The organism is Seongchinamella sediminis (assembly GCF_003457605.1).
Lineage (GTDB): Bacteria > Pseudomonadota > Gammaproteobacteria > Pseudomonadales > Halieaceae > Halioglobus > Halioglobus sediminis.
Genome location: NZ_QRAN01000008.1, coordinates 1 through 115343, shown reverse-complemented (window position 1 = coordinate 115343; position 115343 = coordinate 1). Strand labels below are relative to the sequence as shown.

The window sequence follows — 115343 nt, the reverse complement described above, 5'->3', positions numbered from 1 at the left end:
GTGATGTACCGCGGCAGCGACAGCCTCGGGCGGCTGCAGGGCGGCCCCCAGTACGTGATTCGCGAGGCCATGCCCCGGGTTTTCTACCCGCTGGCCATCCTGTTTTCCCTGATGGGCCTGATCGGCACCCTGCCCATGTTCCAGGCCAACCAGCTCAGCGCCTTGATACGCCAGAGCGGCATGATTGGCGAGCCCGGCCCACTGGGCAACCTGCTGCTGGGCCTGGTGATGGCCACCGTGGTTGGCCTGGTGATTTTCGGCGGCCTGCAACGGGTGGCGCGGGTGGCCGTCACCGTGCTGCCGCTGATGATCCTGATTTACCTCGGTATGACGCTGTTCCTGATCGCCAGCAATATCACCGCGGTGCCCGCCATCCTGTCGCTAATCGTCAGTGAGGCATTCAACCCCCAGGCGGTGGGCGGCGGCTTTCTCGGGGTGGTGCTGATCGGGGTCAGCCGCGGGGTGTTCTCCAACGAGGCCGGCCTCGGCACCGAGGTCATGGCCCACGGAGCGGCCCGCACCAGCGAACCGGTCCGCGAGGGCCTGGTCGCCATGCTGGGCCCGGTGGCGGATACCCTGATCGTCTGCACCTGCACCGCTATCGTCATCCTGCTCGCCGGCACCTGGCAGGAGCCGGGGGAGTTGTCCGGGGTAACGCTCACCGCCAACGCCTTTCACGCCGAGCTCGGCAACCTGGGAACCGGCCTGCTCACCCTGGTCACCCTGCTGCTGAGCAGCACCACCATGTTCGCCTGCTGGTACTACGGGGCCAAGTGCTTCGGCTTCCTGGTGGGGGCCCAGATACAGCACCACTACCGCTGGTTCTTCCTGGCAACCATCGTTTTCGGAGCCACCGTCAGCCTGAAGGTGGTGTTCAACCTGATCTCGGGGGCCTACGCCATCATGGCCATACCCACCATGGTCTCCACACTTTACCTGTCAGGAAAAGTGAAGGCGGCGGCGCAGGACTATTTCCGGCGCCATCCCTACTAGGGCCTGAGACTTCAGGCGGCGACAGTCTCGGCGCCCACGGTGCTGTTGATGGCGCTGAGGATGCCGTTCATGGAGGCCTGCACGATGTCGTGGCTGCGGCCGGCGCCGCAACAGCGCTGGCCATCGATATTGAGCTGGATATAGCAGATCGCCTCGGCATCCGCGCTCTGGCTCAGGGCGTGTTCCGAGTACTCCACCAGCACGATAGGCTTGCCGATCACCGACGACATGGCGTCGACAAACGCGGCGACCACCCCGTTACCGGTGCCGGTGATGGTATGGCTGCCGCCGTTGACCAGATCGATTTCCAGCTTGTCGATCTTGTCCTCGCGGCTCAGCTTGTAGTCACCCAGGCGCCAGCCACTGTCCTGGGAAAGGTAGGTCTGGTGGAACAGGTCGTGGATTTCCTCCGGGCCGACCTCAGTCTCCCGCTGTTCGGCGTAGGCCTGCACCGCGGCGCTGAAATCGATCTGCAGCCAGCGCGGCAGGTCATAACCGTAATCCCGCTCCAGCACATAGGCAATGCCGCCCTTGCCGGACTGGCTGTTGATGCGGATGACCTCCTGGTAGGAACGGCCGATATCCGCGGGGTCGATGGGCAGGTAGGCCACTTCCCAGGCCCGGCTGTCGTCGCGGCGCGCCAGGCATTTCTTGATCGCGTCCTGGTGGCTGCCGGAAAAGGCGGTAAACACCAGCTCACCGGCCCAGGGGTGCCGCGGATGCACCGGTAACTGGGTGCACTCCTTCACCGTCTGGATGATCTCGTCCATATTGGCCAGGTCCAGCCTGGGGTCCACCCCCTGGCTGTAGAGGTTCATGGCCATGGTCACCACATCCATGTTGCCGGTGCGCTCACCATTGCCCATCAAGGTGCCTTCCACCCGGTCGGCGCCGGCCATCACCCCCAGTTCCGCCGCCGCCACGGCACAACCGCGGTCGTTATGGGTGTGCAGCGAAATCAGCAGGCTGTCGCGCCTGTCCACGTGATCGCAGAACCACTCGATCTGGTCGGCATAAACGTTGGGCGTGCTCATTTCCACGGTCGCCGGCAGGTTGATGATCACCGGCCTGTCCGGCGTCGGCTGCCAGACGGCGGTGACCGCGTTGCACACCTCGACCGCGAAATCGACCTCGGTACCGGTAAAGCTCTCCGGCGAGTACTCGAAGACCCACTCCGTTTCCGGGTAGCGGTCCGCGCATTCCTGCACCAGCCGGGCGCCATTGACGGCGATATCGAGAATGCCCTGGCGGTCCAGGCCGAACACCTGCTCACGCTGCACCGTGGAGGTGGAGTTATACACGTGCACCACCGCCCGGCGCACACCTTTGAGCGCCTCGAAGGTTTTTTCAATCAGCTCCTGGCGGGCCTGCACCAGCACCTGGATGGTCACATCCGCGGGAATCCGGTCATTGTCGATCAGCTCGCGCACGAAATCGTAGTCGTGGCTGGAGGCGGAGGGGAATCCCACCTCGATTTCCTTGAAGCCCACCTTGACCAGCAGGTCCCAGAGCCGGGATTTCTGCGCCGCGGTCATCGGCTCGATCAGCGCCTGGTTGCCGTCGCGCAGGTCCACCGAACACCACAGGGGGGCCTGGTCGATGATCTGGTCGGGCCAGCGCCGGTCAGTCTTGCGCAGGGGCTGGAAAGGTTGGTACTTGCTGTGGTCGAAGCTGCTCATGGATTCATCCGTTATGGTTAGCGATGGCTGCCCACCCGCGGGCGCAAGCCCTTTTGAGGCACGGTGCGCATTCCGCCACAGCGGGTAACTGTGGCGAACCGGTTCGCGCGGGCGGTATCCCAGCCTGCACACAGTATAGCTACTGGCAGGGAGGGAATGTCTGCAAATATCGCGGTTTGATACGCTTTTTGCGCAATTATTCACTATAAAGCGTACAATATTCGCGTTATTTTGCCCGGAATGGACCAGTAACTGTAATATGGTCATGACAGGCCATCTCATTCCGGGAACAACGACGCCAATCCATGAAACTCGATCGCACCGACCGCAAGATACTCCAGGCCATGCAGCGCAATGGCCGCATCAGCAACCTGGAACTGGCCGAACTGGTCGGCCTCTCACCCACCCCCTGTTCGCGCCGGGTCAAGCGGCTGGAGGAATCGGGGCTGATCCGCGCCCACGTCACCCTGCTCAAGCAGTCGATGCTGGGGCTCCAGCTCACCGCCTACATCGGCATCAGCATGGACCGGCACACCCCCGACCGCTTTGAGGCCTTCGAGGCCGAGGTCATGAGCTACCCGGAGGTCATGGAATGCTCGGTGGTCACCGGGCAGTCCGCCGACTACCTGCTGAAGGCGGTGGTCGCTGACATGGAGTACTACGAACAGTTTCTGCTCGGGCGACTGACCCGGATTCCCGGGGTCGCCGGTGTCCACTCCAGTTTTGAGCTGCGCCGGGTGGTACAGCGTACCGAGCTGCCGCTGGACCATATCGATGACAACACCCTGCTCAGGGACTAAGGCCTGCTAAAAGTTACAACTTACGGTGGCCGGTTCCGGGCTTGCTGTCGCAGCGCCGCCGTCCCACCATAGGACCCTCACAGAAAGCTCGGGGACAGCGGACAATGGGGACAGCAGAACAGGTCGCCCTGGTGACCGGCGGGGCCAGCGGCATGGGCCGGATTTACGCGCGACGGCTGGCGGCCAGGGGCACCCGGGTGGCCATTTTCGACGTCAACCAGCAGGGCCTGGAGGCCACCGCCGCGGGGTCGGACAATATCACCGCCTTCCACTGCGATATTGCCAGCCTGGAAGACGTCAACCACAAGGTGGCCCAGGTGGAACAGCAGCTGGGGGCGGTGGACCTGCTGGTACACGCGGCGGCCCTGATGCCGGCCTACCCCCTGGCGGAGCACAGCCACGAAGGCATGGAGCAGCTGTTCCGCATCAATTACTTCGGTACCACCTACATGGTCCGCGCGGTACTGCCGTCGATGCAGGCGCGCAAAACAGGCCGGATTATCGCCTTCGGCTCCATCGCCGGCACCGCCCTGGTACCGAAAATGGGCGCCTACTGCGCCACCAAGGCGGCCGTCAACGCCTACATCGAGGTGCTGCAGAACGAAATCCGGGCCAGTGGCGTGCGCGCCCACCTGGTGTGCCCGCCTGCGGTCAACACCCCGCTGATAGATCAGACCCTGGAAACCGACTCCCCGGGCAGCATCAGGGAATCCCGGGAGAAGGGCCGGCTCGCGGACCCGGAAAAGATGATCGACGCCATCGAGAGAGGGGTGGCCCGGGACAAGGACATTATCTATCCCAGTGAAGCCAGGCTCCTGTTTTTATGGCGTACCCTGGCGCCGCGGCTGTGGTGGAAAACCGTGATGAAATTCGAGCAGTAACGGTTCCCTCAGGCCCCGCCATGGGCTACCCTCCCCCGCCCATGGCCAGCCGACATCTCCAACCCGACTCCCCCTGGCTGCTGGCGCTGCTGGCGGCCCTGGTCGCCCTCGGTCCCCTCAGCGTCGACATGTACCTGCCGGCCATGCCGACCATGATGCGGGCACTGGACACCGATATCGGCCACATGCACCTCACCCTGAGCAGCTACCTGGCGGGGTTTGCGGTGTTCCACCTGGCCTGCGGCCCGCTGGCCGATCGCTTTGGCCGCAAGCCGGTGCTGACCCTGGGGACCGGGGTGTTTGTCGCCGCCTGTATCGGCTGCGCCCAGTCGACCAGCATCGAGGAATTGCTGGTGTTCCGCTTCCTGCAGGGCATCGGCGCCTGCGTCGGCCCCACCCTGGCGCGCACCATCACCCGCGATGTTTTCGGCCCGCGGGGCGCCGCCCGGGCGCTGTCGCTCATCGCCATGCTGATGGCGCTGGGCCCGGCGGTAGCGCCAACCCTCGGGGGGCTTGTACTCCTGGTATTGCCCTGGCCGGTGATATTCCTGTTCCTCGCCGTTTACGCCCTGTTGATGATTGTCCTGTTACAGCTGTACCTGGCTGAATCACTGCCCCAGCGCCAGAGCCTCCACCCGGTCAACATCGCCCGCAACTACGCCCTGCTGGTCAGCGACAGCGCCTACCTGGCCATCGCCATCGCCGGCGCCCTGATCTACTCCGGACTGATGGCTTACCTGTCCTCCGCCAGCTTTGTCTACATCGACATGCTGGGTGTGCCGGTGCAGTACTTCGGCTTTGTCTTCCTCACCACGGTTGCCGGTTATATCGCCGGCAGCGCGGTCAGTGCGCGCATGGCCTCCCGCTATGACTCGCGACAGACCATGCTCAGCGGCGCGCTGCTCTGCCTGTTCACCACCGCCGTCATGTGGCTGGGCGCCAGCGCCTGGCCCCACAATATCTGGGTGCTGATGCTGCCCATGGCGCTGTATGCCATCGGCATGGGCCTGGTCCTGCCCCACGCCATGGCCATGGCCCTGGCGCCCTTTCCGCAGATTGCCGGCACCGCCTCGGCCCTGCTGGGCTTTATCCAGATGGGCCTGTCTGCCGTCGCCGCCGCGCTGGTGGGCGCGGTGCTCAGTGACAGTCCGCAGCCCATGCTCATCGCCATGTTTGCCATCACCCTGGGGGCCTTCCTGCTGAGCCTCGCGGCATTTCGCCTGACCCGGTCGACGACGGCCTGACCCGGCCACCGGGCTGTGGCATACTCTGCGGGCATTTTCCCGGAGAACCACCGTGCAGACCGCCCAGGACGTCACCCAGCTCATCGGCAACACCCCCCTGCTCCACCTCAAGCAGGTATCGAAGCTCACCGGATGCACTATTCTCGGCAAGGCAGAATTTCTCAACCCCGGTGGCTCGGTCAAGGACCGCACCGCACTGGGCATTATCCGGGCCGCTGAAGCAGCCGGCGAGCTGGCGCCCGGAGGGCGCATCGTCGAGGGCACGGCGGGCAATACCGGTATTGGCCTCACCCTGCTGGCCAACGCCCTGGGCTACCACAGCACGGTGGTCATGCCCATCACCCAGAGCAAGGAGAAAATCGACTCGCTGGAACTGCTGGGAGCCGACCTGCACCTGGTGGGCGCGACCTCCTACTCCGATCCCAAGCACTATATCCACACCGCCGAGCGCCTGGCCCGCAAGCTGGCCGCCAGGGAAGAGCACGGGGCGATCTGGGCGCGGCAATTCGACAACACTGCCAACATGGACATCCACGCCAGGACCACTGGCAGGGAGATCTGGGAGCAAACCGACGGCAAGGTGGACGGTTTTATCTGCGCGGTGGGCACCGGGGGTACCCTGGCGGGTGTGTCCACCGCCCTCAAGGACAAAAACCCCAACGTGCGCATTGGTATCGCCGATCCGGCAGGCGCTTCCCTGTGCAGCTATTTCAAACGCGGTGAGCTGACTCCCAGCGAGGGCGGTTCGATTGTCGAGGGGGTGGGTATCAACCACATTACCGGCAACGTGGCCGAGGCCCGGGTGGATACGGCATTCACCATCAGCGATGAAGAAGCCCTGCCCTATATTTTTGATCTGCTAAGCCACGAGGGCCTGTGCCTGGGTGGCTCCTCGGGCATTAATATCGCCGGGGCGGTAAACCTGGCCCGGGAGCTGGGCCCGGGGCACACCATTGTCACTATTCTCTGTGACTACGGCAACCGCTACCAGAGCAAGCTGTTCAACCCGGTATTCCTGGAAAACAAGGGCCTGCCGATTCCCCCGTGGCTGAAAATTTAAGGGCCATAACGCAAAAGCCCGGCAGATGCCGGGCTCGGGAATGACAATCAGGCTGGCTTAGCTGCCGCTGGCGGCGCGCTCTTTCTCAATCAGGAAATCGGCAACCTTGAGCATATTGGCAGTACCGCCTGCCTTGCGGGTAGTGATCAGGTACTTGCCATTGACCATCATCGAGGGAGTGCCGGTAATCTTCGCCGCCCGGGCAGTGGCATTGGCCTGGCGCACCTGGCTGCTGACACCGAAGGAGTTGAAGGCCCTGGAGAAATCCTCCTCGGCCACACCGTGGGCCGCAAACAGCTCGGCTATTTCCTTTTCGCTACGCAGGGGCTTGCGGTCCACATTGAGCGTCTGGAACATGGCGGTGTCCATCTTGTCCTCGACCTTCAGCGCCCGCGCAACGTAATAGGCCCGGGCATGCAGTTCCATGGCGCCACCCCACATGGCGGGAACACCGCGGAAACTGACATCATCAGCCAGGGTTTTTTTCCACTGGGCCAGCATGGGTTCAAAGGTGTAGCAATGCCCGCAGCCGTACCAGAAAAATTCTGCCGCTTCTATTTTACCGGGGTTGGCGGTGCGTATCGCCGGACTGATCACATCGTAGTGTTCGCCGGCAACGTAGGTCTCCTCGGCAGTGGCTGTAACGGCTACCAGGCTCAGGGACAGTATCGTCAGGAATCGTTTCAACATTAACTGGGCATCTCCTTATAGTGCTCACCCCAGTGAGACCATCAATCGTGGACCGGGTTCGTCGGGTGATAAAAAAAGGTGGCATATTGCCACCTTTAATCCGCCAGTCAGGCTTACTTCAGGCCGGAGGCGTAGCTGGCAACCGCTTCGATTTCCTTGTCGGACAGACCGAAGGCGTTGGTGCGCATAATCATGGTGTCGCCATCATTGGTGCGCCCAGTCTCGTCCTCGTAGCCCTTGCGATAGGCTTTCAGCTGCGCGGCGATATACTCCGCGTGCTGTCCAGCCAGCGCCGGGAAGCCGGCGGGGGCATTGCCCTTGCCGTTGGGTGAGTGGCAGGCGGTGCAGGCGGCCACCTTGCGTTCGGCGACACCGGCACGATAGACCTTTTCCCCAAGGGCTACCAGTTCGGGATCGGCCTGACCGCCGGAACGGGCCTGGGAGGCGTAAAACGCCGCCAGGTCGGCCAGCTGCTGGTCGCTCATGTTATCCACCTGTCCCACCATGGTGGGCACCGGACGGGCGCCATCGCGAATGTCCTGCAACTGCTTGAGCAGGTACTTTTCGCCCAGGCCCGCCAGCTTGGGAAAGGTCGGGGCGGCGCTGTTACCGTCGGCACCGTGACAGGCGCTGCAGGTCACGGACAGTTCCTTGCCCTTGGCAGCATCACCCGTCTGCGCGGCGACGGCTTGGCTCAGGCCCAGCAACACGCTGGCCAGGATTACAACTTTCTTCATGTTCGTTCCAGATTGTTCGTCGTCAGGCCGCGAGTTTACTCGGCGGGCTTGGCCATGTACTCGATCAGGGCCTTGTAGTCTTCGTCGGAGCAGTCAAAGCACATGCCCTTGGGGGGCATCGCATTCAGGCCCGTGTTTACAGAAGCAACCAGCGCGTCCATGCCCTTGGCCATGCGTGTTTCCCAGGCGGCGGCGTCACCGGTCTTGGGCGCGTTGGCGGCGCCGGTAGCGTGGCAAACAGCACAACTCTTGTTGTACTTGTCCATATCCGGTTCGGCCATGGCGGAAGTAGCACACAGCAGCAGGGTTGCAGCAACAATCTTTTTCATAACACACCTCACGGTCAATACGGCGCAGCCTCATGCTGCGCAAGCTTTTGATAACATGTGAAAAAAGCTGTGGCATTATATACGAGATACACACACCTAAAAAGGCAATAACGCACAATGTCTGAGCAGGATCAAGTGCCGGCTCCCGAAGCCCCCGATTATCGCAGGGCCCAGTTCCTGACCAGCGCCGCCAAACTTCACCAGTGCCCCCCGGACGAGGGCTGGGAAGTTGCCTTTGCCGGCCGCTCCAACGCGGGAAAATCCAGTGCAATCAATAGCTTGACCAATAACAAGAAGCTCGCCAAAACCTCCAAGACTCCCGGACGCACCCAGCTGATCAACTTCTTCGAGCTGTCTTCCAGCCAGCGCCTGGTGGACCTGCCGGGGTACGGTTTTGCCAGGGTTCCAGTGGCGGTCAAGCAGGAATGGACCAAACAACTGGAAAATTATCTGGCTAAACGCCAGTGTCTGCGGGGAATGATTCTGCTGATGGATGTGCGCCATCCGCTGCAGCCCTTCGACGAGCAAATGCTCAACTGGGCGCTGGCGGCCCACATGCCGGTGCACATCCTGCTGACCAAGGCCGACAAACTCAAGAAGGGGCCCGCCAACAACGCCCTGCTGGCAGTGCGCAAGGCAATGCAGCCCCACCAGGAGCTGGTCAGCGTGCAGCTGTTTTCCGCCCTCAGGCACAGCGGTCACCAACAGCTGATCGAGGTCCTCGACAGCTGGCTGACCGATGCCAGCGTGTACGGGGATGATGAGCATATCGAGAGCTGCTAGGGTCCGTTCACAGCGATCGCGCTGACTCCCGGCAAAAAAAACCCGGTTGCCTCTAGGGGGAAGGCAACCGGGACACCTAGGGTCTCTGGGGAAAGAGACTTGCTCTCGAAGACTATGGAGAAAGCCTTCATAGGGGTGTAGCACTTGCTACATAGTTTAGGACCGGGTTGCGGGCAATGAGTTCCCACTGACCAGAAAAATTTTTACCGGCCCGCTGCAGCCGGACCCCAGGGCCTGTTGACACTCACCGGCTCGACAAGGTTCTAGTGGGCCTCGTCCCAGTTGTCCCCTACCCCCGCCTCGACCAGCAGCGGCACCGACAACTCGGCGGCAGCGGACATCAGGCTGCAGAGCTGGTCGCAAACCGGCTCGACCTGGTCCACCGCCACTTCCAGTACCAGCTCATCGTGCACCTGCATCACCATGTAGGCATCGGCTTCACCCTCGCCCAGCCAGGCGTCTACCGCCAGCATGGCCCGCTTGATGATGTCGGCGGCGGTGCCCTGCATCGGGGCGTTGATAGCGGTACGTTCCGCAGCCTGGACCCGCATCTTGTTACGGGAGTTAATCTCCGGCAGGTACAGACGCCGGCCGAACAGGGTTTCCACGTAGCCCTGCTCCCTGGCCAGGGCCCGGGTCCGGTCCATGTAGCTGGCAACGCCCGGGTAGCGCTCGAAATAGCGGTCTATGTACGCCTGAGCCTCGTTGCGGCCCAGGTGCAGCTGCTTTGCCAGGCCGAAGGCCGACATGCCGTAGATCAGGCCGAAATTAATCGCCTTGGCCTTGCGCCGTTGCTCCGCCGAGACCGCTTCGAGGTCGACCTCAAACACCTCGGCGGCGGTTGCCCGGTGCACATCCAGCCCGTCCTGGAAGGCCGCCAGCAGGCCCGGATCCGCGGACAGGTGGGCCATGATACGCAATTCGATCTGGGAGTAGTCCGCAGCCACAATGCGGTAGCCCCGGGGCGCAATAAAGGCCTGGCGGATGCGCCTGCCTTCCTCGGTGCGGATGGGAATGTTTTGCAGGTTGGGGTCGGAGGACGACAGGCGCCCGGTTGCGGCCACCGCCTGGTGATAGGAGGTGTGAATCCGGCCGGTCTGCGGATTCACCATCCCCGGCAGCTTGTCGGTGTAGGTGGATTTCAGCTTGGAGAGACTGCGGTATTCCAGCAACAGCTTGGGCAGCGGGTAGTCCAGGGCCAGTTCGACCAGCACGTCCTCGGCGGTGCTGGGGGCGCCCTTGGGGGTTTTCTTGATCACCGGCAGTTCCAGCTTCTCGAACAGGATCTCGCCCAGCTGTTTCGGCGAGCCGAGATTGAATTCCTGTCCCGCCAGGTCGTAGGCATCAGCTTTGAGCTCTTCCAGCCGCTGGCCCAGCTGCTTGCTCTGCCGGTGCAGCAGCTCGGTCGACAACAGGGCTCCCCGGCGCTCGATGCGCGACAGTACCGGCACCAGCGGCAGCTCGATGTCGCGGAACACCGACGCCAGGCTGCCCTGCTCTTCCAGTTTCGGCCACAGCGCCCGGTGCAGGCGCAGGGTGATATCGGCGTCCTCCGCCGCGTAGGGCCCCGCCTCCTCCACCTTGACCTGGTTGAAGGTGAGCTGTTTCGCGCCCTTGCCGGCGATGTCTTCAAAGTGAATGGTACCCTGACCCAGGTACTTCAGGGCCAGGCTGTCCATATCGTGACGGGTGGCAGTGGAATTCAGCACATAGGATTCCAGCATGGTGTCGTAGGCAATGCCGCGGAGCTCGATACCGTGATTGGCCAGCACGCTGGCATCATACTTGAGGTTCTGCCCGACCTTGGCCTGCTCCGGGTCCTCCAGCAGCGGCTTGAGCCGGGCCAGCACCGCGTCCCGGTCCAGCTGTTCGGGCGCGCCGAGATAGTCATGGGCCAGGGGCACGTAGGCTGCCCTGCCCGGCTCCACGGCAAAGGACACCCCCACAATGCGTGCCTCCATATAGTTCAGGCTGGTGGTCTCGGTGTCAAAGGCAAACAGGTCTGCCGCCGCCAGTTCCTGCAGCCACTGGTCCAGGTCCTTCTGTGCGGTCACGATCTGGTACTGGGTCTCGATCTGCTCGGCAACGGGCGCCTCGCCCTCCCCCAGCAACTCCTCCAGCCAGGCGCGAAACTCCATGCGGGTGAACCAGTCCACCAGGGCTTCCCTGTCCGGCTCGCCATTGGCCAGCTGCTCGGGGCTCTGCGCCAGTTCCACATCGGTCTTGATGGTAGCGAGTTCGTAGGACAGGTAGGCCTTGTCCTTTTCCGCTTCCAGTTTGGCGCCCATGGATTTGGCCCCGCGAAAGGACAGCCCGGCGACCTTGTCGAGGGAAGCGTAGATCTCATCCAGGCCACCCAGGCCCTGCAGCAGGCCCAGGGCGGTTTTCTCCCCTACTCCGGGAACGCCCGGTATGTTGTCGACTTTGTCGCCCATCAGGGCGAGAAAATCGATGATCAGCTCCGGCGGTATACCGAATTTTTCCTTCACCCCGGCTTCATCCAGCACCGTCCCGGTCATGGTATTGACCAGCGTGGTATGGCGGTCCACCAGCTGGGCCATGTCCTTGTCACCGGTGGAAATCACCACATCCCTGCCCTGGGCACTGGCCTGCCGGGCCAGGGTGCCGATAACGTCATCGGCCTCAACGCCCTCGATGCAGAGAAAGGGCAGCCCCATGGCCCTGACGATGCCGTGAATGGGCTCGATCTGCTCGCGCAACTCATCCGGCATCGGCGGCCGCTGGGCCTTGTACTCGGCAAAGATATCGTCGCGGAAGGTCTTGCCCTTGGCGTCGAAGACCACCGCCACCGGTGATTCCGGGTACTCCGCCACCAGTTTGCGGAGCATGCTGATGACCCCGCGCACGGCACCGCTGTTGCGGCCCTCGGAGGTGGTCAGCATGGGCAGGGCATGGAAGGCCCGGTAGACGTAGGAGGAGCCATCGACGAGGACAATCGGGGGCATTGAATCCATTTTAGAACTCTCTATTCGGGTTTGTCGGGCCCGCCAGTAATTGTGTCTTCACTTCCATGAAAAGCCCTTTAATAACGGCTTCTGGCTTCCGGCAGTGGCCGGAATGGCGACAGGTCAGCGATCCCAGAGTACGCGCGCTGAACGGTAGGTCACTTTCATCTTCGCCTGGTCCAGCGGGGCCTTGAAAAAACCGTGATAGTCGCCGCGGGGATTTATCAATACCACATTGGCACTATGGTCCACCTGGTAGTTTTCATCCTGCCCCGGGACCTTGCGAAATGGCGTGTTCAGGGCAGTGGCAAAACGGTGCACATCGAGAAACTCACCGGTGACCCCGAGGAAGTCCTCGTTGAAGTAGGGCACATAGTTCGCCAGCTGCTCGACCGTATCCCGGGCCGGGTCTACCGTCACCAGCACCACCCGGGTGTCCGCAACTTCTGTGCCCTCGAGCTGGCCCATGAACTGGTCGAGAAAGGCCATGGTGGTCGGGCAGATGTCAGGGCAGTGGGTGAAGCCGAAAAACAGCAGGGTCCAGCGACCTTCCAGCCGGTCCCGGGTAAAGGCCTCACCGTGATGGTCGACCAGGTTTATTTCACCGAAATTACGCGGGGTTTCCAGCAGATAAAGGCCGTTCACCTTCATTTCGGTGGATGTCATCACCCGTGGCTGCTGGATTCGATAGACGAATCCGGCCACCACCACGGTGATAAAAACGAGCACGGCGGCAACCGTGACTTTCACGTTGCGGGACTGGGCGCGCTGGCGCTCATCGACATTGGTCATAGAGTACTTACCGGAAACAGGTAGTGATCAAACAGCATGATCACGAACAGGGCCATGAGGTAGATGATGGAATACTTGAAGGTCTCCATGGGGGCCTTGGGGTTCTTGCCCCGCATCAGTTCCACCGCCCAGTAGAGAAAACCCAGGCCCAGGACCACGGCACCGAGCAGGTACAGCGGGCCGCTCATGCGGGTGGCGTAGGGCAGCAGGGTGATCAGGAACATGATAATGGTGTACAGCAGGATTTGCAGCTTGGTGAACGCCACACCGTGAGTCACCGGCAGCATGGGGATGCCGACGGCGGCATACTCTTCCCGGCGATGGATGGCCAGCGCCCAGAAGTGGGGCGGGGTCCAGGCGAAAATTATCAGCACCAGCAGCAGGCCATGGCCGCCGATTTCGCCGGTAACCGCGGTCCAGCCCAGCAGCGGCGGCATGGCACCGGCCAGGCCGCCGATCACAATATTCTGCGGCGTCGCCCGCTTGAGGAACATGGTGTAAATGAAGGCGTAACCCACCAGCGACGCCAGGGTCAGCCAGGCGGTCAGCGGGTTGATAAACACCATCAGGATTGTCATGCCGAGGCCGCCCATTAGCAGGGCAAAAATCGCCCCCTGGGTATTGCTCACCCGACCGCTGGCTACGGGTCGATTGTGGGTACGGGACATTTGCAGGTCTATGCGCTGGTCCACCAGGTGATTGACCGCCGCCGCGGCGCCGGCGCAGAGGGCGATACCGAGATTGCCCAGCACCAGCACATCCAGCGGCACCATGCCCGGTACCGCCATGAACATACCGATAGCCGAGGTGAGAATCATCAACAGGACCACGTTGGGCTTGGTCAGCTCCTTGTAGTCGCGCCAGGTGGCGGCTTCTGTACTCTGTTCTAGGGCCATGACGCTGTTACTCACTGGAATTTTTCAGCAGGAACTTGAGGTCGGAGATCACATCCTTGTAGTGAATACCGCTATTGTACGACATCATCACCCAGCCTGCCGGGTCAACCAGGTACCAGGTGCTGGCATCGCGCTGTTGCTCGGGGAACAGTTCCTGATAGGCACCTGCGGCCAGGGTCAGCGCTTTCATCCCGCGGTGCTCGGTTGCCAGCAGTTCAGCCATGGCGGCCGGGGCAGGGTGCTGGTCACTCAATTCGCTGACCTCCAGGCGGGTGGCTGCCGGCGTCTGCTCACTCAGGTAGAGTCGGTCTATGCGGTTGAATTCCTTGCCCATGGCGATATGGATCTGCCGGGTGACATAGAGCGAGCGTTCACACACGGGGCCACAGGCGGGGCCCTGGTTGGCCACCACCAGGCTCCATTTGCGGGGCAGGTCGCTGTATTTGACCGGCGCTTCCTGGTCATCGCGCATAAGGTAATCATCCAGCTGCCGCGGTGGTTGCACCAGCTGGCCACGGTTGGCGGTACCAAAGGTACCTACCAGGTCCAGGTCACCCTCAACCACGAAATACCACAGCCAGCTCGCCGCCAGGATCATGGTCAGTGGAATGCCGGCAATCGTCAACAGCACGAGGCGGTTGTTACGGATCTGTTGTTGTTCGTTCATAAGCTACTCGCTATCAGCTCCCGGTCCGGCTCTACCCCTGGCCAGCTGCCACAGGTTAGTGCTGCGCAACAGGTAGACCAGTGCCAGTACCGCGGCCATGGTAAACCACTGTACGGAGTATGCCCGGTGCTTGGCGGGACTGATATTTATCACCTGCCAGTCCACCGCCAGTGCGCCGGGCTGGCCCTCGTCTATACGCACTTCATAGGGGAACAACGTCGCCCCCAGGGACTCGGCGATCTTGTCCATTTCCACCGCCTGCAGGCGCCGCGGCCAGGGTCCGGCAATCGCCTCATCCGCCAGCAGGTAGGGCTCGCCCGGTGGCACGTACAGCTGTCCGGTGAGGCGCACTTCGCCGCGGACCTCCGGCACCTGCGGCAATACCCGGCGACTGGCGTCCGCCGGCACCCAGCCGCGGTTCACCAGCGCCAGGCCGCCGGAGGCGAGCTCAAACACAGTGAGCACCTCGTTGCCGAAGCGACCCTCCAGCATGCGGTTATCCAGCAGGAAGTGCTCACCGGCCCGATAGCGCCCCTGCAGTACAACCGGCCGGTAGGCGAGGGCGACTCCCTCCTCGTCCCGGAGACCGGCCAGCGGGCCAGGGGGCAGTGTCTGCTGGCGCTCAAAGGCCGCGGCCAATACTGCCTTCTCCTGTGCCCGCTGCAACTGCCAGAACCCCAGTGATATCAGCAGCGGCAGCAACACCAGGGTGAACAGGGTGATACGCCACTCAAAATCGAATTCAAGCCGGGTCGCCATTCAGCGCGACTCCATCACGGGCCAGCCGGGCTGGCCTGGTTTATACTGCAGCTTCATCAGGGGCAACTCACAGGGCCGGCAACTGTGTTTCGCCCGGCCACGTTATCAGCCGCTCATGTAAATTCAATACACTACACTCCTTCTGTCTTGCCGGGCCAACTACCAGCACAGCAGGCATTATTCGATAAGTGGTAGCATGACCCCGGAGGTACAACCTTGTTAAAAGCCCTGATAATCGTCCTCATGCTGGCGCTGGTCTCCAGCCTTGGCAGCGGATTCTACTACCTGATGATTGACCAGGGAGATAAGCGCAAACGTCGCACCTTCCACTCACTCGGCGTGCGCCTGTCCCTCGCGGCAGCACTGCTCGGGGTCATCATCTATGGTGTCGCCACCGGCCAGCTGGGGCATAGCAACCCCTGGGATGCGGGCCCGAGGCCCGCTGCGGCTGAAAAATCCGAATAAGGCCAGCGGCAGGGTCCCGGCTTTTCACTGGCCCCGAAACTGCTTTTTACCAGCCCCGAAATAGTCGCCCCCGCGGAAGCGGGGGCCCAGTGTCATTCTTGGTCTGGATCCCGGCATGCGCCGGGATGACGGTCCTGGCTACAAAATATACACAAACAGGAACAGGAACACCCACACCACGTCCACAAAGTGCCAGTACCAGCTGGAGGCCTCAAAGCCGAAGTGATCATCGGCGGTGAAGTGGCCCTTCAGGCTGCGCATCAGCTGGATCGCCAGCATGGTCATCCCCATGAACACGTGGAAGCCGTGGAAGCCGGTCAACATGAAGAAGGTGGAGCCGTAAATACCTGAATTCAGGGTCAGACCGAAGTGGGCATAGGCTTCATAGTACTCATAGAACTGTACGCACAGGAAGATCACCCCCAGCGCGACGGTAATGCCCAGCCACAAATTGAACTTCTTCTTGTTGCCATCGAGGATGCCCATGTGGGCAATGTGGCAGGTGAAGCTCGAGCTGAGCAGGATAATGGTGTTCCACAGAGGCAACCACTTGTACCAGGCCGCGGCCTCGGAAAATGCCATGGTCGTCTCGGCACTGGTGAAGGAGCCGTTATTGGCGATGGGCTGGCTGGCTGCGCCGCCGACAGCCTCCTGGGGCGTCAAAGCCATTGGCCAGCTGTATTCAAACCCTTCCCAGAGCAGGCCGTTCATACGTCCACCATCGCCTTCGCCGGCCAGCCAGGGGCCCACCAGGGTACGGACGTAGAACAGGGCGCCGAAGAAGGCAAAGAAGAACATGACTTCCGAGAAGATAAACCAGAACATGCCCAGCACGTAGGATTTCTTCAGCTGGGCACTGTTCATGCCCGCAATATTCTCCTTGATCGCCTGACGGAACCAGGCGAAGAGGGTGGCCAGGAAGAAAAACAGGCCAAACAGAAAAATCGACCAGGAACTGGTAGTCTCATTGGGATCGCCAAAGGTCATGTCGTTCATGATGCTGGCGGCACCGTAGATTGACAGGATAAGGCCGATGGTGGCCATCACTGCCATCTTGCTCTTCTCGGGTACGTAATACTTTTCGTACTCAGTAGAAGTCGGATTACTCATTTTATTTCTCCGTTGTTTCGCAGGTTCCCCAACCTGCGCCTCAGCGAGCGGCTACCGGGCCGCCCGCCATATCTGTTACATCAAAAATCGTGTAGGACAGGGTGATCGTCCGGATATCCCGGGGCAGGTCCTGGTCGACAATGAACTGCAGGGGCATTTCCGTGGCGCTGTCACCGTCCAGCGGCTGGTGGTTGAAACAGAAGCACTCGGTCTTGTGGAAATACTCGGCAGCCCGGGCCGGGGAGACACTGGGTACCGCCTGGGCAACCATTGCCTGGGGCAGGGGGTTGCGGGCATGGAACACCGTGTCGTTAACCGCACCGGGGTGCACCTTCATGGCAGTCACGCTGGGACCAAACTCCCAGGGCATGGCCTCATTGTTGGTCGCCATGAACTGGACCGTAATCGTGCGGCTCTCGTCCACGCGCGCCTCGACCGCAGTATAGGCCTCACCGGAGGTCTTGCCGTTGATACCGAGAGCATCGCAGAGGACGTTGTAGAGCGGGACCATTACCACGAACACAAAGGCGAACATGCACACCGCTACCGCCACCAGCTTGATGACGGTATCGATGGCAGGGTTGGCGCTTAGTCGAAACATGCTTCAGCGCTGCCTCAGGAGTGGGCGTGAGCCGGATCGATCTTCGGCGGCGTCTCGAAGGTGTGGTAGGGCGCCGGCGTCGGTACCGTCCACTCGAGACCCTCGGCGCCGTCCCAGACTTTTTCCTCGGAAGTCGGCTTGCCGGCAACAATGGTCGCGATCACGTTGTACAGGAACAGGATCTGCGAGGCACCGTAAATGAACGCGCCTATGGACGACATCATGTTGAAGTCGGCAAACTGCAACGCGTAATCAGGGATACGCCGGGGCATTCCCGCCAGGCCCACAAAGTGCTGCGGGAAGAAGGTCACGTTGAAACCGATGAAGGAGATCCAGAAGTGGGTCTTGCCCATGGTCTCGTTGTACATCCTGCCGCACCACTTGGGCAGCCAGTAGTACACCGCGGCGGTCATGGAGAATACCGCGCCAGCCACCATCACGTAGTGGAAGTGGGCGACCACGAAGTAGGAATCGTGGTACTGGAAGTCAGCAGGCGCGATGGACAGCATCAGACCGGTGAAACCGCCGATAGTGAACAGCACCAGAAAGCCCAGGCAGAACAGCATGGGGGTTTCAAAGCTCAGGGCACCGCGCCACATGGTGGAAATCCAGTTAAACACCTTCACCCCGGTGGGTACCGCAATCAGCATGGTGGCATACATGAAAAACAGCTCACCGGCCACCGGCATACCGACGGTATACATGTGGTGGGCCCACACGATGAATGACAGGAAGGCGATGGACGCGGTGGCGTAAACCATGGAATCGTAGCCGAACAGCGGCTTGCGGGAGAACGCCGGGATGATCTGGGATACCACACCGAAGGCGGGCAGGATGATGATGTAGACCTCGGGGTGGCCGAAGAACCAGAACACGTGCTGGAACAGCACCGGATCGCCACCGCCCGCGGCGGAGAAGAAGCTGGTGCCGAAGTGAATGTCCATCAGCATCATGGTCACCGCGCCGGCCAGTACCGGCATCACCGCGACCAGCAGGAAGGCGGTAATCAGCCAGGTCCAGACAAACAGCGGCATCTTCATGTAGGTCATGCCCGGGGCGCGCATGTTCATTACCGTGGCGATAATGTTGATGGAACCCATAATGGACGACAGACCCAGTACGTGTATCGAGAAGATGAAGAAAGTGACCGATGGCGGTGCGTAGGTCGTGGACAGGGGCGCGTAGAACGTCCAGCCAAAGGCCGGCGCGCCGCCTTCCATGAACAGGGTGGATGCCAGCAGCAGGAACGTCGGCGGCAGGATCCAGAAGCTCCAGTTATTCATCCTCGGCAGGGCCATGTCCGGCGCCCCGATCATCATCGGGATCATCCAGTTAGCCAGGCCAACGAAAGAGGGCATAATCGCCCCGAACACCATGACCAGTCCGTGCAGGGTGGTCATCTGGTTGAAAAAGGCGGGCTCTACCAGCTGCATTCCGGGCTGGAACAGCTCGGCGCGAATAACCATGGCAAAGAAGCCACCCAGGATGAACATTGCAAACGCGAACCACAGGTACATGGTTCCGATATCTTTGTGATTGGTGGTGAAAAGCCACCGGCTGATGCCCTTCGCAGGGCCGTGATGATGATCTCCCATCGTTAACTCCTCCGATTAGCCTTTCTTGTGGTTGAAGACGTCAATGGGCTGAACCATGTCGCCCATGTTGTTGCCGAATGCGTTGCGCTGGTAGGTGATGACCGCCGCCATGTCGACATCGTTCAGCTGGCCGCCAAAGGCCTGCATGGCAGTGCCGGGCACGCCGTTAATGCCGATATCGAGGTGGCCGCCGAGCTCACCGGTGGCGATGGCACTGCCGGCGATGGCAGTACCCACGCCGCCTTCACCCGCGGCGCCGTGGCAGGCCAGGCAATTGCGCTCATAGACCGCCTTGCCGCGCTCCATCAGTTCGTCCATGGTGAAGGTCTGGGCCATCAGCTGCTTGATTTCCGCCGCCTCGGCCTGCTTGTCGCCCAGCCACTGCTGGTACTCCTCCTGGCTCACCACATTGACCACGATAGGCATGAAGCCGTGATCCTTGCCGCACAGCTCGGCGCACTGGCCACGGTAAACCCCTTCCACATCGGTACGGGTCCAGGCCTCGTTGATGAAACCGGGAATCGCGTCTTTCTTGACCGCCAGCTGCGGCACCCACCAGGAGTGGATCACGTCGTTGGCGGTTACCAGGAAGCGGACCTTGGTGTCAGCGGGCAGGACCAGCGGCTCGTCCACTTCCAGCAGGTAGTGTTCGCCCTTGCTCTGGCTGTTGTAAATCTCACTCTGGGGCGTACGCAGGTTGGAAAAGAAGCTGACGTTCTCGCCATCTTCATTCAGGTACTCATATTTCCACTTCCACTGGTAGCCGGTCACCACAACGTCCATATCGGCATCGTCGTTGTCGTAGACCTCCAACAGGGTTGAAGTGGCGGGGACCGCCATGCCGATCAGGATGAAGAACGGAACAACTGTCCAGGCAATTTCCACCTTGGTGCTCTCGTGGAAAGTGGCAGGTTCATGGCCCCGGGATTTGCGGTGGGCATAAATCGAATAGAACATTACCCCGAATACCCCCACACCTATGATGGTGCAGATCCAGAGGATGATCATATGCAGGCTGTAAATCTGCCTGCCTACTTCGGTCACCCCCGGCGACATGTTGATCTGGCTGACCTCGCCTGCCGCAGCCACGGCAGTAGCGCTTAACAGCATCAGCACAGGACCGAGCGCGAGCTTGAACAGCCGCTTCGCTTCAGAAAACATTTCCCGTGACTCCATTATTACGTCTCATTTTAGTTCCCCCCAGCAGGTCTTGGTTATTCCCTTGCCGTCCCGATTCACCCGACAGTGCGAGCGACCAGCTTCTGACCCGCCCGTGGGGCCGGGGCAGAGACGAAAAGACAGGGCTTGAGTGACCAGCTGACTTACTTTCACCGATAGTGCGACAATTGGACGCACCGGCAAAACGCCCGGAGTATAACCGCAGTAAGCGGCAAAGCCAAAGCGATAACTACCCCCCGGATTGCCACAACGCCAGCGCCAGCAGGCGTTCAGGGCCCCGGGTAAGCACAGCTGGATCAAGATATGGAAAGCAACAGGCAGCTGGACCACAAAATATGGGGAATTGCCTGGCCCGCCATCCTGTCCAACATTTCCATCCCGCTGCTCGGGCTGGTGGACTCGGCCATTCTCGGGCACCTGGGAACCAGCAGCTACCTCGGCGCGGTAGCAGTAGGCGCTGCACTGCTGTCCTTCCTGTACTGGGGTTTCAGTTTCCTGCGCATGGGCACCACCGGGCTGGTGGCGCGCGCCGAGGGCAGGGGAGACCAGGCCGGTTCTATATTAGTATTGGCCAGGTCGGCGGTTCTCGCCCTGGGGCTGTCAGCAGTGGTTATCCTGCTGCACCAACCGCTGATTGCCCTCGGCCTGGCGCTGATGTCCCCGGCCCCCGAGCTATTGGCCCTGGCCCAGTCCTACGCCGGCATACGCATTGCCAGCGCCCCCGCGGTGCTGGTGACCTACACCGCGGTCGGCTGGTTTATCGGCCGCCAGAACACCCGCTGGCCAATGCTGATTGTGGTGGTCACCAACCTCACCAACATCGGCCTGGACTTCCTCCTGGTCATTGGCCTGGGGCTCAACAGTGACGGCGCTGCCCTGGCCACCGTCTGTGCCGAGTACCTCGGTTGCGGGGTCGCCCTGTTCGCCGTGTACAGACAGCTGCCTGACTTTGATATATCAGAATTTAAAGGCAGTTTGCTGGACGTTAGTGCTTACCAACAACTGCTCAGGCACAATCGCCACCTGTTTGTGCGCACCGTCTGCCTGCTGTTCAGCATGGCCTTTTTCACCGCCCAGGGTGACAACCTTGGCACTGAGGTGCTGGCCGCCAATACCCTGCTCATGCAGCTGGTGATGCTCGCCAGCTACGGCATGGATGGCTTCGCCTTCGCCGCCGAAGGCATGGCCGGGCAACGCCTGGGCGGCCGCGACCTGGCCGGCTTCCGCCGCGCGGTAGCCCGCTGCACCCGGTGGACCCTGGCCACGGGCCTGGTGCTGAGCCTCGCCTTCGCACTGTTGCAGCCCTTGCTGATCAGCATCCTCACCGACCTGGATTCCATCCGGGAACTCATGAGCACGTTCTACCCCTGGTTAATCCTGCTGCCGCTACTGGCCGCACCGAGCTACCTGCTCGACGGGGTGTTTATCGGTGCCGCCGAGACCCGCTACATGATGCTCAGCATGCTGCTGAGCGTGGCGCTGGTTTACCTGCCCCTGTGGTACCTGTTCAGCGGGCTCGGTAACCACGGCCTGTGGCTGGCCTTCGCGGGCTTCAATTTTGCCCGCGGAGCCAGCCTGTTCTTCTGCTATCGCCGCCTGAGCCGGGAGGGCGGCTGGCTGGCGGCGAACCCCGGCTAGGACCCATTCACACTATCCGCTAGCGAAACCGGGGGATTGTACTAGCCTGTAGGGTACTTCTGGCGCACCGCACTCCGGGTGGCCCCATGACCACAGCGGAAATCAAGCACAACATCGATGCCGCCCTCGAACGGGAGGCACAGACAGGGGCATTTCGCCAGCTGCTGGAACAGCGGCTGCCGGAACTGCAGCAGAAACTGCTGTTGCCCGCGCAATCGCCACTGGACGCGCTGGTGGCTTTTGTCGTGAGCTACGCCCGCAGTGTGCCCGGCAGCATCAACCTGGTCACCGCGGTGAGCAAGCGCCTGCAGTTCTTCGATTACGCCGCCCCCTTCCTGCACCTGGCGGAAGACTACTTTCTCCAGCCTCCGGAGATACTGCCCGGAGACGGGGGGCTGGAGGCCCTGCTGGACGAGGCGTTCCTGGCCCACCGCTTGCTGGAAGAGGTCAACGATCACCATATTCGCCACCTGCAGCGGCCCCTGCTTCCGGTGGACATGACCGAGGCCAACCTGATCGTTCACTACCTGCTGGGCGATGAACTGGCGACCCGGCTGGAGCAACTGGTGCAATTCACCGCCTCGCACCTGCTGGAGCGGGAACACGTCTGGGAAAAAGTGAAAGCCCTGCCCGGCATTGATCCGGCGCCGGGGGAACTGATTTGCTCCAGCGCGCTGGTCGGCACCGACCAGCAGATCAGGCTGAGACTGGGCAGCCAGGAGCGCTGACTTACTCGCCGTCTGGCTTGTCAGCAGCCCGCGGGTCGACCAGGGTGACCGCTTCCGCCGGGGTTTCCACCCTGCGCGCGGCAGCGCGACTGACCCGGGTGGGTAACTCCCCGGGCCCGCCGCTATCTGTCGGTCGCTGCTCGGAGAAACCGCAGGCCACGCACTCCCGGCACTCGGTATCCATATCGACGACTATTTTGTCCATGGCACCGCAGCGGGGGCAGACCGCTCCCGCGATAAAGCGACGCCTGTGGGTTGTGTTGCTCATGGGGGCTGGCCAGTGACTTCAGAGCTGGCTATTGTAACAGCCCGCAAGCCTTCAGGAGACACAGATCATGGGACACCACAACGGCACCAGCCTGCGCAGCTTCCACGGCAAAACGCCCCAATTGGGAGCACGGGTGCTGATTGACCCCAGCGCCGTGGTCGTCGGCGATGTGAGCCTGGGGGACGACGTCTCGATATGGCCCCAGGTGTCGATACGTGGCGACATGCACCGCATCAGCGTCGGCGCGCGCAGCAGCATCCAGGACAACTCGGTCCTGCATATCACCCACGCCGGCCCCTACAACCCCGACGGTTATCCACTTGCCATCGGCTGCGATGTCACTGTCGGCCACGCCGCGGTGCTGCACGGCTGCAGCATCGGCGACCGGGTGCTGGTTGGCATGGGCGCGATCGTCATGGACGGCGCGGTGGTGGAGAACGAGGTGGTGATCGCCGCCGGCGCCCTGGTGACACCGGGCAAAACCCTGCGCAGCGGTTACCTGTACGGGGGCAGTCCGGCGCGGGAGATGCGCCAACTGAGCCAGGGGGAACTGGACTATTTCGTCTACAGCGCAAACAACTATGTGCAGCTGAAGGACCAGCACATAGCGGCTCTGCAAGGCGGGTAGGGGCCGTCAGGCGGCTGCCATGACCTGCCTGACCTGGTGGATGACCGGCCGGGTTTCCGGGCGCTGGCCACGCCAGATATAAAACGACTGGGCAGCCTGTTCCACCAGCATCCCCAGCCCGTCGGCCACTGCCCAGGCGGCGTGGTGCGCCGCCCAGCGCATAAACGGCGTGGGCTCGGCGCCATATATCATGTCGTAACAGCAGCTGCGTTCGGTGAGCAGGGTGCTGGGCAGTGCCGGCATTTCGCCACTGAGACCCGCGCTGCTGGCGTTGATCACCAGGTCGAACTGGCGCTCGCCAATCAATTCGATACCACCGCCCTCAATACTGCCCAGGTCGGCGAATTCCGCCGCCAGCTGCGCCGCCTTTTCGGCGGTGCGGTTGACCACCAGCAACTCCCGCGGCCGCTCCCGCAGCAGGGGCTCAAGCACCCCGCGGACGGCACCGCCGGCACCCACGATCAACACCCGCTGGCCCTGGACGACCCAGCCCAGGTTGGCGACCATATCCCGCACCAGGCCGATGCCATCGGTATTGTCACCCTCAACGACCCCATCCTCAGCCAGCTTGAGGGTATTGACCGCGCCGGCCCGACGGGCTCGTTCACTGAGGCGACCGGCGTACCGGAAAGCGTCCTGCTTGAAGGGCACCGTGACGTTGAGGCCGCGACCGCCACCTGCGAAAAAGCGGTCAGCCGCCCGTGCGAATTTGTCCGTATCGACCCGCACCGCGCGATACTGCATCGCCTCGCCGCACTGGCGGGCAAAGGCAGCGTGAATGACCGGCGACCTGCTCTGCTTGATCGGGTTGCCGAAAACGGCGTACTTGTCCTGTTCCGCCATTGCTCAGGCCCCGGCCTCGGCCAGCCAGTCGCGGTCCCGCAGGTAATAGTCGGTCAGTTCCGCTTCCGGGCTGCCCGCTTGCGGCTGGTAGTTGTACTCCCAGCGGACCAGCGGCGGCAGGGACATGAGTATGGCCTCGGTGCGCCCGTCCGACTGCAGGCCGAACAGCGTGCCGCGGTCAAACACCAGGTTGAATTCCACATAGCGACCCCGGCGGTAGAGCTGGAACTGGCGTTCGCGCTCGCCGTAGGGCTGCTGCTTGCGCCGGGCAACAATTGGCCGGTAGGCGGGAAGGAAGGAATCACCCACGGCGCGCATGAAGGCAAAGGACCGGTCAAAGTCCCACTCGTTGAGATCGTCGAAAAACAGCCCGCCAACGCCGCGGGGTTCCCCCCGGTGGCGCAGGTGGAAATACTCGTCACACCAGGCCTTGTAGCGGGGATAAACGTCCTCGCCGAAGGGTTCACAGGCATCGCGGGCCACCCGGTGCCAGGCAACACAGTCTTCCCGGTTGCCGTAATAGGGGGTCAGGTCGTAGCCGCCGCCGAACCACCACACCGGCTCCGCATCGGGCTTTTCCGCCACAAACAGGCGTACGTTGGCGTGGGAAGTCGGCACGTAAGGGTTGCGCGGGTGAATTACCAGGGACACGCCCATGGCCTGGTAACTGCGCCCGGCCAGCTCCGGTCGCGAGGCGCTGGCGGAGGGGGGCAGGTTTTCGCCCATGACATGGGAGAAATTGACCCCGGCCTTTTCAAACACCGCGCCCTCGGCCAGCACCCGGCTGCGGCCACCACCGCCCTCGGGGCGCTGCCACTCGTCGGTGACAAAGTCCGCCTCGCCATCTTCTTCAGCGAGGGCGGCACAAATACTGTCCTGCAGGCTCAGGAGGTAGGATTTGACCTGTTCAATTTGCATTTCTCTACTTTCCTTGGGCCGGGGCGGGAGCATTATACGCACCCGTTGCCGGGAACAAAAACGACCCGGGCACTAGGCCCTGATTACAGCGCCGCTGGCGAGATCCCGGATCTGGCTGGGACCGCTGGCGCCGCCGACCTCGCCGGGCAGCATGCCGTCGAGTTCAGCGCCGAAGTATCGTCTCACCTGGAAGCCCGCTCGCGGCGGCTGGGCGCCGGCCGGATTGGCCGAGGTCGACACCAGCGGGCCACCGAAGGCCTGACACAGGGCGCGCACCACGGGGTGAGCACTTACTCGCACCGCAACACTGGGAAAGCGGCCATGTATCCAGGGCTGCACCCGCCCGCGGTGAGGCACCAGCCAGGTGTTGGGTCCGGGCCAGCTGGCCCTGAGCGTGGCCAGTTGTGCAGCAGGCAAATCGGCGAGCAGGAAGGCGAGCTGGCTTTCACTGGCGGCCACCAGAATCAGGCCCTTGGCAACAGGACGGTCCTTCAGGGCCAGCAACCGGGACACCGCCCGCTCGGAATCAGGGTCGCAGGAAAGGCCCCAGACCGCTTCTGTCGGGCAGGCCACCACCCCCTCGTTTTCGAGAGCGGCAAGGGCCGCCGCCAGGCGCAGTTGTGAAGGCCGCGCGGGCACAGTCAGCGACCCCCGGTTATCGATGCGGGGGCGACCATGCAGCAAGTGTCGCTGTCGTTGTTGCTCACCAGAATCTCCTGCTGCCGGGGCAGTAACGACAGCTGCCCTGAAAACCGCGAAATTTAACCAAGCCCGCGACAGTTAGCAAGGGATAAGCGGGTCAGCCACTGCGCATGTAGCCCCCGGGGCAACGGCTTACCTTACCGGCCAGTTCCAGAGCGGACAGGCCGCTCATGACCTCCGCCGCAGAAAGGCCGCTGGCAGCCACCAGTTCGTCTACGGTAACCGATTCGCAGCCCAGCAGGGCCAGCAATTCAGACTGGTCGGCTTCATCATCCTCTCTCGCGTCGCCCGCAGCTCGCGGTTGCAGATCCATCTGCAACTGGTACAGGGAGTCAAGCTCTTCCAGCACGTCGTCCATGCACAGCACCATCTTGGCGCCGTCGCGCAGCAGACGCAGGCAGCCGGCACCGCCGGTGTGGGCGATGGACCAGGGCAGGGCAAAGACTTCCCGCCCCTGGGCCGTGGCCGTGCTGGCGGTGATCAGCGAACCGCTGGGCAGCGCTGCCTCGACCACCAGCACACCCAGGGCAAGACCGCTGATGATGCGATTGCGACGGGGAAAGTTGTGGGGCAGGGGCAGGGTGCCCGGCGGAAACTCAGACACCAGGCAGCCCGCGGCGGCGATCTGCTCGCCCAGCTGCTGGTGCCTGGCCGGGTAGATGCTATCGATACCTGTTCCCAGCACGGCCACCGTAGCGCCTTGTGCCGCAAGCGCGCCGCGGTGTGCCGCCGCGTCGATGCCCAGGGCCAGGCCACTGGTCACCCCGAGGCCCGCCCGGACCGCCGCCGCAGCCAGGGTTTGCGCCGCCTTGAGGCCGGCGGCCGTGGCCCGGCGGGCGCCCACCATGGCCAGCTGCGGTTTCGCCAGCAGGCCCGGGTCACCGCGCACGTAAAGCAGTGGCGGCGGATCGGCAATCGTCTTCAGAAGGGGCGGGTAGCGGGAATCCGCAATCGATATGACGTCTGCGCCGGCCGCCTTGAGGGCGGCCCGCAGATCTCGGTCGGCAACAGTCATACATCATCCTTGACGTTATGTCAGCTGGTGGTAGCGGGGCCGGAGCCCCGGGCGACGCGTCCCTGCGCCGCCCTTGAATCAATGCCTCAGGGGTTTTTAACCTTGTCCAGCACCTTCAGCGGGCGGTTGGACTTGAGCACCAGGGCGTAACTGGCCTTGTCAAAAACCTCAAACACCATGGCCAGTCCGGCACGGACGTCCGGGAGGCGCACGTTCTCTTCCGCGACCTTGTCGAACACCAGTTCACCGGTCTGGTAAATGGCCAGGACATGGCCCACTTCCAGGCCATCGCGCAGGCCCTTGTTCAATACCACGATGTCGGTGGTGCCGATCTGGGTGACGCCACCGTCAACGGCAATCATGTAACCGTCCTCGATTTGCGCCTCTGGCGCCCGGGGCTGGAAGGTGGCGTCCAGGACCCGCTCTTCCTGGGGCAGCAGGCGGTCGGCGATGCGCACTTCTTCAGTGACCCGGTTTATTTCCAGTTCGGTGACCTCGTCGCGGCTGGAGGACAGCAGCTTGGCGTTGCCGATATCCTGGGCCTGGTAACCCAGCAGTTCCTCGGTCAGCGGGTCCCGGTAGGTCTCACCGGGACGATAAATGCCGAAAGCGCGCTCACCGTCCGGGAAGGGACCGCGGCCGAAAATCAGGTCGCCGGGGGCGCTGATCAACGCGCCCTGATCGGCGGCGACGATATAGGCTGAGCTGTTGAGCTCCTCGGCATCGAGAATGCGGTGACGCAACAGGAAGGCGCCGATTTCATCCAGGGGGATGGTGGGTATGGCCAGGTCCAGCGGCTGGACCCGCATATTGGGCGTCAGCTTCACATCGCGGCCGCGGCGCAGGCGCAGGCGCGGTTGCCCGTCGACCCAGACCAGGTAAAGCTCATCCCCGGGGTAAATCAGGTGGGGGTTGTCTATCTGCGGGTTGACGTCCCACAGTTCCGGCCACAGCCAGGGTTCGCGCAGGTACATACCGGATATGCCCCAGAGCGTGTCCCCTTTCTTGACAATATAGGTTTCCGGCACATCGTCGTTCAACTCCACCGCCGCGTGCAGCAATCCGCTGAACATCAGCGAAACGAGCAGCAGCCAGATCGAGAGTGACCTTGTTTTCATTTTTTCGTCCCTGCGTGGCCCTGTTATCCCCTGCCCAGGCGCGCCAACTATGGGCACCCCTGATCCCCAGGCAGTATAATAGTTTACAGTGTGCTGCCGCGTTATGCCGCTGGCAAGCCCAAATGTTACTTTTCCCGCACCTCATGGCGGGCTGTATAAATCCGCAAAAAGAGCACTTTCCCCATGGCTGTACTGGACATACTGGAATTTCCCGATCCCCGCCTGCGCACGGTGGCCACACCCGTGAGCGAGGTGACTGACAGGCACCGGGAACTGATTGCCGACATGTTTGAGACCATGTACGCCGCCCCGGGTATCGGCCTGGCCGCTACCCAGGTGAACGTGCACGAGCGCATCCTGGTGATGGATTTGTCCGAGGAACAGAACCAGCCCCTGGTATTCATCAATCCCGAAGTGACCATCCTGGACGAGGAACTGGGCGAGTACGACGAGGGCTGCCTGTCAGTACCGGGCTACTACGAGACCGTCAATCGCCCCCGGCGCATCGCCGTCACCGCCCTGGACCGCGAGGGCAAGATCTTTTCCGACGAGCTCGACGGCCTGCTGGCTATTTGCCTGCAACACGAGATCGATCACCTCGACGGCAAGCTGTTCGTGGACTACCTGTCACCGCTGAAGCGCAACCGCATCCGCAAGAAGCTGGAGAAAGACCAGCGCCGCAGAGCCTGACCGGTGGCCGCGCTGAAACTCATATTCGCCGGTACGCCGGCGTTTGCCGCCATACATATGAGGGCGCTCATCGATAGTGAGCACCAACTTATAGCTGTATATACCCAGCCCGATCGGCCCGCCGGGAGGGGCAAGAAACTGCAGGCCAGCCCGGTCAAGCAGACAGCCGAGGCCGCCGGAGTGCCGGTGTACCAGCCCGCCAGCCTGCGCGACCGCGATGAACAGGCCAGGCTCGCGGCGCTGGGCGCCGACGCCATGGTGGTGGTGGCCTACGGCCTGATCCTGCCGCCGGAAGTACTGGCCGCGCCACGGCTGGGCTGCCTCAATGTGCACGCCTCACTGCTGCCGCGCTGGCGCGGCGCCGCGCCGATCCAGCGGGCCATAGAGGCGGGCGACCGGGAAACCGGCAGCACCATCATGCAAATGGATGCGGGCCTGGATACCGGCGCCATGCTGGCCACCGCGCGCTGTGCGATCGGCGCCCATACCACCGCCGCCAGCCTGCATGACGAGCTGGCCCGGATCGGAGCCCCCTTACTGGTCGAGGTGCTCTCCGACCTGCCCGGCTACCAGGCCGGCGCCACGACCCAGGACGATAGCCAGGCCAGCTACGCCAGCAAGATCAGCAAGGCAGAGGCGGAACTCGACTGGCAGCGGCCGGCTATCGAACTCGATCGCTGCATCCGCGCCTTCAATCCCTTTCCCATCTGCTTTACCCACCTGCAGGGCCAGCGCATCAAGATCTGGCAGGCCCGTCCCGCCGGCAGCGCGCCGCTGCCGGAAACCGCGGGCACTATCCTGCGCGCCGATCGCGATGGCATCCTGGTCAATTGCGGCAGCGGCCAGCTCGCCATAGAACGTCTGCAGCTCCCCGGCGGCAAAGCACTCAGCGCCGCCGAGGTAGTGAACGGCAGCGCCGAGCTGTTCGCCGCCGGGGCCTGTTTCTCCCCCAGCGACGTGGCCAGCTGATGGCCCGCGATACCCGCGCCACGGCGGCTGGCGTGCTGGCTGGCGTACTGGCGGGAAAATCCCTCAACCAGCTGCTGCCTGCTGCGCTGGACCAGGTCAGTGCCCGGGACCGGGGACTGCTGCAACAGCTTTGCTACGGCACCCTGCGGCAGGCGCCTCGCCTGCAGTCCCTGCTCGAGCAACTGCTGGCCAAACCCCTGCGCGACAAGGACCGCGATGTGCTCGGGCTGTTACTGTGCGGCCTGTACCAGCTGGAGGACACCCGGATTCCCGATCACGCGGCGGTGTCGGCCACGGTGGCCGCCACCCGAGCGCTGAAAAAGCCCTGGGCAAAAGGCCTGGCCAATGCCGTGCTGCGGCGCTTCCTGCGCGAGCGCGAGTCGCTGCTGGCAACGCTGGACAGCGCTGCCGCGGCCGCGCACCCGCGCTGGCTGTACGAGGCCATTCACCGGCAGTGGCCGGAGCAGGCGTCGACCATCATCGCGGCCAACAACAGCCAGCCGCCCATGACCCTGCGGGTAAACAGCGCCCGGGGTAGCCGCGAGCACTACCTGCAGGCGCTCGACGGCGCGGGCATTGGGGCCAGGGCGGGCACAATCTCCGCCGACGCCATCTACCTGGATGCAGCGCTGGACGTGGCCGAGCTGCCGGGCTTCGGGGACGGCCTGGTCAGCGTGCAGGACGAAGCGGCACAACTGGCCGCGCTGCTGCTGGCGGCAGAGGCCGGTGACCGGGTCCTGGATGCCTGCGCCGCGCCGGGGGGCAAGAGCTGCCACATTCTCGAGCGCCAGCCGGGGCTGGGCGAACTGGTGGCCATGGATGTCGACCCGGAGCGCCTGGTCCGGGTCGAGGACAACCTCCAGCGCCTGCAGCTACAGGCCGCGGTGCTGGTCGGCGACGCCGCCCGACCACCGGCGGAACTGGCCGCGGCGAGCTTCGACCGGATCCTGGTGGATGCGCCCTGCAGCGCCAGCGGAGTCATACGCCGCCACCCGGATGTAAAGCTGCTGCGCCGGGAGGAAGATATCGCAGCCTTCGCCGGCCAGCAGCTGGCCATCCTGGCGGGGCTGTGGCCGCTGCTCAAACCCGGCGGTCGCCTGCTGTACGCCACCTGCTCACTACTGGATGGCGAAAATACCGCCGTTGTGCAGCAGTTCCTGGCGGCGACAGCCGATGCCAGCCTGGCGCCGCTGCCGCAGTCGCCGGGGGTGCGCACCGCCGCTGGCTGCCAGTTATTACCCGACCCGACGGGTGCGGACGGCCTGTTTTACAGCCTGCTGACAAAAGCCTGAGACCCGGGCCGCCAATTGTGCACAATTCCCCAGCGCTTGCCCTTACAATGTCGAGGCTATTTCTTTATTGTTTCCGCATATTTAGCCGAACCCGCATGCCATGAAAATCATCATCCTCGGCGCCGGCCAGGTCGGCGGTACGCTCGCTGAGCACCTGGCCAACGAGCAGAACGACATTACCGTTGTGGATACCCACGCCGGCAAGCTGCGGGCCCTGCAGGACAGGCTGGATATCGGCATCGTCACTGGCGGCGCTTCCCATCCCAACAGCCTCTACAAGGCGGGCGCCGAAGACGCCGACATGCTGATCGCGGTTACCAATTCCGACGAGATCAACATGATGGCCTGCCAGGTCGCCCATACCCTGTTCAACACCCCGACCAAAATCTCCCGGGTGCGCTCCCCCAACTACCTGGCCCACCAGGACCAGCTGTTCAATCGCGACCACATACCGGTGGACGTGATCATCGGCCCCGAGCAGCTGGTGACCAACAATATTCGCCAGTTGATCGCCAACCCGGGCGCGTTGCAGGTACTGGACTTCGCCGACGGCCGCGTCCAGCTGGTGGCTGTCCGCGCCTACCATGGCGGGCCCATCGTCGGCCAGGAGCTGCAGCAAATCCGCACCCACATGCCCAAGGTCGACACCCGGGTCGCGGCCATCTTCCGCCACGACCGGGCCATACTGCCCCAGGGCGACACGGTGGTGGAAGCGGACGACGAGGTGTTCTTCATCGCCGCCCGGGAGAATATCCGCGCGGTGATGTCCGAGTTGCGCAAGGTGGACAAACCCTACAAGCGGGTGATGATTGCCGGCGGCGGCAACATCGGCGCTACCCTCGCGCTGTCGATCGAGAACAAGTACCAGGTCAAGGTAATCGAACGCTCCTACGAACGCTGCCGGGTGCTGTCGGAGCGCCTAAAGCACACCATCGTACTCAACGGCAGCGCCTCGGAGCCGCAACTGCTGGCCCAGGAAAACATCGAGGCCTGCGATGTGTTCTGCGCGCTCACCAACAACGACGAGTCCAACATCATGATGTCCATGCTCGCCAAGCGCATGGGCGCCAAGAAGGTGATTACCCTGATTACCAACCCGGCCTACGCAGAGCTGGTCGGCGACGAAATCGATATCGCTATTTCCCCCCAGCAGATCACCATCGGCAGCCTGCTGACCCACGTGCGCAAGGGCGACATCAGCAACGTCCACTCCCTGCGCCGGGGCGCGGCGGAGGCCATTGAAGTCACCGCCCACGGTGACGCCTACTCCTCGAAAGTAGTCGGCCGCCGGCTGGATGAAATCCAGCTCCCCGAAGGCGTGACCATCGGCGCCGTGGTACGCGGCGACGAGGTGTTGATCGCCCACAAGCATATCGTGGTCGAGACTGACGACCACGTTATCCTGTTCCTGGTGGACCGGCGCAAAATCAGCGCGGTGGAAAAATTGTTCGCCGTCGGCTTCGGCTTCTTCTAGGGCCGCCGGTTCATGCATATCTCGGTATCACTGCGCATTCTGGGCATACTGTTGATGCTGTTCTCCAGCACCATGCTGGTCCCCCTGCTGACCGCACTGGTCACCGACGACGATACCGCCAACGGCTTTCTCTATGCCCTGGGCATTACTTTTTTCTCCGGCCTGGCAATCTGGGTGCCGGTAATGAACGCCAGGCACGACCTGCGTATCCGCGATGGTTTCCTGATCACCTCCCTGTTCTGGACGGTACTGGGGCTGTTCGGGGCGCTGCCCTTCGCCCTCACCGAAAGCCTCAACCTGAGTGCGACGGAAGCGGTGTTCGAGTCCATCTCCGGATTAACCACCACCGGCGCCACGGTCATCGTCGGCCTGGATTCACTGCCGGCGTCGATCCTGATTTACCGGCAGCTGCTGCAGTGGCTGGGCGGCATCGGCATCATCGTGGTGGCGGTCGCGGTACTGCCGATGCTCGGCATCGGCGGCATGCAGCTGTACAAGGCGGAAACGCCCGGACCCTCCAAGGACAGCAAGCTGACCCCGCGCATCACCGAGACCGCCAAGGCGCTGGCCATGGTCTATGTGACCCTGACTGTTGTTTGCGCCCTGGCCTACTGGCTGGCGGGCATGACCGCCTTCGATGCCATCGCCCACGCCCTGTCGACGGTAGCCATCGGCGGTTTCTCTACCCATGATGCCAGTATGGGCTACTTCGACAGCAACGTGATCCTGCTGATCTGCAGCCTGTTCATGTTCATCTCGGCCATCAATTTCGGCCTCCACTTCATCTTCTGGCGCCGGGGCAGTATCGTCCCCTACCGCAAGGATTCCGAAACCCGCTTTTTCTCCAGTGTCCTGCTGATTTGCATTACCATCACCTGTACTTACCTGATCATCAGCGAGACCCTGACGCCAGACGACGGCCTGGTGCACGGGATTTTCCAGGCGGTTTCCATCACCACCACCACCGGCTTCGCCACCCAGGATTTCGCCCAGTGGCCGTCCTTCCTGCCGGTGATGCTGCTGATGTTCTCCTTTATGGGCGGCTGCGTGGGCTCCACCGGCGGCGGCATGAAGGCCATGCGCCTGATGCTGATCTACAAGCAGGGGGTGCGCGAGCTGAAGCAGCTGGTGCACCCCCAGGCGATTATTCCGCTCAAGGTCGGGCGCCGGCGGGTAGAGGCCTCGGTGGTCAGCGCCGTGTGGAGCTTCTTCGCGGTTTACACCACGTCTTTTATCATCATCATGCTGTTGCTGATGGCCACCGGCCTGGATTTCACCACCGCATTTTCCGCCGTGGCCGCCTGCATCAACAACCTGGGTCCCGGGCTGGGGGAGGTCGCCGCCAACTTCGCCGGCATCAGCGATGTGGCCAAAGGCATTCTCTGCTTCACCATGCTCCTCGGGCGGCTGGAGATCTTTACCCTGCTGGTGCTGTTCACGCCGATGTTCTGGCGGATTTGACACTGACGCTACAGTTGGTACTCCGTGGAGCGGCCACACCTCTTGATGCACAAGAGGGCGACTTACCGGATGGGACACTCTGAACTTTAGCGAGACACTGAGCGAGGACCGGCCAGCAGCGGCCAACCTAAAAACGTGACTTCTTGATCATCTCATAAGCCGCCTGGATCTCCTGCGAGCGCTCGGTCGCCAGCTTGATCATGTCCTCGGGAACCCCCTGGGCGATCAGCTTGTCCGGGTGGTTCTCGCTCATCAGCTTGCGATAGGCCCGCTTCAGAGTCTTGTCGTCGACGTCTGAGCTCACCCCCAACGCGGCATAGGCATCCTCCAGGCTGGTGCCCGGCTGCGCCTCGAAGCCGGAAGCCCCGTGGAAATGCCCCTGCGCCTGGGCCATGCGCAACATCTGCTGCAGCTGCGCCGGAGTGAAACGCAGCAGGGTAGCCAGGCGTTGCAGCGCGTGTTGTTCCGCCGGCTCTATCCTGTGGTCCGCCAGGGCCAGGGAAATCAGGAAGAACAGCAGGGTCTGGCACAGCTGGCGCTGCCCGCGACAGGCTTCCATAAACGCCGAGATCGCCGGCTCCGGCTGGAAATCCGCCGCCGAACCGCGCTTGAACAAGCCGATGGCGCGCTGGCGCTGCTCGCCATCGAGGCCCATCTGGGCAATAACCGCCTCGGTGTGATCAATCTCCTGTTGTGAGATATGGCCATCCGCCTTGGCGAGATAACCGGAGAGCAGGAAGGTGGTCTCGAAAAAGCTCTGCTTGATCCGTGCGATGTTCTGGGGTGAGGCGAATTTCAGCGTCTGCAGCAAACCGTTGTCAAACAGGTGGCCGATGAACAGGCCGAGGATGAGACCTATCGGCCCCAGGACCAGCAGGCCGAGCACGCCACCGATAATTTTTCCGTAATACATAAGATTCCGTCTGTTGCCGCCGGGGCAGGGCTGGTGGATTGAAAGATTGCTGACTACAGGTCGTCGTATACGCCGGGGCCCAGCTTCGGGCGCACCCGGAAGCGCTTGTATTCCCACTGGTACTGTTCAACACAGTTGCGCACGCAGGCCTCAACGCCGCGGTTCATGGCCGCCAGCGATACCTGGGTGTCCTCGTCGTAGATGCCATCCTCGGCGAGGAAGTAGCGCAGCGCGAAGCCGCCCTCGATCCGCTCGGCCAGGCCGAATACCGCCAGCGCCCCGGTGCGGCGAATCATGTTGCTGGCCAGCGTCGGGGTAAAACAGGGATGACCCATAAATGGGGCGTTTTCGCCGGAGTTCAAGTCAGCGGGCGCCTGGTCTGGCAGAATCCCGGAGATGCCGCCACCCTTGACGCTCTTCAGCAGTTTTACCAGGCCGCGGCTGTCGGTGGGCACCAGGGTAGCGCCGCTGCGCTGGCGGCCCCGCTGTATCATCGGTCCCAGGGCCGCCAGTTTGGGTGGTTCATAAAGGGAAACGGTGCTGCCCAGGGTGCCCAGGTGGAGACCGACGATTTCCCAGTTGCCAATATGCGGGGCGAGTACAATCACCCCCCGGCCCTCGGCCTGGGCGCTGCTGATCAACCCGGCGCCATCCACCGACTTGATCAGGCCCTGCACCTCCTCCCAGGGGTGCAGCCAGACATGGCCGGTCTCCGCCACCAGCTCGCCGGTGGCACAGAGGCTGCGCCGGGCCAGGCTGGCCTGCTCCGGCGCGGACAACTCCGGGAACGCGAGCTGGATATTGCGCTCGGTCACTTTGCGGCTGCGCCCGCCAAAGGGCCAGTACAGCTGCACCGCAGCGCGCCCCAATGCCCTGGCCCAGGACAGGGGCAGCAGCGCGCAACTGTGTAGAAACAGCTTGATGATTGCTGCCTTGAGGCCATTCATTGGGGGAAATTCACAATCGGGTAAAGCGCATATTATGCCGACAAAAGAGCCTGTATAATACCCGCCCTTTGCAGCGACCTCACGGGCACCACGGTGGTAGATAACCAAGACAAACTCCTTACGTTTCAGGAGCTTATCCTGAGATTACAGCAGTTCTGGGCAGATCAGGGCTGTGTTGTACTGCAGCCTCTGGACATGGAAGTGGGGGCCGGTACCTTCCATCCCGCCACCTTCCTGCGGGCCGTTGGCCCCGAGAGCTGGAACGCCGCCTACGTGCAGCCCAGCCGCCGTCCCACTGATGGCCGCTACGGCGAAAACCCCAATCGCCTGCAGCACTACTACCAGTTCCAGGTGGTGATGAAACCGTCGCCCGCCGAATTTCAGGAACTGTACCTGCAGTCCCTGCAGGCGCTGGGGGTCGATACCGCCATCCACGACGTGCGTTTTGTCGAGGACAACTGGGAATCGCCGACGCTAGGCGCCTGGGGGCTGGGCTGGGAGGTCTGGCTGAACGGGATGGAGGTAACCCAGTTTACCTACTTCCAGCAGGCGGGTGGCCTGGAGTGCTACCCGGTCACCGGTGAAATCACCTACGGTATCGAGCGCATCGCCATGTACCTGCAGGGCGTGGACAGCATCTACGACCTGGTCTGGGCCGACGGCCCCGCCGGCCGGGTGACTTACGGAGACGTGTTCCACCAGAACGAGGTGGAAATGTCGCGCTATAACTTCGAGGAGGCGGACGTGGAGCAGCTGTTCGGGTTCTTCGACCACTGCGAGAAAGAGGCGCTGCGCCTGGTGGAAAAGGGCCTGCCGCTGCCCGCCTATGAGATGGTAATGAAAGCCTCGCACACCTTTAACCTGCTGGACGCTCGCCACGCCATCTCGGTGACCGAGCGGCAGCGTTTCATTCTCCGGGTACGCACCCTGGCCAGGGCTGTTGCCCAGGCCTACTTCGACGTTCGCGCCGCGCTGGGTTTCCCGCTGGCGGAAGAGGGCATTCGCAAGGAAGTGCTGGATCGCATCCAGGCGGAGGAAAACCGAGCATGAACACCGATACCCTGCTGGTTGAACTGGGCACCGAAGAGCTGCCCCCCAGGGCACTGAAGTCCCTTGGCCTGTCGTTCCGCGACGGTATTGTCGCGGGTCTGGCGCAGCGCGAGCTGGGCCATGGCGAGGTCCAGTGGTTCGCCACACCGCGCCGGCTGGCCGTGCTGATCGCCGACGTACAGCTGAAAGCGGCGGATCAGGACGTTGAGCTGTTGGGTCCACCGGCAGATCGCGCCAGGGATGCCGAGGGCAACTGGACCCCCGCCGCCGCCGGCTTTGCCCGCAAGCAAGGCGTAACTGCCGACGAGCTGGTCGAGATCGACACGCCAAAGGGCGCTCGCCTGGGCCTGCGCAAGACCGAGGCCGGGGTCGCGACCGCCGATTGCCTCAATGACATTATTAACGAATCCATCGCCGGTCTGCCCATTCCCAAGCGCATGCGTTGGGGCGCCAGCCGGGTGGAGTTCGTGCGGCCCGTGCACTGGGTGGTGGCCATGCTCGGCGAGCAATCCGACCACGGCGAGATCCTCGGCCTGGCGACCGGCAATACCACCCGCGGCCATCGCTTCCACTCGGCCGGCGACATCGTCCTGCAGCGCCCCGAGGACTACGAGGAGGCGCTGAAAGCGGCCAGGGTCGTCGCCAGCTTCGATGAGCGGCAGCAGATGATCCGCGACCAGGTCGAGGTGGAGGCCAGCGCACTGCAGGCCACGGCGGTCATCGATCCGGACCTGCTGGACGAGGTTACCGGCCTGGTGGAATGGCCGGTCGCACTGACCGGCTCCTTCGAGGAGCGTTTTCTCGAGGTGCCCGCCGAGGCGCTGGTGTCGTCGATGAAGGAACACCAGAAGTACTTTCACCTGGTGGATGACGACAACAGGCTCAAGCCCAACTTCATCACCCTCGCCAATATCGAGAGCAGTGACCCAATACAGGTCATCGCCGGCAACGAGCGGGTGATTCGCCCGCGACTGGCGGATGCGGCCTTCTTCTACGACACAGATCGCAAGACCAGCCTGGAGAGCCGGGTACAGAAACTGGAAAGCATTGTGTTCCAGAACAAGCTGGGCACGGTGGCGGATAAATCCCGCCGGGTGCAGGCACTGGCCGGCGAACTGGCCGCAAAAATCGGCTCACCCGTCGACCAGGCCCAACGCGCCGCCCTGCTCAGCAAGACTGACCTGGTCACCGAGATGGTGCTGGAGTTTGCCGATATGCAGGGCATTGCCGGCGCCTACTATGCCCGTCACGATGGTGAGGATGGGGCAGTGGCCGACGCCATTGCCCAGCAGTACTGGCCCCGATTCGCCGGCGACCGCCTGCCGGAATCCGGCACCGCCTGTGCCCTGGGCCTGGCGGACCGGCTCGATACCCTGGTCGGCATTTTCGGCATCGGCCAGCCGCCCACCGGCTCCAAGGACCCCTTCGCGCTGCGCCGGGCCTCGCTGGCGGTGCTGCGCATTATTGTCGAGAACGAACTGGACCTGGACCTGGCCGAGTGCCTGGCACTGGCGGCGGGGCAGTATCCCCAGGGGGTGCTCGCCGAGGGCACCACCGGGCAGGTACTGGAGTACATGATCGAGCGCTTCCGCGCCTGGTACGAGGAAGACAACATCCCGGTAGAGGTTTTCCGCGCGGTGGCCGCTCGGGGACTCAGCCGCCCCCTGGACATCCAGCAGCGGGTGCTGGCGGTACACGCCTTCAGCCAGTTGCCCGAAGCCGCCGCCCTGGCGGCGGCCAACAAGCGAGTATCCAATATCCTGGGCAAGCTGGACGCCGGCCACGAATTTGGTGGAGTGAGTGCCGACTTACTGGCAGAGCCCGCAGAGAAGGCCCTGCAGGATAAACTCGGCAGCTTATCGGAGCTTGCCGACCAGCACCTCGCCAGGGGCGAGTACCGCCAGGCCCTGGCTTGCCTGGCGGGCCTGCGCGAACCCGTGGACCAGTTCTTCGACGACGTCATGGTCAACGCCGAGGACGAGTCACTGCGCAATAACCGACTCAACCTGTTGAAGGCACTTCGCGACCAGTTTCTGGAAGTTGCCGATATTTCCCAGCTGGTTGTCGCCAGGTAATCATGGCTTTACTGATCCTGGACCGGGACGGTGTGATCAACCAGGACTCGGATGACTATATCCGCTCGCTGGCGGACTGGGTGCCGGTACCGGGCAGCATTGAAGCCATCGCTGCGCTGTCCAGGGCCGGCTACCATGTGGTCATCGCCACCAACCAGTCGGGCCTCAGTCGCGGCTATTTCACCCTCGACACCCTGGAGTCCATTCACCACCACCTGCGCGAGCTGGTGGCCGCCAGCGGCGGCGCTATCGCCGGCATCTTTTACTGCCCCCATTTACCGGACGAGGGCTGCGACTGCCGCAAACCGGGCACCGGCCTGCTGCGGGCCATTGAGGCGGAGCTGCAGCAATCGGTGGCCGGCTGCTACTTCGTCGGCGACAGCCTCAAGGATTTGCAGGCGGCCCGGGCCATGGGCTGCCAGCCGGTGCTGGTACTCACCGGCAAGGGCCAGCAGACCCGGGCCCAGCTGGCCCGCCCCGACGTCGACCTGGCGCAGCCCGGTGACGTGCCGGTATACGCCAGCCTGGCCGAGGCCAGCGAGGCCATCCTGGCCAGCCAACCCGGCTGAAAACGCGACAGGTAGGGCCCGACACAGGGCAATTAATCCGCTACTGCCAGGCCCTTTGTTTTACACTGGCAGCCTGACAGGGGGCACTTCATGACTGAGGCGGAAATCCAGCAACTCATCGTCGCCGGCGCCATTGCCGTTGGCGGACTGGCCGTAGGCCTGCTGATCGGCATAGTCCGCGGCCAGAAACTGCTGGAGCGGCTGCGCGCCGAACTTACCGCCAGCAACGAGGACTTGCAGCTCGCCCTGGCGACCAGCAATCGCGATATCACCGCCCTGGAGGTGGAGCGCCACCAGCTGCAGGCCCGCCTGCAGGAGCAGCGCCAGTCCCTGACTGGCCTGGAGCAACAAATACAGCAGCACAACCTGCGTTATCAAAGCCTGCAACAGGAGCACACCCGCCTGCAGACCCGGCAGGAAGAACGCGAGGAACAGCACAAGGACCAGATGGCCCTGCTGAAAGAGGCCAGGGACAACCTCAAGCAAGAATTCGAGCTGCTGGCCAACCGCATATTCGAGGACAAGGGCAAACACTTCACCAGCACCAACCGCGAATCCCTGGAGTCTCTGCTCAAGCCCTTTCGCGAGCAGATCAGTGGCTTCCAGTCGCGCATCAACGAGGTCCACACCGAATCGGTCAAGGGCCAGTCCGCCCTGGAAGCTGAAATCAGGAAAGTGCTGGAAGTCGGGCTGGAAATGAACTCCCAGGCCACCAACCTGGCCAGCGCACTCAAGGGTGACAAGAAAACCACCGGCAACTGGGGCGAGGCACAGCTGGAGCGCACCCTGGAACTGGCCGGCCTGATTCCCGGCGACCACTACGCCACCCAGGAAAGCCACACCGATGCCGGGGGCAAGCGGCGACTGCCGGATTTCATCATCAAGCTGCCGGACAACAAGTGCCTGGTCATCGACAGCAAGGTGTCACTGGTTGACTACGAACGGGCGATCTCGGCGGAGACCGAGGAGGCGCGGGGCGAGGCGCTCAAGGCCCATGCCCGGGCGGTGCGCAATCACATCGACGATCTGTCCGGTAAGGACTACACCGGTCTCTCCAGCCTCGACAGCCCGGATTTCGTACTCATGTTCATGCCGGTGGAACCCGCCTATATCGAGGCCATGAAGTACAACCGCGACCTGTTCAACTACGGCTACCAGCGCCAGGTGGTGATGGTCTCGCACACCACCCTGATGCCCATCCTGCGCACGGTCGCCAACCTGTGGATGATCGACCAGAGCAATCGCGAGGCCCGGGAAATCAGTGCCCGGGCAGGGGAGATCTACAACCAGGTCTGCCTGGTGGCGGAGCGCCTGCACAAGCTCGGCAATACCCTCAAGTCGGCCAACAACCACTACAACCAGACGGTGAAGGGCCTGGCCGGCCAGCAGGGCCTGGTGGGCAAGGTGGACCGCTTCCGCCAGCTGTCGAGCAAGGCCAGTAAAAACCTGACCGAACTGGAGCCGGTGCATGCCGATATAGAACTGGAGCGGCTGGAGGCCATTGAGCTCGTTGACCCGGCTGCCGGCGAGCCGGAGGCCAGGCCGGGGGTGGAAGAGCTGGACCGCGAAAAGGAGGAGGCGCCGGCGGAGCAGTAGCCGCGATAGCCGGCGTGGAACGGGCCGGTGCGCGAGCTTCTAGTTCTTGCCTGAAGAAGATTCCTGCGGCGTTTTGGCGCTGCCCTGGTGCAGCCCGTGCAGATTGCCCGTGGTTTCCAGCGTCCGGTCCAGGGTGCCCACGTCCAGCACCGGCGAGGCGTCGATGTGTTCGGCGTCCATCATGTAGGCCACCCGTTGCAGGGCGGCGATAATCGATGTCTGCTCCCACTCCTGCAGGTCGTTGAACTGGCGGGCAAACTGGTCCTGCAGTGGCATCGGCGCATCCTGCAACGAGGCCATTCCCTGCTCGGTCAGGCAGGCGTGCACCTTGCGTTTGTCCACCGAGGAGCGCTCACGCTGCACCAGGCCGCGTTTTTCCATCCGGTCGAGGATGCTGGTCACGGTGGCCTGGCTCAGGCTCACTTCCTTGGCGAGGTCGCCAATCGTCGCTCCCTCCAGTTTACGTATTGCCTGCAATAGCAGGATCTGGGGCGCGGTCAGTCCGGAAATCTTGGCCAGCTGCCGGGAGTGCAAATCCGTGGCCCGGATCACCCTGCGCAGCGAGGTCAGCACTTCATCTATTCGGTCCAATTCCATGTCCTGTGCGGTCATCGGGCGCCAATTATACGCCCTTGCAGTCCGGGGGATACGCTCAGCAGACACAATACGCCTCCAATCTTGTCCTCAAAGTGACGTAGTAAACCGGTAAACGCGGCTTCATACAAGTCTAATATTTAGCCCTATATAGTTCCCTTTTACTGAAAATTACCGGAAATCGTTGAATTTGTTGATTTATTCTGAGCAATCCATATAATTCGCAAGCAATATTCTTTCGGGTACTAAACATTAGTTATGAATATAGTTGAGCACAAGGAACACATCCAGCTGCGGCAACCCAATGCCTTTGACGGGCATCAGTTACATCGGCTTATCCAGTCCTGCCCGCCCCTGGACGAAAACTCGGTGTACTGCAATCTCCTGCAATGCTCCCACTTTGCCGCGACCTCGGTGGTCGGCGAAGCCGACGGCGAGCTGGTCTGCGCCATCAGCGGCTACCAGGTGCCGGAACGACCCGACACCCTGTTTATCTGGCAGGTGGCAGTCGCCGAGAGCGCCCGGGGCCAGGGCGTAGCCGGCAAAATGCTGGCTCATATCCTGGCCCGGCCGGTCTGCGCGGAGGTGCGCTACCTGGAGACCACCGTCACCAATTCCAACAAGGCGTCCTGGGCGCTGTTCGAGGGCTTTGCCCGCCGCTTCGATGCCCGACTCAGCCGCAGCGAGATGTTTGAGCACCAGCTGCACTTCGCCGGCGCCCACGAAACAGAGGTCCTGGCACGGATAGGTCCGCTGCCCGCAAACAAAGCAAGTACCAGCAACACCGCCGCAACGAACACCGTAATGGAGAAAACAGCATGAAAATTTTTGACGAAATCGAATCCGAAGTACAGAGCTACGCCCGCTCGTTCCCGCGGGTGTTCCACCGCGCCAAGGGCGAGTTCCTTTACGATGAGGACGGCACCGGCTATCTCGACTTCCTCGCCGGCGCCGGCACCCTGAACTATGGCCACAACAATCCCCTGTTCAAAGAAGCCCTGGTGGACTACATCGCCGAGGACGGCATCACCCACGGCCTTGACTTGCACACCCAGGCCAAGGGACGCTTCCTGGAGACCTTTAACGAGAAAATCCTCAAGCCCAGGAGCATGGACTATGTGGTCCAGTTCACCGGGCCCACCGGCACCAATGCGGTGGAGGCGGCGCTGAAACTGGCCCGCAACGTCACCGGCCGCGAGAATGTCATCGCCTTCACCAACGGCTTCCACGGCGTCAGCCTCGGTGCGCTGGCCGCCACCGGTAACTCCCACCATCGCGGCGCCTCCGGCGCCTCGCTCAATGGCGTCACCCGCATGCCCTACGATGGCTACATGGGAGAGAACATCGATACCACCGCCTATCTCGACAAGCTGCTGTCTGATTCCAGCAGCGGCGTGGATGCCCCGGCAGCGGTCATCGTGGAGACCGTGCAGGGCGAGGGCGGCATTAACGCCGCTTCCTTCGAGTGGCTGCGCAACCTCGAGGCCGTGTGCCGCAAGCACGACATGCTGCTGATTGTCGATGACATCCAGGCCGGCTGTGGCCGCACCGGGACCTACTTCAGCTTTGAGCAGGCGGGCATCAAGCCGGATATCATCACCCTGTCCAAGTCCCTGAGCGGTTACGGCCTGCCCTTCGCTGTCGTGCTGTTCAGCCCGGAACTGGACCAGTGGCAGCCCGGTGAGCACAACGGCACTTTCCGCGGCAACAACCTGGCCTTCGTTACCGCCACCGCCGCTATCGATCACTACTGGTCGGACAACAAATTCGCGGATGAAATCGCGCAAAAGGGTGAGTACGTTGCCCAGCGACTGCAGGCGATTGTCGACCAGTATGGAGAAGGCAATTTCTCCACCCTGGGCCGGGGCATGTTCCAGGGCATTAACTGCGTCAGTGGCGAGCTGGCCGGGGAAATCACCCGCACCGCGTTCAAGAAGGGCCTCATTATCGAGACCAGCGGCGCCGACGACCAGGTCATCAAGTTCCTGTGCCCCTTGATCATCAGCCAGGAGAACCTGCAGCGCGGCATCGACATTGTCGAGGATGCCATCCGCGAGGTCTGCGCGGGCGAGTCTTCCTTCTCCCAGGAAGAGGATTACTTCGAGGACGTGGTCAAGGCGGCCTGAGCCGCGGCCACGGCCATTCCCAACCAACAGGGATTGCGAGATTTACTACCATGATAGTTAGAAACCTGCAGGACGCAGAGCAGAGCAACCGCCGCATCGTCTCTCCCGACGGTAACTGGGAGAGCACGCGCTTGTTGCTGAAAAGCGACAATATGGGCTTTTCCTTCCATATCACCACCATCTACGCCGGTGCAGACTTCCGCATGCACTACCAGAACCACCTGGAGTCAGTGTACTGCATGTCCGGTTCCGGGGAAGTGGAAACCCTGGCCGACAACCGGGTTTACCCCATCGAGCCCGGCACCCTTTACATTCTCGACAAGCACGATGAACACATCCTGCGCGCCACCAGCGAAATGAAAATGGCCTGCGTGTTCAACCCGCCACTGAGCGGCAAGGAAGTGCACAATGCCGAAGGCGCTTACGAGCTGGACGCAGAGGAAATTTCGGCATAGGAAAGTCGCGCGCAAAGACCGACAGCAAGCCGATTAACAGACCCAAGGAGTTAAAGCAGTGACTACCCATACGGTAGAAAAGATAGGCGGCACCTCGATGCTTGATTACGAGGCCGTGCGCGACAACATCATTTTCCGCGGCGATGCCGCGGGCAACCCATACAACAGGATTATCGTCGTGTCTGCCTACGGCGGCATGACCAACCTGCTCCTGGAGCACAAGAAATCCGGCCAGCCGGGGGTATTCTCCCTGTTCGCCGGCAGTGAAATGGAAGACAGCTGGCGCAACGCCATTGCCGCCCTGCGTGCGGAAATGCGAGAACTCAACGCGCGCATGTTCAACGACCTGATATCGGCGGAGCGGGCCAACCGCTTCATCGAGGAGCGTCTGGACTCGGCGGAATCCTGTCTGCTGGATCTGCAGAGCCTGTGCAAGCACGGCCACTTCTCGCTGCAGTCCCACCTGGCCAGCGTGCGCGAGATGCTCGCCAGTATCGGTGAGGCGCAAAGCGCCTGGAATACCGCCCAGCTGTTGCAGCGCGACGGGATCAACGCCTGCTTTATCGACCTGACCGGCTGGCGGGACGACGAGCACCTGCCCCTCGATGACCGCATCAGCAAGGCCCTCGAGGGCTGTGACCTGGCCAGCACCCTGCCCATCGTCACTGGTTACGCTCATACCGAGGCCGGGCTGATGTCCACCTTTGATCGCGGCTATACCGAAATGACCTTCAGCCGCATCGCGGTGGTAACTGGCGCCAGCGAAGCCATCATCCACAAGGAATTTCACCTCAGCAGCGCCGATCCGGCGCTGGTGGGAGAGGGCAACGCCGTACCCATTGGCCGCACCAATTACGATGTGGCCGACCAGCTGGCCAACCTCGGCATGGAGGCAATCCATCCCAAGGCCGCCAAGGGGTTGCGCCAGAACGAAATTTCCCTGCGGGTCAAGAACACCTTCGAACCCGAGCACAGCGGCACCCTGATTACGCCCGACTACGTCAGCGCCACCCCCTGCGTGGAGATTATTGCCGGCACCCGGGGAGTCTTCTCACTGGAACTGTTCGACCAGGACATGGCCGGTGAGATCGGCGAGTTCGACCAGAAGATACTGTCCGTGTTGAAGCGGTTCCGCGCCCAGGTGGTGGCCAAGGATATCAATGCCAATACCATCACCCATTACCTGGCCTGCAACCTGAAAACCGTCAAGCGCATTCGCCAGGAACTGGAGACTATTTTCCCCGAGGCCAACATCGACCAGACCAAGGTATCGCTGGTGTCAGCGATTGGCAGTGATCTGCAGGTGAACGGCCTGCTGGCCCAGGCGGTAGCTGCGCTGGCGGAGTCAGACATCGGGGTGCAGGCCATGCACCAGTCAATGCGCCAGGTTGACATGCAGTTTGTGGTCAACGATGACGACTACCAGGACGCCGTGCGCAACCTGCACCGCTGCCTGGTAGAAGTGCACGACCACGGCAGGGCCATATGCCTCGCCTAGGGGCGCTGGAGTTGATCGAGGAAAACCGGGACCAGGTCCCGGAACGTTTACCGCGGTAGCAAACCCTTGATTAGCTCTTTTCTGCTGTTCCTGGCCATGTTCACCCTGATCGGCCTGTCATCGGCATTCAAGAGCCGCGGCTCCCGTCACGACTACTACCTCGCCGACAGCAGCGTGTCGCCCTGGCTGGTGGGCCTGTCGGCAGTAGCTACCAATAACAGCGGCTACATGTTTATCGGCGTCATCGGCTACACCTATGTCACCGGCTTTGCTGCCTTCTGGCTGATGATTGGCTGGATCGCCGGGGACTTCCTCGGTTCGCTGCTGGTGCACAGCAGGCTGCGCGCGGCCACCGAACGCACCGGCGAGGTCAGCTACGCCGGCGTGCTGGCCAACTGGTACGGTGGCGCTAACAACCAGCTGCAAAAGGTGATTGGCGCGGTATCGCTGCTGTTCCTGCTGGCTTATGCCGGGGCCCAGCTGGTGGCCGGCTCCAAGGCCCTGCATGTCCTGTTCGGCTGGCCGGAATCGACCGGGGCGATTCTCGGGGCTGTACTGGTAACGCTGTATTGCTTTGCCGGCGGTATTCGCGCCTCGATCTGGACCGACGCCGCCCAGTCCTTCGTCATGATTGTGGCCATGGCGGTGCTGTTTTACGTTGCCACCAGCGCCATGGGCGGGCCGGCGGCATCGCTCGCGGCCATGGATGCCATTCCCGGCTTTACTGACTGGTTTCCCGCGGACCTGCTGCTACCGGGCTTCGGTGGCATGGCCCTGTTTGTGCTCGGCTGGATGTTTGCCGGACTGTCGGTCATCGCCCAGCCCCACGTCATGGTGCGCTTCATGTCCCTGGACAGCTCCGGCCACATGCGCCGGGCGCGGATCTGGTACTACCTGTGGTTTACCGCATTTTACAGCCTCGCCACCTGTGTCGGACTGCTATCGCGGATCTACCTGGGCGATACCGCCTCCTTCGACGCCGAACTGGCGCTGCCGACCATGTCGCTGGAGCTTCTGCCCCCCGCGCTGGTGGGACTTATCCTGGCCGGGATTTTTGCCGCTACCATGTCCACCGCGGACTCGCTCATCCTCAGTTGCTCGGCGACGATAACCCACGACCTGCTGCCCCACCGCATCGAACAAACCCTGCTGATAAAGGCCGCCACCGTTGTCATCACCGCCTCGGCCCTGGCCCTGGCCCTGATTAACAGCCAGAGCGTATTCAGCCTGGTGATCATGTCCTGGTCGGCGCTGGCCAGCGCCTTTGCGCCCCTGCTGCTTGCCCTCTGCCTTGACTGGCGGCCATCTCAGGTGCTCAGCCTGTCGGCGCTGGCCACTGGCCTTGCCACTGCCCTGCTGTGGCGCTGGCTGGGGCTGGAACAGTATATTTACGAGGGGCTTCCCGGCATCATCGCCGGTCTGGCGGTCCTCGGTCCTGCCGGTCTGCACAGGTCACCAGAACAGCGAAGGGGCACTGCCTCCGCAAGCAGTGCCCCGAAGTGACTCCCGCCAGGGGTTGCAGGAGCCGGGAGCTGTTGGTCAGTCGATAGCGGCGACCCGGTCTGCCCCTACCTGGCTCATGGCGGATGCCGTCGCCTGGGCGATGCAGGCTTTGTTTTTGCTGGCGATCGCCAGGCTGCCGGCCTCGCGGAAGCCGGTAGAGCCGCACACTGCCGCGGCTGCGTTCTCGATCCGGCGCTCAACCCGGGCACGGCCATCGGCGGTAGCGAGCTCGGCACGGTCGTAAGTGACTGTTTTGGTGGCAACCGCCGCGCCGTGTACCAATGTCTCATCGATTGCGCCGGCCACGGCCTGGGACGACAGGCCCGCGGCCAGGGTCAGTGCAGCAACGGACAGAATGCTTTTGTTCGCTATATTGTTCATGGTGTATCTCCCTACAGTAATCCGGCCACTTGCCGTCTTGGTACCAGTTCAGGCCCGTCCTGCGCTGGTGTTGGGAATAACAGTAGGTGAATGATCCCCCGGGTAAAACCGCGATTCGGTGAGCGACTGCTGCGCTTCGGTGAACGGCAGGCTGCCTGCGACGAATGGTTATGGGGTCGGCTGGATTGAGCCCGGCGACTGCCAAAAAATGTATGAGCCGGCCGCAAGCCATCGTATTATTGCCATCGAACAGAAACCTCCCGGGTAGTAATCGCCAACCATGAAAGTGCTGCTTACAGTAAGCTCCCTGTTGCTATCGACCGCCCTGCTGCTGGTGGGGCACGGCATGCAGCTGACCCTGTTGCCCTTGCGGGCCAGTGCCCTCGGTATGCCGGAGTGGCTGATCGGCCTCAGCGCCTCCAGCTATTTCCTCGGTTTTATCGTCGGCTGCCTGGGCATACCGCCGATTATTGGCCGGGTGGGGCATATTCGCTGTTTTGCGGTGCTGGCGGCAGCAATGATCAGCGGCTTGCTGCTGCTGGAGATGATCGACAACTGGCAGGCCTGGCTGGTGTTGCGGTTTATTACCGGCCTGGCGGTTTGCGGACTTTATGCGGTAATCGAGAGCTGGCTGACCAGCCAGTCCACTGCGGAGACCCGCGGCCGGATTCTTGCTATTTACACCTTCATTACCCTGGCGGCAATGACCGCCGGCCAGTTCCTGATCAATGTCGGTCCGGTGGACAGCTCCGTGCCCTATACCCTGGCGGCAGTATTCATGGCCCTGGCGATCATCCCCATCGGCCTCACCCGGCGGATCATCCCCAGTCCGGTGCAGCAGACCCAGAGCGGCTTCAGCCTGCTTTTCGACCGCTCACAAACCGCCTTTGCCGGTGCGCTGCTTTCGGGGCTCGTCATGGGCAGCTTCTGGTCGGTTGGCGCGCTGTTTGCCAGTGATATCGGCCAATCCAACGATTACGTGACCTGGTTCATGAGTACCGCCATCGTCGGCGGGGCGATGTTGCAGTACCCGCTTGGCTGGCTGTCCGACCGTATGGACCGGCGCTATATCCTGGTCCTGCTCTGCCTCGGCGCCGCCCTCAGTTCGGTGGCGGTGGCAATGGGCACCGCCCAGGCCTGGTTCCTGGCAGCGGTGTTCGTATTTGGCGCCATGGCCATGCCCATCTATGCCATCTCCCTGGCTACCGCGGCGGACGTCAGCTCCAGCGAGGAGTTCGTTTCCATCGGCACCGCGGTGCTGCTGCTGCACGCCATGGGCGCCGTTGTCGCCCCCGTGGCCATGGGCCAGGTGATGAGCCTGTTTGGCGCCTCATCCATGTTCTGGACATACGCTATATTGTTCCTGCTGTTTGCGCTTATTCTCTACGCCCTGTTGCGAGTGCCGCGTGCCGTGACCGTGGAGGAACAGACACCCTTCGAGGCAGTGGCCGCAGAAATGGCGCCTGCCAACTTCGAGCTGGACCCACGCTCTACCGATGAAACCGAGAACCCGGGTGAACCGAACAGGGAGAATGCACCATGAAGACGCTCTCACTGGTATTGTGCCTGCTGGTTTACCTGTTTCTGGCCAGGGCGATGGCCGCGACCTTCAAACGTCTCGGGGCGAGCAAGCAGGTGACCGCGGTGCGGATGAAGTACCTGAGCAAAACCGCCAACATCGCCCTGTTTACGGTGTTTGTATTCGTCATCTGCCTGGTGCTGGGGCTGGGCTACAGCGAGGTTTCGCTGTTCCTGTCATCGGTATTTGCGGTGGTGGGCGTCGCCATGTTCGCCCAGTGGTCCATCCTCAGCAACATCACCGCCAGCATGATTATCTTCTTCGGCTTTCCCTACCGGGTGGGTGACCTGATCAAGGTGACCGACGCCGATTTCGACATATCGGGCACGGTAGAGGAGATCAGCCTGTTCCATGTGCTTATCCGCACTGAAGCCGGCAATATCATCACTTACCCCAACTCCCTGATCCTGCAAAAACCGGTGATCAAACTGGAACGTGGTAACACCTGCTTCCCACAAAAACTGTTTCCTCCAACAGCACCGGTGAAACGCAGCAGCCTGCGCCAGCAGATCCAGGCCAGGTCGCAGCGCTGACAACAGGCTGGCGCCCCCCGGGACCAGCAACTAGTATTTAAAGGCGCTCGGGGAATAGGGATCCATTGATGGTGTCCGATCTTTTTAACGAACAACCGGAATTGCTGGCGATCCTGATCGCCATCGCCGGTTTCCTGCTGGCCAGACTGCTGTCGACGGTAGTGGAGCGCTGGTTGATGTCGCTGGAAGGCTACCTCCGGCGCCGTGCCCCGTCGCGACTGGAAAGACTGGACCTGAGAACCCTGCGCGGTATCGCCAGGGGCACTGTCTACTACGGTACGCTGGTATTTTTCCTGCTCGCAGCGCTGCAAACCCTGCGCATTTCTGTGGTCAGGGAGTGGCTGGGCCTGCTGCTGCAGTATGTGCCGCAGCTGTTGCTGGGCGGCCTGATCATACTGTCTGGCTACCTGCTTGGCCTGGTGGTGCGCAGCCTGCTAGCCGGACTGATGGGTGTTACCACCGATCACCTGGTGCCACGCTTCGCCCAGCTGATCGTAGTCACCGCGGCCATACTGACGGGCCTGGCGCAGACCGCTATCGACATTTCCTTTATCTCCAACGTCATGGTGATCCTGCTGGCCTTCTTCTTTGGCGGCCTGTCGCTGGCCTTCGCCCTGGGCAGCCGCCAGCTGGTGGAGAACCTGCTGGCCCGGCGCTCCCTGGAGCGCTACCGGATTGGCGACATCATTCGCATCGACGGCAACCAGGGGGCCATCGTCGAAATCCTCAGTACCGCCGTGGTTATTGAATCCGGCAAGGGACTGATGACCATTCCTACCGCCCGCTTTATGGACACCGAAGTCCTGCTGGTCAAGGAAGAGCCCGAGAGTGACTCCCGTGCAAATAGATGACCAGCTGCTGCTGCAGTTCGCCGCCGAGAAGCCAGACGACATGGCGGCCCTGCTCACCAGCCACGACCTGGCGGAGCTGCAGGCGCTGGTAGAAAGCCTGCCCCTGGCCACGGCGGCCGGGTTGATGGCCTGTCTCTCCAGCTGGCAGCTGATGGGACTGTTGCGCACCCTGGATCCGGCACTGGTGGGACGCCTGTTACTCATCGCCCAGGGCGATGACGCCGTGACCCTGGCGTCGCACCTGCACGAGTCGCGCTATTCGGCCGTGCTGGAAACAGTGCCCAAACGGCAACGGCGACCGCTCTGTGAACTGCTGGAATTTCCGACCCACAGCGTTGCCTCGCTGGTCACCAAGGAATTCATCCGGGTGACCGAGGCCACCAGCTGCGGTGACTTTTATGAGCAGCTTTCCGTCAACACCGATACCAGTCCGCGCACCGTGCTGGTCATCGATGAGGCCGGAAAATACCTGGGCCTGCTCGGCCTGCAGGCGGTGATTGCCCGCAAGAACCGCGGCCTGCCGGTAGGCGAGGTCGCCGACCCGGTGGAGGCTCTCAACGGATTCACCAATGTCCGCACCGCCGTGTCGGCCCGCCAGTGGCTGCACTACCCGGAGCTGCCCGTGGTCGATGGCAGGCACCGGGTGATCGGGGTGGTGAGCCGGGCCACAGTAACCCGCGTGGCCGGAGATGCCAGCGCCGTGACCTTTAACCTGGAGCAGATATTTTCGGAAATGGCCAATGCCTACCTGGATGTCTGTGCGCGGCTGCTGGAAGCCACCCTGGACAAGCACAAATGAACCTCGCCGAAGAACTGCGCGAACACTATGTGCGGGCGTTTCCCGCCGATGCCGCCCGGGTTGTTGAACAGCATGCGCTGCCCCCGGACGAACTGGCCCAGCTGTCCGACGACGGTTTGAGCCGCCTGCTGGAATATGTCGACCCCGGCCGGCTCAAGCCCATTTTTACCACCCTGGACACCGAGCGCAGGGCCAGGGTGCTGCAGCGGGCCGATGTCAGGACCGCGCTGCTGATACTGCGCAGCCTGGATGAAGAGGAGCTGGCGTCAACTCTCGACAGCCTGCCCAAGAGCCTGCAAAGCGAATTCCGGGAATTGCTCGAGTTTCCCGAACACACCGCCGGCCGGTTCATGGACAAACTGCGTGCCCGCTACCGGGCCGACCAGACCGTAGGTGAGGCACTGGCCGAACTGCGCCGGTCCCGGGCGCAGCGGGTGCGTTCGCTGTACGTAGTCACCGAGGAGGACGTGCTCGTGGGTCGCGTCGACCTGCAGGATATGGCCCTTGCCGAGCCCGATACCCTGATGGCAGAAATACTCAACAGCGTGGATGCCGTCGCCAACCTGACGTCGACCGAAGAGGATCTGGTGGAACTGTTCGACCAGAGCAAAGTCGACTCCATACCCGTGGTAGATCACGACCTGAAGCTGCTGGGTATCATCCGCTACGCCAACCTGTTCCAGGCGGCGGAAGAAGCTGCTACCGCGGGTATCCAGCGCATGGTGGGTGCCAGCGCCGATGAGCGCGCGCTGTCACCGCCGCTGTTCGCTGTCAAACGGCGGCTGGTGTGGCTGCACATCAACCTGCTCACCGCTTTTCTCGCGGCTGCGGTCGTCGGTCTGTTTGAAGCGACTATTGCCCAGTTCACCGCACTGGCCATTCTCCTGCCGGTGGTGGCAGGTCAATCCGGCAACGCCGGCTCGCAGGCCCTGGCGGTGACCATGCGCGGGCTGGCTCTGAAGGAAATCAACACCCTGCACTGGCGTCAGGTGTTGACCAAGGAAGTCCAGATCGGCCTGATCAACGGCTCCGCCCTGGCACTGACCTGTGGCCTGGGGGTATGGGCCTGGAGCCAGTCTTTCGGCCTGGCCGTGGTGATCGCGATCGCCATGATTACCGCCATGGTCATGGCCGGTATCTCCGGCGCCCTGGTTCCCATGGTACTATCGCGGCTGGGCCAGGACCCGGCCACGGCCTCGTCTATCATATTAACCACAGTAACCGACGTATCCGGCTTCCTGGCGTTCCTCGGCACCGCCACCCTGCTGGCGAGCATTATCTAGACGGCGAACAATCTTGTACCAGATGCCCAAAATCAGCTGGCTATTGATAAATAGTGCCAAACGTTCATCATTTGCACTCAAGCCGTCCTGTAGCAGAATCGCCGGCCGCGGTGCCGGCCTGCCTGCACGCCTCGCTGTCTGGCACAGCGCGCGGATACACGGTAAATTCACCACAAACCGGTAACCCAGCATGAAATTAGCAATACTCTCCTGTAGCCCCCACGCCTACAGCACCCGACGACTCAAAGAGGCGGCCGAACAGCGCGGCCACAAGGTCAAAATACTCAATACCCTCAAGTTCGCCATCGACCTGGACCGCGGCAGTCCGGAACTGTATTTCCGGCAAAAGCGCCTGAGCGAATATGACGCCGTGCTGCCACGTATTGGCGCATCCATCACCTACTACGGGACAGCGGTGGTGCGCCAGTTCCAGGAAATGGACGTGTTCTGTGCCAACACGGCCCACGGCATTGCCAACTCCCGCGACAAACTGCGCAGCCTGCAGATTCTCAGCCGTCATCACGTGGGCATTCCCCGCACTACCTTCGTGCGCGACAAGAAGGACGTGCTACCAGCCATTGAACGGGTTGGCGGCGCGCCGGTTGTAATCAAACTCATTGAGGGAACCCAGGGCATTGGTGTACTGCTGGCGGAATCGGTCAAGCAGGCAGAATCCATCATCGAACTGCTGCAGAGCCAGAAGCAGAACGTGCTGATTCAGAAGTTTGTCGCCGAGAGCAAGGGCAAGGACATCCGCGCCTTTGTGGTCGGAGACCGGGTGGTCGCCACCATGCGCCGGGTGGCCCAGGGCCAGGAGTTTCGCAGTAATGTCCATCGCGGCGGCATTGCAGAGCCGGTGGAACTGGATGAGCAGTACACCGAGACCGCCGTTCGCTGTGCGCAGATCCTCGGCCTGCGAGTGGCCGGTGTCGACATGCTCGAGGGCAAGAATGGGCCCCAGGTGATGGAGGTGAACTCATCGCCGGGGCTGGAAGGCATCGAAACGGCAACCGAACTGGACATCGCCGGCGCCGTCGTCGACTACATCGCGGCCCAGGTGGATTTCCCCGAGATCGACCTGCGCCAGCGGCTGACCGTCAGCAAGGGCTACGGCGTGACCGAGATTTATGTGCCGGAAGGCTCAAAGTTTGTCGGCCAGACCATCACCGAGACCAAGCTTTGGGACAATGACGTCAATGTGCTCACCATGTACCGGGGTAACAAGGTTATTCCCAACCCCAAGGGCACCCGGGTACTCGAGCCCGGCGATAAACTGCTGTGCTTTGGCAAGATGGAAGCCATGCGCGGGCTGATCCCGGCGCGGACGCAGCGCAAGCGCAGCCCCGTGGTCCAGGAGCTGGACACCCAGCTGGATATGTCGACAAGGGATGAAGCATGAGCGCCGACAAGGTCATCCTCGGCTGGCGGGAATGGCTGGGTTTTCCCGACCTCGGTATAGCCAGCATCAAGGCCAAGGTCGATACTGGCGCCCGCACCAGCTGCCTGCACGCATTCTACGTCAAGTCCTTTGAGCGCGATGGGGCGCAGTGGATCCGCTTCGGCATCCACCCCAACCAGCGCGACAACGAGACCGAATTGCACTGCGAAGCGCCGGTGAAAGACCGGCGAATTGTGCGCGACTCGGGGGGGCACGAGGAAACGCGCTATGTGATAGAAACCACAATCACTGTCGGCAGCGAGCATTTTGCCGCGGAAGTCACCCTGACCGACCGGGACTCAATGAAATTCCGGGCCCTGCTGGGCCGCACCGCGATCCGCAAGAACCATCTGGTGGATCCGGGCCGCTCCTTTGTCCAGGGCCGGCACAAAAAGCCGAAGGTTCAACCCGCCGGCTAAGCAGTCGTTGCCGGCAACTGGGATATCAACAACATGTCAGACCTGGAAATAGGTGGCTTCACCGTCTCTCCCGGGCAGCGGAAGACCATACGCCTTCCCGTTGCCGCCATGTACACCCACGATGACCTGTCGATTACAGCGCAGATCATCCGGGGCAGGAGGCCCGGCCCGGTACTCTTTATCAGCGGCGCAATTCATGGCGACGAGATCAACGGGGTGGAAATCATCCGCCGGGTGCTGCAGCATCGGGCGCTGAAAAGTATCCGCGGTACCCTGATCGCTATTCCCATCGTCAATGTCTACGGCTTCCTGCACCACACCCGCTATCTGCCCGATGGCCGCGACCTCAACCGTTCCTTTCCCGGCTCGGCCAAGGGGTCGCTGACGGGGAGGGTGGCCCACACCTTCCTGACCGAAGTCGTCAGCAAATGTACCCACGGCATCGACCTGCACACCGGTGCCAGGCACCGCAGCAACTTCCCGCAAATTCGCGCCGACCTGGACGACCCCGCCGCCCTGGCCATGACCGAGGCGTTTGCGGTGCCCCTGGCCATCGACTCCAAAATACGCGATGGCTCCCTGCGCGAATGCGCCGGCGATTCCGGCATACCCGTTATCCTCTATGAGGCCGGAGAAGCCCTGCGCTTTGAAGAGGTGTACATCCGCGCCGGGGTTACCGGCATCATCAACGTGATGCGCAGCATTGGCATGCTGCCCAGATCGCGGAGCAAAAAGCCCCCTGCAGGGCCCATCGTCAGCGACCAGACCAGCTGGTTGCGGTCGCCTGACAGCGGGGTGCTCAGGACCTTCGTTCCCCTGGGGGCCAAAGTCGAGAAAGGGCAGGTGATCGCAGTGGTGGCCGACCCACTGGGCACTACCGAGACCCCCATTGTTGCGACCACCCACGGGGTGGTGATCGGGCGCACCAACCTGCCGCTGGTTTACGAGGGCGACGCGACCTTCCACATAGCCCAGTACGGCCGCAAGGTCGGCAAGGTGGAGACCCAGGTAGAAAAGTTCCAGGAGCAACACCAGCCGGATGAAGACACCCCCTTCAAACCCGACGCGGTGAGCGAGGCACCGATCGCCTAAGGCCTGCTCACACTGGTCGAGGCACGGGACTTGCTATAAATTCGCGCGCGGCATCTCCATGGGCGTCCCGGTCAGCCCGCCATTGACCCCATAGATTTCCCCGGTCACGTAATCGGCGGCGGGGGAGGCGAGGAACAGAGCGCAGGCGGCAATGTCCTCGGGCTGACCAAGACGCTGCAATGGAGTACGAGCCAGCATGGCCTTCTCCAGGTCCTCCGTCATGACGCCGGCAAGCGCGTCGGTCAGGGTCGAGCCCACAGCGATGGCATTGACACGAACCTTGGGCGCGAAGTCCTGGGCCAGGTTTCTGGTCATGAAATCCAGCCCCGCTTTGGCCACGCCATAAGCGGCAAAGCCCGGTTGCGGGAAGCGGCCGGCGACGGAGGAGATATTGACAATAGAACCTTTGCCGGCGCTTGCCACCATGTGCGGTGCACACAGGCACGACAGACTGAAGGCCGTGGTCACATTGAAGCGAAAGGTCTCGTCAAAATCATCCGCAGAGGTATGCAGTGCCGGTTTTGGCCCGGCGCCACCGGCATTGTTCACCAGCACATCGATACGGCCAAACTCTGCCACAGTCTGCTCGACCAGTGACTTGCGCTGCTCTGGATCGAGCACGTCGCAGGTCACCGTCAGTGCCTTCGCACCGCGGGCCCGAACCTGTTCCGCAGTCTCCTCGATCTGGGAGAGCGTTCGCGCCGTGACAACCACATTGGCGCCAGCATCGGCCATGGCAAGGGCGGTCGCCGCGCCGATACCGCGGCCGGATCCAGTGACGATAGCGACCTGCCCATCCAGACGGAATCGATTCAAAATACTGTCCATAAAATCTGCTCTCCTGTATGCAGTGCTTGCCCAGGGTAAGGTATGCCTGATCCTGTATCAGGCGTCAATCACATTGGAGCGAACCAGGATGCCACCATCGACCACCAGGTCGTGGCCGGTGATAAACGAGGCTCTCTCGGAACACAGGTAGATTACCGCATCGGCAATCTCCTCCGGCTGCGCCAGCCTCCCCATAGCGTGCGCATTGAGGGTACGCTCCCGCATTTCCGGCATGCTCTTCAGGTAAAAGCGCATTCCCTCGGTGTCGATACCGCCGGGGCAGACCGTATTCACCCTGACGCCGCGCCTGGCATACTCGGTGGCAGCGGCCTTGCTCAGGGTGATGACACCACCCTTGGCCGCGGCATAGGCGGACTGATAGGCCTCACCGCGAATCCCTGACACCGAGGCGATGTTGACAACGGCACCGCCTCCCGAGGCCTCGATCAGCGGCAGCTGGTACTTCAGGCACAGCCAGACCCCGCGCAGGGTGACGCCCATACAGTTGTCCCATTCTGCCTCCTCAAGTTCTGTCAGCGGCTTGTTCGGCGCTGCCCGGGCGGCGTTGTTGGAGACCATATGCAATCCGCCGAAGCGCGTTCTGCAGCTCGTAACGACCCGCTGGATGTCCTCCGCCCTGGACATATCGGCAGCAACGCCGACCGCCTCGCCACCGGCCTGCTCGATCCGGGCCGCGGTTTCGCGGGCACTGTCTTCGCTGATATCCGCCACCACCACCTGCGCGCCTTCGCGGGCAAAAGCCAGTGCCGTGGCGCGCCCGGTTCCCGCGCCACCACCCATTACCAGCGCTACCTTAGTGTTCATTTTTTTTCACTCCTGCCACGGGCCATGACGGATCCGCGGCGTTCGCCAATCAATGCTGCTGTCGCCTGCTTCGCCGAGGCGATGGCCTGCTGCTCCTCCCAGACCAGGGCCTCGTCCAGGGCTTTGCTGCTGCCCTCATCGATGAGTTGCTTGTACTGCGTCAATACCTGCGGCACACAGGCACACATGGTTTCCGCCATCGCTATTGCCCGGGGCAGTAGTTCGTCCTCGGCAATCACATGATTGACCAGACCCCACTCATAGGCCTGTTGGGCACATACCGGTGCGCCGGTAAAGCTGATTTCCTTGGCCCTGGATACGCCGATCAGGCGCGGCAGTTTCTGGCTCAGCCCCCAGCCGGGCAATATACCGACCCGGGCATGGGTATCGGCAAAGCGCGCGTTTTCCGACGCCAGCAACACGTCGCAGGCCAGGGCCATCTCAAAGCCTCCAGTGATAGCATGGCCGTTGATGGCGCCGATGATGGGCCCGGAAAAGCGCTCCATGGCCCGGGCGATCTCGTTGTCCGCTTCCTCGGAGGCATCTGACTCAGTACTGCCAGCCAGCTCCTTGAGGTCAAACCCGGCGCAAAATGCCCGTCCGTTGCCAGTTAGTATGACGACCCGAATCGACTCGTCGGCAGAGCAGGCGTCGAAGGCGGCGACAAAATCCGACCGCAGTTCCCGCGAGAGTGCATTCATCTCGTCGGGCCGGTTGAGGGTAACGATGGCGTAGCCATCACGTTTGTCCAGCAGTACTTTATTCATGTCATGTTCCAAGTAGGGAGGGGACCTTCAGCAGGTCCAGTTGCTTGGCAATGGCCGGCGCCGCCAGGGTGTCCTCCGGCCGCCAGTCGCTGTGTGGTTCATTTTCCGCCAGCCAGTTGACCACGGCAGCGATGGCCTGGGGCGTGCAGGGCTTGAACCGGGCCAGCACTTCCTCGGTAACTCCGGCGGCTTTCATCGCCTCGGTGACCACTGTACCCGGTTCCATATTGAAGATACGGACACCTGAATCCGCGTGCTCGGCACGCAGAGCTCCCGCCATGCGGGCCAGCGCGGCTTTCGATGAAGGATAGGCAAAACCCCAGCCGCCCTTGTCCGCCGGCGCCGGCGGGTTGTTGAACGCGGTGTAGGACACCATATTTATAATGGTTCCCTGCCCACGCGCCAGCATGCCGGGCAACAGCGTCTTCACCAGGGCCAGGGGGGTGAACACGTTGCCCTGGTAGATACGGTCCAGTTGCTCCCGGGCCACGTCCAGCACCGATGACTGGTTACCGTCCCCCTGGTAGACCGCATTGTTGAACAGCAGGTCGACATGCCCGAATTGGGCCAACGCCGTTTCCGCCGCAGCGATCACGCTCTGCTCATCGAGGATGTCGGCCTGCAGGCATAGGGCCTCTCCACCCACGGCTTGTACCGCCGCGGCAGTGGCTTGCAGGCTGCCCGGCAGCGGCGCATCGCTGCCCAGATGGTCGTGTTGCTCGCCCTCTGCCAGGGTTCGCGCGGTGATTGCCACACGGTAGCCGTGCCTCGCCAGCGCGACCGCCGCCTCGGCACCGATACCGCGGCTGGCACCTGTTATGAATGCAGTTTTCGTCATCATGCCGCCTCGCTCACATCAGCCGCTGTTAAGCGTAGCAGCAACAGCATCGCCTGCTGCAGTTCACGCTCCCCGACCAGCGCCGCGTACTGGTCCCAGACAATCTCGGTGGAGCGGGAAAGCTCGTCGATCAGCGAGCGTCCCCCGGGAGTCAGGGTGACCAGTTTCGCCCGGGAATCTGTCGGGTCCGCGGTGCGTGAAACCAGCCCCAGTTCCTCGAGCTCATGCACGGTCTTCATCATCGACTGCGGCCTGACGCCAATCCTCGCGGCCAGGTCGACGCTGCGACTGGCCCCCTCGCTCGCCAGCTGCATGAAGACCTTGCGGTGTCTGGCCGGGATGCCCTGCACGCCGCGGTCGGCGAGGTCCGCGTCCAGGCGACGCTGGAAGTCCCTCAGGGCAACCATCAGGGCCTGACCCAGTTCGTGTTTTGGAAAATGAGACATTGCCAACACCAAATTAAGTAAGATAAACTGATCATCAGTCTAACTGTAGAAATATTGAGGAGTCAAGCATGTTCCAGGTATTCGCAACTACCCCGGAAGATATGGGCCCGGGGGAAATCGGCGCCCATGCGGCAAGGGCGGAAGCCATGGGTTTTGATGGCCTGCAGGTGCCGGACGCCATTCACGATGGCCTGTTGCTGGCGGCACTCGCTCTCAATGCCACGGAAAAACTGCTGGTCGGAACCGGCGTGCTGGTGGCATTTCCACGCAGCCCGATGACCGTCGCCGTGGCCAGCTGGGACTTGCAGCGCATGTCTGGTGGCCGCTTCGAACTGGGCCTTGGCACCCAGATCAAACAGAATATCGAACAGCGCTATTCCGCGCGCTGGGAAAAGCCCGTCCCCCAGTTGCGCGAATACGTGCAGTCGCTGAAGGCGATCTTCCACAGCTTCCAGACCGGTGAGCGACTGTGCTTCGAGGGCGAGCACTACCAGTTCACCCGCCTGCAGCCGTTTTTCAATCCCGGGCCCATCGAGCACCCGGACATCCCGATTCTGTGTGGCGCCGTCGGCCCGGACATGACGCGTATGGTGGGGCGGGTGGCCGATGGCATGATCACCCATCCCACCAACACGCCCCCTGAGTACATCCGGGAGGTGTGCCTTCCCCGGCTGCAGGACGGATTTGCCAGGGCGCAACGGACAGGGGAGGGCTTCAAGCTGTTACTCGGTCCGCTGACGGCCACCGGGCCGGACGCGGATACCGTGGCCGGCGAATGGGAGAAGCAGCGCCAGTTACTGGGCTTTCTCTATTCCACCCCGGCCTACTGGCCCAGCCTGGAACTTTTTGGCTGGCAGGAAAAAGGGCAGCAGTTACTGGATATGACCCGCAGTGGCGCCTGGAAGGAGATGCCCGACATCGTCACCGACGAGATGCTGGAGAAATTTGTGCCGCGGGGCAGTTATGACGAGATCGCCGAGGTTTACCGGGCGCGCTACGCCGGCTTGTCGAGCCGCGTCACCTTCCCCATGCCCACCGACCCGGCGCACGACTCAGCGGCGGCACAGGCTATCGCCGCCCTGAAATCGGGATAGGGTTGCAAGCTGGAGGCCAGGTGGCTCTTACAGATGCCACCCGGCGTTATCAGGGATGCCCGCTGGAGAACGCTCTCGGAGCGCCCGGTAATAAACCAGGCCCTCAAACATCCAGGTTGGCCACCGACAGCGCGTTCTCCTCGATGAAATCCCGACGGGGCTCCACGTTGTCGCCCATCAGGGTGGTGAAGATCTGGTCCGCGGCGATCGCATCATCGATAGACACCTGCAGCATGCGCCGCACTTCCGGGTCCATGGTGGTTTCCCACAACTGCTCGGGATTCATTTCACCCAGGCCCTTGTAGCGCTGGATGTTATAACCCCGGCGAGCCTCGGTCATCAGCCAGTCCAGGCCCTCGGCGAAGCTGCGCGTTTGCAGGGTCTTTTCGCCGCGCTGGAAGTAACCTTCCTCCTCTATAAGGGTGTTCAGGGTGTTGCCCAGTTCCACCATGCTGCGGTACTCACCGGATGAGAAAAACTCGTGGTGGTACTCGGTTTCCGACTCCACACCGTGGGCCAGCAGTTTCACCACCGGGAAGAACAGTTTGCGCTCCTGGTCCTTGCGCACCACCACGTCGTACCGGGCAGCGCCGGACTCCACCGATAGTAAGCGCCTACTTATCTGCTCCGCGAAGCGGGTGACGGCGTCCTCGTCCTTCATGTCGTCAACACTGAGGGACGCACCGTAGACCATCTGCCACAATACCGCGGGTGAATAGAGCCTCGACAGGCGATCTATGGTCGCGGCGACTGCCCGGTACTGGTCTACCAGCGCCTGCAGGGCTGACCCCGAGATTGGCGGCGCATCCGGATTGACAAAGATCGACGCGCCTTCCAGGGCCGACTGGGTCAGGTAGTGGTTGAGCGCCTCATCATCCTTGAGGTACTGGTGCTGCTTGCCTCTGGCGATCTTGTACAGGGGCGGCTGGGCAATATAGACGTGGCCGCGCTCGATCAACTCCCGCATCTGGCGGAAGAAGAAAGTCAGCAGCAGGGTGCGGATGTGGGAGCCGTCCACGTCCGCATCGGTCATGATAATAATGCTGTGGTAGCGCAGCTTGTCCGGGTTGAATTCCTCCTTGCCGATGCCACAGCCGAGGGCGGTGACAATGGTGCCCACTTCCGCCGAGCCCAGCATTTTGTCGAAGCGGGCTTTTTCCACATTGAGTATCTTGCCCTTGAGGGGGAGAATCGCCTGGAACTTGCGGTTGCGTCCCTGCTTGGCACTGCCACCGGCCGAGTCGCCCTCCACCAGGTACAGTTCCGACAGGGCAGGGTCCTTCTCCTGGCAGTCGGCGAGCTTGCCGGGCAGGCCGGCAATATCCAGGGCGCCCTTGCGCCGGGTCATCTCCCGGGCCTTGCGCGCCGCTTCCCGGGCCCGGGCGGCATCGAGCATCTTGCCGACCACTGCCTTGGCTTCCTGGGGGTTTTCCAGCAGGTAGTCGCTGAAGCGGGCGTTCATGGCCTGCTCCACCGCGGTTTTCACCTCCGAGGAGACCAGCTTGTCCTTGGTCTGGCTGGAAAACTTGGGATCCGGCACTTTCACCGAGATGATCGCGGTCAAACCTTCCCGGGCGTCATCGCCCGTGGTGGAAACGGCAGCCTTCTTGGCCAGGCCCTCCCGCTCGATGTAGGCGTTCAGGTTGCGGGTCAGCGCGGCGCGAAAGCCTGCCAGGTGAGTACCGCCGTCGCGCTGGGGGATATTGTTGGTGTAACAGAGAATGCTCTCCTGGAACGAGTCGTTCCACTGCAGGGCGACTTCCACCCCGATGCCTTCATCCGTATCTATCTGAAAATAAAACGGCTTGTTAACCGGCGTCTTGTTCTGGTTAAGGTAATCCACGAATGCGTTAAGCCCGCCCTCGTAGTTGTAGACCTCTTCCTGGCCGCTGCGTTCGTCTTTCAGGGCAATGTAGACCCCTGAATTGAGGAAGGCCAGTTCCCGCAGACGCTTGGCCAACTGGTCGAAGTGAAATTCAATATTGGTGAAGGTCTCTGCGGAGGGATGGAAGCGCACCGAGGTTCCGGAGCTTTCCGTGTCCCCTATAACCGCCAGGGGTGCGTCAGGTACACCATGGCGGTAGACCTGCTCGTAGAGTTTGCCTTCCCGGCGGATCGTCAACACCAGCTCGGAAGAAAGGGCATTGACCACGGAGACCCCAACCCCGTGCAAGCCGCCGGACACTTTGTAGGTGTTGTCATCGAATTTTCCGCCCGCGTGTAGCACGGTCATAATGACTTCAGCCGCCGATACCCCCTCATCATGCATTTCCGTGGGAATACCTCGACCATCGTCGCTGACGGTAACGGATTCATCCGGGTGAATGACGATGTCAATGCGGCTGCAATGGCCCGCGAGGGCCTCGTCAATCGAGTTATCCACCAGTTCGAACACCATGTGGTGCAAGCCGGTGCCGTCATCGGTGTCGCCAATGTACATGCCCGGACGCTTGCGCACCGCGTCCAGGCCCTTCAGCACCTTGATACTCGATGAATCGTAGTTCTGTTCTGTGTCGTCGCTCATGAAATAACTCTCGTTTTACCTTGTCTTAAGCCCGGTTTACGCCGGAACAGGATTTACTGCGCCATGTTCCACGTGGAACATGGCCAGCGCCTGTTTGTCGTCGTCGGGCCATACATCCCCAATATCCCGCTGTTGTACGCAGGTTATAAACACCTGAACCTTCATCATCGCCAGCAATTCACACACCCGGCCACAGTGATTGCGATCCAGCTCTGACGGCAGATCGTCTACCAGGTAAGTACAGTGCCCCTTACCCATCTCTGTCATCAGCTGCCCCTGGGCGAGCTTCAAACCGCAGACCACGAGCTTTTGCTGCCCCCTGGAGAGGGTCTCGGCAGCACTGTGACCATCGCTCAGTACTTTTATATCCGCACGCTGGGGCCCCACGTGGGTGAAACCCTGCTCACGGTCGGAGTCCGTACTGTTGGCCAGGGCGTCAGCGTAGGGGAGCTGCTTATCCCAGCCTCTTCGATAACGAAGCTCCAGGCCGCCGAGAGAAGGGGCCAGCCGGGTCATGATCTCTAAAAACCGGGGTGACAGGCGCCGGAAATAGGCGTCCCTGTACTGGTTGAGGGCCTCCCCGGACTGGGCGAGCTCGCGGGTCCATACGGACAGTTCTTCGGTGGCCATTTTAGCACGGCGCAGCAGCATATTGCGTTGTTTTATTCCCCGCTGGAAGCGCTGCCACTGGGCAAAAAAGCGATGTTCCACGTGGAACACCCCCCAGTCCAGGTACCTGCGCCGCGCTGCCGGGGCACCCATCAGGAGTTCGAAACTATCCGCATTGATCACCTGCAGGGGTAGGTACTCAACCAGCTCGGCCACGGTTCTCACCGGCGCGCCGGCTATTTTTATCCGCACATCCCCGGTCCTGCCCCGCTGCACACCCAGGGTAGTATTACCGGGGCTCAGGGCACCGAACACCGTGCAGTCGTTTTTATCGTGGCTGACCAGGGAACGAATACTGCCGCGAAAACTGCGCGCCATGCCCAACAGGTGTATCGCCTCGAGAACACTGGTCTTGCCGCTGCCGTTAAGCCCATAAAATACGTTGACCCGACGCAGGTCCTCCAGTTTGACACGCTGAAGATTGCGAACCTGATTTATCTGCAGGCGCGACAGGCGGGTATCAGTGGCTGACATCAGCGCGGGGCTGGAAAAGGGGAGGGGACTGCGCCTCCTAGAGGCGCATGGGCATTACCACGTACAGCGAGTCGCCCTCGTCTGACTCTTCCAACAGCGCACTGCTGTTGGGGTCGGACAGGGATAGCTTGACCTGCTCACCACTCAGTACCGACAACACGTCCAGCAAGTAACTGACATTGAAACCAACCTCCAGGGGCTCGCCCTGGTAATCAACGGGTACCGCCTCCTCGGCTTCTTCCTGTTCCGGGTTATTCGCTACGATATCCAGGCTGTTATCCGTCAGCTTGAGGCGTACACCACGGTACTTTTCGTTGGAGAGGATCGCGGTGCGAGTAAAGGCCTGGCGCAGTTCCACCCGGGAACCGAGTACGATCTTATTGGGAGAGCGGGGCAATACGCGCTGATAATCAGGAAACTTGCCATCAACCAGCTTCGATGTGAAAGTGAATTCGTCAGTCGTGGCACGAATATGATTGCTGCCGATGACGATGGCGATATCTTCCTCTTCCGCCAGCAACAGGCGCGCCAATTCCAGCACGCCCTTGCGGGGCAGAATCACCTGGGCATCCTCACTGGTATCGACTTTCTCCGGCAGGCTGCACAGGGCCAGGCGATGACCGTCGGTGGCAACCACCTTCAATTGCTGGTCTTTCAGTTCCCAAAGCATACCGTTGAGGTAATAGCGGACGTCCTGCTGGGCCATGGCGAAACCGGTACGCTCAATCAGGCGTTTGAGCTGGCCCTGCCTGATCGTAAACTGGTGGGTACCCATGCTGCTGTCTTCCACGTTGGGAAACTCCCGGGCAGGCAGTGTCGACAGGGTGAAACGGCTGCGCCCCGACTTGACGGTAACCTTGCCGTCTTCAGCGCTAAAACTGATATCGCTGCCCTCAGGTAGCGACTTGCATATATCCACCAGCTTGCGGGCGGGTACGGTTAGCTCACCAGACTCACCCGTGGCCCCCAGCTGGACGCGGCCGACCAGCTCGACCTCGAGGTCAGTGCCGGTCAGGGACAGGCGATCGTCTTCCAGCACCATGAGAACGTTGGCCAGGATAGGTAAGGTCTGGCGGCGTTCGACCACACCGGCGACCAGGTTCAAGGGCTTGAGCAGGGCGTCCCGCGAAACAGTGAACTTCATAGGGATTGTGATTCCTTAACACGATAAAGCCGTGGCCGGCAGTTTATTTTACATTATTTACACACCAGAACTGCTTTCTCCCGGCTACGCTCAGGTAGTGAGCGATCGCAGCAAGTTCTTGTAGTCTTCGCGAATATCTGCATCGGTTTCACGAAGTTCCTTGATTTTACGACATGCGTGAAGAACTGTCGTGTGATCTCTGCCACCAAAGCTGTCACCAATTTCCGGCAGGCTGTGATTGGTCAGTTCCTTGGCCAGGGCCATGGCCACCTGGCGGGGCCGGGCCACAGAGCGGCTGCGACGACGCGACATCAGGTCCGCCACTTTTATTTTGTAATACTCGGCCACGGTGCGCTGGATATTGTCCAGGCTGACCTGTTTGTCCTGCAGGGCCAGCAAGTCTTTCAGGCTGTCCTTGATCAACTCAATGTCGATATCCCTTTTTGTGAAGTGAGCGCTCGCTATCACTCTTTTCAGCGCACCCTCCAGCTCCCTGACATTGGACCGAATTCGCTGGGCGATAAAGAACGCGGCATCAGGGGGCAGGTTAATGCGCGCCTGGGTGGCTTTCTTCATCAGGATGGCCACCCGGGTTTCCAGTTCCGGCGGCTCCACGGCCACGGTCAGTCCCCAGCCGAAACGCGACTTGAGCCGCTCCTCGAGGCCATCGATCTCCTTGGGATAACGGTCGCAGGTCAGGATCATCTGCTGCCCGCCCTCGAGCAAGGCGTTGAAGGTGTGAAAAAATTCCTCCTGGGAACGATCTTTCTTGGCAAAAAACTGGATATCGTCAATCAGCAGGGCGTCTACCGTGCGGTAGTAGCGCTTGAAGTCACTGATCGCGTTTAACTGCAGCGCCTTTACCATGTCGGCCACAAAGCGCTCGGAATGCAGGTAGACGATCTTGGCATTGGGTTTGCTGCGCTTGAGAGCATTGCCCACCGCGTGCATCAGGTGGGTTTTACCCAGGCCCACACCGCCATACAGGAACAGGGGGTTGTAGGAATCACCGGGGTTTTCTGCTACCTGTCGCGCCGCGGCCAGGGCGAGCTGGTTTGACTTGCCTTCGACAAAATTATCAAAGGTATAAGTGTCCACCAGATTTTGCTGGTGCTGCAGCGAGCCTTCAATTTCCGCCTGGCGCAGGCCATTATGGGCGCTGCGCCGGCCATGGCCAGCAACAACACCGCCGCCGGTAGATACCACAGTACCCGACACCGCCGGTGGCATGTCGTTAACCGTGGGAACGGGCACGGGGGCCGCCGCCGCAACCGGCGTCAGCGGCTGGCTGGTCCGGCCCTGGCCACCTATCTCCAGTACCACATGGAGGCCACCACCCGGCTCCAGTTCCGCCAGCAGCTCGGTAATACGCTGGGCGAATTTGTCGGACACGAAATCCTTGATGAACCGGTTGGGGGCAAAGAGAGTGAGTGATTGTCCGTCGCTGCTGGCCTGAAGCGGCCTTATCCAGGTATTGAACTGCTGTGAAGGCAGCTCATCCTGCAATCTGTCGACGCATTGCTTCCATACCACGCCAGGCAAAACTTTCCCCTTGAGGCGCACCAGAGCGCGCGCCTCCGCTAGTCACATTATGATTCATTGTTGTGTTTACCGATCTGATTTTCCCCTGATCGGTGGACAGATCATACTCTCGCTTTCGCCACTTATCCACACATATTTTAATGCAGCTGCTATTATTTATTAGTATGTTTTTCAATACCTTATGCCTATATGGACTATTTTTTAACCAGCTGCAGGAAAAATTAAATTGATAACCCTGTTTGTGGATAAGCTGTCGATAATTTATGGGGAATCTGTGGGGCGATTGCTGCAGGCCGCGGTAGATCTGGGCTCGCCCGATCGCCAGGGCAGGCAGCAGCAGCGCCTTCATCGCAAGCCGGGAAAGCGGCAAAACGGCTCCCGAACAGGCCCGAAAAAATACCCCCGCCTGCATTGAATTAACACCGGCATTTCAATAGAATACCCCACCTTTTTTCCGGCCAGTGGCTCATTTCCTCGTGGAATCGCCGGCCCCCTGAATCAACCATTTGGAATACAGTCATGAAAAGAACATTTCAGCCCAGCGTACTGAAGCGCAAGCGCACCCACGGTTTCCGCTCGCGCATGGCCACCAAGAATGGCCGCGCCGTTCTCAACCGCCGTCGTGCCAAGGGCCGCAAGGTCCTGTCCGCTTAACGGACAGCAAACTGGGTGGGCGCTGACAACAGCTTCGGCAAAGCCAGACGCCTGCTTAATGCCAAAGACTACAGCCGGGTATTTGACGGCGCCGAGGCAAGAGCCTCGCACCAGCATTTATTGCTTCTGGCACGCACCAATGATGAACCCGGGCACCGCCTGGGTTTAGTCATAGCCAAAAAAAATGTCCGCTTGGCGGTGCAGCGCAACCGGATAAAACGGATAGCGCGGGAAGTATTCCGCACCCTGCCTCCATCCACGCCCCCGCTGGACGTTATCCTGCTGGCCCGGCGCGGACTGGACCGGTTGGATAATGCAGAGCTTTCTACTATATTGCGGCAGCAGTGGCAGAAACTGATCCGCCACGCGTCCCAACCCAGCCAAGGCACGGAACCCTGATGCGTCGCTTCTTGATTACCCTGATTAGCTGTTACAAGGTATTGCTGAGCCCGTTTCTGGGCAACAACTGCCGTTTCCATCCCAGTTGTTCCAGTTATGCCCAGCAGGCGATCGCCGAACACGGGGTACTGAAAGGAAGCTGGCTGGCGATCCGCCGCCTGTCAAAATGCCACCCCTGGCACGAGGGGGGCATCGACCCGGTGCCTCCCTGCCGCCACTCACACTAAGCCACAGATATTACTATGGATTTGCAACGCTCATTGCTTATTGGCGCGATCGCCATTCTTTCCTTCATGCTGCTCACCGAGTGGGTAGCCTTCAAGGATGGCAAGACCCAGGCCGCAGAAGCCCAGACCACCCGCCTGATCGCCAATGGCGAGGCCCGCCCGGCGGAACTGCCGCAAGTGCTTGAGGAATCGGCAGCCCCCGGCAGCAACGAGGACTTGCCATCGGCCCCTGATACCGCCAGTCCCGAAACACCGGCCGAAGTGGCCAGCGACAACAGCCGGATCGTGCTGGTCAGGACCGATAGCCTGCAACTGGCGATAGACCTCAGGGGCGGCGACATCATCGAGCTGGCACTGCCTCGCCACCTGGAGCAGATCGACAATCCCGATGTCCCCTTCGTGCTCCTCGAGCAGAATGAAAAACGCACCTATGTTGCCCAGAGCGGCCTGATTGGTGCCGACGGTATCGACAGCAAGGGACGCGCTTCCTTCAGCACCAGCGCCAGCAGCTATGAAATGGCAGCCGGCCAGGACCAGCTGGTGGTCGATTTGCACTGGCAGGGTGAAAGTGGCGATGTGAACGTTACCAAACGCTTTACCTTCACCCGCGGTGACTACCTGGTGCAGGTGGACTACCTGGTCGAGAACAACAGCAGCAGCCGCTGGCAGGCCAACCTGTTCGGCCAGATCAAGCGCGACAGCAGCCCGGCACCCTCAGCCAGCGGTGCCGGTATGGGCATGCAGCCCTTCCTCGGTGCGGCTATTACCCAACCGGACGAACGCTTCACCAAGTTCAGCTTCGAGGACATGCGCGAAGAGCCCTTCAAGGCACAATTGCCCGGCGGCTGGATTGCCATGTTGCAGCACTACTTCCTCAGTGCCTGGATCCCCAACGCCGAGCAGAGCCACAACTACAGTACCCGGGTCACCTCCGCCGGCTTCAACATTGCCGGTTTTACCAGCCCGGCCCTGACCCTGGATCCCGGCCAGTCCGGCCAGACCGGCGCCCGGTTCTACGCCGGTCCCAAGGACCAGTACCGGCTGGCCGAGATCTCGCCTTACCTGGATCTGGTGGTGGATTACGGCTGGCTGTGGTGGATTGCCCAGCCCCTGTTCTGGCTGCTGAACAAGATCTTCCTGTTTGTCGGTAACTGGGGTGTGGCGATCATCCTGCTGACCGTGCTGGTTAAAGCGGCCTTTTTCAAGCTGTCCGCTACCAGTTACCGTTCCATGGCGCGCATGCGCAAGGTACAGCCTAAAATGATGGACATCCGCGAGCAGTACGCGGACGACAAGCAAAAGCAGTCCCAGGCCATGATGGAGCTGTACCGCAAGGAGAAGGTCAACCCCATGGGCGGTTGCCTGCCCATCCTGGTGCAAATGCCGGTGTTCATCGCCCTGTACTGGGTGTTGATGGAGAGTGTCGAGCTGCGCCATGCGCCCTTTGCCCTGTGGATTGACGACCTGTCGGTCATGGACCCGTACTTTGTCCTGCCCATCCTGATGGGGGCCAGTATGTGGTTTATGCAGAAGCTCAACCCGCCGCCCACCGATCCCATGCAGGCGAAGATCATGCAGTGGCTGCCCATTGTCTTCACCTTCTTCTTCCTCTGGTTCCCGGCCGGTCTGGTGCTGTACTGGGTGGTCAACAACCTCCTGTCCATGGCCCAGCAATACGTGATTACCCGCCAGATAGAGAACGCTGACAGCTGATCGGCCCGCCCCGTTTCCGCCAGGGCGCGGGGCGCTATACTGTCCGGATGAGCGAACCCACCATCACCGGCACCGAAACCATCGTCGCGGTAGCCACCGCCCCGGGCAGGGGTGGTGTCGGCATTGTGCGTCTGTCGGGTAATAATGCCTTGGCAATCGCCCGGGCCATTACCGGACAAACCCTGAGCCCGCGCCACGCCCACTTCTGCCCGTTCAGCGATAGCGCCGGGCAGCGGCTCGACTCCGGCATTGCCCTTTACTTCCCCGGGCCGCATTCCTTTACCGGCGAAGACGTGGTTGAACTGCAGGGCCACGGCGGCCCGGTCATTCTCGACCTGCTTGTTAAGGCCTGCACCGCGCGGGGAGCCAGGCAGGCCCGACCCGGCGAGTTTTCCGAACGCGCCTTTCTCAACGACAAACTGGACCTGGCCCAGGCAGAAGCGATTGCCGACCTGATCAACAGTACTACCGAACAGGCTGCGCTCAACGCCAACCGCTCCCTGCAGGGAGCATTTTCCCGCGAGATTAATGCCCTGGTAGAGCTGGTAACGAGACTGCGGGTATACGTGGAGGCCGCCATCGACTTCCCCGAGGAAGAAATCGACTTCATCGGCGACGGCCAGGTTCGCGAGCAGCTGCTGGCGATTATCGACCAGCTGGAGCGGGTACACGCCCAGGCCAGACAGGGCGCCCTGCTGCAGGAGGGGATGAAACTGGTCATCGCCGGCAAGCCCAATGCCGGCAAGTCCAGCCTGCTCAACGCGCTGTCTGGCCAGGACAGGGCCATCGTCACGGCCATCGAAGGTACGACCCGGGATGTGCTGCGCGAACACATCCAGATAGACGGCATGCCCCTGCACATTGTCGACACCGCGGGACTGCGAGACAGCGCCGACGAGGTAGAGCAGGAGGGCATCCGCCGGGCCTGGTCGGAGATGGAATCGGCCGACCATATCCTGCTGGTGGTCGATGGCTCGAACCCGGACCACGACAACGACAAGCCCCGGGCTATCTGGCCCGAAATCCAGCAGCACCTGACCCGCCACATCGCCACCAGCGTGGTGCACAACAAGTGCGACCTGAGTGGACGCGAACCGGGTGTCTCCGACCACAACGGTACCGCAATTATCGAATTGTCCGCCAAAACCGGTGCCGGTATGGACCTGCTCAAGTCCCACCTGAAACAGCGCATGGGTTACAGCGAGAGCGAGGAGAGCAGCTTCAGCGCCCGCCGCCGCCACTTGCAGTCGCTGGAAAAAGCGGCCCGGGCCCTCGCCGCCGGACGCGCGCAGCTGGAGGGTGCAGGCGCCGGCGAACTATTGGCCGAGGACCTCAGGGAATGCCAGCATGCCCTTGGCGAAATCACCGGCGCGGTGAGTTCCGACCAGCTGCTCGGCGAAATCTTTTCCAGCTTTTGCATCGGCAAGTAATTCCCGGCAAAAACACACCCTGTCCCAGTACTATCCACAGACTTATGCCTTGAATCTCACGGAGCAACAGCTTGTCCAGCAACAACACAGAGCTTGTTAGCTGCGGGCACCGGGGCCAGGCGAAGTGAGGATAAGCTGGTGAATCAGCCGGGGGAAAACAACTGCAGGGTTTCTGGATATATCGGCCTGGGACGATGACCCGGAAATCAGGGCTGGCTTATCCCCAAACCATCCTCACCTCCAACACGGCTTTTCACCGCCAGTTACAGGGCTTGATAAGTGCCTTATGCTTGCTATAAATAACTGATTTAAATAGGTTTTATTCGCTTAACCACAGGCGTGGCCGGCCCCAATAATTACAACAACAATAATCCTTATATACATACATAATATCTATTTAAATAAATACAGGAGAGCAAAGCCCTTGCAGAATCCACTGCCCGACAACCCTGCTCACCTGCGGCAGCTCTGTGCGGCCCTGCAGCTGGGATCACCGCTGTCTGCGCCAGCGCCGGTCAAGGGCGGCTTCCATCACCGCATGTGGATGCTCGACACCAGTGGCGGACAATATGCGATCAAGCAGCTCGCCGCTGAGCTTGACCCGGGTGATCCCAGTACAGTGGCGCACTTTGACCGCACTGAAGCTGTCGCCGGGGAATTCCAGCGTCGTGGCATCCCGGCAGTAGTGGCCCGTAAACGCGGAGACCACTACCTGCAAACCATCGAGGACGCCGCTTATCTCGTCTATCCCTGGGTGCAGGCCCGGGCCCTGCACCGGAGTGAGATCGACGACCGGCACGTGGCGCAGGTTGCAGAGCTGTTTGCCGCCATGCACCGCGCCAGTATTGATATTCCGGGTCTGGCAGGCGAGGAATATGCAGTACTCAGTGCCGACAGGCTGAATGTACTGGTGCAGTTCGCCCGCAGCAGAAATTGCCGCCGCTCCAGAGAGCTGGAACAGGACCTGGACTGGTTCCTGCAACTGGTGCAGCGCCATGGCGAGGCCGTCGAATTCCTGTCGGCGCATACCCTTGCCAGCCACGGCGACCTGGACCACAAGAATATTCTCTGGACTGCCGCCGGTGAGCCGCTCATCATTGACTGGGAATCGGCCCACCGGCTAAACCCCACCCACGAAATCGTGCTGGAGGCGCTGGATTGGAGTGGCATTACCCTGGACTTCAATGAAGCCCGCTTTATGCACATGTTGTCGGTCTACCTGGAGGCCGGCGGCAGGGGGGCTCCCGAAGAGGTGGAAGCCGCCCTGCACTGCGTGCAGGGAGACTGGCTGAACTGGCTGATGTACAACGTAGGCAGATCGATTGATATGGACGATACCCGGCAGCGGAGGATAGGCAGCGAACAGCTTGACCTGGCCCTGGCTACCCTGAAGCGCCTCAAACGCCTGGTGCCGCGGCTGCTGGCCAGGCTTGCCTGAACAGGGGAGTGGCGGAATGTTCGATTTGAGCGCCTGTCATGTGGAACGCAACGACCAGCAGGACTACGAGCTAAGCTGGCGTACCCTCGAACCCGGACACCTGGTCAGTATCTACATGTCTGATGACCCGGAGTTTTTCTATCGGCAGGGGAACCCGGGGGTCCCGGTGCTCTGTACCCGGGAGGAGAGGGCCCGGGTTCCCAATCCGGATAAATCTGTGCGCCACTATTTTCTCCTCCGCTCAACGCAGGGAGAATCAGCCATCCTGGCGGAGCGCCGGCTGTCACTGGCCGGTACTTCCAATTTCCGTGACCTGGGCGGTTACCAGACTGAATGTGGCCGGCAGCTGAAATGGGGCAAACTGTATCGCTCCAGCAAGCTGTCCCGCCTGACCGAGGGCGACCAGGATTATGTCAGGCGACTGGGGCTCACCCTGGTCTGCGACTTTCGCCAGGTGCTGGAGCAGGAACTGGAACCGACCCTCCTGGGGCAGGAGAGTGGGTACACGCTGGCCAGTCTGCCGATAAGCCCGGGTAGTCGCGGCAATTTCATGGAAAACCTGCACCGGGGAATTATCGCGGTGGATGATGCCTCCGGTTTCATGGAGGAGATGAACCGGGACTTCGTTGCCAGCCAGTTGCCGCAGTATTGCGAAATGTTCCAGCTTATTCTTGCCGGAGATCATCCGACCCTGATCCACTGCGCCTCTGGCAAGGACCGCACCGGCTTCGGGGCGGCGCTGATCCTGGATGTGCTCGGGGTCGAGGAAGACGCCATCGTCGAGGACTACCTGCTCACCAACCGCTACCTGCCCATTGAGGAGGAGATCGGGCAGCTATCCGGCCAGTTCCGGGATGAATCGGGGGACGCGGTGCCGGAGCATGTGCTGCGCCCCTTACTGGAGGTCAGGCCGGAGTATATTCGCGCCTGCTTTGAGGAAATCCGCCGGCATTACGCTTCCAGGGAGCATTTTTACGAGTCGGCTCTGGACCTCGATGCAGACAAGATTGCCCGCCTGAAAGACCGTTTGCTGCACTGACTGGCGGCTTGCATCAGGGTTTGTCGAGACGATCGGCAATGTTCTCCAGCCGTTCGCAGGCCAGTTCCAGCCTGCGCTCCAGCCCGGCTGCCGCGTCCGGCGGCGTGTCGCTGGCTACCTGCATGCTCTGCCACAGTGGCTGCACGATCACCTCGACATAGGCGTCGATCTTTTTCCTGCTTGAATTGCGTCCCATCAGGGTACGCATGCCGTATTCCAGCCCGCCGAAAAACAGGTCGCGTATCGCCGACAATTCCAGGTCGGCCCTGACATAGCCCCGTTCCATGCCTTCCCTGATCACGCTGTCGAATATGCGGGTGTAGCGGTAGTTGAGCTGGTGCAGTGCCGTGTTTTTGTAGTCGGTATAGTAGTTCGCATCCACTGACAGATAGACCTGTAGCAGCCGCAACATCAGCGCCTGCTGGGCCATCAGTACCCGCAGGTGATTGCGGGCCAGGAACAGCAAGCGTTCCCGGGTACCCATGATCTCCTGCATGCCGTCTTGGGCGCTCTCGATCAACTCGCCGTAGAACTTGTCGAGAATTGCCAGCAACAGCGCGTTCTTGGTGCTGAAGTAATGGAACAGGGTGCCTTCCGAGACGCCCGCTGCGGCCGCAATTTTGCGGGTAGAGGTACCGTGGAAGCCCTCCTTGGCGAACAGGCCGGTGGCGGCGTCCATGATATCGGACTCGCGCTGCTCCAGCCGGCTGCGTGATTTGTTGGGCTCTGCTCTGGTCATCAGGGGGCGTTCTCGAAAGGATTTGAGCGCTACTTAATAATAATATAGTATCGCATTTTTTCCAATGGCGGCAGTCAGTTTCGGGTCTTGCTGCCCGTGCTGAGAGCAGGTGGAAACGATGGCAGATAATATTTGTATTGGTGGCGCATCCGGTTTTTGGGGCGACGCCGCAATGGCAACCCCGCAATTGCTGGCAACCGGTCGTCTGGATTACCTCGTCTACGATTACCTGGCAGAGGTTACCATGTCGATCATGGCCCGGGCGCGCGGTGCTGACGAAAACATGGGTTATGCTACGGACTTTATCACTGCCGTGCTGCAGCCCAACCTGGCGACCATTGCCGCACAGGGCGTCAAGGTCATCGCCAATGCCGGTGGCGTCAATCCCCGGGCCTGTGCGGCGGCGGCGCGCAAACTGATCCAGGACCAGGGGCTTGCGTTGCAGGTCGCAGTGGTTAGTGGTGACGACCTGCTGCAGCGTGCCGATGAGTTTGCCGCCAGCGGTGTGCGCGAAATGTTCACTGGCGAGTCTTTTCCCGCGGTGGACAAGATCGCCAGCATTAACGCCTATCTCGGTGCCTTCCCGATCGCTACTGCCCTGGACAGGGGCGCCGATATTGTCATCACCGGTCGTTGCGTGGACAGCGCCGTCACCGTTGGTGCCTGCATCCATGCCTTTGGCTGGCAGCCCGAAGACTTTGACCAGCTGGCCCAGGCCAGCCTCGCCGGGCATATCCTCGAGTGTGGCACCCAGGCCACCGGCGGCAACTACACTGACTGGGAAACGGTGATAGACACCCTGCCGGAGGCCGGTTATCCGCTCGCGGAAGTGGCTGCCAGCGGCAAGGTGACAATTACCAAGCCGGAGGGTTCAGGCGGCGCGGTGACCGTGGGCACGGTGGCGGAGCAAATGCTGTATGAGATCGGGGATCCGCAGGCCTACCAGCTGCCGGATGTCGTCTGTGACTTCAGCTCTGTGAGTATTGAGCAGGTGGGTCCGGACCGGGTGGAAGTGACCGGGGCCAGGGGTCGGGGAGCGCCGGAGGGCTACAAGGTCAGTGCGACCTATGCCGATGGTTTCCGCGGTGGCCACATCTGGACCATGTACGGCCGGGATGCCGACATCAAGGCGAAAAAGTTTGCCGACTCGCTGTTCCACCGCTGCCGGATTATCCTGCAGCGGGCGGGACTGCCCGATTTCAGTGAGACCTGCGTCGAGGTAATCGGCGCAGAATCCCATTTTGGCGCCGCCCGCCAGGTGGGGCCGGTGCGGGAGGTGGATGTCAAGATCGCTGCCAAGCACCCCAGCGCCGGGGGTATCGGCATCCTGTTAAAGGAAATGGTGGGAATGGCCCTGACCGCGCCGCCGGGACTCACCGGTTTTGCCGGTGCCCGTCCCAAACCGTCGCCGGTCGTGCGTCTGTTTTCCATGATTGTGCCCAGGAAGCAGTTGCAGATCAGCGTCGAGCTGGAGGGCGAAGTCCTCAAGCTGCAGGACGAGGTAGAACAGCTGTGGCAGCCGGATGCGGTGGTTGCCCACCAGCCGCCGCAGGCGGAGGCTGGCAATGACCTGGTGCAGGTGCCATTGGAGTCTCTGGCCTGGGGCCGGAGTGGCGACAAGGGTAACAAGGCCAATATCGGCATAATCGCCCGTCGCCCCGAGTTTGTGCCCTACATCGCGAGCCAGCTGACCGCCGCGCGAGTGGCCCGGTACTTCACCCATTTTCTCGATCCCCAGCAATCGGCGCCGGCACAGCGTTTTTATCTGCCCGGGTGCCATGCCTTCAATTTTCTCCTGCATGATGTGCTCGGTGGCGGTGGCGTGGCCAGTTTACGCGCTGATCCCCAGGGCAAGGGCTATGCTCAATTGCTACTGAACGAGTCCATTGCCGTGCCCCGCAGCCTCGCTGACCAGTTCAAGTTAAGCCAACCCTGCGCCTGAGGACTCACCCATGCCGCAATTTCAATCCAGGATAAATACTGACTCCGATGAATTCCGCAAGAATCGCGAGGATATGCTGGCATCAGTCGGCACCCTGCGCGAGGTCCTGGACCGCGCCGCCACCCTGTCAGACAAAAGCCTGCCGCGGTTCGAGAAACGCGGCCAGATCCTGCCGCGGGAGCGGCTGACCCGCTTGCTGGACCCGGGCATGCCGTTCCTGGAACTGTTGAACATGGCCGGCTTTACCGTGGATACCGAGGACCGGGATGCCTCGGTTCCGGGCTGCAGCATGATCGCCGGTATCGGTTATATCGCCGGCACCCGCTGCATGATTATGGTCGACGATTCCGGCATCAACGCCGGGGCCATGACCGCCCTGTCTACCAAAAAAGGCAATCGGGTCATGGATATCGCCAGGGACAAGAAGCTTCCCCTGGTCCACCTGGTGGAAAGCGCGGGCGCCAACCTGATGGAGTACGAGGTGGAGATGTGGATGGACGGGGGGGGGATATTCGCCCGCCTGGCCCGCCTCAGTGCCGCCGGCGTGCCCACGTTTGTCATCCTCCACGGTGCATCGGCCGCCGGCGGCGCTTATATGCCGGGGATGAGCGATTACGTGATCGGGGTCAAGGGCAATGGCAAGGCCTACCTGGCGGGCCCCGCGCTGCTCAAGGCGGCGACCGGCGAAGAGGCCAACGACGACGAGCTCGGTGGTGCCCAAATGCATGCCACGGTGTCGGGACTGGTGGAATACCTGGCAGAGGACGATGCTCACGGTATTGCGCTGTGCCGTGAACTGCTGGAAAAGCTGGACTGGAACCGGCTGTGTCCCAACCAGACGCCGCGTGCCTTCGAGGAACCGGTGTACGCCAGCGAGGAGCTGCTGGGCATCGTTCCCGCCGACTACCGTCAACCCTATGATGTGCGTGAGGTAGTCGCCCGTATTGTCGATGCTTCCGACATCCTGGACTTCAAACCGGGCTATGGCCCGGCCACGGTTTGCATGCAGGCCCGGGTGTTCGGCATACCGGTGGGGATCATTGGCAATAACGGTCCCATCGATACGGACGGTGCCACCAAGTGTGCCCAGTTCATCCAGTTGTGCGACCAGTCCGATGTGCCCCTGGTCTTCCTGCAGAACATTACCGGCTACATGGTCGGCACCGAGTTCGAGCAGGCGGGGATGATCAAGCACGGCGCCAAGATGATACAGGCGGTCACCAACGCGCGGGTTCCGCGCATTACCTTCATGATCGGCGCCAGCTTCGGTGCCGGGAACTACGGCATGTGTGGCCAGGGCTATGACCCTGACTTCCTGTTCAGCTGGCCCAACATCAACATTGGGGTGATGGGCGGCGAATCTGCTGCCAGGACCATGTCCGAGGTGATGCTTGCTGGCGCCAGGCGCAAGGGTATCGAGGTGCCGCCGGAGGTGATCGAGGCCCAGGAGGCAAAAATCATCGCCCACTTTAACAAGCAGTCCGATGCGTTCTATACCTCGGGGAGAATGCTGGATGACGGCATCATCGATCCGCGGGACACCCGCAAGGTGCTCGGATTCGTCCTGCAAACCTGCTGGGAAGCACGCAATCGTACTACCCATCCAAACACTTTCGGCGTTGGCCGCATGTAAGGGCAGTGGATTGCGACAAACGGGAGACAGCAATGCTACCTGAAACAGAACACATCCTGCTGGAGCAGCAGGCAGACACCCTGACCATCTGGTTTAACCGCCCGGAGGCGCGCAATGCCCTGTCGGCGCCGGTGATTGACGACCTGGCCCTGGTGCTGGAGGCACTGCCCGGGCAGGCAGATATCCGCTTCGTGATCCTGCGCGGCAAGGGCGGTGTTTTTTGTGCCGGCGGTGACCTGAAGATGTTCAAGACCGTATTCCAGGGCGAGGCTGACCGGGAGGAGATTATCCGCTCCAACGCCGATTTCGGCCGCCTGATGAAAGCGGTGCGGGCGGTGCCCCAGTTGTTCCTGGTGGTCATAGAGGGGGCCGCCATGGCGGGCGGCCTGGGTCTCGCCTGCCTCGCCGATGTCACCCTTGCTACCCGTGATGCCCGCTTTGCGCTGACGGAAGTCACCCTGGGCATTCCACCGGCGCAAATTACCCCGGTGATCATGGAGCGCATTGGCCCCTCAGAGGCCCGGCGCCTGCTGTTGACCGCCGCCCGCTTTGACGGCGAGGAGGCGCAACGGCTGGGACTTGTCCATTTTGTGGAAACCGATGCGCAGGCGCTGGCGGCGAGAACAGAGCAGCTGCTGCAGCAGGCCCGGGGTGGAGCGCCCGGTGCCATTGCGGCCACCAAGCAGATTATCAATGCCACCGGCCACCTCGCCGGCGACGAACTGGTGCGCTTTGCCGCCGAGCAATTTGCCGACTGCATGTTGGGAGAAGAGGCCAGAGAAGGTCTGGAGGCCTTTGCCGACAAGCGCAAGCCCGCCTGGAATAACACGGGGACAGCCTGATGAAACAGTTCGACAGTATACTGGTCGCCAACCGCGGCGAAATAGCGGTGCGGGTGATTCGCAGCGCTCAACAGCAGGGCTATCGCGCCATTGCCGTGTATTCGGCAGCGGATGCCGGCGCGCGCCATGTGCAGATCGCCGATGAGGCGGTGCTGATCGGCCCGGGGCCGGTCACTGAATCCTACCTGAACATGGAGCGGATTCTCGCCGCTGCCGCCACCACCGGTGCCCAGGCAATTCACCCGGGCTACGGCTTTCTGTCCGAGAACGCGGCTTTTTCCCGGGCCTGTGTCGACGCCGGCCTGGTCTTTATAGGCCCGGATCCCGAGGCGATAGAAATCATGGGTAACAAGGCGGCGTCCAAGCGCCGCATGCTGGCGGCGGATGTGCCCTGTATTCCCGGCTACCAGGATGAGGACCAGTCAGATTCGGCGCTGTTGGCGGCGGCCAGGGATATCGGTGTGCCGATTATGGTCAAGGCCGCCGCCGGTGGTGGCGGTCGCGGAATGCGCCTGGTGGCAACGCTGGAGGAGCTGCCGGTAGCGATCAGCTCGGCTCGCTCGGAGGCCGAGAATGCCTTTGGTTCGGGGGAACTGATACTGGAGAAAGCCGTAGTCCAGCCGCGCCACGTGGAGATCCAGGTCTTTGGTGACAGCCAGGGTAACGTCATCCATCTCGGCGAGCGGGATTGTTCGGTGCAGCGCCGCCACCAGAAGGTGGTTGAGGAAGCCCCCTGTCCGGTTATGACCCCGGAGCTGCGGGAGGCCATGGGCCAGGCGGCGGTGAACGCGGCGAAAAGCATTCATTATATTGGCGCCGGTACGGTTGAATTCCTGCTGGATGGCGAGGGCAATTTCTATTTCCTGGAAATGAACACCCGCCTGCAGGTGGAGCATCCGGTGACCGAAATGATTACCGGCCAGGACCTGGTGGCCATGCAATTCCAGGTGGCCCAGGGCTACCCGCTGCCCCTGTCACAGGAGCAGGTAACACTCACCGGCCATGCGATCGAGGTGCGGCTCTACGCCGAGGATCCCGGCAACGACTTTCTGCCCGCCACCGGCACTGCTCACCTCTGGGTTCCGCCTGCCGGTGAGGGCATCCGGGTGGACCACGGCTTGCTGCAGAGCCAGGAAATTTCACCCTTCTACGATCCCATGGTGGCGAAGATTATCGCCTGGGGTGAAGACCGGGATATCGCCCGGCGACGCCTGGTCCGCGCGCTGCAGAATACCTGCCTGTTCGGGCTGGCCAGCAACCGGGCTTTCCTGATCGATGTGCTGGGCAAACAGGCTTTTGTCGAGGGCGCGGCAACGACTGCGTTCATTGCCGAGAACTATCCGGACACTTTTGTCGATGCCGCGGCAACCGCTGTCGAGCCGATGGCGGCTGGCGCCTGCCTGATATACCGCGAATCCCGGCAGGCGGCGGCCGCGACCCTGCCGACATCCCTGCCGGGACTCAGTGGCTTCAAAGGCACCCGGGCCATGCGCAACCACTACCGCTTTGGCGATGACGACGTGCCGGTGGAGCTGTACCTGGAAGAAACCTCGCCGAACCACTACCGGGTCAGTATTGGGGAGCGAATCCTCGGCCTGCAGTGGCTAGCCGGGCAGGATAATCGCGCCCGCCTGCGCATCGATGACACCGAACTGAATATTGACTACGCCTTCACCGGCCAGGGCGAGGTGAGCCTGCAACTGCGCGGCGAGGAAACCCACCTGCGCAACCAGCTGGCCTTTACCCGCGGTGATGAGACCGTCGGTGGCAGTGGCGTCATTGTTGCCCCCATGCACGGCAACCTGATGCAAGTGTTCGTCAGCGTCGGCGACAAAGTAGCAGCCGGGCAGGATGTTGCCGTGATGGAGGCGATGAAGATGGAACACCGGCTGGTAACGCCGGTGTCCGGTGAAGTAACGGCTGTGAATGCCAGTGCCGGCCAGCAACTGGCGTCCGGCGCCCTGGTACTGGAAATAACTGAACAGGATTGACCCCGGGAAACAGCAATGCAGAATCCGTTTGAGACAGAGGAACGACGAACGTTCCGGGAAACCATCAGGCGCTACGTCGAAACCGAAATAAAGCCGTTTATCGATGACTGGGACGAGGCCGGTGACTTTCCCTGGCGCCTGCACGAGGAACTGGGCGACATGGGCTACTTCGGTTTTGGCGTTTCCGAGGACCACGGTGGCCTCGGCTTCGATGACGCCTTCATGCGTTTTGCCGCTGCCGAGGAGATGGCCAGAGCAGGGGGTACCGGTGTGTGGGCCGGCGTGGGGGGGCGCAGTATCTCCATTGGCCCCATCGAGCACCTCGCCAGTGAGGAGATCCGTGCGCGTTGCCTGCAGGATATCGTACTCGGCCGCAAGGGTTCCTGCCTGGCCATTACCGAGCCCAGTGGTGGTTCCGATGTCGCCAATATGCAGACCACGGCGGTGCGCGATGGCGACGAGTGGGTGATCAATGGGTCCAAGACTTTTATAACCGGCGGCATGAAAGGGGATTTCTTTGTGGTCGCCGCCCGAACCGGTGGCGAGGGCCTGGTGGGGATCTCCCTGTTTTTTGTCGACGCCGACACCCAGGGATTTTCCCGCTCCGCGCTGGAGCGGAAAATGGGTTGGTGGGCCTCCGATCAGGCGACCCTGTATTTCGATAACTGCCGAGTCCCCGCTGCCAACCTGATGGGCGAGGAAAACCACGGCTTTATCGCCATCATGAAAAACTTCAACTACGAGCGTCTGTCGATGATTGCCGGTGCCCTGGGCATGATGAGAACCTGTCTGGAGGAATCCATCGCCTGGGCCCAGGAACGGCAGACCTTCGGCAAGCCGCTGATCAGGCATCAGGCCATTCGCCACAAGATCGCCGAGATGTCGGCCCGGATAGACCAGATCGAAGCTTACGGCAACATGATTTGCTGGCAGGTCAACAAGGGCAATATGCCGGTTGCGGAGATCTGCAAGGGCAAGTTCGCCGCCACCAGGGCGCTGGAATACGTCGCCTCGGAGGCCATGCAGATTTTCGGTGGCGCGGCCTATCTGCGCGGCAATCCGGTGGAACGTATTTACCGGGAAGTGAAAGTCTTTGCTATCGGTGGTGGCTCCGAGGAAATCATGCGCGACCTGGCGGTGCGCCAGATGGGCCTGTAACCAGGCCCCGGGATACTGCTTGTGGCCGGATCAGCGTGCCAGCAAGCCCATGCGCTTGCCGATGATGCTTAGCATCACCTCGTCGGCGCCACCGCCGATGGCGGTCAGGCGCATATCGCGCATGGCCCGGCTAACCGGGTTGTCCCACATGTAGCCCATGCCACCCCAGAACTGCAGGCACTCGGTGGGGATGCTGGTAGTCAGCTTGCCCGCCTTCAACTTTGCATAGGACGCCAGCAGGGTGGGATCTTCGCCGTTGATGTACATTTCGCAGGCGCGGTAAACCATCGCCCGCAGGGATTCTACCTCCATCTGCATGTCCGCCAGTTTGGTGTTGATGATCTGGTTTTCCAGCAGCGGTTTACCAAAGGCCTCGCGCTGGCCGGTGTACTCCACGGTGGCGCGAATGCAGTTTTCCAGGCCCTTGATGGTGATCGCCGCGCCCGCCAGCCGCTCTTCCTGGAACTGCATCATCTGGTAGGTGAAGCCCATACCCTCCTCACCAATCAGGTGGCGCCGGGGGACCACGACATCGTCAAAAAACAGCTGTGCGGTATCGGACGCGCGCATGCCCAGCTTGTTCAGCCGCGCCGAGGTGGAGAACCCGGGGCTACTGGTGGGCACGATAATCAGTGACTTGTTCTGGTGCCTGGGGTCGTCCGAGGTATTGGCCAGCAGGCAAATATAATCCGCCTGGGTGGAGTTGGTAATCCACATCTTGGTGCCATTGATCACGTAATCGTCACCGCGCTTGCGGGCAGTGGTTTTAATTGCCGCCACATCGGAACCGGCATGGGGTTCGCTGACCCCGATAGCGGTGACCATATCCCCGGCAATAGCCGGGGCCAGGAACTCGCGCTTCAGCTCGTCGCTGCCAAACCGGGCCAGGGCGGGTGTGGCCATGTCAGTCTGCACCGCGATGGCCATTGGCACCGAGCCATGACTGGCTGCTCCCCATTCCTCCTGGGCGACCATGGCATAGCTATAGTCCAGGCCCAGGCCGCCGTATTCCTCAGGCTTATGGATGCCGAGCAGACCCAGGTCGCCGGCTTTCCTGAATACTTCATGTGCCGGAAAAATACCTGCCTCTTCCCATTCCTCCACGTGGGGGTTGATCTCCTTCTCGACAAACTGGGAAACGGTACGGCGGATTTCATTGTGCTGGTCGGTGAACTGCATGGTTGGCTCCTGTAAAAATCATGCTGCTGCAACGTGGCAATATTCTTGAGTATAACTATTTAAAATTCAAGCAATACTTAATACTGCTCCACCACCATCCCGGGCAGGTCCAGGACATTGTCACGTGCAGGTCGTGGTAATCGCCTGTAATGGATTATGAATCCAGGTTTTGCAATAATAAGGGCTGTGCAGGATTGCACGCTCGCGAACAGGGACGTTCGCACTTCACCGTCCGACGCGGGGAGGTCAGGTCCAGGGTCAGCGCCTATCCTGTCGCTTGACCAGTTCCCGACTGCGCCAGCCGATTACCAGCGGTGCTCTGCGCTGACCACCCCGGCCTTAATTTCCCTGCGCATCCAGCGAGCGTGGTTGTCTACAACCGCAGATCAGGCTTCCGGGATCAGGAAGTGCGCCCTGGCAATGGCACAGGGCGTGTCCCTGCTTTCCTGCCAGGCGCTGATGCTGACATTGGCAACCTGGCGGCCCTGGCGGGTAAGGGTGCATTGGGCAAAGGTATCCCGCAGTCGCGTGGGCCGCAGGTAATCGAGAGAGAAATTTTTGGTTTTTGGCACAACCGGCTGGGGCATTTTAGCGATCAGGTGCAGGGCCGCCGCCTGTTCCATGAACCCCCCGACAACGCCGCCATGGATAGCCGGCAACATGGCATTGCCGACCAGTTTCCGGTTCTCGGGCAGAATGAACAGGATTTCATGGTCCTGCAGTTGGGCCTCGATCCCCCCAGGCGAGACCTTCGACGAAGGCGATACGCCGGGTGACCCGGTAGGTTTTTGCCGCGGCAAATATATCCCTCCCGGACGCAACCACGCCAAGGTGGTCTATACGCAGGTCCAGGGTCGGGGTTATGCAGGCTCCCACCTCATCGTGGGTAATACTGGCAATGCCCAGGGTATGGTCAAGCAGCACCGTGAGCGCACCGCCATGCACCGCGCCGTTATCCGGGTTGCCCACCAGCTCATCCCGGTAGGGCAGGCACAGCTCGACCTCCTCATGGTTCACGCTGACCAGGTGAATTCCCTGGTACCGGGCGTGGGGTATGTAGTGGCACATCTTTGACAGCAGTTCGGATTTCTCCGAGGAACTCAATGCAGGCACAGCTCTCTCCCTGGGTGCTGCGGGATTATAGATCAGCGAAGAGAGTAATGTGCAGCGGGACCAGCGGGCCCCGCTGGCCACGGGCTTACAGCAGGGGGGCGATCACCAGGCTGACGATCGCCATGACGTTGATGAGAATGTTCATCGACGGACCGGATGTATCCTTGAAGGGATCGCCTACCGTATCACCGACGACCGCAGCCGCGTGGGTTTCCGAACCCTTGCCGCCCAGGTTGCCCTTCTCGACATACTTCTTGGCATTGTCCCAGGCGCCGCCGGCATTGGCCATCATCAGCGCCATCAGCACGCAGCCGAGCAGGGCGCCACCCAGCATGCCCCCCAGGGCCGTGGCGCCGAGGACAAAGCCCACCAGTACCGGTGTTGCCACCGCGATAGCCCCGGGCAAGATCATTTTCTTGAGCGCAGCGGCGGTGGCGATATCCACGCAGCGGGCGGTGTCGGGTTCGGCGTTACCCTCCAGCAGGCCGGGGATATCCCGGAACTGGCGGCGGATTTCGGTGATCATGTCAAAGGCAGCCTCACCGACAGCGGTCATGGTGATGGAGGCGATCAGGAACGGCACGGTACCGCCGATAAACATACCCACCAGCACCGAGGGGTCGGACAGCTCCAGCGCAAAGCCCGGGTTGTTGGCTTCCACCGTCTCCACGAAGGCGGCGATAATCGCCAGTGCCGCCAGCGCCGCCGCGCCGATGGCGAAGCCCTTGCCGATGGCGGCGGTGGTGTTGCCGACCTCATCCAGTCCATCGGTGATCTTGCGGGTCTCCTCCCCCATGCCGGCCATCTCGGCGATGCCGCCGGCGTTATCGGCGACCGGGCCATAGGCATCGATGGCCATGGTGATGCCCACGGTCGCCAGCATGCCCACGGCGGAAATACCGACCCCATACAGGCCCGACATGCTGGTAGACACCCAGATGATGGCGGCGAGGAAGAGGATGGGCAGGACCACGGACTGCATGCCCACCGCCAGGCCGGTGATGATGACGGTGGCGGGTCCGGTTTCACCCGCTTTGGCAATCCGCACCACCGGTGTGGAGCCGGTGTAGTACTCGGTGATCAGGCCAATCAGGACACCGCCGACGGCACCGGCCACCACCGAGAACCAGATCTGGATCCCCAGCCCCATGCCCTGGATCAGGAAGTAGGCCATGACGGCAAAAACCACCGGGGCGGCGAGAGTGCCGGTTCTCAGTGCCACTTCCGGTGCCGCATTGCTGCGGGCGCGGACGATAAATATGCCGGCCAGGGAAGCGAGCAGGCCAATCGACGCCAGGCTCAGGGGCAGGAACATCATCGCCCCTTTTTCCTCGGCGGATATGGCCATGGTGGAGGCGATGGCGATACAGGCGATCATGGAACCGCAGTAGGATTCAAAGATATCCGAGCCCATACCGGCAATATCGCCCACGTTGTCCCCGACATTGTCGGCGATGACACCCGGGTTGCGGGGATCGTCTTCGGGGATACCGGCTTCCACCTTGCCCACCAGGTCAGCGCCGATATCGGCGCTCTTGGTAAAGATACCCCCGCCAACGCGCGAGAACAGCGCCACCACCGAGGCGCCCATGCCAAAGCCATGAATGGCGTGAGCCGTGTGCGGGTCGCCGCCGAAGTACCAGTACAGGCTGCCGAGGCCCACCAGGCCCAGCGAGGCGACGCACAGCCCCATGATGGAGCCGCCGTAGAAGGAGATGGCCAGGGCCACGTCCTGGCCGTGATTGTGGGCAGCGACGGCGGTCCGCACGTTGGCCTTGGTGGCGGCAAACATCCCCAGGAAACCGGCAATGGCCGAGGACAGCGCGCCCACCAGGAAGGCAATGGCGGTGTTGATGCCCAGCGGCGATATAAAGATTGCCGCCAGCAGGGCCAGGGCGAAAATCGACAGCATCTTGTATTCGCGCTGCATGAACACCATGGCGCCAAGATGGATCTGGTCGCCAATTTTCTTGACCACGCCGTCACCGTGATTGTGCCGGGTCATGATGTGATAGATGATGAAAGCGACGGCCAGGCCGGCCAGCCCGAGCAGGGGGGGTACCACATGATATCCAGACATACTGCTGACTCCATGCTGTTTATTATTTGATCTCGCCCCTGCATGCTACCCAAAATGCGCCGGCTTGCACAAGCACCGCTGCCCTGGTAACCCGTCGCCGCTGGCGCAACCGGCATCTGGCTGAGGCTTCGCCAGAACGGTTTTAACGCGGGCAACCATGGTCCGTGTCCGGTATATGTTTTATCCTCAGCGTCCCCGGGCCCGCCAGCCCCGGGACGACATTGGCAAATTCCGCAACGAACGGGGACGGGGAGCGAGCGTGCAACATCAGGAAGGAACGCTGGAGGGCGCCGCCGGGCATTCGGTGTATTACCAGTACTGGCTGCCCGGGCAAGAGGCGCGGGCGGTCATTCTGCTGGCCCACGGGGCCGGCGAACACAGTGGCCGCTACGCGGCAGTGGCCGAACAGTTCTGCGCCAATGCCTATGCGGTCGCGGCACTGGATCATATCGGCCACGGTCGCTCCGACGGGGACTATGGCCACATGGCCAGCTTCGATGACCACCTGGAAACGCTGGAGCGCTTCCGGCAGCAGGTGGCGGCGAGGTTTCCCGGCTTGCCGATGATCCTCATCGGCCACAGCATGGGCGGCTTGATCAGCAGCTGTTTCCTGTTGCGCCACCAGCAGCAGTTTGCCGGCTGCGCGCTGTCCGGTCCTGCCATCAAGAGCGACCTGGAGCCGGGATTCCTGCAGCTGGCGCTTATCCGCCTGCTGTCCCGGATAGCGCCGCGGCTGGGGGTGCTGCAACTGGATGCCACCGGCGTCAGCCGGGACCCGGCGGTGGTTAAAGCCTACGTCGAGGACCCGCTGGTCAATCACGGCAAGATGTCAGCGGGCTTTGTTGCCGGCCTGTTCACGGCGATGAACGAGATCCAGCAGCGGGCCGGGGAAATCAGCCTGCCGCTGCTGATCATGCACGGTGAACAGGACTCCATGGCCTCCCCGGCGGGGGCTGAATTCCTGTTCGATGCGGTGAGCTCCGCGGACAAGCAGTTGAAGCTCTATCCCCACCTGTACCACGAGATTCTGAACGAACCTGAGCGGGAGCAGGTAATGGCGGACCTGCTGGCCTGGTGCGAGCAGCGGCTTTAGCCCGCCCCGTCCCGGTGCCGGACCCGCGCCCACTCCAGAAAGCGGTGCACCCCGTCAACCGTGTGTTCGGTGCGCAGTGAATGCATGATCTCCCAGGCGTGTTCGGCGCCCGGCATTTCCACGTAGACCACGGGCTGCTCTGATTCGTCCGCCAGTTTTTCCACGAATACCTGCGCGTCCCTGACCGAGGCCAGGCTGTCGTGGCTGCCGTGGAGCACCATGAACGGCGGGGCGTCGCTGCGCACCTGGGCAACCGGGGAGGCCAGGTCCCACAGTGCCGGGTTGTCCGCCACCGTCTCATGCATGACCTTGCCGTTGAGGAATTTCTGGTAGACAGCGCGGTTGGGATGCTGGCCGTAACGCACCAGGAAGTCGTAAACACCGTAGAAGGGCACTGCCGCCTGTAGCGAGGTGTCGGTATCCGGGTTATCCGGCTGCAGTTCGGGACGATTGGCCGTCAAGCCCATCAGCGCGGCGAGATGGCCCCCGGCGGAGCCGCCGGTGACCGCAATGAAGCTGGTATCCATACCATATTCTGCGCCATTTTCCCGAATCCAGCAGAGCGCCTTCTTGCAGTCCAGCAGGTGGGTGGGAAAAGCCACGCTGGGACTGAGGCGATAGTTGGCCGCCACGCAGATCCAGCCGCGGCTCGCCAGGTGGTACATCAGGGGCAGCGCCTGGCGCTTTTTGTCGCCGATCATCCAGGCGCCACCGTGGATCTGGAACAGCACCGGACAACCCCCCTCGGGAATAACCCGGGGCCGGTAAATATCCAGCTGCTGGCGCACACCGTGGGGACCGTAGGCAATGTTGCGCACTACCTCGACCCCGGGTACACCCATGGCGAAGGGGCTGCGCCAGTCGTTAAAGCGGACCTCACGCCGCAGGGTGCTGCTGCGCGCCGGTGGAATCTCGCTGCGATAGCCGTAACCGAGACCGTCCAGCAGCGCGCTCTCTACCGTGTCGCGGGCGTGGGTGGATTTCCAGATGCTCCAGAGGAGTCCGCTCCAGCTCACCACCAGTACCAGCATTGCCAGGCTGCCGAGGGTGGAGTCGGTGGCGCCGCCGATGGCCAGCAGCCAGGCCAGCAGCGCCTGCAACGGTAGCCAGATCCAGGCCAGTTCAGTCGCCAGCAGGGCAGTGGCAAAGGTTCCCCAGGGCACGGCCTTGCGCGGTTTTACCCGCGAGCTGAATACGGTGTACATAGAGGCAACGTTGAAAGCAGCCAGGAACGTCAGCAGCCAATCCATAGTGGTAGTTCCCTTGTTTGATCAGTGAATGATGGCCGGCGCAACGGTAATCGCGCCGCGGGTCACTTTATACGAGCTGCGGAAGCGTTGTCCAAGGCAGTGCGGCCGGCATTTTTACCGGCGAACAATTTTTGAACACCAGCAGCGGCCCACGTATAATCGCGCCCCCAAACTCAGGAGGTTGGACCCGGGTGGAATTCAAGCAACAGTTCGATGTCATCGTGATCGGCGGCGGCCACGCCGGGACCGAGGCCTGCCTGGCGGCTGCCCGCATGGGCTGCCGGACGCTGTTGTTGACCCACAGTGTCGATACCCTGGGCCAGATGTCCTGCAACCCGGCCATTGGCGGCATTGGCAAGAGTCACCTGGTAAAGGAAGTGGACGCGCTGGGCGGCGCTATGGGCCGCGCCACCGACCGGGCTGGTATCCAGTTCCGGGTGCTGAATTCGCGCAAGGGTCCCGCGGTGCGGGCGACCCGCGCCCAGGCCGACCGGGTGCTGTACCGCAATGCCATCCGCCAGATCCTCGAGCAGCAGGAAAACCTGAGTATTTTCCAGCAGCCGGTGGACGACCTGTTGATCGAGCACGGGGCCGTCGCCGGCGCGATCACCCAGATGGGCGTGACCTTCCGGGCCCCGCGGGTGGTATTGACCACCGGCACCTTCCTCGGCGGCAAATTGCATATCGGCCTGGAGAACAGCGCCGGTGGCCGTGCCGGTGACCCGCCCTCCATTGCCCTGGCCCAGCGCCTGCGCGAGCTGCCGTTCCGGGTCGAGCGGCTGAAAACCGGCACGCCGCCGCGGATCGATGCCCGCACCGTGGACTTCTCCGATCTCGAGGAGCAGTGGGGCGACCAGCCGCAGCCGGTCATGTCCTTTATGGGCGATGTTGCCGAGCACCCGCAACAGCGCTGCTGCTGGATTACCCACACCAACGAACGCACCCACGATATTATTCGCGCCAGCCTGGACCGTTCACCCATGTTCTCCGGGGTGATCGAGGGCGTTGGCCCGCGCTACTGCCCCAGCGTGGAAGACAAGATCCACCGTTTTGCTGACAAATCGTCCCACCAGGTGTTTATCGAGCCCGAGGGCCTCACCACCCCGGAGCTGTACCCCAATGGCATCTCCACCAGCCTGCCCTTCGATGTGCAGGTCGACCTGGTGCACTCCATCAAGGGTTTCGAAAATGCCCACATTACCCGGCCCGGGTACGCCATCGAATACGACTTTTTCGACCCCCGGGACCTGCAGTACTCGCTGGAGACCCGGGCGCTGCCGGGCCTGTATTTTGCCGGCCAGATCAACGGCACTACCGGTTACGAGGAAGCCGCCGCCCAGGGCCTGCTGGCCGGGCTGAATGCGGCCCTTGCGGCGCGCGGGGAGGAAGCCTGGTGCCCACGCCGTGACGAGGCCTACATCGGGGTGCTGGTGGACGACCTGATTACCATGGGTACCATCGAGCCCTACCGCATGTTTACCTCCCGCGCCGAGCACCGGCTGCTGCTGCGCGAGGACAACGCCGATCTGCGCCTGACGGAAAAAGGTCGCCAGCTGGGCCTGGTCGACGACGCCCGCTGGCGCCGTTTCGAGCACAAGCGCGAGGCCATTGCCGCCGAGACGGCGCGCCTGGGCAGCACCTGGATCCAGCCGGGCAGCGATGAAGCCGGGCAACTGGCCGGCAAACTGACCAGCCCGCTGGCCCGCGAGTATTCCCTGGCGGACCTGCTCAAGCGGCCGGAACTGGAGTACGCCGATATCGCCAGCCTCAAGGGCGAACCCACGCCTGACCGGGAAGCCGCCGAGCAGGTGGCCATCCAGGCCAAGTACGCCGGCTATATCGAGCGCCAGCAGGGCGAAATCGACCGCCTGCGCCGCTATGAAAACACCCGACTGCCGGCAGATCTCGACTATGCGCAGGTGGATGGCCTGTCCAATGAGGTGAAGCAGAAGCTGGGCCATGCCCGCCCCGACACCCTGGCCCGGGCCGGCCGTATTCCCGGGGTCACGCCCGCCGCCGTCTCCCTGTTGCTGATCTACCTGAAGAAGCGGGGAGCGCTGGCTGCTGCCGGCAGCGACGCGCGCAAACTTGCCTGACCTGGACGCAGCGCTGAGTGACAGGCTGGCGCGGGGTTGTGCCAGTCTGGGCGTCGGTACGCAGGAAGAACAGGGTCAGCTCCTGACCTACCTGGCGTTGATGGTCAAGTGGAACCGCGCCTATAACCTGACCGCGGTGCGCGAACCCCGGCAAATGGTCACCAGGCACCTGCTCGACAGCCTGGCTGTGGCAGCGCACCTCAGCGGCCAGCGCCTGCTGGATGTAGGCACCGGCGGCGGCCTGCCGGGCGTGCCGCTGTCGATCCTGTTTCCCGAACGGGAATTCCACCTGCTGGACAGCAACGGCAAAAAGACCCGTTTCCTGTTTCAGGTGAAAACTGCGCTGGGCTTGGATAATATGACCGTTCATCAGGCGCGGGTGGAGGCCTTTGACCAGAGTCCCTTCGACACAGTGCTGTCGCGGGCATTCGCCTCGCTGGCGGATATGGTCTCCGGTTGCCGCCACCTGCTGGCACCCGGGGGACGCTTTCTCGCCATGAAAGGCGCCTTTCCAGAGGCAGAGATTGCCGCCGTGGAAGACTGCTGCCAGATCCAGGCCGTGCATCCGCTCGCGGTGCCGGGGCTGGGGGAGCAACGGCACCTGGTGGTGATGACTTTGCGCGACTGATAGCGCCAACAACAGACCAGGGGATTTTGTGGCCAGAATTATCGCAATTGCCAACCAGAAAGGGGGCGTCGGGAAGACCACGACTTGTGTCAACCTGGCTGCCTCGCTGGCGGCCATGAAAAAGCGCGTGCTGCTGGTGGACCTGGATCCCCAGGGCAATGCCACCATGGGCAGCGGCATCGACAAGTACAGTGTTGAGCGCAGTATTTACGATGTGCTGGTGAACCGGGCCCCGGTCAGCCAGGTGGCGCAACATGCCGCCGACAGCGGTTTCGACGTGCTGCCCTCAAACAGCGACCTGACAGCCGCCGAAGTGGAGCTGATCGAGGTGGAACACAAGGAGCGCAGGCTGCGGGCGGCGCTGCGGGAAGCCTCCGCAGCCTATGATTACATGCTGATCGACTGTCCGCCGTCACTGAATATGCTGACCCTGAACGCACTGGTGGCGGCGGACGGCGTGATAATTACCATGCAGTGCGAGTATTTTGCCCTCGAGGGCCTGTCTGACCTGATGCGCACCATTTCCCAGATAGCCGAAACCGTGAATCCGCAACTGCAGATAGAGGGCATACTGCGCACCATGTATGACCCCCGCAACAGCCTTACCAACGAGGTGTCCAACCAGCTCCACAGCCACTTCGGCGAGAAGGTATACCGCACGGTGGTGCCGCGCAATGTGCGCCTGGCGGAAGCGCCCAGCCACGGTATTCCCGCCATGTATTACGACCGGTTCTCCCGCGGGTCCAAGGCCTATATGGCGCTGGCGGGGGAAATCATCCGCCGTGAGGAGAAGCTGGCCCAGGCGGCGGGAACGCCAGTGGCGGGCGTAGCGGCGCCCCTTCCGGCAGCAGAGTAACGGAGAGTGAGGATGTCGAAAAAACGCTCCCTGGGAAGAGGCCTCGATGCCCTCTTGGGTGCCAGCGCCACCGCCAGTGCAGCCGCCGAGGCCGCAGAAACGCCGGTGGCGGAGGTGGCAGCCGACCCGGACAACACCCTGAAATCACTGGCCGTGGACCTGATTCAGCGCGGCAAGTACCAGCCACGCCGGGACATGGAGCCCGAATCCCTGCAGGAGCTCGCCGACAGCATCAAGGCCCAGGGGGTCATGCAACCCATTGTGGTGCGGCCCGTTTCCGACCGCAAGTATGAGATCATCGCCGGTGAGCGCCGCTGGCGCGCCACCCAGCTGGCCGGTCTCGACACCATTCCGGCGGTGATCCGCGATGTGCCCGACGAGGCCGCCATCGCCATGGCCCTGATCGAGAATATCCAGCGGGAGGACCTCAACCCTATCGAGGAAGCCGCGTCGCTGCAGAGGCTGCAGCAGGAATTTGACCTCACCCAGCAGGAAGTCGCCAACGCGGTGGGCAAATCCCGGTCCACGGTGACCAACCTGTTGCGACTGATGACCCTGCAGGAAGACGTCCGCCGGCTGGTTGAACACGGTGACCTGGAAATGGGCCATGCCCGGGCATTGCTGGGCTTGACCGGGGGTGACCAGTCCCACGCCGCCGCCCAGGTGGTGGGCAAGGGCATGTCGGTGCGCCAGACCGAGGCCCTGGTGCGCAACATGCTCGCGAGCAAAGACAAGCCAGCGCCGGCAAAAACCATCGACCCGAACATTCGCCACCTGCAGGACGACCTGTCCCAGCGGCTGGGTACCAAAGTGCAGATCCAGCACGGTGCTGGCGGTAAGGGCAAGCTGGTGCTGAACTACAGCTCCCTGGATGAACTGGACGGGATTCTTGCGCACATCAAGTGAGCGCGTAGCGCTCATCACGGCATGCCGGAATTCACTTCCCCCACCCAATGGATGCATTCCGGTGTGCGCCGCAATGACGGCAGTGATGGCGAAAATTTCCGCTGTGAAAGTGACAGAATGAGGGGACCAAGGGCGCTGGAGCGGTGACTCTGGCACTGATCCACATCATCTGGTGGATAGAAAATAATCAGTACACCATATAAGCCACCAGGCGAATAACCGCGGCAATAAGCCGACCATCGTGTCGGGAAATTGCCCCTAAAAGCGTTTATTTTTAATATCGATAGCGACGATAGCGCGGTTGAACCCGCCCCTCAATCACCCTATAATGCGCGCGCCCTGAACGAGGATGAATCCCGTGTGGCTATTGGTTAGGGGAGTAGCGAGAGGCAGACATGCCCGGTGCTGAAATAGCACGTCCTCCTGTTCATCGCATCACTCTGGCTCAACTGGCGATCCTGACATTGCTGTGCCTTCCTTTATTGGCATACGACCAGGTGTTGGCCTGGTCACTGGCAGCCGGAGGCTTGATTGCCATCGTGCCGCAGGCTTATTTCTCCCGGCTTGCCTTTCGCTGGCGGGGGGCGACATCCGCCAGGGCAGTGGCCCGGTCCAGCTACGCTGGGGAAATCGGCAAGTTTTTGCTGAGTGTTGCCGGGTTTGCCGTTGTCTTTGCAACGGTGCGGCCGATCAGTGGCCTGGCCGTATTTGCCGGTTACCTGGCAATGCTGGCAATACAGATTATTGGTAGCTGGCTGCTGCTGACCCGCAGCCAGTGAAATGAGAGACAAACGCAAGAGTTCCGATAAATGGCAGCTGCAGGCGAAGAACTGACAATCTCCGGATATATTGTCCACCACCTGACCAACCTCACCTATGGCAAGTTGCCTGCCGGTTATGAGCGCTACGACGGCAGCATTGTCGGCGAGGGCGGCACCTGGACCATGGCTCACGGCGGTGCCGAGGCCGCGGCCATGGGCTTTAACGCCATTCACGTGGATTCCATGCTCTGGTCGATTGGCCTGGGTATCGTGTTCTGCTGGATCTTCCGCTCGGTGGCGAAAAAAGCCGAAGCCGGCGTCCCCAGCGGCCTGGTCAATGCGGTAGAAATGATAGTCGGCTTTGTCGACAACACCGTCAGGGATACCTTCCACGGCCACAACAAGCTGGTGGCACCGCTGTCCCTGACCATATTTGTCTGGGTGTTCCTGATGAACCTGATGGACCTGATTCCGGTAGACCTCATTCCCCACACCTTGATGCTGCTGGGCGTTGAATACCAGAAGATTGTGCCCTCTACCGACCCCAATATCACCATGGGCATGGCTGTGGGCGTGTTCATCCTGATGCTGTACTACTCGATCAAGGTGAAAGGGTTTGGCTTTGTAAAGGAGTTGACCCTCAACCCCTTCAATCACTGGATCTTTATTCCCGTGAACCTGTTCATGGAAGTGGTTGGCCTGCTGGCCAAGCCCTTCTCCCTCGGCCTGCGTCTGTTCGGTAACATGTACGCCGGTGAGATGATCTTTATTCTGATTGCAGCCCTGTTCAGTGCCGGTATCGCCTGGATGGTACCTGCGGGTCTGCTGCAGATGGGTTGGGCGATTTTCCACATCCTGGTAATCACCCTGCAAGCATTTATCTTCATGGTGCTGACGATTGTCTATATCAGCATGGCCCATGAGGATCATTAATCAACTTTCAATCAACTTGGTTCTTTAAACTCTAGGAGAAAATCATGGAACTGATCTACGTTGCTGCCGCCATCATGATGGGTCTGGGTGGTCTTGGTGCCGCCATCGGTGTAGGCCTGCTGGGCGGAAAGCTCATCGAAGGCTCTGCCCGCCAGCCTGAACTGGCTCCCAAACTGCAGGTTACCTTCTTCCTGGGCGCTGGCCTGGTAGACGCGATTCCCATTATCGGTGTTGGTATCGCGATGTACCTGATCTTCGTTGTAGCAGGTTAATAAGAGATATTGTTTAACGGGGCCGCAGTGGTTTTGGCTGGCCCCCTACAACCTGTGAGGAGAAGAGCGTGAATATAAATCTTACGCTTATTGGACAGATGATCGCGTTTGTCTGCTTCGTGTGGTTCTGCATGAAGTTCGTTTGGCCGCCTATCCTGGCCGCCATGGAAGAACGCGAGAAGAAAATTGCCGATGGCCTGGCCGCCGCCGACCGCGCGAGCCACGACCTGGAACTGGCGAAGGAGAAGGCGGTAGAGCGCCTGAAGGAAGCCAAGGCAGAGGCCGCGGGCATTGTCGATGCCGCTAACAAGCGCGCAGCGCAGCTGGTTGAAGAAGCCAAGGACGCGGCGATTGTCGAGGCGGATCGCGTGAAGGCCTCTGCACAGGCAGAGATCGAGCAGGAAACCAACCGCGCGCGGGAACAGCTGCGTGGCCAGGTGGCCGCACTGTCTCTGGCCGGCGCCGAAAAGGTTCTGGGTGCCGCTATCGACCGGGATGCTCATAACGAGCTGGTCGAGAAGCTGGCCTCAGAGCTGTAATCGCGAGGGAGCTATGGCTGAACTAAGCACACTGGCACGCCCTTACGCCAAGGCCGCTTTCGAGTACGCCCGCGAGCACAACGCGCTGGCCCAGTGGTCACAACAGTTGGCCACCGCCGCTGCGGTTGCCGCCAACGAGGGCATGGACTCGGTACTGGACAACCCGTCCCTGACCGATGAACAGCAGGCGCAAACCATGAACGAGGTTTGCGGCGACGCAACTGGCCAGGAAGTGAAGAATTTCATCAGTATTCTCGCTTCCAACAAGCGCCTGTCACTGCTGCCGGTCATTGCCGATCAGTTCGAACTGCTGAAGTCGAACCTGGAGAAGTCGGTAAACGTGGAAGTTGTCTCCGCCTTCGACCTGAGCGAAGAGACCGCAAACAGGCTGGCGGATGTACTGGGCAGGAAACTCGAGCGCGAAGTGAAGGTAAGCACCTCCACTGACCAGGACCTTCTGGGTGGCGTATTAATCAGGGCCGGTGATCTGGTGATCGATGGCTCCGTGCGCGGCAGGCTGAACAAGCTGGCCGAAGCAATGAATTCCTAGCATTAGGATTGAGGAACAGAGCATGCAGCAACTGAATCCATCTGAGATTAGCGAGATCATCAAGTCGCGCATCGATTCACTCGATGTGTCGTCGGAAGCTCGCAACGAAGGCACCGTGGTTTCCGTAACCGACGGTATCATTCGTATCCACGGTCTCGCCGACGTAATGTACGGTGAGATGATTGAATTTGAAGGCGGCATCTACGGTATGGCGCTGAACCTGGAGCGCGACTCCGTCGGTGCGGTAATCCTCGGCGATTACAAGGGCCTGGCGGAAGGCCAGAGCTGCCGTTGCACCGGCCGCATCCTGGAAGTACCCGTAGGCCCCGAACTGCAGGGCCGGGTGGTAGACGCCCTGGGTAACCCCATCGACGGTAAAGGCCCCGTCAACGCTTCCATGACCGATGCCCTGGAGAAAGTTGCTCCCGGCGTTATCGCCCGTCAGTCGGTCGACGAGCCGGTACAGATCGGCCTGAAAGCGGTTGACTCCATGGTGCCCATCGGCCGCGGCCAGCGTGAGCTGATCATCGGCGACCGCCAGATCGGCAAGACCGCGATTGCGGTTGACGCCATCATCAACCAGAAAGGTTCCGGCATTAAGTGCGTCTACGTGGCCGTTGGCCAGAAGGCATCTTCCGTCGCCGCGGTTGTGCGCAAGCTGGAAGAGCACGGCGCCATGGAGCACACCATTGTGGTTGCCGCCACCGCATCCGACCCGGCCGCCATGCAGTACCTGGCGCCCTTCGCCGGCTGCACCATGGGCGAGTACTACCGCGACCGCGGTGAAGATGCCCTGATCATTTACGATGACCTGACCAAGCAGGCCTGGGCCTACCGCCAGATCTCCCTGCTGCTGCGTCGCCCCCCGGGCCGTGAAGCCTATCCCGGTGACGTCTTCTACCTGCACTCGCGCCTGCTGGAACGAGCTGCCCGGGTTAACGCCGACTACGTCGAGAAGTTCACCAACGGTGAAGTCAAGGGCCAGACCGGCTCATTGACCGCCCTGCCGGTCATCGAGACGCAGGCCGGGGACGTATCCGCCTTCGTACCGACCAACGTGATCTCCATCACCGACGGCCAGATCTTCCTGGAAGCGGATATGTTCAACGCGGGTATCCGCCCGGCGATGAACGCCGGTATCTCGGTATCGCGGGTAGGTGGTGCAGCCCAGACCAAGATCATGAAGAAGCTGTCCGGCGGTGTCCGTACCGCGCTGGCGCAGTACCGCGAACTGGCTGCATTCTCCCAGTTCGCTTCTGACCTGGACGATGCCACCAAGGCCCAGCTGGACCACGGTGAACGGGTAACCGAGCTGATGAAGCAGAAGCAGTACTCGCCGCAGTCCATTGCTGAAATGGGCCTGGTGCTGTACGCCGCCAACGAGGGTTACCTGAACGACGTTGAGGTGGCCAAGATTGGCGATTTCGAACACGCGCTGCTGTCCTACATGCATGCCGAGCACGGCGACCTGATGAGCAGCATTGTCGAGAGCGGTGACTACAACGACGAGATCGAGGGCAGCTTCAAGGCCGCGATCGAGAAGTTCAAGTCGACTCAAACCTGGTAATTTACTATGGCAGCCGGAAAAGAAATCCGCACCAAGATCTCGAGCATCCAGAGCACGCAGAAGATCACCAGTGCCATGGAAATGGTTGCTGCTTCCAAGATGCGCAGGGCTCAGGACCGCATGCAGCTGGGCAAGCCCTACGCCCGCCGCATGCGTTCGGTTGTTGGTCATATCGCCAACGCGGCCCCCGAGTACAAGCACATGTACATGGAGCAGCGCGAGGTCAGGCGAGTGGGCTACATCATTGTATCCACCGACCGTGGTCTTTGCGGTGGCCTGAACATCAACCTGTTCAAGACCACCGTGAAGTCGATGAAAGCGTGGAACGAACAGGGCGTTGAGATCGAGCTCAGCCTGGTTGGCGCCAAGGCCGCTGCATTTTTCAACAGCTATGGCGGCAACGTCACCGCGGCCGTGCGCGACCTGGGTGAAGAGCCCTCGTTGGCCGACCTGATCGGCGGCGTCAAGGCCATGCTGGATGCCTACGCTGATGGCAAGATTGATCGCCTGTACCTGGTCAGCAACGAATTCGTCAACACCATGACTCAAACCCCCACCGTGGAGCAGCTGCTGCCCCTGGAAGCGGAAGAGTCTGACGAGATGAAGCATCACTGGGACTACATTTACGAGCCCGATGCGAAAGAATTGCTGGAAGGCCTGCTGACCCGCTATATCGAGTCCCAGGTGTACCAGGCGGTAGTGGAAAACGGCGCCTGTGAGCAGGCCGCGCGGATGCTGGCGATGAAGAACGCCACCGAAAACGCCGGCGAGCTGATCGATGACCTGCAGCTGATTTACAACAAGGCGCGCCAGGCGGCGATTACCCAGGAGCTGTCTGAGATTGTTAGCGGCGCCGCGGCGATCAGCTAGCCGATGGCTGCAAATTCGGCTGCGGGTGCTACCCACGGCCAGCAAGAACTGAATTTTGAAATAGAGGATCCGGACATGAGTAGCGGACGAGTCGTACAAATCATCGGCGCGGTAATCGACGTGGAATTCCCACGTGATGCCGTGCCCCAGGTCTACGATGCACTGAAGATCACCGAGAAGGACACCACCCTGGAAGTCCAGCAGCAGCTGGGCGACGGTGTGGTTCGCACCATTGCACTGGGTTCTTCCGAGGGCCTGAGCCGTGGTCTTTCAGTCGAGAGCACCGGCGCACCGATTTCCGTGCCGGTGGGCCAGGAAACCCTGGGCCGCATCATGGACGTGCTGGGTAACCCCATCGACGAATGTGGCCCCATCGGTGAAAAGGAGCGTGCTCCCATTCACCGTGATGCGCCCGCCTATGATGAGCTGTCCGCCGCGGAAGAGCTGCTGGAAACAGGCATCAAGGTCATCGACCTGGTGTGCCCCTTCGCCAAGGGTGGCAAGATCGGCCTGTTCGGTGGCGCCGGTGTGGGCAAGACCGTAAACATGATGGAGCTGATCAATAACATTGCGATTCAGCACTCCGGTCTGTCGGTTTTTGCCGGTGTCGGTGAGCGTACCCGTGAGGGTAACGACTTCTACTACGAGATGCAGGAATCCGGCGTGGTAAACGTGGAAACCTTCAGCGAGTCCAAGGTGGCCATGGTATACGGCCAGATGAATGAGCCGCCCGGTAACCGTCTGCGCGTGGCGCTGACTGGCCTGACCATGGCCGAGAAGTTCCGTGACGAAGGCCGTGACGTACTGTTGTTCATCGACAACATTTACCGTTACACCCTGGCGGGCACCGAGGTATCGGCACTGCTGGGTCGTATGCCCTCAGCGGTAGGTTACCAGCCCACCCTGGCGGAAGAGATGGGTGTACTGCAGGAACGTATTACCTCTACCAAGGTGGGCTCCATTACCTCTATCCAGGCGGTATACGTACCGGCGGACGACCTGACCGACCCCTCGCCGGCAACCACCTTCGCCCACCTTGACGCGACCGTAGTACTGTCCCGGGACATCGCCGCCAAGGGTATTTACCCCGCGGTTGATCCGCTGGACTCTACCTCCCGCCAGCTGGACCCGCTGCTGATCGGCAACGAGCACTACGACACCGCCCGCGGTGTGCAGAACGTGCTGCAGCGCTACAAGGAGCTGAAGGACATCATCGCCATCCTGGGTATGGACGAACTGTCCGAGGAAGACAAGCAGACAGTAGACCGCGCCCGTAAGATCGAGCGCTTCCTGTCCCAGCCCTTCCACGTGGCGGAAGTATTCACCGGCTCGCCCGGTAAGTACGTGTCCCTGAAAGACACGATCGCAGGCTTCAAGGGTATCCTCGCCGGTGAGTACGACCACCTGCCGGAGCAGGCCTTCTACATGGTTGGCGGCATCGGAGAAGCTGTCGAGAAAGCCAAGAACCTGTAAGTCAGTCGTAGTATAGAGAGGCCAGGAATATGGCAATGACAATTCACTGCGACATCGTGAGCGCCGAAGAGGAGATCTTCTCCGGCCTGGTGGAAATGCTGGTTGCTACCGGCGGCGAAGGTGAGCTGGGTGTGAGCTACGGCCACGCCCCGCTGTTGACCAACCTGGTCCCCGGCCCGGTGCGGGTGGTGACCCGGGACGGCGACGAGCAGGTATTCTACGTGTCCGGCGGCTTCCTCGAAGTGCAGCCCGGCGTGGTATCCATCCTCGCTGACACCGCGATCCGCGCCGGCGACGTTGACGAGGCCGCGGCCGAGGAAGCGCGCCGGGAAGCGGAACACGCCCTGGCCAACCAGTCCGGCGAATTCGACTACGGCCGCGCCTCGGCGCAGCTGGCCGAAGCCGCCGCCCAGCTGGCGACACTTCGCAAGATGAAAAACCGGGCAGGCCGCGGTTAGGCCTTCCCCAGGGGCCTGGCAACAGGTCCGGCGCATGAAAACCCGGCTCGAACGCCGGGTTTTTTTGCTTCTGGCCGCTGGCGCGGCAGCGGCCCTGAGCCGGCCAGGCCCTCAGCCGTGACCCGCGATGGGAATCTGCTGGGTAATGCAGTGGATGTTGCCGCCGCCGAGGACGATTTCCCGGCCGGGCACGCCGACGATTTCCCGCCCCGTGAACAGCCTGGCCAGGAAGTCGCGGACCGTATCATCGTGGGCCGGGTCCAGCAGCGGAAACACCACTCGCTGGTTACTGATCAGGAAATTGGCATAGGACGCCGCCAGTCGCTCTCCGGCGGCCCGCTCCATGCCGGGGGCAGGTTGCACGCCGGCGGCTTCTTCCGCGGTCATATACAGGGGGCCCGGCAGGGGGAGCTTGTGCACCGTGAACCGGCGGCCCCGGGCGTCGGTTTGTGACTCAAGCACCGCCAGGCAGTCGCGGCAAATCTGGTACATCGGGTCGGCCGGGTCATCGCACCAGGTCAGCACCACCTCCGCAGGTTTGACCAGGTGGAGGATATTGTCCACGTGGCCATCGGTCTCGTCGTTGTAGAGACCGCGCGGCAGCCAGATGACCTTGTCCACATTCAGGTACTCGCAGAGCAATTCCTCGATTGCAGGTTGGTCCAGTCCGGGGTTGCGCCCCGGGTGCAGCAGGCACTCGGCGGTGGTGATGCAGGTGCCCTCGCCGTCGACGTGGATAGCACCGCCCTCGAGGATGAACGGCGCCCGGTAACGCTGCTCGCCGCGCAGGGCCAGTACCCGGCCAGCCAGTGCATCGTCATCTGCCCAGTCGGCGTAGAGACCGTTGACCTCACCGCCCCAGGCGTTGAACTGCCAGTCGACGCCGCGCAGCTGGCCCTGATCATTGACCACATAGCTGGGACCGATATCGCGCATCCAGCTGTCGTTGCAGGGTATCTCCAGCAGCTCAACCGAGTCTGGCAGGTGCTGACGAGCGGTCGCCATCTGGCCAGCGCTGGCACACATGATAACCGGGGTTGCACCGGCGATGGCCGCAGCCACGGCGGCAAAGGCCTGCTGGGCCGGACCGGCGTGGTCACGCCAGTTGTCGCCGCGTTGCGGCCAGGCCATTAACACCGCCTGCTGGGGTTCGTGCTCGCCGGGCATGCGGAAACCGTCTGCCCTGGGCGTGGAAGGAAGCGCCTGGCTCATTCGCTGTTGCTGCCGCAGGCGTTGTGGCCGATGTTGCCGTACAGCTCCGGGCGGCGGTCGCGGAACAGCCCCCAGGCCCTGCGGTAGCGGGCACAGTCATCCAGGTCCATGGAGGCCACCAGGATCTTCTCCTCGTCGCGACCGGCTTCGGCAATTTTCTCCCCGCTGTGGTCGGTGATGAAGGAGGAGCCATAAAAGGTGGTGCTGATGCCGTCGTCCTCTTCTACCCCGGTGCGGTTGGAGGCAATCACCGGCAGGATGTTGGCAGCGGCATGGCCCTGCATGACCCGCTGCCAGTGGCCGCTGGAGTCCAGGCCCGGGTCCTGGGGCTCGGAGCCGATAGCGGTGGGATAAAACATGGCCTCCGCACCCATCAGGGCGCAACAGCGGGCGGTTTCCGGGAACCACTGGTCCCAGCAGATGCCGGCGCCAAACACGCCGTAGCGGGTCTGCCATACCTTGAAGCCGGTGTCCCCCGGGGTGAAGTAAAATTTCTCACAGTAACCGGGCCCGTCGGGGATGTGGCTTTTGCGGTAGTTGTCCAGCACGCTGCCGTCGGCGTCGATCATTACCAGCGAGTTGAAGAAGGTATTGGTGTCGCGCTCGTAATAGCTGATGGGCAGTACCACGGCCAGTTCCGCCGCCAGTCTGGCGAAGCGTTCGATCAGCGGGTTTCCCGGCCGTGGTTTGGCCAGGTCGAGGTACTTGTACTGCTGGGTTTTACAGAAGTAGGGAGCCTCGAACAGTTCCTGCAGGAGGATCACCCGGGCGCCGGCGGCGTGGGCATCGCGCACGGCTTTTTCGGCCTTGTCCAGGTTGGCCTCGATGTCCCAAGTGATGCTCAGCTGGGTGGCGGCGAATGTGACGATGCGACTCATGTACTGATCCTGAATGATGTTAACCATCGTGGCAATTGCCCAGCATAGTGGAAAATCTGCCAGCGGCAATTACCACCATGGGGTTACTGCTGTTCCCGGGGCAGCTGTGCCAGCGCCTGCTCCAGGGTTTGTGGCAGTGCACAATCGGCACAGCGCCGGCGCAGCTCGGCGTATTCCCGCAGCGCCTGCTCGCGCTTCCCGGCGGCCTCCAGGGCCTGCAGGCGCAACAGCTCTGCGTTGATGTCGGGGCCGGGAGTCTCGTCGCCGGCCGCTGGGGCCGCAGCGGCGGCTTCCGCCCTTTCCGCGGCCGGTGCTTGCGCCGCAAAGTCGGCTGCCGGGCGGGCCGCCGACATCTTCAGCTTCTGCTGGGGATCTGCCTGGTTGGCTGCGGGTGCAATTTCCGCTGTGGCCGGCGCGCCGGCCGCTTCCTCTTCCTGTACTGGGTCGCTCGCCGGCGCCGGTGTCAGCGTTGCGGTGTCGCTCAGCCTGAGCAGGTAAACCGCCACCACCAGTACCGCCGCTGTCGCCAGGCCGCCGGCCCAGGCCAGCGGGCCGCGACGGTGCTGCTGCGGTGCGGCAGCCCTGGCCCGGGCGAGAATCCGCTCGTCCAGCTCGCGGGGAGAACGAGGGCTCGGCAGTGGCAACTCCCCTGGCCTGTTACCCGGTGTCTTTGTGCTCATAGCAGATCTCCCAGTTGCTCGCGCAGTTGCCCGCGGGCATAGCGCAACCTGCTCTTGACGGTTTCCTCCCCGCTGGCGGTGATGACGGCGATGTCCCGGAGGGAAAAGCCCTGCTCCCGCAGCAGCAGGGCGTCCTTCTGCTCCCTGGGCAGGCTGGCCACTGCCCGCAGGGTTGCCGCTTCCAGTGCTTCCTGGTCCTGCGTCGCCGGCGCCGGGGGTTCGCGGGCTGTGTCCAGCGAAGCGTGGTGATTGTCAGCGCGACGCCAGAAATCAGCGAGCCGGTTACGGGCAATACGGTACAGCCAGGTTTTGAACCGGGCCCGGGGTTGATAGCCGGCGGCCCGGTTGATCACGGCGGTCCAGGTGTCCTGGGCCAGCTCCTCGCTTGCCGCGGTGTGCCCACAGCCGCGATACAGAAACGCGAACAGCGGGTCCTTGTGGCGGCGATACAGGTGCTCGAAAGCCCCGGCGTCGCCGCGCTGGTAAGCCAGCATCAGTGCCTCATCGCTGCGCAGGCGATGGATAAGCGATGGCATCGCGGTGTCCGTGGTGTGCCCCTTCAGCTGCCAGAGGATAGCGACTGGGCCAGTTCGATCAAGTGCAGGAACTCGCTGCGATAGCCGTGGGGGTCACTACCGCGGGCGCCCCGGGCCAGTTGCAGGGCCTGCGGGTAGCCCCAGTTGCCAGTGTATTTGCCGCCGCGCAGCAGCTGGCCGAAGCCGGCGACGCTGGCGGCAAAACGGATGTCATCACTGCCGGCCGTCAGTTCGGTGGCCAGCCCGGCGCGCTGCACGACCCGGGCCAGCTCCCGGCTCTGCTCTTCTCCGGGCTGTTTGTAGCGCAGCTTGATATAGGCCAGTTCACTGTTGTCGGCGCTCGAGCTGGTGGTAGTGCCGCCATAGCGCAGGGCGGGGTTGCGCTCACCGCCGCTGCCGGTCAGCACGATTTCGTACAGCGCGGTGACCGTGTGGCCGGCGCCGATATCACCGGCATCCACCTTGTCGTTGCGGAAGTCCTCCCGCTCGAGCAGCCGGTTTTCATAGCCGATCAGGCGGTACTCGCTGACGCTGGCGGGGTTGAACTCGACCTGGATTTTCACGTCCGAGGCGATGGTGTGGAGGGTGGCATGCATTTCATTCACCAGCACTTTCTGGGCTTCCGTGAGGGAATCGATATAGGCGGCATTGCCATTGCCGACGTCCGCCAGCTGTTCCATCAGGGCGTAATTGTAGTTGCCGCTGCCGAAACCCAGGGTGGTCAGGGCGATGCCGCTGTCGCGCCTGCGGGCGACCAGGTCCTTGAGGGCCTCGAGATTCACCGTGCCCACGTTCATGTCACCATCGGATGCGATGATGACCCGGTTGATACCGCCTGCCACGAGATGTTGCCCGGCGAGCTGGTAGGCGAGCTCGATGCCGGCGCTGCCGTGGGTGCTGCCGCCCGCCTGCAGCCGGTCGATCGCCGCGAGAATTTTTGCCTTTTCGTCCCCGGGTGTACTTTCCAGCACGGTCCCCGCGGCCCCGGCGTACACGGCCAGCGCGATCCGGTCCTCCGCGATCATTCGGTTGACCAGCAGGCGCAGGGATTTTTTCACCAGTTCCAGTTTGTCCGGCGACTGCATGCTCCCGGACACATCTACCAGGAACACCAGGTTGGCGGGGGGCCGTTGCGCCGCTTCCGGCTCAAGACCCCTGATGCCGATTTGCAGCAGCTGGTGCTGGTCACTCCAGGGCGCCGGTGCCAGCTCGGTGCTGATGCTGAAGGGAATATCCTTCGAGGCCGGGGCGGGATAGCTGTAGGAAAAATAGTTGATCATCTCCTCCAGTCGCACCGCGGCCGCTGGCGGCAGCCGACCCTCGCGATTGAGCATGCGGCGCACGTTGGCATAGCTGGCGGTGTCCACGTCGATGGAAAAGGTGGACACCGGCTGCCCGGCTGCGCGCTTGACGCCATTCTCCTCGTAGTGAAGGTAGTTCTCCCGGTCTACCGGTTGCCACTGGACCCGGCCGGCCGGGACGGCTGCCGCCACCGCCAGGTCTGCCTCGGCGTAACTGGCGCCGGGGACCACTTTGCCGCTCATCGGCATCTGCAGCGGCGCCACTGCCGCCGCATTCGCTTCCTCCGCAGATCGAAGCTCCCGGGGCACGGTGCTGGCGGGTTCCGCACTGGTCTGCGCCATGCCGTTATGGGGCTGTTGTTCGGCACAGGCGGCCAGCACGACAGCCAGGCTCAAGGTGGTCAGGGTATGAACGGGTTTCATGGCACTGCTCCGGTAGTGGGTTCGGAGACTTAATCGCAGCGGTGAGGGAAAAGGGGTTAAGACCCCGGGAAAAATTTTCTCCAGCCTCTAGAGCAGGGTCCACAGGGTGTCGAACAGGATTTGCTGGGTAGAGGCGATGGCCGCGGAATCGATGATAACCACCACCGGGTAATCCTTCTCTGCCAGGGTGATCATCGCTACCTTGGGAGGGTAGATTGCAATATAGGAGGCGTCGGTGGCGTCGCTCGCCGGCAGCCACTTGCGCTCGGCATACTCGGCCTCGTCGCCGCCCTCACCGACGGCGATTACCCGCACCCGGATGCCACGGCTTTCCCGCTGGCGGGTAAAATTGGGGAAGGGGCGGTAGAGGTGCTCGCGCAGGGTCTTGGTGGAAATCACCGCGTAGCCCCGTTCCGGGTCGGCAGCGGTGGCGTCGAGGATGTCCCGCAGCACCAGCTCCACGCCATCGTCGCCCTCATAAAAGCGCACATTGCCGGGGCTGAACTTGGCCCGCGACTGTTTCAGCTCGGGGATGACCTCGGTGCGCAGCTGCTCCATGGCCTGGGACAGGGCCTGCTGGCGGCGCTCTCCCAGCTGTAACAGCTGCTCCGGCTCCTCCGCCTGGAATACCCGGCGCCGGCCGCGGGGAAAATAGTTGACCACGCCCTTGCCGGCTAGCTGCTTGAGGGTCTCGTAAGTGCTGCCGCGATTAACCCCGGATTCCGCGGCGACATCGCGAATGGAGGCGGGGCCCAGCCGCAGCAGGGCCCGGTAAATGCTGATCTCCCGGTCGTCGAGACCCAGCTGGTGCAGGCTGTCGTATTTCATTTGTTGTCAAAATATTTGTGACAAATAGCGTTGTATTGAATATCTCCAGTATTAATATGCGCTTATCTGTAAAACAATGTCAAAAAAATGCTGACAGCTGGTCCCCGGGCCAGCCCGGAACAGGCCAATGAATCTCGAAGTTATCATCCTTGCAGCGGGTCAGGGCACCCGCATGAAGTCCTCTCTTCCCAAGGTTTTGCACCCGGTTGCCGGCCAACCCATGCTGCAGCACGTGGTGGCCATCGCCCGGGAACTGGCGCCGACCGCCATTCACGTGGTCGTCGGCCACGGCGCCGATGCCGTCGCAGCGGCCATGGCCGGCCAGGAGCTGAACTGGGTGCAGCAGAGCCAGCAGCTGGGCACCGGCCACGCCGTATTGCAGGCCATGCCGGCGGTAGACCCGGCCAGTACCGTGCTGGTGCTTTATGGCGATGTCCCCCTGGTCAGCGTGGCCACCCTGCGCGCGCTGGTCGCCCAGGCCCAGGACGCCCCGGCGCTGTTGACCGCTAGAGTGAAAGACCCGGGCGGCTATGGCCGCATCCTGCGCGACGCCGATGGCGCCCTGGTGGGCGTTGTCGAGCACAAGGATGCCAGCGCCGAGCAGCTGCTGATCGACGAAATCAACAGCGGGGTGCTGGCTGCGCCCGCCAGCGATCTCAACCGTTACCTGCCGGCGGTGGGCAATGCCAATAGCCAGGGTGAATACTACCTGCCCGACGTGCTCGCCATGGCGGTCGCGGAGGGCCGCGGGGTGCAAACCCAGCTCGCGGACTCGGAACTGGAGATTCTTGGCGTCAATGATCGCCTGCAGTTGAGCCAGGTGGAACGGGAGTTCCAGTTGCGCCAGGCCCATGCCCTGCTGGCGGAGGGGGTTAACCTGGCCGACCCGTCGCGGCTGGATATTCGCGGCAGCCTCCGCTGTGGCCGTGATGTCAGCATCGATGTGAATGTGGTGATAGAGGGCGAGGTGAGCCTCGGTGACGGCGCTACCGTGGGCCCCAACTGTGTGCTGCGCAATACCGAGGTGGCGGCGGGTGCCACTATTCATGCCATGAGCCACCTGGAAGAAGCGACGGTGGGTGCCAGGGCCAGTGTCGGGCCCTACGCGCGCCTGCGCCCGGGTACGGTGCTGGCCGAGGAGTCCCGGGTCGGTAACTTCGTGGAAACCAAGAAAGCCAGCATCGGTGTGGGCAGCAAGGTCAATCACCTGACCTATATCGGTGACTGCGAGATGGGCGACGGGGTGAACATCGGCGCCGGCACCATCACCTGTAACTACGATGGGGTCAACAAGCACCAGACCCGCCTCGGCAATGGGGTCTTTATTGGCTCCAACAGCACCCTGGTGGCGCCGCTGGAGGTGGCCGATGGCGGCTTTGTCGGCGCTGGCTCCACGGTGACCCGGGCGGTTAATGCCAACGAGCTCGCGGTCAGCCGTGCCCGGCAGCGCAATATCGCCGGCTGGCAACGTCCCGGCAACAAAGACAGGGAGGGCTGATTATGTGTGGTATCGTCGCGGCGGCAGCGCGCCGGGAAGTTTCGGAAATCCTGCTGGAGGGTTTGCGCCGGCTGGAGTACCGCGGTTACGACTCCGCCGGCATGGCCCTGCTGGACAACGAGCGCAACCTGCTACTGCACAAGCAGCTGGGCAAGGTGGCCGAGCTGGAACGGGCGCAGCAGCTGCAGCCCTTTTACGGCTGTACCGGCATCGCCCACACCCGCTGGGCGACCCACGGTGAACCCTCGGCGGTCAACGCGCACCCGCACATGTCCGGCCAGCGGGTTGCCCTGGTGCACAACGGCATTATCGAGAACCACCAGCAGCTGCGCGCCAGTTTGCAGGAGCAGGGGTATGAATTCAGCTCCGCTACCGATACCGAAGTGATTGTTCACTTACTGCACTCACAGCTTGTACAGGGGTATACGCTGGTGGAGGCGCTCCGGGCAACGGTGTTGCAACTGGAGGGCGCCTATGCCCTGGCGGCGATTGATGTGGCGCACCCGGATGAAGTGGTCGGCGCCCGCCAGGGCAGCCCGCTGGTCATCGGCGTCGGCATCGGGGAGAATTTCCTGGCCTCGGACCAGATGGCCCTGCGCCAAGTCACAGACCGCTTTATCTATCTGGACGAGGGTGACCTGGCGCTGATAAGCCCGACCGATATCCGCATCTGGAATGAGGCGGGTGAGCCGGTCCGCCGCCAGCAGACCCGCATCGATGAGGCCGTCGAATCTGCTGACAAGGGCGCCTTCGCCCACTACATGCTCAAGGAAATTTACGAGCAGCCCCGCGCGCTCGCCGCCACCCTGAACATCGGCGCCCGGCAACAGGTGGCTGATGAGGTTTTTGGTGCGGAGGCGGCGACCATATTCGACCAGGTACAGGCGGTGCAAATCGTTGCCTGTGGTACCAGCTATCACGCCGGCATGGTCGCCCGTTACTGGCTGGAGGAGCTGGCGGGCATCCCCTGCCAGGTGGAGGTCGCTTCCGAGTTTCGCTACCGCAAGCGGGCGCAGCACGACAACACCCTGCTGGTGACCATTTCCCAGTCCGGTGAGACAGCCGACACGCTGGCCGCCCTGCGCGATGCTGCCCCCGGCGACTTCCTTGCCTCGCTGGTTATTGCCAACGTCAACAACAGCTCCCTGGTCCGGGAAAGCGATCTGGTGTTCCTGACCAAAGCCGGGGTCGAGATCGGCGTGGCCTCGACCAAGGCCTTTACCACCCAGTTGGTGGCGCTGCTGATGCTCACCATTGCCCTGGGCCGGCGCCGTAATCTCTCTGCGGAACGGGCGGCGGAACTGGTCAATGCGCTGCAGCGCTTGCCGGAATATGTCCAGCAGACCCTGGAACTGGACCGTGACATCGAGGATCTGTCCGCGGCATTTATCGTCAAGCACCATGCCCTGTTCCTGGGGCGCGGCATTCAGTACCCGATCGCCAGGGAGGGGGCGCTGAAGCTGAAGGAAATTTCCTACATCCACGCCGAGGCCTATCCAGCGGGGGAGCTCAAGCACGGTCCGCTGGCGCTGGTGGACAACGACATGCCGGTGGTTGCCGTGGCTCCCGGCGACGAACTGCTGGAAAAGCTCAAGTCCAACCTGGAAGAGGTGCGCTCCCGCGGTGGTGAACTGTTTGTATTTGCTGACCGCCAGGCAGGTCTGGTCAGCGAGCCGCGGGTGCGGGTGCTCAATATGCCCCACTGCCCCGAGGTGGTGAAGCCGATGGTCTACACCGTGGCCCTGCAGCTGCTGTCCTACCACGTGGCGGTGCAAAAGGGCACCGATGTCGACAAGCCGCGTAATCTGGCGAAATCGGTCACGGTGGAATAAGTTGGCTAGGGGGTATATATTGCCCTAGAGAAACGTACCTACGATTCACCATAACTGCAGCAACTAAATCTCTGGTGGTCAGAGAGCAGTCCAATTATCAAAAATTTCTGACCACTAAAATCAGGCTATTGAGTTCGATTGGGTACTCGAATCGTCAGATAAGTTCTTACCTAAATATCAATGGATTTCTTTCGATAAGAGGCAGGAAGTTCTCTCCGGTTCTGGTGTGGAGTATGATGAAAAACGATCGAAACAGAATGAAGCTTTTGGAAAGAAAACCCAATAGAGTCATTTCGAATGTACATTTAGAATTCTGTAATAGGCCTTTCTTTCCTGATGAAGACAGAAGATTTAATAAGTGAGTTCAACAGAACTATTAGGTGGTCATATGAACCAAAGAAGGAAATCCTTCAAGGCCTGGATGACCTATTAGAAAAACTCAAAGCAGTGAATCCACACTCTAAGAAAGTGAGAGTGTCGAAGCTGTTTTTCCACATTAACAATAAATTTAAATTTAACTCCGACGGTATAGCAGCCTTCTTAGGGTTCTCGGCTCAGCACGGAGTCACTTTTAACTATCACGAAAAAATTCAGATCAACAAAGCATTCGATGAGAGTGATGCCACATGCCTCGTAGAAGTCTTTAATGGGCATGCAAGATTGGCTAATGACACTCAGTTGTGTGAATTAATAAAGACGACGTTTCTACCAATATCTAATGAGTCGTCGCTTGCAAAGTTACACTCTGAACTAAGATCACCAACACTAACTCGAAAAGATAGTAAGCCTAGAGATAGGTCTGATGAAATCTTGGCTGCATTGTTTAGCAGTTATGTTTACTCGTCTTATCCAGAAAATAATCTTCATGAGATAAATGATCCGATAAAGCGGAAGCATGACTACTATTCAAATTATTGGGAACACCTGCACTCGAATCATCCCGAGCTCTTCAGCAGGGACAACACTCTTTCAGTCATCAAAATAAAGAAGCCCCAAAAGTTTTCAGCAGAGACTTACGAGTCACTAAGAGACCGAATTCTCCAATTCATTAAAAGCAATTACGCACAGCTAACCAATCATGGTCACCTCGTTGTAGTGATAGACCAGCTGTCAGTCGGTGACATTTCTTTCCAATGGAGACTTTGGGCTGATTCAATTCTCTATGGTGAAAAGCATATAGCCCAAGAACACCGTCAGTATTACTTCAAGTCCGCTCAGATTCAAAAAGCCACGGAAGATTACATACACGGTCTAGATGCCGAAGGGTCTAACTTTCAAATTTTAAATCGTGGGTTTCACTATCGAGATACCTTTGTATTTGGAAAAGGTAAGAAGCAGAAATTAGCAATACTCTTTCAGAAGAATGAACCAGACGAAACGATCATTCCGTGTCCTGCATGTCGAACAAAACATGTCCAAGGCAACTCATACTCGACCTTTGGTGTAAGAAGCTGGGAGTGTAGTAATCAGTTCTGTCCAGACAGGAGCAAGTTTAATAGGGGTAAAAGATATTCATTCCTGCAGATTCTCAAACAGACGGCCATAGAAGACGAAAGAAATAAAATACCGACTAGCAGTGTTAGAGAATGGTCTCGAGATGTTGACCTGGAACACACTGAAGATGACCTTTTGGAGATGTTGATCAGGCACTACTCTTTGTATGGTGACAAGGTATATCTCTATGGATGGAACAGCGGATCATCGACAGGACTAGGAAGGACGATAGTTAAGAAGCGAATTCCATCGACGAAATCCTCAGCAGAAATGAAAGGAGCACTTGGCCCCCAAGAATTTTTTTCGAGTGAGTACTTTAAAAGATACTTAGTAGATAAATTGCCTACCACCCACCAGAAAAACTTCAAGAAGGAAAACGTACACGGAGCTGAAGCAGTGTTGGGTGATTCCTATGAGGTACTGAATAGTATCAAGGCAGATACCTATGAAGGTGCTGTAACTTCCCCACCATACTATAACGCAAGGGAGTACTCTCAATGGGCCAACATCTATACCTTCCTGTATGACATGTACAACATCAATAAGGCAGTCTTCAGGACACTAAAGAGTGGAGGAATATACCTATTTAATATTTTTGATTACTTTGACAATGAAAATAACGTAGCTCTTTCTGCTATGGGTGAAAAGAGGATGATTCTAGGGGCCTATATAGTAGACATGTTCGCAAGGATTGGTTTTGAGTGTGTATCAAATATCATCTGGGATAAAGGAGAGATAGAAGGAAAAAGGGGTTTTAATAACGGCAACTTCTCACCGTATTATCAGTCTCCATTCAATTGTTGGGAGCATATATTCGTCTTCAGAAAGCCTGGCAAATCTGTAGTGCCGACTGAATCTTTTCCTAACTACATCAGGCTAAAGCCGGTGATGAAAATGGTAAAAGGGGAAAACCGTCATGGACATACAGCCCCATTTCCAAAAGCCATACCAGACTTATTGACTACTTATCTCTCTGAAGATGCTAAAGTGCTTGATCCATTTGGGGGTAGCATGACTACCGGGATCTCAGCATTCGGTTCTGGATTGTCATCTACTTGTATCGAATTGGATGAGAACTATTTTAAGCTGGGAATATCGAAGCTCAAAAATGCGGTTCTCAAGCACGATTACTTTGATGAGGAATCTTTAGAGCCAGATCTTTTTGGATATGAGGTGGTCTGATCCAATAATTAGCAAAACAGACAACAACTTCTATTCGGCATCTTCCTCGACAATTTCGTACTTACCTCTTTTGTTCAGCCATTCAGCAAAAGCCCAAGCCTCGTCGAATCTAATGTTAGCCATCGTCAAACCATGATTTCGACAAAGAGTATAAAACTCTGACTTTTTCTTGGGACGTAGTTCAAGAAGAATCCAGATCAATACACTTTGTGCAGGGGCAAACGAAATTCCACCCAGAGCATGTGATGGTCTTTTGATCACATTGCATCGCTTACAGAGTAACTGCAAGTTGTCGAGTGTATCTGCATCCTTAGGGTCCAACCCAGCTTCAGCAAACTCCTGCTTGGATATAACGTGGTCCGCTTCGAGAAACAAATGTGTCCCGCAAAGTGAACACTGGCCGTCTTGCTCGTAGAACCAGGCCATCACGTTTTTCATTGTCTCTCGTGGTGGAAATTTCGCTTGAAACGAAGCATTTGAAGCAATTGCGGTCCCAACCTGCGGTGGGTTTAGTTCACCACAAACCGCTACAGCAATTTCGGACCAAGTAACTATTTCCTTTTCGACAATCTGGTCGACAAACTGATGCCATTGTTCGTCCGACCAGTCAGGTTTTGAAAAATTCACTTGAATGCCTGTCTCAAGGCAATACTTCAGTACCTTCTTTGCCTGTTCAAATGAAACATCTTCATATAGTGAGGGAAAGAAGACATCTTCTAGGTCACTTAGCTTTCTGTATCCTAAAGCTTCCAATTTCTTTTTAGTGCCATTGGATAAATCCAATGAAGAAATTGCTAGTTCCTGTGTCAGCTGAGTCAATTCCCACTTCCCTTGTGTAAGAAAGCAGAAATTGAAACATATTAAACTCTGTCTAGGAATGAATTATTTAATTTGGGCTCCAATTTAAGTTCAGTTGGCCTCACCGTGGTCCAGTTCTAACAAGTAATTCCTGACGGTAGACGGATACCATTTGCCACCTCTAAAAGTGGGAGTACCTAACTGGTTAAGTCGTCTAGAGATAGCTGATAAACTATTTTGCTCTTCTCGTGTTTTTGATAGTACTGCCTCAATAGACTTCACGAACTTAAGTTTTTGTTCTCTGTTAGTACGGCCGAGTACAAATCCATTCTTGCCGAGGATAGTACCCTTTGCTTTAGCCTCCTGTAATGAAAGTCGGGTTCTCTCCGAGATAAGACGTCTTTCTTCTTCACAAAAGCATGAAAGAAGATGAAGATGAAACCGAGACACATTCGGGTTGTCACTCACAACGATCTCGATTCCCGTATCAAGTATTCCTGAGATAAAGCTGACCTTTCTAGAAAAACGGTCCAGACGAGGAATCAGCAGTTTGGACTTAGTTTTCTTGACCAGGTTGATACACTTCCACAACTCTTCCCTATTGTCCTTCTTGCCTGACTGGACCTCCGTAAATTCACCCAAGACCACGTCATCTGACTGAAGAAATCTCTCAATCATTGATCTTTGACTCTCCAGCCCGAGACCTGACCTCTCCTGCTTCTGAGTGGAAACCCGGTAATACACGACATAATCAACCATCTCTGGAATACCTCTGGACAAGATAAATGTTGGTTTACCTTGTAAGGGTCCCCCCCATTTGAATCCAAGGACAACAATATCCAGGGGGTAAACCGTGAAGGGACAAATCTTGTCTCAAGATTCGGAAGGGACAAGACTTGAAACCACCTTCGTCCTAATAACCTATTGATATTATTGAGAAAATACGTGTTGAGAGTTGAGGTTAAACCCCAAATCTCATCATTCGAAATTAATATGAGGAATATTGAGATGGCTAGGATTGTGTTGAGGATAACTGGTGAGGAATTTGATGAGGTCACATGTGAGATTTTGAATTCATCGATGTATCGGGATGATGAGAATCACCAATCACTATTTGAATCCATACTGGATAGAAATGATATCCAAACAAGTCGGTTATCGGATTGGACTTATGAAGACGACAAATACTCAGTTTTCATAGAGACAACATCGAAAAAAGTTTTGAACCAGATTGACCAAATTTTTCTCACGGAAGACATTTTTGGTGATGTATCAGATCGGGAACTAATTTTTGATGGATACATGAAGCTCGGTTACTCGGGTCCAGATGCCACATGGTGGATAGACAAAAACCGACCCGACCTAGTTGCAAGACTCAAGAAGGAATTGAACACCGATAAGTTCCTTCATTCCGTTTCTAGCATCGAACGGACATTTGTTGATATTACGAACAGTGATCTAAAAAACTGTCGGTACAAGGACTACCAATTATCGAAATCTTCGGAAACAGATTATGAATATCAACTTCATATCATTGATGACGTATTGAAATTCGGCACACCTCCAAAAGAACTCAGATCGTGAAGACCTGAAATCAAAAACAATTCGGACAAATCTACAAACCACCATTGTCCTAATAACTGGTTATTTTTGTTGAGAAAATGGTGGTCGAAAGTGAGGAATAGACTCTCTTTCTAATATAAATCGATGAGGAATCAATTATGAACAAGGTAAAACTAAACGTTTCAGGGGGTATGTTCGATCAGGGTATATGGTCAGAACTTAATCAAAGAATCCAGATCGGACAGTTCAAGGAGAGAACTCTTACTGAACTGATATTACGGAGTCACGGAGTTCACTGTGAACAACTAACAGATTGGGAGTGTGAGGACGACTTTTATACCTCAACCCACTGCTGTCCCACAAATTTTCATAGAAGCCTGAGCCGCATCTGTTTAGTTCCATCCGGAGGTTCAGGTGGGTCGCCTCTCAACAACGGCAGCAGGGCGCGACGATCAAATAAATTGAGT

At 61.1% G+C, this 115343-nt stretch carries 109 protein-coding genes and 1 pseudogene (1 of these 110 running past the window's edge); 64 read left to right on the top strand and 46 right to left on the bottom strand.

What is annotated here, in order from left to right; genetic code table 11:
- Window positions 1–993, top strand: partial view of an alanine/glycine:cation symporter family protein gene (locus DWB85_RS09270; protein ID WP_420820266.1) — the 3' portion only. The gene continues 363 nt to the left of window position 1, outside the view; only the last 993 of its 1356 coding nucleotides appear in the window; its start codon lies beyond the left edge, outside the window; the stop codon is at window positions 991–993.
- Between the two features lie 11 nt (window positions 994–1004).
- On the opposite strand, the gene leuA is transcribed toward DWB85_RS09270, so the two are convergent.
- Complete coding sequence (gene leuA / locus DWB85_RS09265; protein WP_117953939.1) at window positions 1005–2672, bottom strand: 2-isopropylmalate synthase; 1668 nt, start codon at window positions 2670–2672, stop codon at window positions 1005–1007.
- A gap of 305 nt (window positions 2673–2977) precedes the next feature.
- Here leuA and DWB85_RS09260 point away from each other — a divergent pair, with 305 nt between their 5' ends.
- From DWB85_RS09260 to DWB85_RS09245, 4 genes are all read left to right on the top strand, one after another.
- On the top strand, window positions 2978–3472 hold the full coding sequence (locus tag DWB85_RS09260; protein ID WP_117953938.1) for an Lrp/AsnC family transcriptional regulator: 495 nt from the start codon (window positions 2978–2980) through the stop codon (window positions 3470–3472).
- Window positions 3473–3576: 104 nt separating this feature from the next.
- The gene (locus DWB85_RS09255) at window positions 3577–4353 is read left to right on the top strand and encodes an SDR family NAD(P)-dependent oxidoreductase (protein WP_117953937.1); all 777 of its coding nucleotides are present in this window, start codon (window positions 3577–3579) and stop codon (window positions 4351–4353) included.
- Window positions 4354–4373: 20 nt separating this feature from the next.
- Window positions 4374–5597 (top strand): multidrug effflux MFS transporter, encoded by a 1224-nt coding sequence (locus tag DWB85_RS09250; RefSeq protein ID WP_239017271.1) that lies wholly within the window; start codon window positions 4374–4376, stop codon window positions 5595–5597.
- 52 nt (window positions 5598–5649) lie between these two features.
- Window positions 5650–6657 (top strand): cysteine synthase A, encoded by a 1008-nt coding sequence (locus DWB85_RS09245; RefSeq protein WP_117953935.1) that lies wholly within the window; start codon window positions 5650–5652, stop codon window positions 6655–6657.
- A gap of 57 nt (window positions 6658–6714) precedes the next feature.
- Here DWB85_RS09245 and DWB85_RS09240 read toward each other — a convergent pair whose 3' ends face one another.
- From DWB85_RS09240 to DWB85_RS09230, 3 genes are all read right to left on the bottom strand, one after another.
- Window positions 6715–7347 (bottom strand): thiol:disulfide interchange protein DsbA/DsbL, encoded by a 633-nt coding sequence (locus DWB85_RS09240; RefSeq protein ID WP_117953934.1) that lies wholly within the window; start codon window positions 7345–7347, stop codon window positions 6715–6717.
- Window positions 7348–7460: 113 nt separating this feature from the next.
- Window positions 7461–8084, bottom strand: coding sequence for a c-type cytochrome (locus DWB85_RS09235; protein ID WP_117953933.1), 624 nt, complete (start codon window positions 8082–8084; stop codon window positions 7461–7463).
- A 35-nt stretch (window positions 8085–8119) separates the two neighbouring features.
- A complete protein-coding gene (locus tag DWB85_RS09230; protein ID WP_117953932.1) occupies window positions 8120–8413 on the bottom strand; it encodes a c-type cytochrome in 294 nt (97 codons plus the stop codon).
- 117 nt (window positions 8414–8530) lie between these two features.
- Between DWB85_RS09230 and yihA the strand changes: the two genes are divergently transcribed.
- The gene (yihA, locus tag DWB85_RS09225; RefSeq protein ID WP_117953931.1) at window positions 8531–9196 is read left to right on the top strand and encodes a ribosome biogenesis GTP-binding protein YihA/YsxC; all 666 of its coding nucleotides are present in this window, start codon (window positions 8531–8533) and stop codon (window positions 9194–9196) included.
- Window positions 9197–9459: 263 nt separating this feature from the next.
- On the opposite strand, the gene polA is transcribed toward yihA, so the two are convergent.
- The 5 genes from polA to DWB85_RS09200 form a co-directional block, all read right to left on the bottom strand.
- On the bottom strand, window positions 9460–12171 hold the full coding sequence (gene polA / locus DWB85_RS09220; protein ID WP_239017270.1) for a DNA polymerase I: 2712 nt from the start codon (window positions 12169–12171) through the stop codon (window positions 9460–9462).
- 114 nt (window positions 12172–12285) lie between these two features.
- Complete coding sequence (locus DWB85_RS09215) at window positions 12286–12954, bottom strand: SCO family protein (RefSeq protein WP_117953930.1); 669 nt, start codon at window positions 12952–12954, stop codon at window positions 12286–12288.
- Entirely contained in the window at window positions 12951–13850 is a 900-nt protein-coding gene (gene cyoE / locus DWB85_RS09210) for a heme o synthase (protein WP_117953929.1), read from the bottom strand. The genes DWB85_RS09215 and cyoE overlap by 4 nt, the downstream gene beginning before the upstream one ends.
- 7 nt (window positions 13851–13857) lie before the next feature.
- Entirely contained in the window at window positions 13858–14517 is a 660-nt protein-coding gene (locus DWB85_RS09205) for a hypothetical protein (protein WP_117953928.1), read from the bottom strand.
- A gap of 3 nt (window positions 14518–14520) precedes the next feature.
- The gene (locus DWB85_RS09200) at window positions 14521–15276 is read right to left on the bottom strand and encodes an SURF1 family protein (protein ID WP_117953927.1); all 756 of its coding nucleotides are present in this window, start codon (window positions 15274–15276) and stop codon (window positions 14521–14523) included.
- Between the two features lie 216 nt (window positions 15277–15492).
- Here DWB85_RS09200 and DWB85_RS09195 point away from each other — a divergent pair, with 216 nt between their 5' ends.
- Window positions 15493–15741, top strand: coding sequence for a DUF2909 domain-containing protein (locus tag DWB85_RS09195; protein ID WP_117953926.1), 249 nt, complete (start codon window positions 15493–15495; stop codon window positions 15739–15741).
- Window positions 15742–15879: 138 nt separating this feature from the next.
- Here DWB85_RS09195 and DWB85_RS09190 read toward each other — a convergent pair whose 3' ends face one another.
- The 4 genes from DWB85_RS09190 to coxB are packed head-to-tail and all read right to left on the bottom strand — an operon-like array spanning window position 15880 to window position 20208.
- Window positions 15880–16851: a cytochrome c oxidase subunit 3 gene (locus DWB85_RS09190; protein WP_117953925.1), complete on the bottom strand. Its 972-nt coding sequence runs from the start codon at window positions 16849–16851 to the stop codon at window positions 15880–15882.
- Window positions 16852–16891: 40 nt separating this feature from the next.
- On the bottom strand, window positions 16892–17452 hold the full coding sequence (locus DWB85_RS09185; protein ID WP_117953924.1) for a cytochrome c oxidase assembly protein: 561 nt from the start codon (window positions 17450–17452) through the stop codon (window positions 16892–16894).
- Window positions 17453–17466: 14 nt separating this feature from the next.
- Window positions 17467–19047 (bottom strand): cytochrome c oxidase subunit I, encoded by a 1581-nt coding sequence (gene ctaD / locus DWB85_RS09180; RefSeq protein WP_117953923.1) that lies wholly within the window; start codon window positions 19045–19047, stop codon window positions 17467–17469.
- A 15-nt stretch (window positions 19048–19062) separates the two neighbouring features.
- Window positions 19063–20208: a cytochrome c oxidase subunit II gene (gene coxB / locus DWB85_RS09175; protein WP_162846068.1), complete on the bottom strand. Its 1146-nt coding sequence runs from the start codon at window positions 20206–20208 to the stop codon at window positions 19063–19065.
- A 321-nt stretch (window positions 20209–20529) separates the two neighbouring features.
- Here coxB and DWB85_RS09170 point away from each other — a divergent pair, with 321 nt between their 5' ends.
- A complete protein-coding gene (locus tag DWB85_RS09170; RefSeq protein ID WP_117953922.1) occupies window positions 20530–21864 on the top strand; it encodes an MATE family efflux transporter in 1335 nt (444 codons plus the stop codon).
- Window positions 21865–21950: 86 nt separating this feature from the next.
- Window positions 21951–22592 carry a hypothetical protein gene (locus DWB85_RS09165; protein ID WP_117953921.1) on the top strand — a complete coding sequence of 214 codons (642 nt, stop codon included), beginning with the start codon at window positions 21951–21953 and terminating at the stop codon, window positions 22590–22592.
- Between the two features lies 1 nt (window position 22593).
- Here the strand turns inward: DWB85_RS09165 and DWB85_RS09160 are convergent, their stop codons facing one another.
- On the bottom strand, window positions 22594–22860 hold the full coding sequence (locus DWB85_RS09160) for a YheV family putative zinc ribbon protein (protein WP_117953920.1): 267 nt from the start codon (window positions 22858–22860) through the stop codon (window positions 22594–22596).
- Window positions 22861–22927: 67 nt separating this feature from the next.
- Between DWB85_RS09160 and DWB85_RS09155 the strand changes: the two genes are divergently transcribed.
- The gene (locus tag DWB85_RS09155; protein ID WP_117953919.1) at window positions 22928–23488 is read left to right on the top strand and encodes a gamma carbonic anhydrase family protein; all 561 of its coding nucleotides are present in this window, start codon (window positions 22928–22930) and stop codon (window positions 23486–23488) included.
- A 6-nt stretch (window positions 23489–23494) separates the two neighbouring features.
- Here the strand turns inward: DWB85_RS09155 and aroE are convergent, their stop codons facing one another.
- From aroE to DWB85_RS09130, 5 genes are all read right to left on the bottom strand, one after another.
- Complete coding sequence (gene aroE, locus DWB85_RS09150) at window positions 23495–24331, bottom strand: shikimate dehydrogenase (RefSeq protein WP_117953918.1); 837 nt, start codon at window positions 24329–24331, stop codon at window positions 23495–23497.
- Between the two features lie 3 nt (window positions 24332–24334).
- A complete protein-coding gene (gene hemF / locus DWB85_RS09145; protein WP_117953917.1) occupies window positions 24335–25249 on the bottom strand; it encodes an oxygen-dependent coproporphyrinogen oxidase in 915 nt (304 codons plus the stop codon).
- A gap of 72 nt (window positions 25250–25321) precedes the next feature.
- Complete coding sequence (gene tsaC, locus DWB85_RS09140; protein WP_117954032.1) at window positions 25322–25888, bottom strand: L-threonylcarbamoyladenylate synthase type 1 TsaC; 567 nt, start codon at window positions 25886–25888, stop codon at window positions 25322–25324.
- Between the two features lie 160 nt (window positions 25889–26048).
- On the bottom strand, window positions 26049–26966 hold the full coding sequence (gene dprA / locus DWB85_RS09135; protein WP_117953916.1) for a DNA-processing protein DprA: 918 nt from the start codon (window positions 26964–26966) through the stop codon (window positions 26049–26051).
- An 86-nt stretch (window positions 26967–27052) separates the two neighbouring features.
- Window positions 27053–28084, bottom strand: coding sequence for a LysM peptidoglycan-binding domain-containing protein (locus DWB85_RS09130; protein WP_117953915.1), 1032 nt, complete (start codon window positions 28082–28084; stop codon window positions 27053–27055).
- 183 nt (window positions 28085–28267) lie between these two features.
- Here DWB85_RS09130 and def point away from each other — a divergent pair, with 183 nt between their 5' ends.
- The 5 genes from def to DWB85_RS09105 all read left to right on the top strand — a co-directional run bounded on the left by def (window position 28268) and on the right by DWB85_RS09105 (window position 33970).
- Window positions 28268–28774, top strand: coding sequence for a peptide deformylase (def, locus tag DWB85_RS09125; protein ID WP_117953914.1), 507 nt, complete (start codon window positions 28268–28270; stop codon window positions 28772–28774).
- A gap of 3 nt (window positions 28775–28777) precedes the next feature.
- Window positions 28778–29743 (top strand): methionyl-tRNA formyltransferase, encoded by a 966-nt coding sequence (fmt, locus tag DWB85_RS09120; RefSeq protein ID WP_117953913.1) that lies wholly within the window; start codon window positions 28778–28780, stop codon window positions 29741–29743.
- On the top strand, window positions 29743–31035 hold the full coding sequence (rsmB, locus tag DWB85_RS09115; RefSeq protein WP_117953912.1) for a 16S rRNA (cytosine(967)-C(5))-methyltransferase RsmB: 1293 nt from the start codon (window positions 29743–29745) through the stop codon (window positions 31033–31035). Before fmt ends, rsmB begins: the two co-directional genes overlap by 1 nt.
- 100 nt (window positions 31036–31135) lie before the next feature.
- Window positions 31136–32509: a Trk system potassium transporter TrkA gene (trkA, locus tag DWB85_RS09110; RefSeq protein WP_117953911.1), complete on the top strand. Its 1374-nt coding sequence runs from the start codon at window positions 31136–31138 to the stop codon at window positions 32507–32509.
- A gap of 12 nt (window positions 32510–32521) precedes the next feature.
- Window positions 32522–33970, top strand: coding sequence for a TrkH family potassium uptake protein (locus tag DWB85_RS09105; protein ID WP_117953910.1), 1449 nt, complete (start codon window positions 32522–32524; stop codon window positions 33968–33970).
- Window positions 33971–34097: 127 nt separating this feature from the next.
- Here the strand turns inward: DWB85_RS09105 and djlA are convergent, their stop codons facing one another.
- Together djlA and DWB85_RS09095 are read right to left on the bottom strand one after the other, a co-directional pair.
- Window positions 34098–34883 (bottom strand): co-chaperone DjlA, encoded by a 786-nt coding sequence (djlA, locus tag DWB85_RS09100; RefSeq protein ID WP_117953909.1) that lies wholly within the window; start codon window positions 34881–34883, stop codon window positions 34098–34100.
- A gap of 53 nt (window positions 34884–34936) precedes the next feature.
- The gene (locus tag DWB85_RS09095) at window positions 34937–35830 is read right to left on the bottom strand and encodes a lysophospholipid acyltransferase family protein (protein WP_117953908.1); all 894 of its coding nucleotides are present in this window, start codon (window positions 35828–35830) and stop codon (window positions 34937–34939) included.
- Window positions 35831–35923: 93 nt separating this feature from the next.
- Here DWB85_RS09095 and glyQ point away from each other — a divergent pair, with 93 nt between their 5' ends.
- The 4 genes from glyQ (at window position 35924) to DWB85_RS09075 (ending at window position 41120) form a co-directional block, all read left to right on the top strand.
- A complete protein-coding gene (glyQ, locus tag DWB85_RS09090) occupies window positions 35924–36880 on the top strand; it encodes a glycine--tRNA ligase subunit alpha (RefSeq protein WP_117953907.1) in 957 nt (318 codons plus the stop codon).
- Complete coding sequence (gene glyS, locus DWB85_RS09085; RefSeq protein ID WP_117953906.1) at window positions 36877–38955, top strand: glycine--tRNA ligase subunit beta; 2079 nt, start codon at window positions 36877–36879, stop codon at window positions 38953–38955. Before glyQ ends, glyS begins: the two co-directional genes overlap by 4 nt.
- A 2-nt stretch (window positions 38956–38957) precedes the next feature.
- Entirely contained in the window at window positions 38958–39524 is a 567-nt protein-coding gene (gmhB, locus tag DWB85_RS09080; protein WP_117953905.1) for a D-glycero-beta-D-manno-heptose 1,7-bisphosphate 7-phosphatase, read from the top strand.
- A gap of 90 nt (window positions 39525–39614) precedes the next feature.
- Window positions 39615–41120 carry a DNA recombination protein RmuC gene (locus DWB85_RS09075; RefSeq protein ID WP_117953904.1) on the top strand — a complete coding sequence of 502 codons (1506 nt, stop codon included), beginning with the start codon at window positions 39615–39617 and terminating at the stop codon, window positions 41118–41120.
- A gap of 39 nt (window positions 41121–41159) precedes the next feature.
- On the opposite strand, the gene DWB85_RS09070 is transcribed toward DWB85_RS09075, so the two are convergent.
- Entirely contained in the window at window positions 41160–41732 is a 573-nt protein-coding gene (locus DWB85_RS09070; RefSeq protein ID WP_117953903.1) for a MarR family winged helix-turn-helix transcriptional regulator, read from the bottom strand.
- Between the two features lie 240 nt (window positions 41733–41972).
- Between DWB85_RS09070 and ectA the strand changes: the two genes are divergently transcribed.
- From ectA to DWB85_RS09045, 5 genes are all read left to right on the top strand, one after another.
- Window positions 41973–42536 (top strand): diaminobutyrate acetyltransferase, encoded by a 564-nt coding sequence (gene ectA, locus DWB85_RS09065; RefSeq protein WP_117953902.1) that lies wholly within the window; start codon window positions 41973–41975, stop codon window positions 42534–42536.
- Window positions 42533–43840, top strand: coding sequence for a diaminobutyrate--2-oxoglutarate transaminase (gene ectB / locus DWB85_RS09060; RefSeq protein ID WP_117953901.1), 1308 nt, complete (start codon window positions 42533–42535; stop codon window positions 43838–43840). Before ectA ends, ectB begins: the two co-directional genes overlap by 4 nt.
- A 50-nt stretch (window positions 43841–43890) precedes the next feature.
- A complete protein-coding gene (locus DWB85_RS09055; RefSeq protein WP_117953900.1) occupies window positions 43891–44295 on the top strand; it encodes an ectoine synthase in 405 nt (134 codons plus the stop codon).
- Between the two features lie 58 nt (window positions 44296–44353).
- Window positions 44354–45793 carry an aspartate kinase gene (locus DWB85_RS09050; protein WP_117953899.1) on the top strand — a complete coding sequence of 480 codons (1440 nt, stop codon included), beginning with the start codon at window positions 44354–44356 and terminating at the stop codon, window positions 45791–45793.
- Window positions 45794–45859: 66 nt separating this feature from the next.
- The gene (locus tag DWB85_RS09045) at window positions 45860–47296 is read left to right on the top strand and encodes a sodium/proline symporter (protein ID WP_205422701.1); all 1437 of its coding nucleotides are present in this window, start codon (window positions 45860–45862) and stop codon (window positions 47294–47296) included.
- Between the two features lie 36 nt (window positions 47297–47332).
- Here the strand turns inward: DWB85_RS09045 and DWB85_RS09040 are convergent, their stop codons facing one another.
- A complete protein-coding gene (locus tag DWB85_RS09040) occupies window positions 47333–47677 on the bottom strand; it encodes a UrcA family protein (RefSeq protein ID WP_117953898.1) in 345 nt (114 codons plus the stop codon).
- Between the two features lie 280 nt (window positions 47678–47957).
- Here DWB85_RS09040 and DWB85_RS09035 point away from each other — a divergent pair, with 280 nt between their 5' ends.
- The 9 genes and pseudogenes from DWB85_RS09035 (at window position 47958) to DWB85_RS09000 (ending at window position 55671) form a co-directional block, all read left to right on the top strand.
- Window positions 47958–49220, top strand: coding sequence for an MFS transporter (locus tag DWB85_RS09035; protein ID WP_117953897.1), 1263 nt, complete (start codon window positions 47958–47960; stop codon window positions 49218–49220).
- Window positions 49217–49789, top strand: a complete 573-nt coding sequence (locus tag DWB85_RS09030) for a mechanosensitive ion channel family protein (RefSeq protein ID WP_117953896.1) — start codon at window positions 49217–49219, stop codon at window positions 49787–49789. The genes DWB85_RS09035 and DWB85_RS09030 overlap by 4 nt, the downstream gene beginning before the upstream one ends.
- A 68-nt stretch (window positions 49790–49857) precedes the next feature.
- The gene (locus DWB85_RS09025) at window positions 49858–50640 is read left to right on the top strand and encodes a mechanosensitive ion channel domain-containing protein (RefSeq protein WP_117953895.1); all 783 of its coding nucleotides are present in this window, start codon (window positions 49858–49860) and stop codon (window positions 50638–50640) included.
- The gene (locus DWB85_RS09020) at window positions 50618–51439 is read left to right on the top strand and encodes a magnesium transporter MgtE N-terminal domain-containing protein (RefSeq protein WP_162846067.1); all 822 of its coding nucleotides are present in this window, start codon (window positions 50618–50620) and stop codon (window positions 51437–51439) included. Before DWB85_RS09025 ends, DWB85_RS09020 begins: the two co-directional genes overlap by 23 nt.
- Window positions 51436–52722: a magnesium transporter gene (locus tag DWB85_RS09015; RefSeq protein WP_117953893.1), complete on the top strand. Its 1287-nt coding sequence runs from the start codon at window positions 51436–51438 to the stop codon at window positions 52720–52722. The genes DWB85_RS09020 and DWB85_RS09015 overlap by 4 nt, the downstream gene beginning before the upstream one ends.
- A gap of 190 nt (window positions 52723–52912) precedes the next feature.
- Window positions 52913–53836, top strand: a pseudogene (locus DWB85_RS09010) (ATP-grasp domain-containing protein); the annotation flags it as partial.
- A complete protein-coding gene (locus tag DWB85_RS19770; protein ID WP_420820265.1) occupies window positions 53837–54121 on the top strand; it encodes a cation:proton antiporter regulatory subunit in 285 nt (94 codons plus the stop codon).
- Window positions 54118–54579: an ATP-dependent zinc protease family protein gene (locus DWB85_RS09005; RefSeq protein WP_117953891.1), complete on the top strand. Its 462-nt coding sequence runs from the start codon at window positions 54118–54120 to the stop codon at window positions 54577–54579. The genes DWB85_RS19770 and DWB85_RS09005 overlap by 4 nt, the downstream gene beginning before the upstream one ends.
- A 33-nt stretch (window positions 54580–54612) precedes the next feature.
- A complete protein-coding gene (locus tag DWB85_RS09000; RefSeq protein WP_117953890.1) occupies window positions 54613–55671 on the top strand; it encodes a succinylglutamate desuccinylase/aspartoacylase family protein in 1059 nt (352 codons plus the stop codon).
- 33 nt (window positions 55672–55704) lie between these two features.
- Here the strand turns inward: DWB85_RS09000 and DWB85_RS08995 are convergent, their stop codons facing one another.
- The 5 genes from DWB85_RS08995 to DWB85_RS08975 are packed head-to-tail and all read right to left on the bottom strand — an operon-like array spanning window position 55705 to window position 59375.
- Window positions 55705–56499, bottom strand: coding sequence for an SDR family oxidoreductase (locus tag DWB85_RS08995; RefSeq protein ID WP_117953889.1), 795 nt, complete (start codon window positions 56497–56499; stop codon window positions 55705–55707).
- Window positions 56500–56556: 57 nt separating this feature from the next.
- Window positions 56557–57324: an SDR family NAD(P)-dependent oxidoreductase gene (locus DWB85_RS08990; protein ID WP_117953888.1), complete on the bottom strand. Its 768-nt coding sequence runs from the start codon at window positions 57322–57324 to the stop codon at window positions 56557–56559.
- Window positions 57321–58091: an enoyl-CoA hydratase gene (locus DWB85_RS08985; protein WP_205422700.1), complete on the bottom strand. Its 771-nt coding sequence runs from the start codon at window positions 58089–58091 to the stop codon at window positions 57321–57323. The genes DWB85_RS08990 and DWB85_RS08985 overlap by 4 nt, the downstream gene beginning before the upstream one ends.
- A gap of 1 nt (window position 58092) precedes the next feature.
- Window positions 58093–58932 (bottom strand): SDR family NAD(P)-dependent oxidoreductase, encoded by an 840-nt coding sequence (locus tag DWB85_RS08980; protein ID WP_117953887.1) that lies wholly within the window; start codon window positions 58930–58932, stop codon window positions 58093–58095.
- A complete protein-coding gene (locus DWB85_RS08975) occupies window positions 58929–59375 on the bottom strand; it encodes a MarR family winged helix-turn-helix transcriptional regulator (protein WP_117953886.1) in 447 nt (148 codons plus the stop codon). The genes DWB85_RS08980 and DWB85_RS08975 overlap by 4 nt, the downstream gene beginning before the upstream one ends.
- A gap of 68 nt (window positions 59376–59443) precedes the next feature.
- On the opposite strand from DWB85_RS08975, the gene DWB85_RS08970 reads away from it, so the two are divergent.
- Window positions 59444–60469, top strand: coding sequence for a TIGR03617 family F420-dependent LLM class oxidoreductase (locus DWB85_RS08970; RefSeq protein ID WP_117953885.1), 1026 nt, complete (start codon window positions 59444–59446; stop codon window positions 60467–60469).
- Between the two features lie 103 nt (window positions 60470–60572).
- Here the strand turns inward: DWB85_RS08970 and gyrB are convergent, their stop codons facing one another.
- From gyrB to dnaA, 4 genes are all read right to left on the bottom strand, one after another.
- Complete coding sequence (gene gyrB / locus DWB85_RS08965) at window positions 60573–62993, bottom strand: DNA topoisomerase (ATP-hydrolyzing) subunit B (RefSeq protein ID WP_117953884.1); 2421 nt, start codon at window positions 62991–62993, stop codon at window positions 60573–60575.
- 36 nt (window positions 62994–63029) lie between these two features.
- Window positions 63030–64136 carry a DNA replication/repair protein RecF gene (gene recF / locus DWB85_RS08960; protein WP_117953883.1) on the bottom strand — a complete coding sequence of 369 codons (1107 nt, stop codon included), beginning with the start codon at window positions 64134–64136 and terminating at the stop codon, window positions 63030–63032.
- Between the two features lie 37 nt (window positions 64137–64173).
- Entirely contained in the window at window positions 64174–65280 is a 1107-nt protein-coding gene (dnaN, locus tag DWB85_RS08955; protein WP_117953882.1) for a DNA polymerase III subunit beta, read from the bottom strand.
- Window positions 65281–65370: 90 nt separating this feature from the next.
- Window positions 65371–66822, bottom strand: a complete 1452-nt coding sequence (gene dnaA / locus DWB85_RS08950; protein WP_117953881.1) for a chromosomal replication initiator protein DnaA — start codon at window positions 66820–66822, stop codon at window positions 65371–65373.
- Window positions 66823–67341: 519 nt separating this feature from the next.
- Here dnaA and rpmH point away from each other — a divergent pair.
- The 7 genes from rpmH (at window position 67342) to DWB85_RS08910 (ending at window position 73722) form a co-directional block, all read left to right on the top strand.
- The gene (rpmH, locus tag DWB85_RS08940) at window positions 67342–67476 is read left to right on the top strand and encodes a 50S ribosomal protein L34 (RefSeq protein ID WP_117953879.1); all 135 of its coding nucleotides are present in this window, start codon (window positions 67342–67344) and stop codon (window positions 67474–67476) included.
- Window positions 67477–67491: 15 nt separating this feature from the next.
- Complete coding sequence (rnpA, locus tag DWB85_RS08935; protein ID WP_117953878.1) at window positions 67492–67875, top strand: ribonuclease P protein component; 384 nt, start codon at window positions 67492–67494, stop codon at window positions 67873–67875.
- Window positions 67875–68102, top strand: a complete 228-nt coding sequence (gene yidD / locus DWB85_RS08930) for a membrane protein insertion efficiency factor YidD (RefSeq protein WP_117953877.1) — start codon at window positions 67875–67877, stop codon at window positions 68100–68102. The genes rnpA and yidD overlap by 1 nt, the downstream gene beginning before the upstream one ends.
- A gap of 15 nt (window positions 68103–68117) precedes the next feature.
- Window positions 68118–69815, top strand: a complete 1698-nt coding sequence (gene yidC / locus DWB85_RS08925) for a membrane protein insertase YidC (RefSeq protein WP_117953876.1) — start codon at window positions 68118–68120, stop codon at window positions 69813–69815.
- Between the two features lie 47 nt (window positions 69816–69862).
- Window positions 69863–71245 carry a tRNA uridine-5-carboxymethylaminomethyl(34) synthesis GTPase MnmE gene (gene mnmE, locus DWB85_RS08920; protein WP_117953875.1) on the top strand — a complete coding sequence of 461 codons (1383 nt, stop codon included), beginning with the start codon at window positions 69863–69865 and terminating at the stop codon, window positions 71243–71245.
- Between the two features lie 424 nt (window positions 71246–71669).
- The gene (locus DWB85_RS08915) at window positions 71670–72683 is read left to right on the top strand and encodes an aminoglycoside phosphotransferase family protein (RefSeq protein WP_117953874.1); all 1014 of its coding nucleotides are present in this window, start codon (window positions 71670–71672) and stop codon (window positions 72681–72683) included.
- Between the two features lie 16 nt (window positions 72684–72699).
- Window positions 72700–73722, top strand: coding sequence for a tyrosine-protein phosphatase (locus DWB85_RS08910; protein ID WP_117953873.1), 1023 nt, complete (start codon window positions 72700–72702; stop codon window positions 73720–73722).
- A 13-nt stretch (window positions 73723–73735) separates the two neighbouring features.
- Here the strand turns inward: DWB85_RS08910 and DWB85_RS08905 are convergent, their stop codons facing one another.
- Complete coding sequence (locus DWB85_RS08905; RefSeq protein ID WP_117953872.1) at window positions 73736–74461, bottom strand: TetR/AcrR family transcriptional regulator; 726 nt, start codon at window positions 74459–74461, stop codon at window positions 73736–73738.
- Between the two features lie 118 nt (window positions 74462–74579).
- On the opposite strand from DWB85_RS08905, the gene DWB85_RS08900 reads away from it, so the two are divergent.
- From DWB85_RS08900 to DWB85_RS08880, 5 genes are read left to right on the top strand one after another with little or no spacing between them, the layout of a single operon-like run.
- Window positions 74580–76403, top strand: a complete 1824-nt coding sequence (locus tag DWB85_RS08900; protein ID WP_117953871.1) for an acyclic terpene utilization AtuA family protein — start codon at window positions 74580–74582, stop codon at window positions 76401–76403.
- Between the two features lie 10 nt (window positions 76404–76413).
- Window positions 76414–78036, top strand: a complete 1623-nt coding sequence (locus DWB85_RS08895; RefSeq protein ID WP_117953870.1) for an acyl-CoA carboxylase subunit beta — start codon at window positions 76414–76416, stop codon at window positions 78034–78036.
- Between the two features lie 32 nt (window positions 78037–78068).
- Window positions 78069–78878, top strand: coding sequence for an enoyl-CoA hydratase/isomerase family protein (locus tag DWB85_RS08890; protein ID WP_117953869.1), 810 nt, complete (start codon window positions 78069–78071; stop codon window positions 78876–78878).
- Window positions 78878–80869, top strand: a complete 1992-nt coding sequence (locus tag DWB85_RS08885) for an acetyl/propionyl/methylcrotonyl-CoA carboxylase subunit alpha (protein ID WP_117953868.1) — start codon at window positions 78878–78880, stop codon at window positions 80867–80869. The genes DWB85_RS08890 and DWB85_RS08885 overlap by 1 nt, the downstream gene beginning before the upstream one ends.
- 15 nt (window positions 80870–80884) lie before the next feature.
- Entirely contained in the window at window positions 80885–82027 is a 1143-nt protein-coding gene (locus tag DWB85_RS08880) for an acyl-CoA dehydrogenase family protein (RefSeq protein WP_117953867.1), read from the top strand.
- A gap of 30 nt (window positions 82028–82057) precedes the next feature.
- On the opposite strand, the gene DWB85_RS08875 is transcribed toward DWB85_RS08880, so the two are convergent.
- The 4 genes from DWB85_RS08875 to DWB85_RS08860 form a co-directional block, all read right to left on the bottom strand.
- Window positions 82058–83206 (bottom strand): acyl-CoA dehydrogenase family protein, encoded by a 1149-nt coding sequence (locus DWB85_RS08875; protein WP_117953866.1) that lies wholly within the window; start codon window positions 83204–83206, stop codon window positions 82058–82060.
- Window positions 83207–83592: 386 nt separating this feature from the next.
- Window positions 83593–83868, bottom strand: coding sequence for a PaaI family thioesterase (locus tag DWB85_RS08870; RefSeq protein WP_117953865.1), 276 nt, complete (start codon window positions 83866–83868; stop codon window positions 83593–83595).
- A 46-nt stretch (window positions 83869–83914) separates the two neighbouring features.
- Window positions 83915–84319 (bottom strand): PaaI family thioesterase, encoded by a 405-nt coding sequence (locus tag DWB85_RS08865; protein ID WP_133300595.1) that lies wholly within the window; start codon window positions 84317–84319, stop codon window positions 83915–83917.
- Between the two features lie 85 nt (window positions 84320–84404).
- A complete protein-coding gene (locus DWB85_RS08860) occupies window positions 84405–86399 on the bottom strand; it encodes a sodium-translocating pyrophosphatase (protein WP_117953863.1) in 1995 nt (664 codons plus the stop codon).
- 259 nt (window positions 86400–86658) lie between these two features.
- Here DWB85_RS08860 and DWB85_RS08855 point away from each other — a divergent pair, with 259 nt between their 5' ends.
- The gene (locus DWB85_RS08855; protein WP_117954029.1) at window positions 86659–87492 is read left to right on the top strand and encodes an alpha/beta hydrolase; all 834 of its coding nucleotides are present in this window, start codon (window positions 86659–86661) and stop codon (window positions 87490–87492) included.
- On the opposite strand, the gene DWB85_RS08850 is transcribed toward DWB85_RS08855, so the two are convergent.
- Window positions 87489–88742, bottom strand: coding sequence for an alpha/beta hydrolase (locus tag DWB85_RS08850; RefSeq protein ID WP_117953862.1), 1254 nt, complete (start codon window positions 88740–88742; stop codon window positions 87489–87491). The genes DWB85_RS08855 and DWB85_RS08850 overlap by 4 nt on opposite strands.
- Before the next feature lie 191 nt (window positions 88743–88933).
- On the opposite strand from DWB85_RS08850, the gene mnmG reads away from it, so the two are divergent.
- From mnmG to DWB85_RS08785, 13 genes are all read left to right on the top strand, one after another.
- Complete coding sequence (mnmG, locus tag DWB85_RS08845) at window positions 88934–90838, top strand: tRNA uridine-5-carboxymethylaminomethyl(34) synthesis enzyme MnmG (protein ID WP_117953861.1); 1905 nt, start codon at window positions 88934–88936, stop codon at window positions 90836–90838.
- A 1-nt stretch (window position 90839) separates the two neighbouring features.
- Entirely contained in the window at window positions 90840–91466 is a 627-nt protein-coding gene (gene rsmG / locus DWB85_RS08840; protein ID WP_239017276.1) for a 16S rRNA (guanine(527)-N(7))-methyltransferase RsmG, read from the top strand.
- 28 nt (window positions 91467–91494) lie between these two features.
- Window positions 91495–92322 (top strand): ParA family protein, encoded by an 828-nt coding sequence (locus tag DWB85_RS08835; protein WP_117953859.1) that lies wholly within the window; start codon window positions 91495–91497, stop codon window positions 92320–92322.
- Between the two features lie 12 nt (window positions 92323–92334).
- Window positions 92335–93228: a ParB/RepB/Spo0J family partition protein gene (locus DWB85_RS08830; RefSeq protein WP_117953858.1), complete on the top strand. Its 894-nt coding sequence runs from the start codon at window positions 92335–92337 to the stop codon at window positions 93226–93228.
- A 395-nt stretch (window positions 93229–93623) separates the two neighbouring features.
- Window positions 93624–94007: an ATP synthase subunit I gene (locus DWB85_RS08825; protein WP_117953857.1), complete on the top strand. Its 384-nt coding sequence runs from the start codon at window positions 93624–93626 to the stop codon at window positions 94005–94007.
- Window positions 94008–94037: 30 nt separating this feature from the next.
- On the top strand, window positions 94038–94922 hold the full coding sequence (gene atpB, locus DWB85_RS08820) for a F0F1 ATP synthase subunit A (protein ID WP_117953856.1): 885 nt from the start codon (window positions 94038–94040) through the stop codon (window positions 94920–94922).
- Between the two features lie 44 nt (window positions 94923–94966).
- Window positions 94967–95194, top strand: a complete 228-nt coding sequence (gene atpE, locus DWB85_RS08815) for a F0F1 ATP synthase subunit C (protein ID WP_009020576.1) — start codon at window positions 94967–94969, stop codon at window positions 95192–95194.
- A 68-nt stretch (window positions 95195–95262) separates the two neighbouring features.
- On the top strand, window positions 95263–95733 hold the full coding sequence (locus DWB85_RS08810) for a F0F1 ATP synthase subunit B (protein WP_117953855.1): 471 nt from the start codon (window positions 95263–95265) through the stop codon (window positions 95731–95733).
- A 13-nt stretch (window positions 95734–95746) separates the two neighbouring features.
- Window positions 95747–96283 carry a F0F1 ATP synthase subunit delta gene (locus DWB85_RS08805; RefSeq protein WP_117953854.1) on the top strand — a complete coding sequence of 179 codons (537 nt, stop codon included), beginning with the start codon at window positions 95747–95749 and terminating at the stop codon, window positions 96281–96283.
- A 22-nt stretch (window positions 96284–96305) separates the two neighbouring features.
- Entirely contained in the window at window positions 96306–97850 is a 1545-nt protein-coding gene (gene atpA / locus DWB85_RS08800) for a F0F1 ATP synthase subunit alpha (RefSeq protein WP_117953853.1), read from the top strand.
- Window positions 97851–97856: 6 nt separating this feature from the next.
- A complete protein-coding gene (gene atpG, locus DWB85_RS08795; RefSeq protein ID WP_117953852.1) occupies window positions 97857–98720 on the top strand; it encodes a F0F1 ATP synthase subunit gamma in 864 nt (287 codons plus the stop codon).
- Window positions 98721–98795: 75 nt separating this feature from the next.
- Window positions 98796–100193: a F0F1 ATP synthase subunit beta gene (atpD, locus tag DWB85_RS08790; protein ID WP_117954028.1), complete on the top strand. Its 1398-nt coding sequence runs from the start codon at window positions 98796–98798 to the stop codon at window positions 100191–100193.
- Between the two features lie 29 nt (window positions 100194–100222).
- Window positions 100223–100651, top strand: coding sequence for a F0F1 ATP synthase subunit epsilon (locus DWB85_RS08785; RefSeq protein ID WP_117953851.1), 429 nt, complete (start codon window positions 100223–100225; stop codon window positions 100649–100651).
- Between the two features lie 111 nt (window positions 100652–100762).
- Here DWB85_RS08785 and aguA read toward each other — a convergent pair whose 3' ends face one another.
- The 6 genes from aguA to DWB85_RS08755 form a co-directional block, all read right to left on the bottom strand.
- Window positions 100763–101863 carry an agmatine deiminase gene (gene aguA / locus DWB85_RS08780; protein ID WP_117953850.1) on the bottom strand — a complete coding sequence of 367 codons (1101 nt, stop codon included), beginning with the start codon at window positions 101861–101863 and terminating at the stop codon, window positions 100763–100765.
- Entirely contained in the window at window positions 101860–102741 is an 882-nt protein-coding gene (aguB, locus tag DWB85_RS08775) for an N-carbamoylputrescine amidase (protein ID WP_117954027.1), read from the bottom strand. Before aguB ends, aguA begins: the two co-directional genes overlap by 4 nt.
- 83 nt (window positions 102742–102824) lie before the next feature.
- Window positions 102825–103421, bottom strand: coding sequence for a hypothetical protein (locus DWB85_RS08770; protein ID WP_133300594.1), 597 nt, complete (start codon window positions 103419–103421; stop codon window positions 102825–102827).
- Window positions 103418–103957: a sigma-70 family RNA polymerase sigma factor gene (locus DWB85_RS08765; protein ID WP_117953848.1), complete on the bottom strand. Its 540-nt coding sequence runs from the start codon at window positions 103955–103957 to the stop codon at window positions 103418–103420. Before DWB85_RS08765 ends, DWB85_RS08770 begins: the two co-directional genes overlap by 4 nt.
- 23 nt (window positions 103958–103980) lie before the next feature.
- Window positions 103981–105681 (bottom strand): vWA domain-containing protein, encoded by a 1701-nt coding sequence (locus DWB85_RS08760; protein WP_205422699.1) that lies wholly within the window; start codon window positions 105679–105681, stop codon window positions 103981–103983.
- A gap of 87 nt (window positions 105682–105768) precedes the next feature.
- Window positions 105769–106509 carry a TrmB family transcriptional regulator gene (locus tag DWB85_RS08755; RefSeq protein ID WP_117953847.1) on the bottom strand — a complete coding sequence of 247 codons (741 nt, stop codon included), beginning with the start codon at window positions 106507–106509 and terminating at the stop codon, window positions 105769–105771.
- A gap of 127 nt (window positions 106510–106636) precedes the next feature.
- Between DWB85_RS08755 and glmU the strand changes: the two genes are divergently transcribed.
- From glmU to DWB85_RS08740, 3 genes are all read left to right on the top strand, one after another.
- Window positions 106637–108007 carry a bifunctional UDP-N-acetylglucosamine diphosphorylase/glucosamine-1-phosphate N-acetyltransferase GlmU gene (glmU, locus tag DWB85_RS08750; protein ID WP_117953846.1) on the top strand — a complete coding sequence of 457 codons (1371 nt, stop codon included), beginning with the start codon at window positions 106637–106639 and terminating at the stop codon, window positions 108005–108007.
- Between the two features lie 2 nt (window positions 108008–108009).
- Window positions 108010–109839, top strand: coding sequence for a glutamine--fructose-6-phosphate transaminase (isomerizing) (gene glmS, locus DWB85_RS08745; RefSeq protein WP_117953845.1), 1830 nt, complete (start codon window positions 108010–108012; stop codon window positions 109837–109839).
- 336 nt (window positions 109840–110175) lie between these two features.
- Entirely contained in the window at window positions 110176–112515 is a 2340-nt protein-coding gene (locus DWB85_RS08740) for a DNA-methyltransferase (protein WP_117953844.1), read from the top strand.
- Between the two features lie 30 nt (window positions 112516–112545).
- Here DWB85_RS08740 and DWB85_RS08735 read toward each other — a convergent pair whose 3' ends face one another.
- A complete protein-coding gene (locus tag DWB85_RS08735) occupies window positions 112546–113334 on the bottom strand; it encodes an HNH endonuclease (RefSeq protein ID WP_133300593.1) in 789 nt (262 codons plus the stop codon).
- 90 nt (window positions 113335–113424) lie between these two features.
- Window positions 113425–114072, bottom strand: coding sequence for a recombinase family protein (locus tag DWB85_RS08730; protein ID WP_117953842.1), 648 nt, complete (start codon window positions 114070–114072; stop codon window positions 113425–113427).
- Between the two features lie 186 nt (window positions 114073–114258).
- Between DWB85_RS08730 and DWB85_RS08725 the strand changes: the two genes are divergently transcribed.
- Entirely contained in the window at window positions 114259–114897 is a 639-nt protein-coding gene (locus DWB85_RS08725) for a hypothetical protein (protein WP_133300592.1), read from the top strand.
- Window positions 114898–115343 lie beyond the last annotated feature (446 nt).

Bases quoted from the DNA above. Each gene is read 5' to 3' on its own strand.
- DWB85_RS09130 (WP_117953915.1), bottom strand. From the start codon at position 28,084: ATGAAAACAAGGTCACTCTCGATCTGGCTGCTGCTCGTTTCGCTGATG.
- DWB85_RS09025 (WP_117953895.1), top strand. From the start codon at position 49,858: ATGGTGTCCGATCTTTTTAACGAACAACCGGAATTGCTGGCGATCCTG.
- DWB85_RS09105 (WP_117953910.1), top strand. From the start codon at position 32,522: ATGCATATCTCGGTATCACTGCGCATTCTGGGCATACTGTTGATGCTG.
- DWB85_RS09055 (WP_117953900.1), top strand. From the start codon at position 43,891: ATGATAGTTAGAAACCTGCAGGACGCAGAGCAGAGCAACCGCCGCATC.
- DWB85_RS09030 (WP_117953896.1), top strand. From the start codon at position 49,217: ATGAAGACGCTCTCACTGGTATTGTGCCTGCTGGTTTACCTGTTTCTG.
- ectA (WP_117953902.1), top strand. From the start codon at position 41,973: ATGAATATAGTTGAGCACAAGGAACACATCCAGCTGCGGCAACCCAAT.
- DWB85_RS08740 (WP_117953844.1), top strand. From the start codon at position 110,176: ATGAAGACAGAAGATTTAATAAGTGAGTTCAACAGAACTATTAGGTGG.
- rpmH (WP_117953879.1), top strand. From the start codon at position 67,342: ATGAAAAGAACATTTCAGCCCAGCGTACTGAAGCGCAAGCGCACCCAC.
- DWB85_RS08910 (WP_117953873.1), top strand. From the start codon at position 72,700: ATGTTCGATTTGAGCGCCTGTCATGTGGAACGCAACGACCAGCAGGAC.
- gyrB (WP_117953884.1), bottom strand. From the start codon at position 62,993: ATGAGCGACGACACAGAACAGAACTACGATTCATCGAGTATCAAGGTG.
- ectB (WP_117953901.1), top strand. From the start codon at position 42,533: ATGAAAATTTTTGACGAAATCGAATCCGAAGTACAGAGCTACGCCCGC.
- DWB85_RS08770 (WP_133300594.1), bottom strand. From the start codon at position 103,421: ATGAGCACAAAGACACCGGGTAACAGGCCAGGGGAGTTGCCACTGCCG.
- atpG (WP_117953852.1), top strand. From the start codon at position 97,857: ATGGCAGCCGGAAAAGAAATCCGCACCAAGATCTCGAGCATCCAGAGC.
- DWB85_RS09165 (WP_117953921.1), top strand. From the start codon at position 21,951: ATGACCACAGCGGAAATCAAGCACAACATCGATGCCGCCCTCGAACGG.
- glyS (WP_117953906.1), top strand. From the start codon at position 36,877: ATGAACACCGATACCCTGCTGGTTGAACTGGGCACCGAAGAGCTGCCC.
- cyoE (WP_117953929.1), bottom strand. From the start codon at position 13,850: ATGGCCCTAGAACAGAGTACAGAAGCCGCCACCTGGCGCGACTACAAG.
- DWB85_RS08870 (WP_117953865.1), bottom strand. From the start codon at position 83,868: ATGTTGCCGGCTATCCATGGCGGCGTTGTCGGGGGGTTCATGGAACAG.
- DWB85_RS08980 (WP_117953887.1), bottom strand. From the start codon at position 58,932: ATGATGACGAAAACTGCATTCATAACAGGTGCCAGCCGCGGTATCGGT.
- DWB85_RS08760 (WP_205422699.1), bottom strand. From the start codon at position 105,681: ATGAAACCCGTTCATACCCTGACCACCTTGAGCCTGGCTGTCGTGCTG.
- atpA (WP_117953853.1), top strand. From the start codon at position 96,306: ATGCAGCAACTGAATCCATCTGAGATTAGCGAGATCATCAAGTCGCGC.
- dprA (WP_117953916.1), bottom strand. From the start codon at position 26,966: ATGACTGTTGCCGACCGAGATCTGCGGGCCGCCCTCAAGGCGGCCGGC.
- DWB85_RS08765 (WP_117953848.1), bottom strand. From the start codon at position 103,957: ATGCCATCGCTTATCCATCGCCTGCGCAGCGATGAGGCACTGATGCTG.
- DWB85_RS09040 (WP_117953898.1), bottom strand. From the start codon at position 47,677: ATGAACAATATAGCGAACAAAAGCATTCTGTCCGTTGCTGCACTGACC.
- DWB85_RS09215 (WP_117953930.1), bottom strand. From the start codon at position 12,954: ATGACCAATGTCGATGAGCGCCAGCGCGCCCAGTCCCGCAACGTGAAA.
- DWB85_RS09035 (WP_117953897.1), top strand. From the start codon at position 47,958: ATGAAAGTGCTGCTTACAGTAAGCTCCCTGTTGCTATCGACCGCCCTG.
- DWB85_RS08970 (WP_117953885.1), top strand. From the start codon at position 59,444: ATGTTCCAGGTATTCGCAACTACCCCGGAAGATATGGGCCCGGGGGAA.
- DWB85_RS08990 (WP_117953888.1), bottom strand. From the start codon at position 57,324: ATGAACACTAAGGTAGCGCTGGTAATGGGTGGTGGCGCGGGAACCGGG.
- glmU (WP_117953846.1), top strand. From the start codon at position 106,637: ATGAATCTCGAAGTTATCATCCTTGCAGCGGGTCAGGGCACCCGCATG.
- DWB85_RS08985 (WP_205422700.1), bottom strand. From the start codon at position 58,091: ATGAATAAAGTACTGCTGGACAAACGTGATGGCTACGCCATCGTTACC.
- DWB85_RS09230 (WP_117953932.1), bottom strand. From the start codon at position 8,413: ATGAAAAAGATTGTTGCTGCAACCCTGCTGCTGTGTGCTACTTCCGCC.
- yihA (WP_117953931.1), top strand. From the start codon at position 8,531: ATGTCTGAGCAGGATCAAGTGCCGGCTCCCGAAGCCCCCGATTATCGC.
- DWB85_RS08860 (WP_117953863.1), bottom strand. From the start codon at position 86,399: ATGTCTGGATATCATGTGGTACCCCCCCTGCTCGGGCTGGCCGGCCTG.
- yidC (WP_117953876.1), top strand. From the start codon at position 68,118: ATGGATTTGCAACGCTCATTGCTTATTGGCGCGATCGCCATTCTTTCC.
- aguB (WP_117954027.1), bottom strand. From the start codon at position 102,741: ATGAGTCGCATCGTCACATTCGCCGCCACCCAGCTGAGCATCACTTGG.
- trkA (WP_117953911.1), top strand. From the start codon at position 31,136: ATGAAAATCATCATCCTCGGCGCCGGCCAGGTCGGCGGTACGCTCGCT.
- atpB (WP_117953856.1), top strand. From the start codon at position 94,038: ATGGCAGCTGCAGGCGAAGAACTGACAATCTCCGGATATATTGTCCAC.
- DWB85_RS08900 (WP_117953871.1), top strand. From the start codon at position 74,580: ATGGCAGATAATATTTGTATTGGTGGCGCATCCGGTTTTTGGGGCGAC.
- hemF (WP_117953917.1), bottom strand. From the start codon at position 25,249: ATGCAAATTGAACAGGTCAAATCCTACCTCCTGAGCCTGCAGGACAGT.
- DWB85_RS09075 (WP_117953904.1), top strand. From the start codon at position 39,615: ATGACTGAGGCGGAAATCCAGCAACTCATCGTCGCCGGCGCCATTGCC.
- atpE (WP_009020576.1), top strand. From the start codon at position 94,967: ATGGAACTGATCTACGTTGCTGCCGCCATCATGATGGGTCTGGGTGGT.
- DWB85_RS09235 (WP_117953933.1), bottom strand. From the start codon at position 8,084: ATGAAGAAAGTTGTAATCCTGGCCAGCGTGTTGCTGGGCCTGAGCCAA.
- DWB85_RS08805 (WP_117953854.1), top strand. From the start codon at position 95,747: ATGGCTGAACTAAGCACACTGGCACGCCCTTACGCCAAGGCCGCTTTC.
- DWB85_RS09000 (WP_117953890.1), top strand. From the start codon at position 54,613: ATGTCAGACCTGGAAATAGGTGGCTTCACCGTCTCTCCCGGGCAGCGG.
- DWB85_RS09240 (WP_117953934.1), bottom strand. From the start codon at position 7,347: ATGTTGAAACGATTCCTGACGATACTGTCCCTGAGCCTGGTAGCCGTT.
- coxB (WP_162846068.1), bottom strand. From the start codon at position 20,208: ATGTTTTCTGAAGCGAAGCGGCTGTTCAAGCTCGCGCTCGGTCCTGTG.
- DWB85_RS09155 (WP_117953919.1), top strand. From the start codon at position 22,928: ATGGGACACCACAACGGCACCAGCCTGCGCAGCTTCCACGGCAAAACG.
- DWB85_RS08995 (WP_117953889.1), bottom strand. From the start codon at position 56,499: ATGGACAGTATTTTGAATCGATTCCGTCTGGATGGGCAGGTCGCTATC.
- DWB85_RS09205 (WP_117953928.1), bottom strand. From the start codon at position 14,517: ATGAACGAACAACAACAGATCCGTAACAACCGCCTCGTGCTGTTGACG.
- rsmB (WP_117953912.1), top strand. From the start codon at position 29,743: ATGGCCCGCGATACCCGCGCCACGGCGGCTGGCGTGCTGGCTGGCGTA.
- DWB85_RS08755 (WP_117953847.1), bottom strand. From the start codon at position 106,509: ATGAAATACGACAGCCTGCACCAGCTGGGTCTCGACGACCGGGAGATC.
- DWB85_RS09260 (WP_117953938.1), top strand. From the start codon at position 2,978: ATGAAACTCGATCGCACCGACCGCAAGATACTCCAGGCCATGCAGCGC.
- DWB85_RS09250 (WP_239017271.1), top strand. From the start codon at position 4,374: ATGGGCTACCCTCCCCCGCCCATGGCCAGCCGACATCTCCAACCCGAC.
- gmhB (WP_117953905.1), top strand. From the start codon at position 38,958: ATGGCTTTACTGATCCTGGACCGGGACGGTGTGATCAACCAGGACTCG.
- DWB85_RS09200 (WP_117953927.1), bottom strand. From the start codon at position 15,276: ATGGCGACCCGGCTTGAATTCGATTTTGAGTGGCGTATCACCCTGTTC.
- DWB85_RS09005 (WP_117953891.1), top strand. From the start codon at position 54,118: ATGAGCGCCGACAAGGTCATCCTCGGCTGGCGGGAATGGCTGGGTTTT.
- recF (WP_117953883.1), bottom strand. From the start codon at position 64,136: ATGTCAGCCACTGATACCCGCCTGTCGCGCCTGCAGATAAATCAGGTT.
- DWB85_RS08975 (WP_117953886.1), bottom strand. From the start codon at position 59,375: ATGTCTCATTTTCCAAAACACGAACTGGGTCAGGCCCTGATGGTTGCC.
- glmS (WP_117953845.1), top strand. From the start codon at position 108,010: ATGTGTGGTATCGTCGCGGCGGCAGCGCGCCGGGAAGTTTCGGAAATC.
- leuA (WP_117953939.1), bottom strand. From the start codon at position 2,672: ATGAGCAGCTTCGACCACAGCAAGTACCAACCTTTCCAGCCCCTGCGC.
- yidD (WP_117953877.1), top strand. From the start codon at position 67,875: ATGCGTCGCTTCTTGATTACCCTGATTAGCTGTTACAAGGTATTGCTG.
- mnmE (WP_117953875.1), top strand. From the start codon at position 69,863: ATGAGCGAACCCACCATCACCGGCACCGAAACCATCGTCGCGGTAGCC.
- DWB85_RS09255 (WP_117953937.1), top strand. From the start codon at position 3,577: ATGGGGACAGCAGAACAGGTCGCCCTGGTGACCGGCGGGGCCAGCGGC.
- dnaN (WP_117953882.1), bottom strand. From the start codon at position 65,280: ATGAAGTTCACTGTTTCGCGGGACGCCCTGCTCAAGCCCTTGAACCTG.
- DWB85_RS08895 (WP_117953870.1), top strand. From the start codon at position 76,414: ATGCCGCAATTTCAATCCAGGATAAATACTGACTCCGATGAATTCCGC.
- aroE (WP_117953918.1), bottom strand. From the start codon at position 24,331: ATGGCGGAACAGGACAAGTACGCCGTTTTCGGCAACCCGATCAAGCAG.
- DWB85_RS09070 (WP_117953903.1), bottom strand. From the start codon at position 41,732: ATGACCGCACAGGACATGGAATTGGACCGAATAGATGAAGTGCTGACC.
- DWB85_RS08825 (WP_117953857.1), top strand. From the start codon at position 93,624: ATGCCCGGTGCTGAAATAGCACGTCCTCCTGTTCATCGCATCACTCTG.
- DWB85_RS09015 (WP_117953893.1), top strand. From the start codon at position 51,436: ATGAACCTCGCCGAAGAACTGCGCGAACACTATGTGCGGGCGTTTCCC.
- DWB85_RS09095 (WP_117953908.1), bottom strand. From the start codon at position 35,830: ATGAATGGCCTCAAGGCAGCAATCATCAAGCTGTTTCTACACAGTTGC.
- DWB85_RS08785 (WP_117953851.1), top strand. From the start codon at position 100,223: ATGGCAATGACAATTCACTGCGACATCGTGAGCGCCGAAGAGGAGATC.
- DWB85_RS08905 (WP_117953872.1), bottom strand. From the start codon at position 74,461: ATGACCAGAGCAGAGCCCAACAAATCACGCAGCCGGCTGGAGCAGCGC.
- DWB85_RS09160 (WP_117953920.1), bottom strand. From the start codon at position 22,860: ATGAGCAACACAACCCACAGGCGTCGCTTTATCGCGGGAGCGGTCTGC.
- def (WP_117953914.1), top strand. From the start codon at position 28,268: ATGGCTGTACTGGACATACTGGAATTTCCCGATCCCCGCCTGCGCACG.
- ctaD (WP_117953923.1), bottom strand. From the start codon at position 19,047: ATGGGAGATCATCATCACGGCCCTGCGAAGGGCATCAGCCGGTGGCTT.
- djlA (WP_117953909.1), bottom strand. From the start codon at position 34,883: ATGTATTACGGAAAAATTATCGGTGGCGTGCTCGGCCTGCTGGTCCTG.
- DWB85_RS08890 (WP_117953869.1), top strand. From the start codon at position 78,069: ATGCTACCTGAAACAGAACACATCCTGCTGGAGCAGCAGGCAGACACC.
- DWB85_RS08885 (WP_117953868.1), top strand. From the start codon at position 78,878: ATGAAACAGTTCGACAGTATACTGGTCGCCAACCGCGGCGAAATAGCG.
- DWB85_RS08875 (WP_117953866.1), bottom strand. From the start codon at position 83,206: ATGCAGTTCACCGACCAGCACAATGAAATCCGCCGTACCGTTTCCCAG.
- DWB85_RS08730 (WP_117953842.1), bottom strand. From the start codon at position 114,072: ATGGTTGATTATGTCGTGTATTACCGGGTTTCCACTCAGAAGCAGGAG.
- atpD (WP_117954028.1), top strand. From the start codon at position 98,796: ATGAGTAGCGGACGAGTCGTACAAATCATCGGCGCGGTAATCGACGTG.
- DWB85_RS08880 (WP_117953867.1), top strand. From the start codon at position 80,885: ATGCAGAATCCGTTTGAGACAGAGGAACGACGAACGTTCCGGGAAACC.
- DWB85_RS08830 (WP_117953858.1), top strand. From the start codon at position 92,335: ATGTCGAAAAAACGCTCCCTGGGAAGAGGCCTCGATGCCCTCTTGGGT.
- polA (WP_239017270.1), bottom strand. From the start codon at position 12,171: ATGGATTCAATGCCCCCGATTGTCCTCGTCGATGGCTCCTCCTACGTC.
- aguA (WP_117953850.1), bottom strand. From the start codon at position 101,863: ATGAGCCAGGCGCTTCCTTCCACGCCCAGGGCAGACGGTTTCCGCATG.
- DWB85_RS08850 (WP_117953862.1), bottom strand. From the start codon at position 88,742: ATGGATTGGCTGCTGACGTTCCTGGCTGCTTTCAACGTTGCCTCTATG.
- DWB85_RS09185 (WP_117953924.1), bottom strand. From the start codon at position 17,452: ATGTTTCGACTAAGCGCCAACCCTGCCATCGATACCGTCATCAAGCTG.
- DWB85_RS09170 (WP_117953922.1), top strand. From the start codon at position 20,530: ATGGAAAGCAACAGGCAGCTGGACCACAAAATATGGGGAATTGCCTGG.
- DWB85_RS09190 (WP_117953925.1), bottom strand. From the start codon at position 16,851: ATGAGTAATCCGACTTCTACTGAGTACGAAAAGTATTACGTACCCGAG.